This is a genomic window from Variovorax sp. LjRoot175, assembly GCF_964253805.1.
Lineage (GTDB): Bacteria > Pseudomonadota > Gammaproteobacteria > Burkholderiales > Burkholderiaceae_C > Variovorax.
The window spans coordinates 5,292,566-5,403,975 of record NZ_CAXURY020000001.1 but is presented as its reverse complement, the minus strand read 5'-3'; the positions used below and the strand labels follow the sequence as shown (position 1 = coordinate 5,403,975).

Sequence of the window (111,410 nt, the reverse complement as noted above, 5' to 3'; positions counted from 1 at the left end):
GCGTCGGGCAACCCGGTGCTGGAAAATGCGAGCACCCCCACGCAGACGCTGGCCATGGGCCCGGTTGCTTCGCAGGAGGCGATCAAGATGCTCGGCACCAACGGCGGCGGCTTCTTCAACGCCAATTCGGCGCACCCGTACGAAAACCCCACGGCGCTCGCGAACTTCGTGCAGATGATCGCGATCTTCCTGATCCCGGCGGCGCTGTGCTTCGCCTTCGGCCGCCTGGTCGGCGACCAGCGGCAGGGCTTCGCCATCCTCGCCGCGATGACCGTGATGTTCGTGCTCGCGGTGGTCGCGGTCATTCCGGCCGAGCAGGCCGGCAATCCGCTCTTGCCGCCGCTCGGCGTCGACCAGGCCTCGACCGCATTGCAGGCCGGCGGCAACATGGAAGGCAAGGAAGTGCGCTTCGGGATCACTGCCTCCGGGCTGTTCGCCGCCATCACCACCGCGGCCTCCTGCGGCGCGGTGAATGCGATGCACGATTCCCTCACGCCGCTAGGCGGCATGGTGCCGCTGGTGCTGATGCAGCTCGGCGAAGTGGTGTTCGGCGGCGTCGGCACCGGCCTCTACGGCATGCTGATCTTCGCGGTCCTGGCGGTCTTCATCGCCGGCCTGATGATCGGCCGCACGCCCGAATACCTGGGCAAGAAGATCGAGGTGCACGAGATGAAGCTGACCTCGATCGCGATCCTGGTCACGCCCATCCTGGTGCTCGCCGGAACGGCCGTCGCCGTGATCGCGGGTGCCGGCAAGGCGGGCATCGCCAACCCGGGCGCCCACGGCTTCTCCGAGATCCTCTACGCGCTGACCTCGGCCGGCAACAACAACGGCAGCGCCTTTGCCGGCCTGTCGGCCAACACGCCTTTCTACAACGCGCTGCTCTCGATCGCGATGTGGTTCGGCCGCTTCGGCGTGATCGTGCCGGTGCTCGCGATCGCGGGTTCGCTGGCCGCCAAGAAGCGCCTGCCGGTCACGGCCGGCACCATGCCCACGCACGGCCCGCTGTTCGTGACGCTCCTGATCGGCACGGTGCTGCTGGTGGGCTTGCTCAACTATGTGCCGGCACTCGCCCTCGGGCCGGTCGTCGAACACCTGATGCTGTGGAAATGAGACCGCAGACCATGAAAAAGAACCCTTCTCCTATTGCTCTGGGCGAGCCCGCCCAGGCGGCCGTGGCTGAAGCCACCGCCGCGGCCGAAGCCAAGGCCTTTGCCCGGCAGAAAAAGCACCTCTCGCTCTTCGACGCCGCGCTGGTCAAGCCCGCGCTGTGGGGCGCCTTCGCCAAGCTGAGCCCGCGAGTGCAGTGGCGCAACCCGGTGATGTTCATCGTCTACATCGGCAGCATCCTCACGACGCTGTTGTGGGTGCATGCGCTGAGCTTCCCGGGCGATACCGGGATGTCGCCGGCCTTCGTGCTCGCGGTCTCGATCTGGCTGTGGTTCACGGTGCTCTTCGCCAACTTCGCGGAAGCGCTGGCCGAGGGCCGCAGCAAGGCGCAGGCGGCGTCGCTGCGCGGCCTGCGCAAGGACACCTGGGCCAAGAAGATGGTCGAGCCCTTCCACGGCGGCAAGTGGCTGCCTTTGCAGGCGCCCGAGCTGCGCCGCGGCGATGTGGTGTTCGTCGAGGCCCATGACGTGATCCCGCTCGACGGCGAGGTGATCGAAGGCGTGGCCTCGGTCGACGAGAGCGCCATCACCGGCGAATCGGCGCCCGTGGTGCGCGAGTCGGGCGGCGACTTCTCGGCCGTCACCGGCGGCACGCGCGTGCTGTCGGACTGGCTGGTGGTGCGCATCACGGTCAACCCGGGCGAATCCTTCCTCGACCGCATGATCGGCATGGTCGAAGCCGCCAAGCGCCAGAAGACGCCGAACGAGATCGCGCTGACCATCCTGCTGGTGGCGCTGACGCTGGTGTTCCTGATGGTCACCGTCACGCTGCTGCCGTACTCGATCTTCAGCGTCGGTGCGATGGGCGCGGGCACCGTGGTGTCGCTCACTGCGCTGGTCGCGCTGCTGGTGTGCCTGATCCCGACCACCATCGGCGGCCTGCTGTCGGCCGTCGGCGTGGCCGGCATGAGCCGCATGATGCAGGCCAACGTGATCGCCACCTCCGGCCGCGCGGTGGAAGCCGCAGGCGACGTCGACGTGCTGCTGCTCGACAAGACCGGCACCATCACGCACGGCAACCGCCAGGCCAGCGCTTTCCTGACTTCGCCCGGCGTCCCGCAGGACAAGCTGGCGCGCATCGCTCTGCTCGCTTCACTGCCCGACGAAACGCCCGAGGGCCGCAGCATCGTCGAGCTGGCCCGCCGCGGCGGCACCGACGACAGGGGCGTGGAAGGCGCGCACTTCGTGCCCTTCACGGCCCAGACCCGCATGAGCGGCGTCAACCTGCCGGCGGCGCCGAACAGCCTGGACACCGATGCGATCCCGCTGCGCAAGGGCGCGGTCGACGCGGTGCGCCGGCATGTGGAAGCGCTCGGCGGCTCGATGGCGCCCGAAGTGCTGCGCGCCGCCGACGAGGTCGCGCGCCGCGGCAGCACGCCGCTGGCCGTGGCCGAGGGTTCGCGCGTGCTCGGGATCGTCGAGCTCAAGGACATCGTCAAGACCGGCATCCGCGAGCGCTTCGCCGAACTGCGCCGCATGGGCATCAAGACCGTGATGATCACCGGCGACAACAAGCTCACGGCCGCCGCGATCGCGGCCGAAGCCGGCGTCGACGACTTCCTGGCCGAGGCCACGCCCGAGGACAAGCTGGCGCTGATCCGCCGCTACCAGGCCGAAGGCCGCCTGGTGGCGATGACCGGCGACGGCACCAACGACGCCCCCGCGCTCGCGCAGGCCGACGTGGCCGTGGCCATGGGCACCGGCACCCAGGCTGCCAAGGAGGCCGGCAACATGGTCGACCTCGACTCGAACCCGACCAAGCTGCTCGAAGTGGTCGAGACCGGCAAGGCGCTCTTGATGACGCGCGGCTCGCTCACCACCTTCTCGATCGCCAACGACGTGGCGAAGTACTTCGCCATCATTCCGGCGATTTTCGTCTCGACCTATCCGCAGCTCGGTGCGCTCAACGTGATGCGGCTCGCGAGCCCCTCGTCGGCCATCCTGTCGGCGGTGATCTTCAATGCGCTCGTCATCGTGTTCCTGATCCCGCTCGCGCTGAAGGGCGTGCGCTATCGGCCGGTGGGGGCCGCGGCGCTCCTGCGCCGCAACCTCGCGATCTACGGCCTGGGCGGGCTCATCGTGCCCTTCATCGGCATCAAGCTCATCGACTGGCTGCTGGTCGCGGTCGGTCTGGTCTGAGGACATCATCATCATGAAAACCATTCTTCGTCCCGCGCTCGTGCTCTTCGTGCTGCTCAGCGTGATCACCGGCCTCGTCTATCCGCTGGCCGTGACCGGCGCCGCGCAAGCGGTGTTCCCGGCGCAGGCGGCCGGCAGCCTGATCGTGCGCGACGGCAAGCCCGTCGGCTCCACGCTGATCGGGCAGAACTTCAGCGACACCAAGCACTTCTGGGGCCGCCCATCGGCCACCGCGCCGATGCCCTACAACGCGGGCGCATCGAGCGGCTCCAACCAAGGCCCGCTCAATCCCGCGCTGACGGAGGCGGTCAAGGGCCGCATCGAGGCACTGCGCGCGGCCGACCCCGGCAACACGCAGCCGGTGCCGGTGGACCTGGTCACGGCCTCGGCCAGCGGGCTCGACCCGCACATCAGCCCGGCAGCGGCCCGCTACCAGGCGGCGCGCGTGGCGCGCCTGCGCGGCATGCCGGCCGACCATGTGGCCCGGATGATCGAGGACCACACCGAAACGCCGCTCCTGGGCCTGCTCGGCGAAGCGCGCGTGAACGTGCTCGCGCTCAACCTGGCGCTCGACGCCGCACGCTGAGCAAGGAGCACCTGCCATGCCCGATGAGCTGCTCCATGCGCTGTGTGCCCTCGCGGCCTTCTTCATCCCGATGGGCTTCGCGTGGTTCATGGTGTCGCGCACCGCGCGGCGGCACGCCCGTCGCGATAGGCGCAAGGAGCGGCCGATGCGATAACCTGCAATGCATCGCATGAACGAAATCGCCCGCCCCGACCCCGACGCACTGCTGGCCCAGCTGCGTGCCGACGAGGAGCGCGCCCAGCGCGGCAAGCTGCGCATCTACTTCGGCGCCAGCGCCGGCGTCGGCAAGACCTGGGCCATGCTCAGCGCCGCGCAGCGCGAGCACGCGGCCGGCCGCGATGTGGTGATCGGCGTGGTCGAAACGCATGGCCGCAGCGAGACCGCGGCGCTCCTGGCCGGTCTCGAAACGCTGCCGCTGCGCGACGTGGCCTACCGCGGCCGCACGCTGGCCGAGTTCGATCTCGACGCCGCGCTCGCGCGCAAGCCGGCCGTGCTGCTGGTCGATGAGCTCGCGCATTCCAACGCGCCGGGTTCGCGCCATGCCAAGCGCTGGCAGGACGTGCAGGAGCTGCAGGCCGCGGGCATCGAGGTCTGGTCGGCGCTCAACGTCCAGCATCTGGAAAGCCTCAACGGCACGGTCGGCGCGATCACCGGCGTGCGCGTGCAAGAGACCGTGCCCGACACGGTGCTCGATGAGGCCGACGAAGTGGTGCTGGTCGACGTCACCGCGGACGAACTCACCGCCCGGCTCGCGGCCGGTAAGGTCTACATCCCGCAGCAGGCCGAGCGCGCGGCGCAGAACTTCTTTCGCAAGGGCAACCTGATCGCGCTGCGCGAGATCGCCTTGCGCCGCACCGCCGAGCACGTGGAAGACGACGTGCGCGGCTGGCGCATCGAGCAGTCCGGCCGCGAGGGCGAGGTCGGGCCGCCGGCCTGGAACACCTCGGGCGCGCTCCTCGCCTGCGTCGGCCCGCACGAGGGCGCGGGCCAGACCGTGCGCACCGCGGCGCGGCTGGCCGGCCAGCTCAACGTGCGCTGGCATGCGGCCTACGTCGAAACCCCGCGCCTGCAGCGGCTGGCTGCGCCGCAGCGCGACCGCATCCTGGGAGTGCTCAAGCTGGCGGAGGAACTGGGCGCGGAGACGGCGGTGCTGACCGGTGTCGACGTGGCCGAAGAGCTCGCCGCGCAGGCCCGGCGGCTCAACTGCGCGACGCTGGTGGTGGGTCGCGCCGAGCCGGCCCAGGGCTGGCAGCGCTGGTGGCCGCAGCGCGTGCTCACGCGCGAGCTCGCGCGCCATGCGCCGGGCATCGACATCGTCGAGGTCGCGCGCGCCGACAGCTCGCGCCGCATCGCGCAGGCGCGCCCGGGCGGGCGGCGCGGCGACCCCGAGGTGGAGGACAGCGACCGCCCGCATGCGCGCTGGCCCGGCTATGCCTGGGCGGCCGCCAGCAGCGTCGCGATCACGCTGCTCGCCGCGCCGCTGGTCGGCGTGCTGGAGCTGGCCAACATGGTGATGCTGTTCCTGTTGGGCGTGGTCGGCGTGGCGATGCGATTCGGGCGCGGGCCTGCGGCCTTCGCCGCGACGCTCAACGTGGCGGCCTTCGACTTCTTCTTCGTCTCGCCGCGCTTCTCCTTCGCAGTCAGCGATGCGCAGTACGTCGTGACCTTCGCCGTCATGCTCGGCGTCGGCCTGCTGGTCGGGCAACTCACCGCGGGCCTGCGCTTCGCGGCCGGCGTCTCGACCAGCCGCGAGCGGCGTGCGCAGTCGCTGTTCGAGCTCACGCGCGAGCTCTCGGCGGCGCTCGAAACGAACCAGGTCGTGGCGCTCGGCGCGGCCGCGGTGCAGGGCCACTTCGGCGGCCATGCGCTGGTGCTGGTGCCCGACGCGTCCGACCGCCTGGTGATGCCCACCCAGCCGCCGCCCGGTTTCGATGCCAGCGTGGCCGACTGGACCTTCAGGCAAGGCCAGCCGGCCGGCCTCGCCACCGCCACGCTGGCCGCGCAGCCCTGGCACTACGTGCCGCTCAAGGCGCCGATGCGCGTGCGCGGCGTGCTCGCGCTTGAGCCCGCGCAGCCGCGCTGGCTGATGATCCCCGAGCAGGCGCAGCAGCTCGACACGCTGGCGCGGCAGATCGCGATCGCGCTGGAGCGGGTGCACTATGTCGACGTGGCGCAGCAGGCGGTGGTCGAGATGGAATCGGAGCGCCTGCGCAATGCGCTGCTCGGCGCGATCTCGCACGACGTGCGCACGCCGCTCACCGCGCTGATCGCGCTGGCCGAATCGCTGCAGGCGCTGCCGGAGGCGCCCGGCGATCAGCGCCGCATCGCGCGCGCCATCGTCGCGCAGGCGCACCAGCTGCATGCGCTGGTCAGCAACCTGCTGGACATGGCGCGGCTCGAAAGCGGCATCGCCGGCGGCACGGTCAACCTCCGGCGTGAGTGGCAGTCGGTGGAGGAGGTGGTGGGCTCGGCGATCCGCGCCGCGCGCCCCGCGCTCGGCGACATGGCGGTGCAGACCGCGCTGCCGGCCGAGCTGCCGCTGGTCGAGTTCGATGCGGTGCTGATCGAGCGCGTGCTGGTCAACCTGCTCGAGAACGCCGTGAAGTACGGCGCGGCGCCGATCGAGGTCGGTGCGCGCGCCACCGAGCGCGCGCTGGCGCTCAGCGTGCGTGACCATGGCCCCGGTCTGCCGGCCGCGCTCCACGGCCGCGAGCAGACGCTGTTCGACAAGTTCACGCGCGGCCAGGCCGAATCGGCCACGCCGGGCGTCGGCCTCGGCCTCGCGATCTGCAAGGCGGTGGTGAGCGCCCATGGCGGCGAGATCGCGGCGGCCAACGCGGCCGGCGGCGGGGCAGAATTCACCGTCACGCTGCCGCGCCGGGAACCGCCCGAGCCGGCAGAGTCGAGCGACCTTGCCGCCTGAACCATGCCCAGCCCCACCGCCATCGTGATCGAGGACGAGCCGCAGATCCGCCGCTTCGTGCGCGGCGCGCTCGAGGCCGAGGGCTGGCAGGTGCACGAGGCCGCGACGCTGCGCGAGGGCCTGGCGGCGGCCGGCACGCGCCAGCCGGACCTGTTGGTGCTCGACCTCGGCCTGCCCGACGGCGACGGCGTTTCGCTGATCCGCGACGTGCGCGGCTGGTCGAGCGTGCCGATCATCGTGCTCTCGGCGCGCACCGACGAGGCCGACAAGGTTGCCGCGCTCGATGCCGGCGCCGACGACTACCTGACCAAACCCTTCGGCACCGGCGAGCTGCTGGCCCGCGTGCGCGCCAACCTGCGCCGGCCGCGCACGGCAAGCGGCGCTGAAGAGCCCGAGCCGGTGTTCCGATTCGGCGAAGTCGAGGTCGACCACACGGCGCGGCTGGTGCGGCGCGCGGGCACCGAGGTGCACCTCACGCCCACCGAATACCGGCTGCTCTCGGTGCTGGTCGCCAACGCCGGCCGCGTGCTCACGCAGCGCCAGCTGCTGCGCGAGGTGTGGGGCCCGTCGCACGGCGAGCAGAGCCACTACCTGCGCATCTACATGGGCCATCTGCGGCAGAAGCTCGAGGCCGACCCGGCGCAGCCGCGCCACCTGCTGACGGAAACCGCGGTGGGTTACCGCTTGATGCCGTGACAATCGCCGGATGACCGACGCGCCTGTACTTTCACGCCTCAACAAACGCATGGCCGAACTCGGCCTGTGCTCGCGCCGCGAAGCCGACGACTGGATCGCGCAGGGCTGGGTCAAGGTCAACGGCCAGGTGGCCGAGATGGGCGTCAAGGTGGGGCCGGCCGACCGCATCGAGGTCGACAGGAAGGCGCAGAACCAGCAGCAGCAACAGGTCACGATCCTCTTGAACAAGCCGATGGGCTATGTGAGCGGCCAGGCCGAGGACGGGCACGAGCCGGCCGTGGTGCTGATCAACCCGCGCACCCACTGGCGCGAGGACCCGAGCCGCCACCGCTTCTCGCCGCCGCAGCTGCGCGGCCTGGCGCCGGCCGGCCGGCTCGACATCGATTCGGTGGGCCTCTTGGTGCTCACGCAGGACGGCCGCGTGGCGCGTCAGCTGATCGGCGAGGACTCGGAGATCGAGAAGGAATACCTGGTGCGCGTTTCCTACGGGCCGGTCGCTCAGAATTCTCAGGCCGCCTTTCCGCGCGAGCAGCTCGCGCGCCTGCGCCATGGCCTCGCCCTCGACGGCCAGCCGCTCAAGCCGGCGCAGGTCGAATGGCAGAACCCCGAGCAGCTGCGCTTCGTGCTCACCGAAGGCAAGAAGCGCCAGATCCGGCGCATGTGCGAGCTGGTCGGGCTCAAGGTCGTGGGCCTGAAGCGCATCCGCATCGGCCGCGTGGTGCTGGGCAACCTGCCGGTGGGGTTGTGGCGCTACCTGGGGCCGCACGAGCGCTTCTGACGGTCTAACGCGCTGCTAATAGTTGCGGCCTAGGCTCGGGGACTCCTTCATGCAGGAGCCCCACATGAATTCCCCATCCACTGCCACCCTCGAACTCCAGGTCAACGGGACGCGCCATCGCGTGGCGGTCGCGCCCGAGGAGCCGCTCCTGTGGGTGCTGCGCGAGGACCTCGGCCATACCGGCGTCAAATTCGGCTGCGGCGTCGCGGCCTGCGGCGCCTGCACGGTGCACCTCGACGGCCAGGCCGTGCGCAGTTGCGCGCTGCCCGTTGCCGCGGCGGCCGGGCGCCAGATCCTCACCATCGAAGGCCTGGCGGCGGCGCAGGGCGGAAGCGGCAAGGCGCTGCTGCATCCGCTGCAGCGCGCCTGGATCGCCCACCAGGTGCCGCAATGCGGCTACTGCCAGTCCGGCATGCTGATGGCCGCTGCCGCGCTGCTGGCGCACACGCCGAAACCGACCGACGAGCAGATCGACGGCGCGATCACCAACATCTGCCGCTGCGGCACCTACCCGCGCGTGCGCAAGGCCATCCACGCCGTCGCAGCTGGAGCTTTCGCATGAAGCGCCGCACGCTGCTGATCGGCTCGGCCGCCGCGACGGCCGGCGGGCTGGCCCTGGGCTATGTCGGGATGGCGGCCATGGGCAGCGGCCGCGGCTTGCCGGCCTCGGCCGCGGCCCCCGGCGAAGCGATCCTGGCCGGCTGGGTCAAGATCGGAGAGGACGACAGCGTGACCGTCTACCTGCCGCACGCCGACATGGGGCAGGGCGTCGGCACCGCGCTCGCGATGATGCTGGCCGAGGAGCTCGACGCCGACTGGCCGCGCGTGCGCACCGAGCCGGCGCCGGGCGACGCGCGTTTCGCCAACCGCTTTCTGGCGCGCGGCTGGGTGCTGCAGAACCGGCAGATCCCGGCGCTGTTCGACGGCGTCATCGACACCACCTTCGGCACCATCGCGGGCTTCATCAAGCTGCAGATCACCGGCGGCTCCACCGCCGTGCGCTTCACCGGCCAGAGCGGCATGCGCATCACCGGCGCGCTGGCGCGCATGATGCTGGTCGACGCGGCGGCGCAGCGCTGGGGCGTGCCCGCCGGCGAACTGAGCACGGCGGCCAGCCGGGTGCTGCACGCCGCCAGCGGCCGCAGCCTGCGCTACGGCGAACTGGCCGCAGAAGCGGCACGGCTGCCGCTGCCGTCGCAGCCGCGCTTCAAGCAGCCCGGTGACTACCGGCTGATCGGCACTTCCGTGCCGCGGCTCGACATCCCGGCCAAGGTGGACGGCAGTGCGCAATACGGCATCGACGTGCGCCTGCCCGAGATGCGCTATGCCGCGGTGCTGGCGACGCCGCGGCACGGCGGCCGGCTGGTGGCGGTCGATCCCGCGCCGGCGCTCGCGATGGCCGGCGTCGAGCGCGTGGTCTCGCTGCCCGATGCGGTGGCGGTGATCGCGACGCGCTACACCACCGCGCGCCGCGCGCTGGCGGCGCTGCGGCCGCGCTTCGAGGGCGGCGACGAAAGCCTCTCCAGCGAACGCCTGTTCGCGGGCCAGCGTGCGGCGCTGGAGAGCGAGGGCAAGAGCCGGGTTGCGATCGGCAACGTGGTGCAGGCCTCCATGGACGGCCGGCAGCGCGTCGATGCGCACTACCAGGTGCCCTTTCTGCATCACGCGGCCATGGAGCCGATGAACGCCACGGCGCAGCAGGCCGAAGGCCGCTTCAGCTACTGGGGCGGCACGCAGAACCTGTTGTGGGCGCGCAGCGAACTGGCGAAGCTCGCCGGCCTGCCGCTCGAGCAGGTGACGATGCACCCGATGCCGCTCGGCGGCTCCTTCGGCCGCCACGGGTTGCCGGAGATGTCCAACCACATTCCGCAGATCGTGCGCCTGGCCGCCGAGGCCAGTCCGCATCCGGTCAAGATGATCTGGAGCCGCGAGGAAGACTTCGCGCAGGGCGCCTACCGGCCGGCGCTCAGCAGCCGCGTGCAGGCGGTGCTGGACGCGGACGGGCGGCCCCTGAGCTGGGAGCAGCGCTACATCGACACCGCGGGCCGCAACGAGGCCTTCGAGATTCCCTACGCCATCGCGAACCAGTCGATCGAAGCGGTGGACCACCCGCACCCGATCCGCACCGGCGCCTGGCGCAGCGTCTCGCACACGCAGCACGGCTTCTATACCGAGACCTTCATCGACGAGCTCGCGCACGCCGCGCGGCAGGACCCGGTCGAGTACCGCCGCGCGCTGCTGCCGGCCGGCTCGCGCCTCGCGCGCGTGCTCGACGAGGCCGCGCGGCGATCCGGCTGGCGCAGCGCGCCGCCGGCCGGGCGGGCCCGCGGCGTCGCGCTGGTGGAAAGCTTCGGCACCGCCGTGGCCCACGTGCTGGAGCTGTCGCTGTCGGACGAGGGCGTGCCGCGCGTGCACCGCATCACCTCGGCGGTCGACTGCGGCCGCGTGATCCATCCGGACACGGCGCGCCAGCAGGTGGAGGGCGCGATCCTCATGGGCCTGAGCGCCGCGCTCGGCGAGCAGATCACCGTGCAGGGCGGCGCGGTGCAGCAGCGCAACTTCGGCGACTATCCGATCCTGCGCATGGCGCAGGTGCCGCCCGAGCTCGACATCCACTTCCTGGCCAGCGAGGGGCCGCTCGGCGGCCTGGGCGAGCCCGGCGTGCCGCCGGTGGCGCCGGCGCTCGGCAATGCGCTGTTCGCGCTGACCGGCCTGCGCATCCGCGCGCTGCCGGTGCTGCCGCAGCTGGCGGCCAGCGCCTCGGCGCGGCGGCTCGCAAAGGCCACGACGTCATAGGGCCTGTCGAAACGGTCGGGAGGGCCGTGCTACCGTCGCGGCCAGAGAGAAAAAGCAATGCGTGTACTGCTGGTGGAAGACGATGAAATGATCGGGCGCAGCCTCAGGCAGGCGCTCGAGGGCGGAGGCTGGTCGGTCGATTGGGTGCGCGACGGCGCGCTGGCCCAGAGCGCCTTTGCCGACGGCGGCTACACCTGCGTGCTGCTCGACCTCGGGCTGCCCAAGCAGGACGGCACCGAGGTGCTGCGCCGCGCGCGCGAGCGCGGCGACACCACGCCGGTCCTGGTGCTCACCGCGCGCGACGGCCTGGAAGACCGCATCCAGGGCCTGGACCTCGGCGCCGACGACTACCTGCTCAAGCCCTTCGAGTTCCGCGAGCTGCTGGCGCGCATGCGCGCCGTGATCCGGCGCCGCGACGGCGCCGCGCATTCGGTGATCGGCGGCGGCGGGCTGCAGCTGGACCTGACCACGCGCGAGGTGCTGCGCAACGGCACGCGCGAAGCGCTGACGGCGCGCGAGTTCGCGCTGCTGCACGCACTCCTGGAGCGGCCCGGCGCGATCCTCTCGCGCGAGCAGCTGGAAAACCGCATCTACGGCTGGGGCGAAGAAGTCACGAGCAACGCGGTCGACGTGCTGATCCACGGCATGCGGCGCAAGCTCGGGCCCGAGGCGATCCGCAACGTGCGCGGGCTCGGATGGCGGGTGGCGGCGGCATGAAGAAAGCCTATCCCCGTCCCTGGTACATGCCCTGCTCGCTGCGCGGCAAGCTGCTGCTGTGGCTGGTGTCGCTGCACCTGATCGCGGCCGGCGCGGCGGCCTGGACCTCGTACATGAGCTACGGCCGCATGGTCCATACCTTCATGGACGACCAGATGCAGCTGCTGGCCAATTCCTATGCGGCCAACGACAGCACGCCGGACCTGCAGCCGCTCGGCGACCAGAGCGTCTTCAAGTGGGGCGCCTTCATCGTGCAGATCTGGAGCCCCGACGGCCGCCTGCTCGCGAGCTCGTGGCCGAAGCTGGCCGTGCCGCTGCAAGCTGAGCCCGGGCTGCGCGACGTGCGCACCGGTACCCGCCACGACGATGTCTGGCGCGTCTACACCGCGGCGCCGAGCACGCGGGCCGGGCAATCCCGCGTGCAGATCGCGCAGAGCGGCAGCTTCCTGCACCACGAGGTGAAGCACCGCGCCCTGTTCGCGGCCTTGCCGATCGTGCTGCTCTTGCCCGTCTCGCTGGCGGTACTGTGGCTCGTGGTGTGGCTCACCTCGTACTCGCTGCATGCGGTGGCGCGCGAGGTGGCGGCGCAGGACGAGCGCAGCCTGTCGGAGCTCTCGCTCGCGCGCGTGCCGGACGAGATCGCGCCGCTGGTGAGCGCCTTCAACAGCCTGCTCGCCCGCTTGCGCGAAGCCTTCGCGACGCAGCGGCGCTTCGTGCAGGACGCCGCGCACGAGCTGCGCACGCCGGTCGCCGCCATCGGGCTGCAGCTCGAGAACCTGCGCGCGCACGTGCCGCCCGGCGATGCGGCCGAGCGCTTCGGGCAGCTCGAGGCCGGCGTCACGCGCGCCCAGCACCTGATCGAGCAGCTGCTGCGCCTGTCGCGGCAGGAGAGCGCGGCGCCGGCCGCGGCGCCCGAGCAGGTCGATGTCGCGGCGCTGCTGCGCGAAAGCCTGGGTCAGCTGATGGTGGTGGCCGACCGGCGCCGCATCGACGTCGGCTTCGACGGCAAGGTGGCGCCCGTGGTCAGCGCGCCGGCGGCCGAACTGCGCAGCGTGTTCGACAACCTGATCGACAACGCGCTGCGCCATGCGCCCGAGGGCGGCGTGGTCGATGTGCGGCTGCACGAGGTGCAGGGCCAGCCGGTGGTCGACGTGGTCGACAACGGGCCGGGCATCCCGGAGGAGTTCATGGCCCGCGTCTTCGACCGCTTCTTCCGCGTGCCCGGCACCTCCGCCGGCGGCAGCGGCCTCGGCCTCGCGATTGCGCGCACCGCGGCGCTGCGCAACGGCCTGCGCATTGCACTCAGCAATCGCAGCGACGACGAGCGGGGCGGCACCGGGCTGGTGGCGCGCGTGTACCTGAGCGGCTGACCCTGCCATGCTGAAGACCCTGAAAGACCTTTTCGATGCGCTGCGGCCGCCGGAGGCCGCCGACTCGGCGCAGAACCAGCAGCACCTGCTGCAGCTGGCCACGGCCGTGCTGCTGGTGGAGGTGATGCGCGCCGATCCCGAACTCGGGGCGGCCGAGCGCCGCGCCGTCATCGCCGCGCTGCGCGACAAGTTCGCGCTGGCCGACGACGAGATCGAGCGCCTGCTCGAACTGGCCGAGCAGACCGCCCGGACCGCCACGGACTATTTCAGCTTCACTTCCAGGATCAACGAAAGCTTCGAGATGGCGCAGAAGCTGCGCATGATCGAGCACATGTGGCGTGTTGCCTATGCCGACGGCACCCTGAGCGCGCACGAGAACCACCTGATGCGCAAGGTCGCCGACCTGCTCTACATCCCGCACGGCGCCTATGTGCACGCCAAGATGAGGGCGCAGCAGGCGACCGACGAAGGCTAGGGCCTGAACAGGCCCCAGGGCACGGGCCGGGGCCTCCTTTCGGCTAGTGCTTCCGGTGAATGCTTTCGTACTCTGTGCGCAGTAGAGTGGGCGCTCACGACTGGGGGTCCTCCGTGATCACACTCGACATGCGCACCGTGCCCGGCCCGGTGACGGGCTTCGGCGCACACGACACGCCGGCACCGGCCTGGGACGCCCCCAACCGGGACAGCGCGCACATCCTGCCCGAGGGCACACGGCTGCTCGACTACGAGATCGTCGGCCCGATCGGCGAGGGCGGCTTCGGCATCGTCTACCTGGCCTGGGACCATGTCCGCGAGCGGCATGTCGCGATCAAGGAATACCTGCCGGCCGTCCTGGCTTCGCGCGCCAGCGCCTCGCCCGGGGTGGTGCTCAAGTCGCAGCGCCATGGCGACAGCTTCCGCATCGGCCTGCGCAGTTTCGTCAACGAGGCGCGGATCCTGGCGCGCTTCGATCATCCGGCGCTGGTCAGGGTGCTGCACTTCTGGGAGGGCAACGGCACGGCCTACATGGCGATGCCGTACTACGCGGGGCCGACGCTGGCGCGCGCGCTGGCCGAGATGGGCCGCGCACCCGACGAGGACGAGCTCATCGGCTGGCTGCGTCCGCTGGTGGACGCACTCGGCACCATGCACGCGCTGAGCTGCTTCCATCGCGACATCGCGCCCGACAACATCCTGCTGACCGACGACGGCCCGGTGCTGCTGGATTTCGGCGCGGCGCGGCGCGTGATCGACGGCATGGGGGCCTCGCCGACGGTGGTGTTCAAGCCCGGCTTCGCGCCGATCGAGCAGTGCGGAGACGGCGCCTCGATGAAGCAGGGCGCATGGACCGACCTGTACGCGCTGGCCAGCGTGGTGTACATGGCGATCAGCGGGCGGCCGCCGGTCCCCTCGATCGAGCGCCTCATGGGCACCCCGCTGCAGCCGCTGTCCGAACTCGCGCGCGGCCGCTACAGCGTGTCTTTCCTGGCCGCCATCGACGCCGCGATGGCGCTGCACCCGCACAACCGTCCGCAGAGCGTGGCCGAGTTCTGGGCGCAGCTGGGCGGTGATGGCATGCGAGCTTCCCGCGCCGCGCCGCGCCCGTCGAAGCGGCGCGGCAGCAAGGGCAAGATCGCCGCGCTGGCGGCGACAGCGCTGGTGGTCGGCTTGGCTGCGGCCGGCTATTCCCGCTTCGGTGATCCGATCCGCACGGCGCCGCAGGCCTCGCTCGCGGCCCTGCCCGCGAGTTCGCTGCAGGCGAGTCCCGTGGCGACCAGTCCCGCGCCGGCCAAACCGGTGCAGGCACGCGTGATGCCGGCCAGTCCCCAGCGGGCGACGCCGGAGGCACCTGCGCGCGCGATCGCTGCTTTGCCCCCGGCCCCGCTCGACACGCTGGAAGAGCCGTCCGGTGCGGCCGAAGCCGCGCTGCGTGCGCTGGGCATCCAGCCGGCGCCGAAGCCGGCGGCGAGCGTATTCACCGAGCCCACACCCCCCGCGCGGCGCGAGATACGACGCGAGGCGCGGCGTGAGGCGAGGCGCGAGGCGCGGGCACCGGCGCTGGCGCCGGAGCTCGAGCAAGCCCCGCGTCCGGCCCCGGCCCAGATCGCCCGGACCGAAGCCGTGCCGCAGGACAACCGGTGCGCCGAGATTCTTCAACGGGCCTCGCTCGAACCCCTGTCGCCCGGCGAGGCCGCCTTACTGAGAAAGGGATGCGAATGACCACCACGACCTTCGCTCGCTGGCTGCCGGCCGTGTTCGGGTCCGGCGCCGTGCTGCTCGTCTGGGGGCTGGCCGGCTGCGCCGCGCCGCCTGCCGCTCCGTCCAAGGGCGAACTGTCCTTCGAGCAGGCCGTCGCGCAGGCCACCGACGGCCTCGTCGCGCAGACGCAGAAGCAGCCGGCCTTCATCGCCAGGATGGGCGCCAAGCGCGGCGTGGTGCTCGATCCGATGATCGATGCCGGCAGCGCGCAGCAGACCGTGGCCACGCAGCTGCTGCAGGAGCGGGTCGGCGAGCGGCTGGGCTCGAAGCACGACGCGATCGAGATCCTGCCCTTCCAGAGCGCCAACCTGGGCAAGGCCCGCTACCTGCTCACGGGCACCATGACGCGGCTGTCGGTGAGCGAGGCGCGCAGCCCGCTGCGCATCGATCTCGCGCTGACCGAACTGGCCACCGGCATCGTGGCCGCCCAGTCCTCGGCCGTGGCGCGCGACGACGGCCTGGACCACACACCCTTGCCCTACGACCGCGACACGCCCGTGCCCACCAAGGACCTGGTCATCGAGAGCTACGTGCGCACCACCGCCACGCCGCCCGGCCAGCGCGCCGATCCGTACTACCTGGAGCGCCTCGCGGTGGCACCGGTGATCAAGGAGGCCACCACGCACTACAACGCCGAGCGCTATGAGGAGGCGCTGACCCGGTACAGCGCCGCCGGCGCAACGTCCAACGGCGAACAGCTGCGCGTGCTCAACGGCATCTATCTGAGTTCGGCGAAGCTGGGCCGCACGGCCGAGGCCGAGCAGGCCTTCGGCAAGATCGTCGCCTACGGCATCGCCAACCGGCAGCTCGGGGTGAAGTTCCTGTTCAATCCGGGCGGCACCGCGTTCTGGTCGGACGCCAAGATCAGCAGCCCCTACGCCATGTGGCTGCGCGAGATCGCCAGGGCAAGCGCCGATGCCAGGGTCTGCATGGACATCGTCGGCCATACCAGCCGCACCGGCTCGGTGGCGTTCAACGACACGCTGTCGATGCAGCGCGCGCGCTACATCCGCCAGCGGCTGGTCGGCGAATCCACCGTGCTGGGCGAGCGCACCACGCCCAGCGGCAAGGGTTTTCGCGAGAACATCATCGGCAGCGGCACCGACGATGCGGTCGATGCGCTGGACCGCCGGGTCGAGTTCAGGATCGTGGGCTGCGGTTGATACGGTCACGCCAGGTCGAAAGGCAACTGGCGCAGCGGCTTGTTGGTCAGTCGCGCAACGGCATTGGCGAACGCGGGGGCCAGCGGCGGCAGGCCGGGCTCGCCCATGCCGGTGGGCGGCTCAGCGCTGGGCACGATGTGGACATCGAACTCCGGCATGTGGGTGATGCGGGCCACGGTGAAATCGCCGAAATTGCTCTGCTGCACAACGCCCTCCTTCAATGTGATGGCGCCGCCGGGCAGGCACATCGACAGGCCCATGGCCGCCGCGCCCTGCACCTGCGCCTCCACGCTGCGCGGGTTCACAGCCAGGTTGCAGTGCACGCCGGCGGTGACCCGGTGCAGCACCGGCTGGCCGTCGCGCACAGAGGCTTCCGCCACGTAGGCCACCACGGACTTGAAGGACTCGTGTACTGCCACTCCCCAGGCCCGGCCGGCCGGCAGCTGCTTCTTGCCGTAGCCGCTCTGGTCCACCGCCAGTTGCAGCGCGGCGCGGTGCCGCGGGTGTTTGTCACCGAACAGCTGCATCCGGTAGGCCACCGGGTCCTGCTTCGTGCTGCGGGCGATCTCGTCGATCAAGGTCTCCATCACGAAGGCGGTGTGGGTGGAACCCACGCTGCGCCACCACAGCACCGGCACGTTGAGCTTGGGGTGATGCACGGTCAGCCGCATCGGCAGCGCGTAGGGATCGCGCATGCCCTCCGTGGCCGTGGCGTCGATGCCGTTCTTCACCTGGAAGGGCTCGAACACCGAGCCCGTGGTGATGGACTGGCCGACGATGACGTGGTCCCAGGCCAGCACTTTGCCGCGCTCGTCGAAGCCGATGCGTGCGCGGTGCAGGTGCATGGGGCGGTAGTAGCCGCCCTTGATGTCGTCCTCGCGGCTCCACAGCAGGCGCACCGGCGCTTTGAGGCCGGCGGCACGCGCGGCCTTGGCGATCTCGCAGGCCTCGACCACGAAGTCGCTCGTGCTCGAGAAACGCCGGCCGAAGCCGCCGCCCGCCATCTGCACATGCACTGCCACCTGCTCGGGCTTGAGGCCCATCACGCGCGCGACCGCGGCAGCGTCCAGACCGGGGCATTGGGAGCCGGTCCACACCTCGGCGCGCCCTTCGGACAGCTTGACGGTGCAGTTCAGCGGCTCCATCGGCGCATGGGCCAGGTAGGGAAACACGAACTCGGCTTCCAGTTGCCGGGGCGCCGTGGCCAGCGGCGCCATGTCGGCGTCGAACTTGCGTGGACCGGGCCGAGCCGCCAGCTCGCGGTACTGGGCCAGTTGCTTTTCGCTGTCCACCTTCTCGACGGCGGCCGTGTCCCACTGCAGCTTCAGCGCGTCGCGCCCCAGCTTGGCTGGCCAGTAGCCGTCGGCCACCACGGCCACGCCTTCGGCACCGCGGTCCAGCGGCACGCGCAGCACGGCCTTCACGCCCTTGACGGCGCGCGCCGCGCTGTCGTCCACCGAGGCCAGGCGGGCGCCGAACACCGGCGGATGGGCCACGACCGCCGTGAGCTGGCCGGGATGCTTGACGTCGATGCCGAAGTCCTGGCGCCCGCTGCTCTTGGCGCGCGCGTCCAGGCGCGTGGTGGGGCGGCTGATGAGGCGGAAGTCCTTGGGGTCCTTCAGCGTCACCTTCTCGGGCACCGGCAGGGCCATGGCAGCTTCGGCCAGCTCGCCGTAACCCAGCTTGCGGCCACCCGGGCCGAGCACCGTGCCGGCCTGCGTTCGCAGCGTGGCCGCGTCGATGTTCCAGTGTGCCGCCGCCGCCGCCAGCAGCATGGCCCGGGCGCGCGCACCGAGCTCGCGGTACTGCGTGAAGCTGTTCTTGATCGAATTCGAGCCGCCGGTGATGTGAATGCCGAAGGCCGGGTCGAGGTAGGCGGCGTCGTTCGAGCCGTTGCGGCTGCGCACCAGGCGCCAGTCCGCATCCAGTTCCTCGGCCAGGATCATCGGCAAGCCGGTCTGCACACCCTGGCCGAACTCCAGCCGGTTGATGGTCACCGTGACCTCGCCGCTGGGGGCGATCTGAACGAAGGCCGAGGGCTGCTGCGTCGGCTTGAGGGCGCTGGCCGCCTGGCCGGCGCCGTTGGCCTGCGCCGTTGCCAGGTGAGGAAAGGCGCCGAGCGCCAGGCCGCCGGCACCGGCCAGCTTCAGGAAGCTGCGGCGAGGCAGCGTGGCGGCTTCGTCGGCCGGGCCTGCGGCCATCAGGCGCTGCATGGCGCGTGGCAGTTCGCGATAGTCGATGTTGGGCAACATGGCGCCTCCTTCAGGCGAGGGTTTTGGCGGCATCGGCCACCGCGGCGCGGATGCGGGCGTAGGTGCCGCAGCGGCAGATGTTGCCGGCCATGGCCGAATCGATCTCCGCAGCGCTGGGCTGCTTGCCCCGAGGCAGCGATTTGAGGAAGGCCGTCGCGCTCATGATCTGGCCGCTCTGGCAGTAGCCGCACTGCGCCACGTCGTGCTTGACCCATGCGGCGTGTACCGCCGCACCGACCCGGTCGCTGCCATCGGTCGCGGCTTCGATGGTGGTGATCTTTTTGCCCTCGGCGGCGGAAATGGGCGTGACGCACGACCGGATGGCCTGGCCGTCCAGATGCACGGTGCAGGCGCCGCACAGCGCGGCGCCGCAACCGAACTTGGTGCCGGTCATGCCCAGCGTGTCGCGCAGGGCCCAGAGGATGGGGGTGCCGGGGTCGGCGTCGACCGTGCGCTCACGGCCGTTGATGTTGAGCGCGCTCATCGGAAGCTCCCGTCGGTCGACGTGGAAAGGTCCTCGAGGGCGTGCACTGCCTTCAGTCGAGCCTCCACGGCCGGCGCAACCACTGCTATCGCGTCGCTCCCCGCCACGAACAACCGCGGCGCAATCGCCATGCCCGAGAGCTTCACCAGGACTTGGCCGAGCTTCTCGGGATCGCCCGGCTGCTGGCCAGCGTAGGGGGACCACATCTCCTGGGCGCCTTGCTCCGCGGCAGCGTAGTCGTCGATGCGGCCGCTCGGCCATTTGACATTGGCCGCGTCCAGCAGGTCCGTGCGGAAGAAGCCCGGCTCTACAGCCGTGACCTTGATCCCGAACTTCTCGACTTCCTCGCCCACCGCAAGTGAAAGGCCCTCGACGGCGAACTTGCTCGCGCCGTATGCGCTGCAGTGCTTCAGCCCGACAACGCCGGCAACGGAACTCATGTTGATGATGTGACCGGAGCGCTGCTTGCGCATGACCGGCAGCGCTGCCCGCATCACGTTGCTCACGCCCCAGAAATTGGTTGCGAACTGGCGCTCGATGTCTTGCGTGCTCAGCTCCTCGAAGTTGCCAAGCAGGCTGTAGCCGGCATTGTTCAGCACCACGTCGATGCGGCCGAACCTTTTCACCGCCTGGTCGACGGCAGTCGTTGCTTGCGCCTCATCGGAGACGTCCAGCTGGAGAATCTCCAGGTCGTCGCTCGCAACGTCGCGCAGGGCATTGCGCAGTTTCTGCATGTTCCTGCCGGTGGCGACGACGCGATCACCGGCCGTCAATGCGGCCTTGACAGTGCCGGCACCGATACCGCTTCCCGCACCGGTGATGAACCAGACTTTGCGCATGATGTGTTCCTTGTGATTACTTGGCGCCGTCGAGCGCCCATTGCGCAAGCGACTGCAGATCGGCATCGGGGATCTGGGCTTGCGCCGGCATGGGCATCGCGCCCCACTTTCCCGAGCTGCCGGCCTTGATGCTTGCAGCCAGCTGTGCGGCAGTTCCTTTTCCCTCGCCGTACCGTGCCCCGATGTCTTTCCAGGATGGGCCAACCGCTTTGGCCGTGGGCTGGTGGCATGCGACGCACGCGTACTTCTGCGCCAGCGCCTGGCTGGCCACTGCGCGGGTCGGCCACGCGACGCTCACACAGATACCCAGAACCACAACGAGAGAGGCCGCCAAGGAGCCGTGGGTGGCCGTGCCGTGGTCAGTGCTGCGTTGCTGTTTCCAGTCTTGCGTCATTTCTGTTTCATCCTCTATGGGGTGGGTCGACTCTAGGAGCTGGCATAAAAAAGAAAAAGTGGTCAATGCTGAATGCCTTGTGAAGCTAAGCTTCAAGGTATGAAACTCAGCCAACTGGATGGATTGATGGCGTTCTGGAAAGTGGCAGAACATCGCGGGTTCACCGCTGCTGCTGCGGACCTGGAGGTATCGCCTTCTGCCCTGAGCCAGGCTATCCGGCAGCTGGAGACACGGTTGGGCGTGCGCCTGCTGAATCGGACCACGCGAAGCGTCAGCCTGACTGAAGCCGGCCATGCCTACCTCGCCCGGATCGGCCCCGCCCTCGGTCAAGTCATCGATGCGGGGGAGGAACTGCACGTCCTTCAGGGGCGGCCTGCCGGCACATTGCGCCTGAACGCCGCGCGGATTTCCACCGCGCTGGTCCTGCAACCCATACTGGCCGGCTTCCTCCAAGAGCACCCCTACGTTCAGCTTGAACTCACCAACGATGAGGGCTTCGTAGACATCGTCGAGAAAGGTTTCGACGCTGGAATCCGTTTTGGCGAGAGCATCCACCGGGACATGGTCGCAGTGCCCATCGGCGGACCGGTCGCCGTCGCGGTGGTTGCGTCACCGGAGTACCTGCGGCGGATTCCCGCGCCTCGTCATCCGGATGACCTTGTGCGTCACAACTGCGTGCGCTTTCGCTTTGCGGCCACAGGTGCAATCTACAAATGGGAATTCGAGGTGGACGGTCGCCCGGTGGACTACGAGATCACGGGCAACCTCACCATCAGCGACACGATGTTTGGCCTGGAAGCTGCGCTCGAAGGCGTCGGATTGGCCTACACCTTCGAGCAGCTGGCGCGGCCTTACATCCGAGCCAAGCGCCTGAAGCGCGTATTGACTTCGTTCTCGCCGACGTTCCCTGGCTTTTACCTGTACTACCCCAGCAGGCACGACCAGCCTTCGAAACTGAAGGCGCTGATCGAGTACGTCAGCCGGCGCACGTCCTGCACGGAACACAATCTTGCTGCGCTCAAGGCGGCATTGAGCATGCAGCGCGCGCACTAACTCGACCAACTTGCCGGCGTCGGCAAAGGCGAGCGCCCGACTCAGCTGCTGCGCCGGCTGAAGCGGTGGCGGGGTGGACTCGCCTAACTCTCGCCTAACTCTTCGCTAACGATCGGCTCAATCTGCCTGCCTAGAGTGAAGCCCAGGTCAGCCGCGATGCATGTCGCATGCGGCGCGAGACCTGCCGGTCATCCCAGTCTTGGAGTTCATCACCATGCAAACAGCCTCCCTGAAGTTTCTCGCCGTCACCACTTTCAGCGCCCTTGCCGCGCTGGGCTCGGTCGCCGCCCAGGCCGAAAGCTATGACGGCGTGCACAGCCACGTGTCGGCCCTGAGCCGCGCCGATGTGGACGCGGAAGCGGTTCGCAGCGCCGTCGCGCCCAATCAGAACGTGGTGCGCGGCTCGCGCGGCGCGGAACCCTTCAAGGCGGTCGCCGACCGTTCCACCGTGGCCCAGGAAGCGATGCGCGCAGCCTACGCGCCGGACCAGAACGTGTCCTCCGGTTCGCGCGTGAACAGCAAGGTGATCTCGACGATGCGCAATCCGATGGACCAGCGCACCGCGGCCGGCGCGAGCAGGCTCTGATTGGCGCCGCCCGTCCACCGAACGCGGCCGCTTGCGGCCGCGCTGCTTTTCATTCTGATTGCCTTCATGACCACCCTCGGATTGAGCGCCTGCGGGACCGCCCGCTATCCCGAATCGCCGCAGTTCCGCGACGGCAGTTTTCGCAACCCCGTGACGCCCCAGACCGTCGGCTGGCGCGAGATGCCCAGGGTCCTCTGGCGCTTCATGTTCGACAAGCCGCCCGAGGCCTCGCCTGCCGCGCCCTTGCCCGTGGCCAGCCTCACGCGCGAGCAGCTGCTGGCCGCGCCTGACCAGACGCTGGTGCGCCTCGGGCACTCGACCGTGCTCATGAAGCTGCAAGGCGCCTTCTGGTTGACCGACCCCGTGTTCTCCGAGCGCGCCTCGCCGGTGCAGTGGGCCGGGCCGAAGCGCTTTCATGCGCCGCCGATTTCGATCGACGGGCTGCCGCCGATCAGGGGCGTGGTGCTGTCGCACGACCACTACGACCATCTGGACCGTGCCGCGATCCTGCAGCTGGCGGCAAGAGTCGATCACTTCCTGGCGCCGCTGGGCGTCGGCGACCTGCTCGTCGAATGGGGCGTGGATCCGGCCAAGGTCCGGCAGCTGGACTGGTGGCAATCCACCACAGTGGACGGCATCCGCTTCGTCGCGACGCCGGCGCAGCATTTCTCGGGGCGCAGCCTGTTCAGCGACAACCCCACGCTGTGGGCCTCGTGGGTCATCCAGTCGGAATCGTTCAGGCTCTTCTTCAGCGGCGACACCGGCTACTTCGACGGCTTCAAGGCGATCGGCGAGAAGTACGGGCCCTTCGACGTCACGCTGATCGAGTGCGGCGCCTACGACCGCCAATGGTCCGGCGTCCACATGCAACCCGAAGAGACTTTGCAGGCCCATCTGGACTTGCGCGGCAAGCGCCTGCTGCCGGTGCACAACGGCACCTTCGATCTGGCGCTGCACGACTGGCACGACCCGCTGGCGCGCATCACCACCCTCGCCGTGGCGCGCGGCGTGGACCTGATGACACCCCAGATCGGGCAGGCGGTCGACATGAAGGCGCCGTCGGCGGTGACCGCCTGGTGGGCGCGGGCCGACTGAGGACACGAGAAGCCAAGCCATGTCGCAAGCGAACTGGGATCGCAGCACGATCGGCCGCGCGGGCCGTTTCGAAGGCAAGCTGATCGTCGTGGCCGGCGCCGCCTCGGGCATCGGCCGCGCCGTGGGGGCTGCTTTCGCGGTCGAAGGCGGCCGCGTGCTCTTCTGCGGCCGTGGCGAAGCGCTGGGCCCCGAGGTCGAGGCCGCCATCCGGGCGGCCGGCGGCGAGGCGCTCTGCGTGCGCGCCGACATGCTGAGGGAAGAAGAGCTCAAGGCCTTCGTCGAGCGAGGTCAGCTTGTCCTAAGCGTGGCTTCCTAGAGTCCTCGATGGACGATCCGTCGCGGCGCATGTCGCGCCGCGGCGCGATCGGCCCATCCTTGTCGAGGAGACAACCATGCATGCTTCCACACGCTGGATGGCGCTCGCCGCGGTCGCCGCGCTCGCATCCTTCGGCGCTGCATTCGCGCAGGCGCAGGAGATCACCGACGGCTCCGACTACCACCCGCTCATGATGAACTCGCCGCCGAGCGCCGAGGTGCAGGCCGGCGCGGTGGCGGCCGCGCATCCGGCCGGCACCGAGGTCGAGGGCCAGTCGACGGCTGCGCCGGCGATGAGCTCCAAGGTGTCCGAGACCGAGGTCTATGCCGGCGCGCTCGCCGCTTCCCATGCAAGCGGCACCGAGCTGCCGGGCCAGTCGACCTCGCCGATGCCGCCCTCGGGCAGCAGCCACTGAGCCCGCTCAGAGGCCGTGAACCAGCAACAGGCCCTGCGGCGGCGTCGGAATCTTCAGCGTTGTCTCGCCGACGCGGCGGAACCGGTATTCGCGGCCGTTGAGCATCACGCTGGGCCTGTTGGTCCAGACGCGGTACTCGTACCCGTCCGTCACCGGCGTCACCTGCAGCACGCGGAACACGGGCGGAATGTTCACCGTGAAGTTCAGGCCCCCGGTCGCGCTGTTCACGCCGAGCGTGGTCTCGGCTGTGCAGGCCAGCGGCAGCAGCAGCAGGGCGGTGAGGGCGCTTTTCATGCAAACCCCCGTTGAGAACGCGCTTCCGTACATATGGCGGCACCCAAGAAAAAACAGGACAGGCAGGCGTCGCATCGACGACCGGTCCTTTGGATATCGGCGGAGTCACGGAAAAATGAAGGGTCGGCGGGATCCGTGGCCTCCGTTGCCGGCCAGTAAATACCCTGCCGCGGCGCAGCGCAACCGACTTAAGTCGTAGGACGCGTGCGCAACGCGCCGCCGCGAGACAAAGGCCGCGCTTCAGCGCTCTTTCTGCACGGGCAAGTCCGCCGAGGCGGTGTCGCGCACGTACACGTCGACGCGGCGCGAAGGCGAGCCCGCGCTGCTCCAGGGCAGCGGCAGGTTGTCCTGGATCAGTTCGATCTCGTGGCTGCCGGCCGCCACCGACGGGAAGCTGTAGAAGCCCTGGGCGTCGGTGCGCGCCACGTAGCGGCGGTCGAGCACCACCGTCACGTTGGCTACGCCGCCCTCGTTCGCTTCGCGCCGGCCGTTGTTGTCCTGGTCGAAGAACACATGGCCTTCGAGCCGGCCCGCGCCGGCACCGGGTGCGCCGCCGATGGGCGCGCTGGCCAGGCCGGCCCGGTTCTCGTAGCGCAGCGCCACCATGAAGGTTCTGCTGTAAGGCGTGACGAGCACCGGCTGCAGCGTCGCCGCCGTCAGTGCCGAGACCACCGCCGGATTGAGCGACTCCTGCCCGCGCGCCGCCGTGTACTGGGCGATGAAGGACCAGCCCAGGCCGAGCGGCCAGGTCAGGCGCGCATTGGCGCTCAGGAAGCGCGAGTCGTTGCCGCCGATGCCGTTGCTGCCGCGCAGGCTCAGGTCGAGCTGGGCGCCGGCGACCAGGGGCGTGGTGCCGAGCACGCCCCAGTGGACCGTGCGCTTGCTGAGGCCGATCTCGCGCGACTCCTCGACCGCCAGCGAGGTCGAGAGGGTCTGCGTCTCGCTCACGCTCCAGGCATGGTCGACGCCGGTGCGCAGCACGCGCAGACCGGTGCCGTGCGCCGCGTCGGTGCGCCATTGCGTGTAGCCCCAGGCGGACTTGTGCTCCCAGGTCAGCTGGGCCGACTGCGCGGCGAAAGTGCCGGTGCGCGCGGCGAGGGTGGCCGAGAGTGCGTCGCGCGAGTCGAAGCGATAGCGGCCGAACAGGTTGCCGAACACCGAGCTGCGCCGCAAGCCGCTCACGCTGTCGCTCACTTCGAGGTTGGTGCCGAGCTGCCATTGGCGCGTCGAGATGTCGCCGCGCCACGAGGCGCCGCGCAGATCGCTCGGCAGCGAATCGCCGCCCCAGCGCAGCGAGGGCTCGAAATAGAACACCGAGGCGGCCTGTTGCATCAGCTCCGTGCGCCAGGCGGCATCGACCCAAGCGCCGGTGGCCGAATCGCGCGGGGCGAACGAGGACGCGTCCGAAGGCCGGCCGGAACTTTGCGCCAGGTTGGCCTGGACGCGCAGGCCGCCCACCTTGTCGGCGACGCCGCCGAAGCCGGTTCCCAGCGAATCGGCCCAGGGCGCCAGGCCCTGCCAGGACACGGCGGTCCAGAGCGAGCGCGTGTTCTGGGCGAAGCCGGGCACGCCGTTGGCGTTGAAGTCGCGCGTCTCGATCAGCTGGGCGGCTGCATCGGTGCGGCCCAGCGCGAGCGGGCCGTCGCCGCCGGTCAGCTGCGTCTGGGCGCCGGCGCTCGCGGCCGTGCCCTGGTTGGCCGAGAAACCCTGGAAGGAGAGCCCGTCGAAAAAGCCGAGCCGGCCGGCCGAGGCATTGAAGGTGGTCCTGCCCGGCTGCTCCAGGCTGGCGGCAACGCCCTCGATCGGCAGGCTGGGCAGGTAGACGCGGCCGACGCCGCGCGCCAGTGGCGTCGCCGCCATGTTGATGTTGCCGACGCTGTTGTTGCCGAACCAGCCGCCGTCGAAAGGCATGCCGCGCTGGTCGATGCGCCAGGTGCTGCCGGTGCGGTAGCTGTAGGGCACCACGCTATACGGCATGCCGGTGGTGCCCACCAGGCCGAGGCCGTTCACCGGCGCGGCGTCGCGGTTGAGGTTCGCATTGGCCGAAAAGGTGCCGTAGTCGGGCGTGTCGAGGTAGCCGGAGAACAACAGCGACTGGCTGCGCTGGCGCACGATGCCGCTCTGCTGGGTCGACTGGCCTTCGATGCTCCAGCCGCGCGGCCAGCCCGTGTCGCGGACCTGGGGCTCATCGGCCGGCTCGGCCTGCGGGCTGTCGTCCAGCACGCGGTCGGCATAGCCGGCCGCCTCGGGCTGCACCACCGTGGCAGCGGGCGCAGCCTGTGCCCATGCCGGCGCGCCGGCCAGCGCGTGGCCCGCGCCGCACAGTCCGAGGGCGCTGCATCGGAGCCAGCGTCTCATGGGGCGAAGCGTTGATGGATCGGCATCGAGCCGTTCTTGCCCCACTCCAGCTTGCCGGTGATCGTGATCGGGAAGCGCACGGCGACGGCCGTTTCGGTGTCGCCGGGCTTGTTGGCCACGAGCGCGATGTCGCGTGTCTCGCCGGCCATGATGGGGGTGGTGCTGGCCTGCAGCTCCAAGGCCGTGCCGCTTGCATCGGTGCCGGAGAGGAAGCCGGCCAGCCGGCCGTGCGCGGTGCCGGTGTTGCGGATCTTGAGCATCGGCGTGGCTTGGCCGTCGACCGTCTGGACCGAGCTGCCTGCGAGCTCCAGCACCGGCGCCACGTCACCCACGGCGACATAGACGATGACGCCGATGCGCGCCCCCAGTGCAACCGGAACGCCCGGTGCCGCCGCGGGCTGCTGGCCTTCGATCATCACCGCGAAGCGGCATTCCGTCGGCGGCGTGCCGGCCGGCGGCGTCACTTCGAAGCGGAAGCGGTAGGGGCGTCCGGGCGTGATGCTGAGTTCGCGGCGCTCGATCGCGACCCAGGGCCGGCAGCTGCCCGACAGCAGCTCGTCGCTGAAGTCGACCGAGGCGTCGGGCCTGAAGGTCCAGTCGGTGGTCTTGAGCTTGTAGGCGCCGGCGCGCGTGTCGCGGTGCGTGAGCTCGATCACCTCGCGCACCCGTTCGCCGGGCTTCGCCGACAGTTCGAAACGCGGCGGCGATACGGCGAGCGAAAACTGTGCCTGCACCGGCGCGCCGGTCGTCAGGGCGGCAATGCCGGTCGCAAGCAGAAAGGCCGCGCAGTGCACGCGGCGGAAAAGTGCGGCACGGCGCGTCACGGCGATACCTCGATCTCAAAGAAGAATTGCAGGGATTGCGCGCGCTCCACCCTCCGCCCATCGGCGGTGAGATCGAGCACGATGCTTTCCTGCAGAAAAGCGTCGCGTACCACGCCTTCGAACACCAGCGTGCGGCTGCCGCCGCGGACCGTGCCCGGAAGCAGCCGGCCCTGCGTGCGCCACGTGGCGATCAGCTGCTCGCCCTCGGTTGGTGCCAGCGACATGTAGATGCGCGCCGGCCGGTTGAGCCAGGGCGACAGGTTGAGCCGCAGCGCCACGGCCACGCGGCCTTCGATCGTGTGGTCGCCCGCGCGGCCGGGTGCCAGCTGGCGCCAGCGCATCGGTGTGACCGGCTGGCTCGCGTAGGTGCCCGTGTCGTCGACCCGAAAGGTCGCGGCGCCGGCCGTCGGCGGCGTGGCCAGGGCCAGCAGGCCGGCCAGCATGGCAAGCGAAGCGCGGGCCTTCATGGCGCGGTGAGCGTGTAGGTCGCTCTGCCGGTGAAGGTGCCGGCGGGGACCAGCTGGGTGTTGAGATAGCGGAAGGCCAGGCAGCTTTCGAACCAGGTGTTGCGGGTGACCGACAGCAAGGTCTGGGTGCCGCCCGCAAAGGTGGCGCTGGGGATCGTTGTTCCCGTGTCGCCGTTGCCCGAAGAGGTCCACGCGATGCTATTGAAGGGGATCGTGTTGCCGCCATCGGTCAGGCTCGCCGGCGTGGTGACGGACAGGGTCGCCGCGCCGGCGTTGCTCGAACCCGGCATGCGATAGAAGCCGCCCACGTACACCTGCCCCGTGGTGGCCGGTGAATTGCAGAACGCGAAGCCGTCCCATGGACTGATCGTGACGGTGCTGTCGGTCGTCATGGCCTGGGCCGTGCCCGAGCCCAGTTGGCCCGCCGGAACGGTGACCGACACGGAGTTGACGGTCGTGTTGTTGCCGGGCGTGCCGCCGGTTCTGAAATTGCCGCCCGACATGGTGCCGGCGCCCACCTGAAGAAAAAGCGCGCGGGTGCCGGGTGTGATGCCGATCGTGAAGCCGTGTGCCGCAGGCAGCCAGACGCCGCCCAGCACGGCAAGCGCCAGCGCGGCGCGCCGGGCGCGGGAAGGTGGTGACAACCAAGGTTCCATGCGGCTTTTTCCTAGACGGCGAAGGCAGGACGGGCCTGCCTTCGTTCATCGCGTCTCGAAAGCCGCGCGTCCCGGACAGTCGTGCTGGCGATCAGGGCGCGGTCGCGGTGTAGGTCACGCGGCCGTTGTTGCCCAGGGTGTCGCCGTAGGTGCCGGCCGGCAGCGTGGCCGTGTTGGCATAGGCGAAGGTCCAGCTGCCTTCGCGGCGCACGAGGCCGGCCGAGGCGGCCAGCGTGGTGGCCGTCGCCGACGCGCCGCCGCCGGCTGCGTCGTTGAACGGCGGGTGGGCGATGGCCGCGTTGGTGTAGCCGGTGGTGGTCGTTGCCAGTGCACCTGCGGTCACGACGATGTCGGCCCACGGCACGGTCGGGTTGCCGGCGACGCCGCTGCTCAGTTGGCCGGTGGTCGCGTTGGTCAGGCTGACGGTGCCGCTGTTGCCGAGCACACGCACCGTGACGCCGCCGCCGGCCAGGTCGCCGCCGGTGCCGGCCACGGCAGTGCCGTTGCCGATGGCGCCCGCCGGAACGTCGAAGGTGACGCTGTCCACGGTCGCGTTGTTGGCGAGATTGGTGCCGGTACCGACTTGCAGGAAGAGCACCTTCGGAACGACGACCTTGAAGTCGAGCTTCGCGGCGGCGCTCTGGGCGCCCGAGCCGGTGACGAAGTTCGATTCGGCTTGCGCGGCCAGGGGAGCGATGGCGGCAAGCGCGGTGACCAGAATAAGTTTTTTCATGAGCGGTGGAGTAAGTGGTTGGTTTCGGTGCCGGGTGAAATGTAGGCGATGGCCTACAAGTTCGGGCGCTATTTAGTTCTCATAAATAACGAGAAGAGAACTTTCGTTAAATAGTTACGATGTAGTACTTTGGGATCTGTCGTGCCTTTGCGACGCACCGTGCAGCATTCCATCTGCGGAGCCGGGCATTTCTTTCGGATGGCTCGCCGCGGCGGGGTCTTGTAAAGTTGTCGATTCGCCTGAGGCGACGTCTTTTTTCTTCGTTCTTCTCGTGCCATGACCCTTTCCAAGACCAAACTCCCGTTCCAGGCCGAAGTCGCGCAACTGCTGCACCTGGTCACGCATTCGCTCTACTCCAACAAGGAAATCTTCCTGAGGGAGCTGATCTCGAACGCGTCGGATGCCTGCGACAAGCTGCGTTTCGAAGCCATCGACCAGTCGGCCCTGTATGAAGACCAGCCCACGCTGGAGGTGCGCGTTTCCTTCGACAAGGAAGCCAAGACGATCACGATCGCCGACAACGGCATCGGCCTCTCGCAGCAGGAGGCCATCGACCACCTGGGCACCATCGCCAAGAGCGGCACCCGGGAGTTCATGAGCAAGCTCTCGGGCGACCAGAAGGCTGATGCCCAGCTCATCGGGCAGTTCGGCGTGGGCTTCTACTCGGGCTTCATCGTGGCCGACAAGATCACGGTCGAGTCGCGCCGCGCGGGCCTGCCCGCCGAGGAAGGCGTGCGCTGGGTCAGCGCAGGCGCTGGCGATTTCGAAGTCGACACCATCGCGCGAGCGCAGCGCGGCACCAGCGTGACGCTGCATCTGCGCGAGGATGCCGAGGAATACCTGAACCTGTGGAAGCTCAAGTCCATCATCTCCAAGTACTCCGATCACATCTCGCTGCCCATCCTGATGGAGAAGGAGGAGTGGAAAGAGGGTGAGGAGAACAAGGGCGGCCAGATGGTCAAGACCGGCGAATGGGAGCCGGTCAACCAGGCCAATGCGCTGTGGAGCCGGCCGAAGAAGGACATCAGCGAAGAGCAGTACGTCGAGTTCTACAAGAACATCAGCCACGACTTCGAGCCGCCGCTCGCCTGGAGCCACAGCCGCGTCGAGGGCACGACCGAGTACACGCAGCTGCTCTACATCCCGTCCAAGGCGCCGATGGACCTGTGGAACCGCGAGAAGAGCGCGGGCGTCAAGCTCTACGTCAAGCGCGTCTTCATCATGGACGACGCCGAGGCGCTGCTGCCGAGCTACCTGCGCTTCGTCAAGGGCGTGATCGATTCGGCCGACCTGCCGCTCAACGTGAGCCGCGAACTGCTGCAGGAAAGCCGCGACGTGAAGGCGATCCGCGAAGGCAGCACCAAGCGCGTGCTCGGCATGCTGGAGGACCTGGCGAAAAAGCAGAAGGCGGCCGGCCAGAGCCACGAGGGCAAGCTCGATGTCGGCTCCGGCGAGAGCGTGCCGGCGCCCGAGCCGGGCGAGGGTGTGACCGATGCGGTCGACAAGAAGGACGCGGACACCACGCTGGCCGCCGAAGCCGCGGCCGAGTACAGCGACGAATCGGGCAAGTACGCCAAGTTCTACGCCGAGTTCGGCGCCGTGCTCAAGGAAGGCCTGGGCGAAGACTTCGGCAACCGCGAGCGCATCGCCAAGCTGCTGCGCTTCGCATCGAGCACCAGCGACACCGTGAGCGTCAGCTTCGCGGACTACAAGTCGCGCATGAAGGAAGGCCAGGAAGCGATCTACTACATCACGGCCGACACCCCGGCCGCGGCCAAGAACAGCCCGCAGCTCGAGATCTTCAAGAAGAAGGGCATCGAGGTGCTGTTGATGACCGACCGCGTCGACGAATGGGCGCTCAACTACCTGACCGAGTTCGATGGCACGCCGCTGCAGAGCGTGGCCAAGGGCGCGGTCGACCTCGGCAAGCTGCAGGACGAAGCCGAGAAGAAGGCCGCGGAAGAGGCGGCCGAATCCTTCAAGCCGATGCTGGAGCGGCTCAAGCTGACCCTCAAGGACAAGGCCGAAGACGTGCGCGTGACCACGCGCCTGGTCGATTCGCCGGCCTGCCTGGTGGTGCAGGACGGCGGCATGAGCACCCAGCTCGCGCGCATGCTCAAGCAGGCCGGCCAGCCGGCGCCGGAGCTCAAGCCGGTGCTGGAAGTGAATGCCGAGCACCCGCTGGTCAAGAAGCTCGATGGCTCCGAGCACTTCGAGGACCTGGCCAACATCCTGTTCGACCAGGCGCTCCTGGCCGAGGGCGGCTTGCCGGCCGACCCGGCCGCGTACGTGCGGCGCGTCAACGCTTTGCTGGTGTGACATGAGCCCCGCCCGGCCGCCCGAAGGGGCTCGCACGCAGTGCGGAGCACGCAGGTGATCCAATGACTTTGGCCGAGTCCTCGCAAGCGCCCGACCTGTCGGGCTTCGACTTGCGCAGCCTCGGCCCGGCCTTCTACGAGAACCCCTATCCCTGGTACGCCGCGCTGCGCGAATCGACGCCGGTGCGGCGCATGCCCGACGGTTCGCTGCTGCTGACGCGGCATGCCGACTGCGTGGCGGTCTACAAGGACACGCACACCTTCAGCTCCGACAAGCGCGCCGAGTACGCGCCCAAGTACGGCGCCGGCAGTCCGCTCTACGCGCATCACACGACCAGCCTGGTGTTCAACGACCCGCCGCTGCACACGCGCGTGCGCCGGCTGATCGCCGGTGCGTTGACGCCCAAGGCCATCGAGTCGCTGGAGGATGGGCTCGTGCACCTGGTGAACGGCCTGCTCGACCGCATGGAAGAGCGGCAGCGCGCCGGCGGCGAGGTCGACCTGATCGAGGACTTCGCGGCCGCGATTCCGGTGGAGATCATCGGCAACCTGCTGGGCGTGCCGCGCGACGAGCGCGAGCCGCTGCGCAACTGGTCGCTCGCGATCCTCGGCGCGCTGGAGCCGCGGCTGACCGAGGCGCAGATGGAAGCCGGCAACAGTGCCGTGACCGAGATGGTGGCCTATCTGCGCACGCTGGTGGCCGAGCGGCGGCGCCATCCCGGCGATCCGGCGCACGACGTGCTCACGCGGTTGATCCAGGGCGAGGAGGCTCCTTCGACAGGCTCAGGACAGGACAAGTTGAGCGAGAACGAGCTCTACCAGAACTGCATCTTCATCCTCAACGCCGGCCACGAGACCACGACCAACCTGATCGGCAACGGCCTGGTCGCGCTGCTCGAATGGCCCGAGGAGAAGCATCGTCTGCTGGATGACCCCTCGCTCATCCGAAGCGCGATCGAAGAATTCCTGCGCTTCGAGAGCTCCAACCAGCTGGGCAATCGCATCACGACCGTCGCCGCCAAGGTCGGCGGCATCGAGGTGCCGGCCGGCACGCAGATCACGCTCGCCATCGGCGCGGCGAACCGCGATCCGGCGGTGTTCGATGCGCCCGATCGGCTCGACATCACGCGCTCGCCGAACCGGCATCTGGCCTTCGGCTCGGGCACGCACCAGTGCGTGGGCATGAACCTCGCGCGGCTCGAGGGCCGGGTCGCGATCGCGGCCTTCTTGGCGCGCTTTCCCGACTACGGGCTCTGCGGGCCGGTGGTGCGTGGCGGCCGTGCGCGCTTTCGCGGCTACCTGCATGTGCCGCTGAGCCTGGGGCTGCCGATCGAGTCCTGATCGCGTCGGCGCGCTTTCAGGCGTACAGCGGCTCCTCCGCCATCGCCTCGCACTGGTCCTGCAGCATCTGGATCTGCTCCTTCCAGTAATCGCTCGAGCCGAACCAGGGGAAGTTGATCGGGAAGATCGGGTCGCGCCAGCGCCGTGCGAGCCAGGCGCTGTAGTGGATCTGGCGCAGCGTGCGCAGCGGCTCGATCAGCGCCAGCTCGCGGCGGTCGAACTCGCGGAACTGCTCGTAGCCCTCGAGCAGGCCGCTCAGCTGCGCGGTGCGCTGCGGGCGCTCGCCCGACAGCAGCATCCACAAGTCCTGCACCGCGAAGCCGGTGCGCGCGTCGTCGAGGTCGACGAAGTGCGGGCCGCCGTCGGGTCGGTCGGTCGGGGTCCAGAGGATGTTGCCGGGGTGCACGTCGCCATGCAGGCGGAGCCTCTTCAGGTCGGTATCGGCGGCCGTTCCCAGCGCGGTGCCCTCGATCATCTCGAAGGCGGTGTTGCAGGCCTTCTCCCAGTCGCGCTGCACGTCGAGCGGGATCATCTCGTGGCCCAGCAGCCAGTCGCGCGAGGCGATGCCGAAGCTCTGCAGGTCCAGCGCCGGCCGCACTTCGAAGGGCCGCGCGGCGCCGACCGTGTGGATGCGCGCCAGGAAGCGGCCCACCCATTCGAGCACCTCGAAGTCGTCGAGCTCGGGCCCGCGCCCGCCGCGGTAGGGGCTGACGCTGAAGGCGAAGCCGCCGTGGTGGTGCAGCGTGGCGCCCTGCAACTCGAGCGGCGCGACGGCCGGCACCTCGGCGGCCGTGAGCTCGGTGGAGAAGGCGTGCTCTTCGGCGATCTGTTCATCGCTCCAGCGGCCGGGCCGGTAGAACTTGACCACCACCGCGCTGCGGTCCTCCAGGTACACCTGGTAGACGCGGTTCTCGTAGGAGTTCAGCGCCATGAGCCGGCCGTCGCCGTGCAGGTCGAGCCCGGCGAGCGCGTCCAGCACCACGTCGGGCGTGAGGCTTTCGTAGGGATGGGCGCTGGCTTTCTCGGCGGATGAGGTCATCCGCCCATTGTCGCTAGCTCGAAGCCCTGGAAAGCGACAAGATGTGCCCGGTGCGCGGATCGCCGCGGCCCGACAGCACCTGCGCGTAAGCGGCCTGCACCGCTTCGGGCCCCTCGTGGTGCTGGGCGACGAGCCACGGCGTGGCGGGCCGGGTCACCTGCGCGATGAAATTGCGCCAGGCCTCGACCATCCGCCGTCCGAATTCGTCGCCGCCCCATTCCCCGGTGCGCTTCTTGATCTGGGCCGGCGCGAAGAACAGCGTCGCGCGCACGCCGGGCAGGTCCTTGCCGCTGCCGCTCGCGGCCAGCTGCTCGACGTGCGTGCCGCCGATCGAGCAGCTGTACTTCAACTGGGTAAAGCGCGTGTGGATGGCGCGCCGCAGTTCGCCGTTGCCCGCGAAGTCCACGTAGACGCAGGGCGCGTCGGCCGCGACCTGGTCGAGCTCCTCGTAGGCCAGCACGCGGTGGTAGCAGCCCAGGCTTTCGCAGAAAGCCTTGTTGGCAGAGGAGGTGAGGCCGATCACCTCGATGCCGGGGCGCTGATGCATCTGGAAGGCGGTGCCGTAGGCCGTCTTGCTCGACGCGCTCGAAAGCAGGGCGACGCCCGGCCTGGCGCCGAAGAAATCGTTGTCCTCGAAGAAGTCGTCGATCAGCCAGGAGGTGATGAACAGCGGCCGCAACAGGGCCTGCAGGTCTTCCGTGTCGGCGCTGTAGAGCGGGTCGCTCGCCGATCGGAAGTACTGGTTGTAGACGGCCGGCAGCGCCGCGCGGTGCGGCGCGCCGTCGGTGAAGCGGGCGGCAGACAGTCGCTCGGGGGTCAGCACCACGCTCGATGCCATCGGCACATAGCCGTAGAGCCGCTCGCCCACCGCGACACCCGGGTGCAGCGACTGCACCACCGAGCCGAAACCCCAGACCGGGATCGAGCCCCAGCCCTCTTCACCGGTCGGGAAGAACTGCCAGTAGTTCATCGACTCGCCGAAGGCGGCGTAGGTGATGTTGTTGGAGGTGAGGGCGAAGCTGTCGATGCGCACCCGGACCTGGCCGTCGGCCAGGGGCGCGTCGTCGTCGGCGCGCACGCGAGTGGCAGAGAGATCGTCCTTGCGGATCAGGAGGGTGGTGGTGTTCATGGAAACCACCTTAGCGCAGGCGCATGACGCCTGTCATGTCTAAAGCTGCGGCCGGCGTCACCTGCGTGACGCCGGCCGCAGTTCCGACGGGAGCGATCAGACGATCGAGAGTTCGACGTCGATGTTGCCGCGCGTGGCGTTCGAGTACGGGCACACCTGGTGGGCGGTGTCCACCAGGAGCTTCTTCTGCGCGTCGTCGAGGCCCGGCAGCGTGATCGCCAGCTTGACCGCGATGCCATAGGCCTTGCCCTCGTTGATCGGGCCGAGTGAAACGCTGGCATCCACCGCCACGTCTTCCGGCACCTTGACGTTGATCTTGGGCGCCACGGCCTTCATTGCGCCGATGAAGCAGGCCGAGTAGCCGACCGCGAACAACTGCTCGGGGTTGGTGCCGGGCTTGCCGGAGCCGGGCGGATTCAGTTTGACGTCGAGCGCGTCATCGCTGGACTTGCCGGCGCCGCCGTCGCGGCCGCCGGTGGTGTGGGACTGGGCGGTGTACAGGACTTTGTCGAGCTTCGTGGCCATGGTGATTCCTTCAGGTTGGTTGGGGGGAGAAAAAATGCTTCGGTGGGCCGAAGCGGGGGGAAAACCTATGCGGCGGCCTTGACGCGATCCCTCAGTTGCTGGATCTGCTGCGTGAGCGCCACCAGCTCCTCGACCGAGCACTGGGAGGCGGCCATCAGGCAGGCCGGAACGCTCGCCGCACGCGCCTTGAGCTTGCGGCCGGCGGCCGTGAGGCTCACGTGCACGCGCCGCTCGTCGGCCACGTCGCGGATGCGCGCCACCAGGCCGTTGGCTTCGAGGCGCTTCAGGAGGGGCGTCAGCGTGCCCGAATCGAGCGAGAGCCGCTCGCCCAGCTCCGACACCATGAGACCGTCACGCTCCCACAACACCAGCATCACAAGATACTGGGGATAGGTGAGCTTGAGCTTGTCGAGCAGCGGCTTGTACAGCTTGGTCATCGCCAGCGAGGCGGAATAGACCGCAAAGCAGAGCTGGTTGTCGAGCCGCAGCATGTCGTCGGCGGAGGGCGTGGAAGGCATGGGCTGAATTGTAGCTGTCAATTGAATTGTGTGCAATTCAAATGGTAAGCGCATGTTGCCGGAAAAGGCGGCGTCCTACGCCGCCGTGCTCAGCGCCCGCTGAAACGCGCCGGCCGCCGCTCGACGAAGGAGCGCACGCCCTCGGCCGCGTCCTCGCTGTTGGCGAGCCGTTGCTGGACCGGAATGAAATCCGCCACCGCCGCGAGCGGCCCCTGTTCGATCGCCTTCATCACGTTGAGCCGGGTCGCGACCACCGCGAGCGGTGCCTGGGCCGCGATGCGTTGGGCGATGTGCAGCGCATCGTCGAGCTCCTGCCCGGCCGGCACCACCTTCTGCACGAAATGCAGGCGATAGGCCTCGGCGCTGTCGAACTCGTCGGCCGTGAGCAGATGCAGCATCGCATTGCCCAGGCCGGCGCGCTCGGCCATGCGCAGGGTCGCGCCGCCGGTGGCCATGATGCCGCGCTGCACCTCCATCTGCGAGAAGCGGCAGTTGTCGGCCGCCACCACGATGTCGGCGCCCAGCATCAGCTCGATGCCGACGGTGAAGCAGATGCCCTTGACCGCGACCACCATCGGCTTGCTGCGGCGCCGGTAGCCGGGCGTGCCGAAGTCGTGCGGCTCCACCAGCCCTTCGGGAATCGCCTTCTCGCCGCGCTTCATGTACTCGGCCACGGCCGGCAGGTCGAGCCCGGCCGTGAAGTGATCGCCGAAGGCATGCAGCACGCCCACGCGCAGGGCGGGGTCGTCGTCGAGCCGCGTGTAGGCCTCGGCCAGCTCGCGGAACATGCGCGGCGTCCAGCCGTTGCGCTTGGCGGGGCGGTTGATGCCGATCAAGAGCACGTGATCGAGCACCTGGGTGTCGATGCAGCCTTCGGGTGGGGGCGTGGTGGGGATGGCGGTCATGGCGGCCTCAGTAGGTGTAGACGCCGCGACCCGTCTTGCGGCCGAGTTGGCCTGCCGCGACCATCTCCTTCAAGAGCGGGCAGGGCCGGTACTTCGAATCACCGAACTGCTCGAGGTACACCTCCATCACCGCCAGGCAGACGTCGAGCCCGATCATGTCGGCCAGCGCCAGCGGACCGATGGGCTGGTTGCAGCCCAGCTTCATGCCGGCGTCGATGTCTTCCGCGCTCGCAATGCCTTCGGCCAGCACGAAGAAGGCCTCGTTGATCATCGGCACCAGTATGCGGTTGACCACGAAGCCCGGCGCGTTCTTCACGGTGATCGGCGACTTGCCCAGCCGCTCGGCCAGCGCCTTCACCGCATCGTGCGTGGCGTCGCTGGTGAGGTAGCCGCGGATGATCTCCACCAGCGCCATCATCGGCACCGGGTTGAAGAAGTGCATGCCGATGAAGCGGTCGGGCCGCGAGGTCGCCGCCGCCAGCTGGGTGATCGAGATCGACGAGGTGTTGGACGCGATGATGACCTCGGGCGCGAGCATGGCGTCGACCTGCTTCAGGATCTTGAGCTTGAGTTCGTGGTTCTCGGTCGCGGCCTCGATCACGAGCTCTGCGCTCTTCAGGTCCTCGTAGTTCGTCGAGCCCTTGATCAGCGCCAGCGCCGCGTCCTTCTGGGCGGCCGTGAGCTTGTCCTTCTTGATCAGGCGGTCCAGGCTGCCGGCCACGGTGGCGAGACCCTTGTCGACCGCGGCTTGCGCAATGTCGACCATCACCACTTTCACGCCTGCGACCGCGCAGGCCTGCGCGATGCCGTTGCCCATCGTGCCCGCGCCGATGATGCCGACCGTCTGAATCGTCATTTCGAATGCTCCTTGAAAATCCGCCATTGTGGGTCAGCCCGTGATTTAAAGTGGTCACCATGACGACCCTCGGAACCCCTCTTTCCCCCTCTGCAACCCGCGTGATGCTGCTCGGCTCCGGCGAACTCGGCAAGGAGGTGCTGATCGCGCTCCAGCGCCTGGGCGTGGAGACCATCGCCGTCGACCGCTACGAGAACGCGCCCGGCCAGCAGGTGGCGCACCACGCGCGCACCATCACGATGAGCGACCCCGATCAGCTGAAGGCGCTGATCGAGGCCGAGAAGCCGCAGCTCGTGGTACCCGAGATCGAGGCCATCGCCACGCCCATGCTGCAGCAGCTGGAAGACGCGGGCACGGTGCGCGTGATCCCGACCGCGCGCGCGGCGCGCCTCACGATGGACCGCGAGGGCATCCGCCGCCTCGCCGCCGAAACGCTGGGCGTTCCGACCAGCCCCTACAAGTTCTGCGATTCGCTGGCCGAGCTGCAGGCGGCGATCGACGCCGGCATCGGTTATCCGTGCATCGTCAAGCCGGTGATGAGCAGCTCGGGCAAGGGCCAGAGCAAGATCGACGGCCCGGCCGACGTGCAGAAGGCCTGGGACTACGCGATGGCCGGCGGCCGCGTGAGCCACGGCCGCGTGATCGTCGAGGGTTTCATCGATTTCGACTACGAGATCACGCTCCTGACCGTGCGCGCGCTCGACGCGGCAGGCCGGGTGCAGACGCAGTTCTGCGAACCCATCGGCCACGTGCAGGTGAGCGGCGACTACGTCGAGAGCTGGCAACCGCATCCGATGGTGCCGGCCGCGCTGCAAAAAGCGCAGCAGATCGCGCAGGCGGTGACGGCCGATCTCGGCGGGCAGGGGCTCTTCGGCGTCGAGCTGTTCGTGAAGGGCGAGGAGGTCTGGTTCAGCGAAGTCAGCCCGCGGCCGCACGACACCGGCATGGTGACCATGGCGACCCAGTGGCAGAACGAGTTCGAACTGCATGCGCGCGCCATCCTGGGCCTGCCGGTGGACACCGCGCTCAAGAGCCCGGGCGCCAGCGCGGTGATCTATGGCGGCGTGGACGCGACCGGCATTGCCTTCGAAGGCGTAGCCCACGCGCTGCAGGTGCCGGGCAGCGAGGTGCGCCTGTTCGGCAAGCCCGAAAGTTTCGTCAAGCGGCGCATGGGCGTGGCGCTGGCGCATGCGGCGGATGTGGAGACGGCGCGCCGCAACGCGAAGGAAGCCGCTTCGCGCGTCAAGCCGCGCAAGGCCTGAGGTCCGGCCCTTCCAGGAGTCCGCCATGCTGCATCCCCAAGCCCAAGCCTTCATCGACCTGCTGGTGCAGCGCGGCGTGCCGCCGACCCACACGCTGACGCCGGCCGATGCGCGCAAGTTCTACCGCGAACGGCGCGCGGTCACGCAGCCGGAGCCCGGCGAAGTGGCGGAGGTGCGCGAGCTCAGCGCGCCCGGTGCGCACGGCGCGATCCCATTGCGGCTCTACCGTCCACTGGGCAGCACGGCCGGCGCCTCGGTGCCGGTGCTGGTCTACTACCACGGCGGCGGCTGGACCATCGGCGACCTCGACACCCACGACACGCTGTGCCGCGAGCTTGCCAACCTCTCGGGCTGCGCGGTGATCGCAGTCGACTACCGCATGGGCCCGGAGCATCGCTTCCCGGCCGCGGTGGACGACGTGCTCGCCGCCACCTACTGGGTGCGCAAGGAAGCGGATTCGCTCGGCGTGGACGCGAATCGCCTCGCGGTCGGCGGCGACAGCGCCGGGGGCAACCTCGCGGCGGTGGTGGCGATCGCGGCGCGCGATGCGGGCGATCTGCCCATCGCCTTCCAGTTGCTGATCTACCCGGCAACCGACATGCGCTGCGTGCACCCTTCGCACACCAGCAACGGTCAGGGCTATGTGCTGACCAGCGACACGATCAAGTATTTCCACGACCACTACATCACCGACCCGCAGCACGACCTCGACTGGCGCGCCTCGCCGCTCTTGCACCCCGACCTGTCGCGCCTGCCGCCGGCGCTGGTGCTCACCGCCGGCTACGACCCGCTGCGCGACGAGGGGCTGGACTACGCGCGGGCGCTGACTGCGGCCGGCAACCGCGCGGTCTACGTCTGCTTCGAGCGCCAGATCCATGGCTTCATCACCATGGGCCGGCTGCTCGACGAGGCGAACGCGGCGGTGGCGCTGTGCGCCGGCGAACTGCGGCGGGCGCTGGCAGCATGACCAGGAACCGTTCGGACTGAGCTTGTCGAAGTCAAGGCGCATGTAGGGAAAGTCCCCGCACCTCGACATCGCCGCGCCGCTGCGGCGCCGCTACGATCCTGCGAGCGCGACGCGAGCGCAGGAGACATTCATCTTGGGCACCAGGACGGACACCGACCGCAGCGGCAACGGCAGCAGGGGCGAGCGCCTCATGTGGCTGACCCGCGAGCGCGTTTTCTACGCCGGCCTGCTGGGCGCGGCGGCCGAGCGCAGCCTGGGAGGCCATGGCGTCTACGTGTCGCCGACGGGACAGCCGATGCGCATCCGCATCGGCGGCGGCGCCTGGCAAAGCGGCGAGCTGCTGGTGGTGCCGCCGCAGGTGCCGCACCAGGTCGTGAGCGAAGAGCCGCTGATCCTCAACCTGCTGATCGAATCGGAGTCGGTCGATCCAGCGCAGCTGCCAGACTTTCTGCAGCACTGCGGCGCGGTCGAGGCGCCGGACTTCGTCCAGCGCGTTCGCGCGGCCCACGCGCAACTGCTTGCCGCCGCCGGCCGCGACAGCTTCGACGCCCTTGACTTCGACACGCTGTTCTTCGGCCAGCCGCTCGTCGTGCGGCCGATCGACGCGCGCATCCGCCAGGTGGTCGAGCGCATCGTCGCCGACCCGGCGCTGCCGGCCTCGGCCGAGGAATGCGCGGCCTCGGTGCAGCTCTCGTTCTCGCGCTTCCTGCATCTGTTCAAGCAGGAGATCGGCGTGCCTTTCCGTGCCTTCCGCGCCTGGAAGCGGGCCCGCAGCCTGCTGCGCCATGTGCGGGAGTCCGCCACGCTGACCGACATCGCGCTCGACACCGGCTATCCCGATTCGACCCATTTCAGCCACTCGATCCGCCAGGTCTACGGCCTGCGTCCCAGCGACATCCTCGCCGGCTCGCGACGACTCGCCGTGTATCAATGAAAGAGGCCTGATTGCAAGTCCTCCAGCTCCTGCTCTCAGGCATTGCGCAAGGCTGCATCTACGGCCTGATCGCGCTGGGGTTCGTGCTGATCTACAAGGCCACCGAAACCGTGAGCTTCGCCCAGGGCGAGCTGATGATGCTGGGCGCCTTCTGTGCCTTCGCCGGCATGTCCTTGTTCGGCCTTCCCTTCTGGTTGGCGGCGCTGCTGGCCGTGGCGGCGATGGCCGCCTTCGGCGTGCTGCTCGAGTTGGTGGTGATCCGGCCGATCCTCGGACAGCCGCAGTTCTCGATCGTGATGCTGACCATCGGCATCGGCTACGTGGCGCGCGGGCTGATCACCATGATTCCCGCCATCGGTACCGAGACGCACACGCTGCCGGTGCCCTACAAGGACCAGATCTGGAAGCTGGGCGAGCTGGTGGTCAACGTGGAGCAGATGGCCATCATCCTTTCCACCGCGGTGCTGTGCGGCCTGCTGTTCGCGATGTTCCGCTACAGCAAGCTCGGCATCGCGATGCAGGCCTCGTCGCAGAACCAGCTGGCGGCCTACTACATGGGCATTCCGGTCAAGCGGCTCAACGGGCTGGTGTGGGGGCTCGCGGCCGCGGTGGCCGCCATCGCCGGCATGCTGCTCGCGCCGATCACCTTCGTGCACGCCAACATGGGCTTCATCGGCCTCAAGGCTTTTCCGGCGGCGGTGGTGGGCGGCTTCGGCAGCCTGCCGGGGGCGATCGTCGGCGGGCTGGTGATCGGCATCGTCGAATCCTTCGCCGGCTTCTATCTGCCCGACGGGTTCAAGGACACGGCGCCCTACATCGTGGTGCTCGTGATGTTGATGGTGAAGCCCAATGGCCTGTTCGGCGAGAAGCTGCGCAAGAAAGTCTGAATGCGCTTCATCTTCAAGACCTCCTACGCGCAGGACATCGGCCTGGCCAAGCACGGCGGCCACGTGTTCTGGTACAGCCTGCTCGGTGCGGCGCTGATCGCGGCGCCGTGGCTGCTGCCCGAGTACTGGCTCGCGCAGCTGACCTTCGTGTTGATCTACGGCATCGTGGGCCTCGGCCTGATGCTCCTGGCCGGCTTCACCGGGCAGTTCTCGATCGGGCATGCGGCCTTCCTGGGCACTGGCGCCTACACGCAGGCCGTGCTCGCGAACATGGGGGTGCCCTTTCCGATCGCGATGGTGGCGGCCGCTGCGCTCTCGGCCGCGGTCGGCGTGGTGGTCGCGCTGCCGGCCCTGCGCGTCAAGGGCATCTACCTCGGCATCGCGACCCTGGCCTTCGGCTTCATCGTCGAGGAGGTGTTCGCGCGCTGGGAGAGCGTCACCGGCGGCAACTCGGGACTGCACGTGAAGTCGCCCAAGCTCTTCGGGCTGGACATCAGTTCGAGCGAAGGCTTCTACATCGTGTGCCTGGTGATCGCGGTGGTCTGCACGCTGGCCATCCTGAACCTGCTGCGCTCGCCGACCGGCCGCGCCTTCGTCGCCATCCGCGATTCGGAGATCTCGGCGCAGAGCATGGGCATCCATCTGGCGCGCTACAAGACCATGTCCTTCGCGATCTCGGCCGCATTGGCAGGGCTCGGCGGGGCGCTCTATGCGCACAAGCTCAGCTTCATCTCGCCGGACCAGTTCAACATCCTGCAATCGATCGACCTGCTGCTGATGGTGGTGATCGGCGGGCTCGGTTCGGTGCACGGCGCTTTTCTCGGCGCGATCTTCCTGATCGCGATGCCGCAGCTGATCGCGCTCGGCAAGGACTGGCTGCCGCCGGTGATCGGCCAGGCGCCCGGACTGCAGGGGCTGGTGTACGGCGTGGTGTTGATCGGCTTCGTGCTGTTCGAGCCGCTGGGCCTGTACGGGCGCTGGCTCAAGATCCGCACCTACCTGCAGCTCTTTCCGTTCTACCGCCGCGGACTGTTCAGGCGGCAGAAGTCCTTCACCAAGTCGGATCGCCTGAGATGAGCGGCGATGTACTCCTTGCAGCCCGGGACCTGAGCGTGCGCTTCGGCGGCGTGCTGGCCGTGAACAAGGTGAGCTTCGACGTGCGGCGCGGCGAGGTGTTCACGCTGATCGGGCCCAACGGCGCCGGGAAGACCACGGTCTTCAACCTGATCAGCCGCATCTACACGCCGACCACGGGCGAGATCGTCTGGCACGGCGAGGGCGCGGCGCTCTCGCTCACGCAGCAGGCGCCGCATGCCATTGCCGCGCTCGGCATCGCGCGCACCTTCCAGAACATCGAGCTGTTCGAGCACGCGACCGTGCTGCACAACCTCCTGATCGGCCGCCACACGCATCGCCAGACCGGCTTCTGGAGCGAGGTCTTCTTCACGCCCGCCACGCGCCGCGCCGAGATCGAGGCGCGCGAAAAGGCCGAGCGGGTGATCGACCTGCTGGACCTGCAGCATCACCGCGATTCGATGGTGGCGGGGCTGCCTTACGGCGTGCGCAAGGTGGTGGAACTCGCCCGCGCGCTGTGCACCGAGCCCAAGCTGCTGCTGCTCGACGAACCGTCTTCCGGGCTCAATGTCGAGGAGACGGCGGACATGGCCTTCTGGATCCAGGACATCCAGCAGGAGCTCGGCATCTCGGTGCTGATGGTGGAGCACGACATGTCGCTGGTGTCGAAGGTGTCGGACCGCGTGCTGGCGATGAACATGGGCGAGGCGCTGGCCTCGGGGACGCCGCGCGAGGTGCAGTCGGATGTGAAGGTTATCGAGGCTTATCTGGGGACTGTGGGGGATGTGAGCGGATTGAGGAGGACGGCATGAGCGACATCGTCCTTGCGCTCCTCAACGTCGAAAGCGCCTACGGCCCCATCAAGGCCATTCGCGGCGTCAGCCTCAAGGTGCGCCAGGGCGAGATCGCCACCGTGCTGGGCTCCAACGGCGCCGGCAAGACCACAATCCTCAAAACGATCTCCGGAATCATCGATCCGAGAAAAGGCAGCATCGAATTCCAAGGTCAGAACATCACCGCCAAGGATCCTGCCCATATCGTCCAGCAAGGCCTCTCGCACGTCCCCGAAGGCCGCGAAGTGTTCCCGCTGCTGTCGGTGAAAGACAACCTGCTGATGGGCGCCTACACCCGCACCGACCGCGACGGCGTCGCGCGCGACATCGAAACCGTCTATGGCTATTTCCCGATCCTGCGCGAGCGCGCCACGCAGGACGCCGGCCTGCTCTCCGGCGGCCAGCAGCAGATGCTCGCGATCTCGCGCGCCATCATGGCGGCGCCCAAGCTCATCCTGCTCGACGAGCCCAGCCTCGGCCTTTCGCCCAAGCTCACGCGCGAGATCTTCGAGATCGTGGTGCGCATCAACCGCGAGCGCGGCACCACCATCCTGCTGGTGGAGCAGAACGCCAACATGGCGCTCAACGCCTCCGACTACGGCTACGTGCTGGAGAACGGCCGCATCGTGATGGAAGACACCTGCGAGCGCCTGCGCGAAAAGGAGGACATCAAGGAGTTCTACCTCGGCCTGAAGGACGAGGGCGTGCGCGGCGAGCGGCGCTGGAAAAAGAAGAAGACCTGGAGGTAAGGCCATGGCCAAGCAGCATCAGCAGCAGCAAGGACTCTGGGACCTCTCTCACATCCAGCCGCGGCAGGAGATCGTGGTGCAGGGCGACACCGTTCCCGCGGTCTTCTGGAACGCCGAGCGCGCGCGTGGCGACCAGGTCTGGATGCGGCAGAAGGAGTTCGGCATCTGGCGCAGCTGGAGCTGGCGGCAGACCGCCGAGGCGGTGCGCGAGATCGCCGGCGGGCTGATGGCGATCGGCTTCGCGCCCGGCGAGTGCGCATCGATCCTGGCCAACACCGTCGTCGAATGGGTGCTGTGCGACCTGGCGGTGCTCAGCTGCGCCGGCGTGGCCAACGGCATCTATCCGACCGACGCGGCCTCGCAGGTGAAGTACCTGTGCGAGGACTCGCGCACCACCGTGCTCTTCGTCGAGGACGACGAGCAGCTGGACAAGGCGCTCGAAGTGCGCGCCGGGCTGCCGCTCCTGCGCCGCGTGATCGTGTTCGACATGGAAGGCTTGCGCGAGCTTCATGATCCGGGCGTGATGAGCCTCGATGCGCTGCGCGCCCTGGGCCGCGACTATCTCCAGAGCCACCCGCAGGAACTCGAACAGCGCATCGCCGCCTGCCGCCCCGAAGACCTGGCGATCCTGGTCTACACCTCGGGCACCACCGGCAAGCCCAAGGGCGCGATGCACAGCCATCGCGGGCTGGTCCACACCATGCGCGGCTACAACATGCTGGTTACGCAGGACGAGCACGACGAGCGCATGTGCTTCCTGCCGCTGTGCCACATCGCCGAGCGCATGGGTGGCGAGTACTTCGCGATGTACACCGGCGCCATCCTCAACTTCGTCGAGAACCCGGAGACCGTGCCGGAGAACGTGCGCGAGATCGCGCCCACCGTGTTCACCGCCGTGCCGCGCGTGTGGGAGAAGTTCTATTCGGGCGTGATGATCGCGCTGAAGGAAGCGAGCAGCCTGCAGCAGGCGGCCTACCGCTGGAGCATCGGCGTGGGCGGCGCCATCGCCGAGCGCGTGCTCGCGGGGCAGCCGGTGGGCGGCCTGCTGCGTTTCAAGTTCCGCCTCGCGCGCTGGCTCGCGCTCGACAACGCGCGCAAGCTGATCGGCATCCACCGCGCGCGCTTCCTGGTCACCGGCGCGGCGCCGATCTCGCCCGAGCTGGTCAAGTGGTACCTGGCGCTCGGTGTGCCGATGCTCGAGGTCTGGGGCATGACCGAGTCCTGTGGCGCTTCCACCGGCGTGCCGGCCGCGCGCATCAAGCCGGGTTCCATCGGCCCGGCCGCCGGCTACAACGAGGTACGGCTCGATCCGGCCACCGGCGAGATCCTGGTGCGCGGCACCAACGTCTTCATGGGCTACCTCAACCTGCCCGAGAAGACGGCAGAGACCATCGACGCCGACGGCTGGCTGCACACCGGCGACGTCGGCACCGTCGACGAGGACGGGTATTTCCGCATTACCGACCGCATGAAGGACATCATCATCACGGCAGGCGGCAAGAACATCACGCCGAGCGAGCTGGAGAACGAGCTCAAGTTCAGCCCCTACATCACCGATGCCGTGGTGATCGGCGATGCCAGGCCCTATCTGACGGTGATCGTCATGATCGACCAGGAGAACGTCGAGAAATTCGCGCAGGACCACGACGTGCCTTTCAGCAACTACGAGAGCCTCACGCGCGCACAGGAAGTGCAGGACCTGATCCAGGGCGAGATCGACCGCGTCAACGCCAAGTTCGCGCGGGTGGAGCAGATCAAGAAGTTCTTCCTGCTCGAAACGCAGCTCAGCGCCGAGGACGAAGAGCTCACGCCGACGATGAAGCTCAAGCGGAAGCTGGTGCAGACCAAGTACTCCCCCCGCATCGAGGCCATGTACCGATAGCCGACTCGTTCAGTTCGTCAACCAAGGAGATTCCTGTATGAAGATCAAGACACTGTTTCCCCTGGCCGCAGTCGCCGGTCTCGCGCTGGGCTCCGGCCTGGCCGGCGCGCAATCGCAGGGCGTCACCAAGGACGAGATCCGCATCGGCACCATCCAGGATCTCTCGGGCCCGATCGCGGGCTTCGGCAAACAGTCGCGCAACGGCATGCAGCTGCGCGTGGACGAGCTCAACGAGCAGGGCAACGTGCATGGCCGCAAGCTCAAGCTCTTCGTCGAGGACTCGGGCTACGACCCCAAGAAGGCGGTGCTGGCGGCGCAGAAGCTGGTCAACCAGGACAAGATCTTCATCATGGCCGGCCACATCGGCACCGCGCAGAACATGGCGGCGATGCCGGTGCAGTTCGACAAGAACGTGATCAACTTCATGCCGATCACGGCGGCGCGCGAAATGTACGAGCCCTTCCACCGGCTCAAGTACTCCTTCGCCGCCACCTACTACGACCAGATCCGCAACGCGCTGCCCAAGATGATCAAGGAGAAGGGCGCCAAGAAGGTCTGCACCATCTACCAGGACGACGAGTTCGGGCTCGAAGTGCAGCGCGGCGCCGAAGCCGGCCTCAAGACCGCCGGCATGGAGCTGACCGAGAAGACTTCGTTCAAGCGCGGCGCGACCGACTTCTCCTCGCAGGTCGCGAAGATGAAGGCGGCCAACTGCGATCTCGTGGTGATGGGCACCATCATCCGCGAAACCATCGGCACCATCGGCGAGGCGCGCAAGACCGGCTTCAACCCGACCTTCCTGGGCTCCAGCGCGGCCTACACCGACCTGATCCACAAGCTCGGCGGCAAGGCGATGGACGGCCTCTACGCGACCATGACCGCGCAAAATCCCTACACCGACGAGCAGTCGCAACCGATCCGCTTCTGGGCCAACAAGTACAAGACCAAGTTCAACGAGGACCCGACCGTGTTCTCGGTCTACGGCTACACCATCATCGACCAGTTCATCAGGGCCGCGCAGAAAGCCGGCCCCAACCTCACGACCGACAGCTTCATCAAGGCGATGGACAGCATGACCTTCGAGCCCGACATGTTCGGCGGCCCCAAGAGCAGCTACACCGCCACCAAGCGCCTGGGCAACGACCAGTCGCGCCTGTCGCAGATCGTGGACGGCAAGTGGAAGGTGGTGTCGGACTACGTGGCGCCCTGAGGCGTCGCCGGCTCAGCGGCAGATCGTGGTGGTACCCACCGGCCGGCAGGTCTTTCCATCGGGGGTCTGGTAGCGGTCCAGCTGGCCGGAGCGGTTGTAATGGTTGCCCTGCGTGTCCTGGCAGCCCGCCGCATCGCAGTTGCGGATGCGCGGGCGCATGTCGCGACGCGGCATGGGCTGGCGATAGGTGCCAGGGTAGGGATATCCATCGTCGATCGCCACGGGATCGCTGCCGCGCTCGCTCCAGCGCGAATCGCCGGGCCGCTCGTTGCTGCTGGCGCCGCGAGAGTCGATGATGGCCGGGCCTGCCGGCGCCTGAGACGGGTTCGGGGTCGCTGCCATCGGGCCGCGCTCCTCACGCTGACGTTCGGCCCCGTCTCGCAGCGCAGGCGGGGGTTCCGACACGCGTCCCACCGGCCTGGCGCCCGGCGGGCATGTGCCGTCGGTATAGCTCACGTTGCCGGCCGCGTCTGCGCAGCGGATCACCTCCGCGCTGGAGAGGGGAGCGAGCGTGCTCAGGATGGCAAGAAAGAGGAGCTGGCGCATGAGGCACTCATTGTGCGCCTGCTCCCCGTCCCGCACCTGCCAATGCCAGCGCCAGCCTGGCCCCCACCTCGGCGTTGTGTTTGACGAGCGCGATGTTGGTCGCCAGGCTGCGTCCACCCGTCAGCGCCTTGATGCGAGCCAGCAGGAAGGGTGTCACCGCCTTGCCGGTGATGCCTTGCGCCTTGGCCTCGGCGAGCGCCTGCCGGGTCAGCGCATCGATCTCCTCGCGCGGCATCGCTGCCGCTTCCGGCACCGGCGTGCTCAACACCACGCCGCCCGCGAGGCCCAGGTCCCACTTGGTGCGGATGAAGCGTGCCTGCGCCGCCGCGTCGTCCAGCCTGAAGTCCGCGCGAAAGCCGCTGTCGCGCGTGTAGAACGCGGCGAAGTTGTCCTGCTCGCAGCTGAGCACCGGCACGCCGTGCGTTTCGAGGTATTCCAGCGTGAGCCCGATGTCCAGGATCGACTTCGCACCGGCGCACACCACGGCCACCGAGGTCCTCGCCAGTTCCTGCAGGTCGGCCGAGATGTCGAAGCTCTCCGGCGCGCCGCGGTGCACGCCGCCGATGCCGCCGGTGACGAAGACCTCGATGCCGGCCAGCGCCGCGCAGATCATCGTGCCGGCCACCGTCGTGGCGCCGAGTTCGCCGCCGGCCAGCACGGCCGGCAGGTCGCGGCGGCTGACCTTGTGCGCATCGCCCGAGCGGGCCAGCAGTTCGAGCTCGTCGTCCGCGAGGCCGATGCGGATCCGCCCCCCGATCAGCGCGATGGTCGCGGGCTCGGCGCCCAGGCCGCGGATCAAGGCCTCCACTTCGCGTGCCGTGCGAACGTTCTCCGGATAGGGCATGCCGTGGGCGATGATGGTCGACTCCAGCGCCACCAGCGGGCGGCCGGCGGCCTGCGCAGCGGCCACGGGTGCGCTGCGGGTCAACCAGGAGTGGGCAAGTTCGGTCACCATGTCGATGCTTCCGGCAGTGTGGTTCACGCGGCGGTTCAGCGCAAATGGCGCTGCAGCCGCTGACTATCCTCGGCGAGCTGCTGGCGCATGACGGACAGGAATTCCCTGGCCGTGGCCGACAGCACCTTGCCCGCAGGCAGGGCCAGCAGGCAGGCGAACGAGACGTCGATCGACAGCTTGCGCACGACCAGCCCACGCTCGGCGTAGTCGAGTGCGGTGATCGGATTGACCAGGCCGACGCCCAGGCCGCGCAGCGCCATCTCGCAGACGCTGGCCGCATAAGGCGTCTGCGCGGCCACGCGCAGCGCGATGCCCTGCTGCGCCATGGCGGTCTCGAGCCGGCGATGCGCCGGGTCCTCGGGGTTCAAGGCCAGGAAGGGAAGCTCCGCGAGCTGCTGGGGCTTGACGGTCTTGAAGCGAGCCAGCGCGTGGCCCTCTCGCATCACGATCACACCGGGCATGCGCGCAAAGGTCGAATGCTCGATGCCCTCCAGCGACAGCTCGTCGGCCATGAGCCCGAAATCCGAAATGCCCATGGCCACGCGGTCGCGCACGTCCTTCGAGCTCAGCACCTGCAGCGACACCTGCGGCCACGCGCCGTCCCCGCGTTGCGCCTTCAGCCGCGCCAGCGCGCGCGGCATGAAGCCGAGCCCGAAGGCCGGATAGCAGCTGAGTTCCAGCTGGTTGACGCCGAAGTCGCGCAGGCTGCGCAGCCGGTGCTCGATGGCGTCCATGCCGATGAACACGCGCTCGACCTCGGTCCAGAGCGCGCGGGCCTCCGGTGTCGGCACCAGCCGCCCGCCGGTGCGCTGGAACAGCACCATGCCCGCCTGCGCCTCGAGCCGCTTGAGCGACTGGCTGACGGCGGGCTGCGTCACATGCAGCTGAGCCGCCGCCTTGCGCGTGGTGCTGCTGCGCATCAGGGCCCGGAAGGTCTCGATCTCGGTGAATCGCATTGATAAGTTTGGTTATCGGATGAATAGATCGATCGACTTTATTTTATTTATCTGCGCCTAGCATTCGGGCATCGATTTCAGCGACAAGAGAGAAGCCAAAGAGATGACCCACCCGGTTTGCGCCCTGGCCCAGCCGATCCGGCCGATCAGGAATCCGCTGCTGCGCGGCCTGCGATGCCTGCGCTGCGACGCCGAGTATCCGGTCCGCCTTGCGCACGAGGGCTGCCCGGCCTGCCGCGCGGAGGGCGTGCATGTCGGCCTGCGCGCGAGCTATCGGGCCGACGCGACGTCAGCGCCTCTCATGCCGTATGCACGGGGCTTCAGCCTGGGCGAGGGCGGCACGCCGCTGTACGCGATGCCCGATCTCGCACGTCGCTTCGGCGTCGCGCGCCTCAGCTTCAAGGACGAGTCCTGCAATCCGACCGGCTCGCACAAGGACCGGATGACCGCGATTGGCGTCACGCAGGCGCTGGACTTCGGCGCTCACACGCTGGTGCTCGCCTCCTCAGGCAACGCCGCGGTGTCGGCCGCGCATTACGCGCAGACGGCGGGCCTGGCCTGCGAGGTCGCGACCTACGACGGCATGCCAGCCGCCTACGCGCGCGCACTCGACGCCGCGGGCGCCAGGCGTTTCGCCTTCGCCGACAACGCCGGCCGCTGGGCCTTCGTGCGCGAGCGTGCGCCGCTCGCGGGCTATTTCGCGCTCACCAACTACAGCCTGCCGGCGCTCGGCAGCGCGCCGCTGGCCATCGAAGGCTACAAGCCCATCGCCGACGAATGCCTGGAGCAGGGCGGCCTGCCCGACCATGTGCTGGTGCCGACGGCGCGCGGCGATCTGGCGTGGGGCCTCTTTGCCGGCTTTCGCGATCTGCTGGCCGCCGGCCGCATTGCGAAGCTGCCGCGCATCTGGGCGGTCGAGCCTTTCGCGCGGCTCGCGCGCGTGCTCGAAGGCGGCGCGCTGGATGCCGACTACCCCGGCCGCACCGCGCAGTTCTCCACGGCCGGCGCTACCGTCACGTATCTTCAATGGCAGGCGGTCGCCGCCACCGGCGGCGGCGCCGTGGTCGTGGGCGACGATCAGGCGCGCGCGGCCCGGCGCCTGCTCGCGCAGGCGGGCGTCAGCGCGGAGCTCTGCGCCGCGGGCGGCCTGGCTGCGCTTTCGCAATTGCGCGAACGCAGCGCGATCGCGGCGGACGAACACGTGCTGCTGATGCTCACCGCGGACGCCTCGCGCGATCCGAGCTGGCCCGATCCTGTTTGAGTTTCAAGGAGCTTCCCATGTCGCCGATGCATCGCCGCACCTTCCTGAGCGCAGCCGCGCTGATGGCCGCCGGGCCGAAGGCCTGGGCCGCCTTTCCCGACAAGCCGATCAAGCTGATCGTGCCCTGGGCTCCCGGCGGCAGCACCGATGCCATTGCGCGCGCCATTGCGCAAGGCATGAGCAGCGCGATGGGCATCTCGGTCGTCGTGGACAACCGGCCCGGCGCCGCGGGCCAGATCGGCACCGAAGCCGCCGCCCGGGCCGCGCCGGACGGCTACACGATCGCCATCGTGGAACTCCCGCATGCCATCGCGCCGGCGGTGATGACCCGCCTGCCCTACGACCTGCTGCGCGACTTCACGCCGATGACGATGATCGGCACCTCGCCGTTGGTTTTCTTCGGCGGCACCGGTGCCGACAGCAAGGATTTCAGGAGCTTCATGAAGGCGGGCGCGGCCGCTGCTGCGTCGCCACCCGCCATCGCGCACAGCGGCGCCGGCACCGTCAGCCACCTGGCCGCGGAGCTGCTGGCGACCCGCAGCCGGATCAGGTTCAACATGGTGCCGTACCGAGGTTCGGCGCCTGCGCTCAACGACGTGGCGGCGGGCATGGTGGCGGGCCACTTCGCCACGCTGGCAAGCGGCTCCAGCCTGCTCGCGGCCGGCAAGATCCGCGCGCTGGCCGTGGCCAGCCCGCAGCGTGTGGACCTGCCGGCGCTGCGGGGCGTGCCCACGCTGTCGGAGGCCGGCATCAAGGGCGTCGAGATCGACCAGTGGTGGGCCATGGTGGCGCCGGCCACCACGCCGCTCGAGGTGACCGAACACCTGCGCAGGGAGGCCGCGGCAGCCCTGGCTCAGCCGGCCGTCAAGGAGCGGCTGTCGGCCCTGGCCGTGGAACTGAAAGCGTCCAGCAGCGGCGAGTTGCGCGCCTTCATGCGCGCGGAAGCCGAACGCTGGCAGAAGGTGGCGAAGGAAATCGGCTTGCAGCCGCAATAGCGGCGGCGCGATCCTTTAGGAGGGCGGGCGACCACGGTCGCGTTCTTTCGCGGCCTCCATGGCCGCGGACATCGACGACACCACGGCAGCCCACTCCTCGCCCGTCAGCAACAGCGCCGTTTGGGAATGGAGCAGCGTGTCTTCTCGGTCCAGATGGGCATGCATCAGCTGGCGGTGCTCTTGCAACAGGGCTTCGACGGTCCCGGCGTCGCCCATTTCCCCCGATTCGGCAGGCTTCAACATGGCCTTTGCCCGTGAGAGCAGGCCGTCACAGTGCTTGCTTTCCAGTTCGAGCTCATCGAGCAGTTGGTCGGCCTCTGCCGACCTGCCGCGCAGTATCTCGAGCAGGACGACGCCCTTCGGGCGATGCGTCGTTTCGTCGAATGCCTGAAGGCGTTCGATGAGTTCGACGAGCGACGCCGCCTGCGGCCCCGGTCGTGTCCAATCCCCTGTTTTCAGCGTGCCGTCGACAAGCGCCAACAGCTCACGAATGCGAGTGTGCTCGGCACGCAAGATGATCCACGCGCATTCGGCCGCCAGCATGCTCTTGTCCCCTTTGTGCCAGCTTACTCCTGTGCGATTGCCTTGAAGGTCTGGCCGCGTGGGCAATGGGGTTTCAAGCAATTGAAGCACCGGCCATAGGGCCTCACACCCGCTGGCCGCTTCGCCGTTAGACTCCACGCCGTGTGCGCCACTCGCGCATCACCCCCTGATCGCAGGAGGCAATTGCCATATGGCAAGGTCCCGGTCCCGGCCACTGTCGATGCGCGCGTTGCGCGCCGACACCCACCGGCGCGAGCCCTTCGAGCGCCTGGTCTACAGCGGGCTGCGCCTGAATGAATTGCGCCGCGAGAGTGAGCTGCACGAATTCCTGATCGACGAGGCGATCGAACTCAGCGGCGCGCAGCGCGTGCTGCTGGTGCTCGACAGCGACGACGGCCCGCGCATCGTCGCCTCGATGCTGCCGCAGGGCGAAGACGCCGCCGGCCTGCTCAGCGCCATTGGACCCTGGCTCGCCGAAACCCGCCGCACCCGCGCCGTGAGCCTGCGGCACGGGCCCGATGGTGCCGAACCCGCCGCCCAGCGCTCGTGCCTCATCGCTCCGCTGATCGCGGGGCGCGAGCTGATCGGCTGCCTTTACGCCGACATCGAAGGCGCGGCCGGTCGCTTCCATGGCGCGGACCGCGACCTGCTGGCCATGCTTGCGAGCCAGGCCTCCGTGGCTCTGGCCAATATCCGCTTCCGTGAGGGCCTGGAGCGCAAGGTGGCTGAGCGCACGACCGAGCTCGCGCAACGCGCCGGGGAGCTCACACTCATCAACAGCATCCAGCAAGGCGTGGCCGCCAGGCTGGAGTTTCAGGCCATCATCAACCTGGTGGGCGACAAGCTGCGGGAAGTGTTTGCCACCGGCGACCTGAACATCGTGTGGTGGGATGAGAAGACCAACCTGATCCAGGCGCTGTATCGCTACGAACACAACGTGCCGTTGCCGCTCCCGCCGGCGCGGCCGTTGAAGCCCGGCGAGGCGGCAGAACGAATCCTCCGCGAACGCCGGACCGGCGTGGCGAACACGCGCGAGGAACAGACCCGGATCGGCATGAGCCCGGCACCGGGAACCGATTGGGCGCACTCGATCGTCGCGGTCCCCATCATCGGCAGCGATCGCGCTCTGGGCGCCATCGTGCTGCAGAACCACGAGCGCGAATACGCCTTCGGGAGCAACGAGGTCCGGCTGCTCGAAACGGTGGCGGCGAGCATGGGCCTGGCGCTGGAGAACGCCCGCCTGTTCGACGAGACGCAGCGCCGCGCCCGCGAATTGAAGGAGGCGCTGGCGCACCAGACCGCGACCGCCGAGGTGCTGCAGGTCATCGGCAGCTCGGTGGCCGACACCGGGCCCGTGTTCGACAAGATCCTCGAGTGCTGCGACCGTTTGTTCGACGCCGGTTCCTTCGCCTTGTTGATGGTCGACGCTCAGGGCCAGCTCGCGCTGACGCGTTGGCGGATGACGGCGGCCGGCCGCGCCGCGATCGGCGAGGCACGCGCAGCCCAGCTCGAGCCATTGATGCAGTCGAACTACCCGATGCCGCTGGCCGATACGTCTGCCGAACCCGCGTTCCGCACCGGAGACCTGGTGGAGTTTGCCGACGTGCTGAACGACGTCGGGGCGCCACTGGTGTTGCGCCGCAACGCCGAGCATCTGGGAAGAAGCTTCGCGAACCTGGCCGCTCCGCTGATGTGGGAGGGCCGCGGCATCGGCATCCTCAGCATGCAGCGCGGCGAGGTGGGTCCGTTCAGGCCCAGTGAGCGCGCTCTGCTCAAGACCTTCGCCGACCAGGCGGTGATCGCAATCCGGAACGCGCGGCTGTTCAACGAGACCCAGGAGGCGCTGCACAAGGTCGAGGAACGCACCGCCGAGCTGGCCGAGTCCCTCGAGTACCAGACCGCGATCAGCGACGTGCTGCGCGTCATCAGCGAATCACCGACCGATGTGACGCCCGTGTTCGAGGCGATCCTGGACTGCGCGACGCGGCTGCTCGGCAGCCCGACTTCCGCGATCTTCAGCTACGACGGCCGCCTGGTTCATCTGGCTGCGACTCGCAACTGGCCCGCCCAGGCCGTGGAGGCGGCACGCACGCTGTACCCGGCGCCGCCCGATCCGCACCTGATGAGCGGTCGCGTCATCATGGAGCGAAGGGCCCTGAGCAGCGAAGACGCGTGGTCGGACCCGAATTACGACCGCACGATGGCGAAGACCGGGAACTGGCGCCGGATGATGGCCGCCCCGATGCTCAAGGACGGTGTGCCGATTGGCGCGATCGCGACTGCCTGGCCGCAACCCGGCACGACGCCGCAACGGCAGATCGACTTGCTCAAGTTGTTTGCCGACCAGGCCGTCATCGCGATCGAGAACGTGCGGCTGATCAATGAAACCCGCGAGGCGCTGGAGCGCCAGACCGCAACGTCCGAGGTGCTGAAGGTCATCAGCGGCTCGCCGACCGACGTGCAGCCGGTGCTCGACACGGTGGCCGAGCGCGCCGGCCTGTTGTGCCGGGCCGACGGCAGCCGGGTGTGGCTGGCCGCCGGCGAGCACCTGCGCGCGATGACGAGCTACGGGCCGGCGTACGGCGACTACTCGCTGGGCGCGGAACTGCCGCTGCGCACCAGCTCGATCGGCGGCCGTGCGTTCCTGGAGCGCCGCTGCGTGCATGTCGAAGACGTCGTTCCCCTGCTCGACACCGAATATCCAGACGTGCGCGAACTTCAGGCGCGCAACGGCTTTCGCACGGTGCTGGCCGTGCCGATGATTCGCGATGGCGAATCGATCGGCGTGATCGCGCTGCTGCGCAACCAGGTACGGCCTTTTGCGCCAGCGGAGATCGGCCTGGTGCAGACTTTCGCCGACCAGGCGGTGATCGCCATCGAGAACGTGCGTCTGTTCAACGAAACCAGGCAGGCGCTGGAGCGGCAGACGGCAAGCGCCGAAGTCCTGCAGGTCATCAGCGGCTCGGTGGCCGACACCGCGCCGGTGTTCGACAAGATCCTGGAGAGCTGCGCCCGCCTGTTCCGCAGCTCCGAGCTCGGCATCGTGATCATCGACGAGGAGCAGCAGCTGTTGCGTTCCGCGGCCTACCGCGGCGAGTCGGCGCCGGCGGTGGCGCGCATCTTTCCGCTCCCGCTGCGCGAGGAGCCGGTCCACCAGGCGATCCGCGAAAACCGCGTGCTGCGCTACGCCGACGTGATGAACGGGGCCGACACACCCAAGAGCGTGCGCAACGCCGCGGTGATGCTCGGGACCGGCAACTACTCGCAGGTCTTCGCGCCGATGCAGTGGGAAGGGCGGGGCATCGGCATGCTGTACGTGACCCGCAACCCGCCCGTGCCCTTCAGCGAGCAGGAGGCCGGGCTGCTGAAGACCTTCGCCGACCAGGCCGTGATCGCGATCCAGAACGCGCGACTGTTCAATGAGACCAAGGAGGCACTGGAGCAGCAGACCTCCACGGCGGCGATCCTGCGCGTGATGAGCAGTTCGCCCACCGATGCGCAGCCCGTGTTCGAAGCGATCGCGGAGCGCGCCAGGGCGTTGTGCGGCGCGACCATCGGCACGGCCACGCGTTTCGACGGCCAACTGCTGCACATGGTGGGCTACCACGGCACGACACCGGAAGCGGAGGCGTCCATGCGCGCCGCATTTCCGATGAAGCTCGGGCGCGGCTCCAGCAACGCCCGCGCCATCATGGAACGCGCGCCAGTGCAGATTCCCGATGTGCACGCGGACGCTGATTACGAACTGAATGAACAGGCCAGACAAGCGGGCTTTCGCAGTGTGCTGTCGGTGCCCCTGCTGCGCGAGGGCCGCGCCATCGGCACGGTCGGCGTTGCGCGTGAGCAGGCCGGTACCTTCCCCGCCAAGTCCGTCGCCCTGCTGCAGACCTTCGCCAGCCAGGCCGTGATCGCGATCGAGAACGCGCGCCTGTTCCGTGAGACCCAGGAAGCGCTGGAACGGCAGACGGCGACAGCGGAAATCCTGAAGGTCATTGCAAGTTCGCCCGCCGACGTGCAACCTGTCTTCAGCGCCATCGTTCAAAGCGCGCGGCAGTTGGTTGGCGGGTTCTCCGCGACATTGCTGCGGCGCATCGACGATTCGATCCATCTCGCCGCATACACACCCACCAGCGAGGAGGGCGACCAGGCGCTGAAGAACTACTTTCCCGCCCCGGTGACGTCGGACTATATCTACCAGCCCCTGGTGACGGGCAAGCCGCTTGTCATGGAAGACATCGAGGCGAATGCGGAAGTCTCGGATGCATTGCGAGCGCTGGCGCGCCGAAGGGGATGGCGTGGCCAGGCCGGCGTCCCGCTGGTGCACGAGGGCGCGCCCATCGGCATGATCAGCGTGACCCGCAGCGCGGCCGGGCCGTTCTCCAGCCACCAGGTGGAGCTTCTCAAGACCTTCGCCGACCAGGCCGTGATTGCCATACAGAACGCCCGAATGTTCAATCAGACGCAGGAGGCGCGTGCCGCGGCCGAGGCCGCCAACGACGCGAAAAGTTCGTTCCTGGCGACCATGAGCCACGAGATCCGCACGCCCATGAACGCGGTGATCGGCATGAGCGGCCTCTTGCTCGATACGAGGCTCGACACCGAGCAGCAGGACTACGTCGCGACCATCCGCGATTCGGGCGATGCGCTCTTGACCATCATCAACGACATCCTCGACTACTCGAAGATCGAGGCCGGGCGCATGGACATCGAATCGCACCCGTTCGACCTGCGCGACTGCGTGGAGGCGGCGCTCGACCTCGTCAGCACGCGCGCGACCGAGAAGCAGCTCGACATTGCCTATGTGTTCGAGGGCGACGTGCCCGCGGCCGTGAGCGGCGACCTCGCGCGGCTGCGGCAGATCCTGCTGAACCTGTTGAGCAACGCGGTGAAGTTCACAGAGGCCGGCGAGGTGGTGTTGACGGTGAGTTCGCAGGCCGCCTCCGCCGGCAAGGTGGCGCTGACCTTCGCCGTGCGCGACACCGGCATCGGCCTGTCGCTGCAAGGCATGAGCCGGCTGTTCCAGTCGTTCACGCAGGCCGACTCGAGCACCACGCGCAAGTACGGCGGCACCGGCCTGGGCCTGGCGATCAGCAGGCGGCTGGCCGAACTGATGGGCGGACGCATGTGGGTGGAAAGCGAGGGTGTGGGCAAAGGCTCGACCTTCCTCTTCACCATCGAGGCGCCGACCGCGAACCTGCCGCCGAGCCGGCGCCGCGACCATGTCGGCGTGCAGGCCGGACTGCAGGGAAAGCGCGTGCTGATCGTCGACGACAACGCGACGAACCGGCGCGTGCTCTCGCTGCAGACTGGCAAGTGGGGCATGAGTTCGCGCGACACGGAATCGCCGCTCGAAGCCTTGCGCTGGCTCGAACAGGGCGAGCGCTTCGATCTCGCGATCCTCGACATGCACATGCCCGAGATGGACGGCATCGACCTCGCGCGACGCATCCGGGCGAGCCACGCCGTGCTGCCACTCGTGCTGTTCAGCTCGCTGGGGCGGCACGAGACGCATGCCGCCGAATCGTTCTTCAATGCGTACCTGGCCAAGCCGATCCGCCAGTCGCACCTGTTCGACACGTTGATGGGCCTGCTCGCGCACGACACGCCTGCGAAACCTGCAGCCGCCGATGCGGCCAAGCCGCAGATCGACCCGACGATGGCAGCACGCCACCCGCTGCGCATCCTGCTCGCCGAAGACAACGCGGTGAACCAGAAGCTCGCCATGCGCCTGCTGCAGCAGATGGGCTACCGGGCCGACCTCGCCTCCAACGGCATCGAGGCGGTGGAATCGGTGCAGCGCCAGGCCTACGATGTGGTGCTCATGGATGTGCAGATGCCCGAACTCGACGGACTGGACGCGACGCGGCAGATCTGCAAGCTGCTGGAGGCGCCGCAACGGCCGCGCATCGTGGCGATGACGGCCAACGCCATGCAGGGCGACCGTGAGATGTGCATGGCCGCAGGCATGGACGACTACCTGACCAAGCCGATCCGCGTCGATCGGCTGGTCGAAGCGCTGAACAGCGTGCTCGTACGTAAGGACCGATGAAAGGAGCGATGACATGAGCGCTGCGACCATCGACCTCGCGACTTTTGCGGAACTGCAGGACACCGCGGGAGCCGACTTTGTCAAGGAACTGGTGCAGACCTTTCTCGAAGAGGCACCGGCGATGCTGAAGGAGCTTCGCGACGCGATGGACTCGGGCAATGCTGATGACTTCCGCCGCGCTGCGCATTCGCTCAAGTCGAACAGTCTCACCTTCGGCGCGCATACGCTGGGCGCGATGGCGCGCGAACAGGAACTCGGGGGCCTGGCGGCCGCGCAGCAATCGAATGCACTCGACGCGCTGGCGCTGGAGTACGCCCGGGTCGCCGCGGCTCTGACGGAGCTGATCCATGGTTGACTTGCGCCACGCGCCGGCCCACCTCCTCGTGGCGGACGACAACAAGGTCAATCGCCTGCTGCTGACCCGCAGCCTCGAACTGCAGGGCCACCGCGTCGACAGCGCCGAGAACGGACGTGTCGCCCTGGAGCTGCTGCGGCGCGACACCTACGACCTGCTGCTGCTCGACATGGAAATGCCCGAGATGGACGGCTTCCAGGTGCTGGAGCAACTGACCGCCGATCCGAAGCTGCACGACCTGCCCGTGATCGTGACCTCGTCGCTCGAGGGCGTGGCCACCATCGTGCGCTGCATCGAGCTCGGCGCTGAGGACTACCTGCACAAGCCGGTCAATGCGGTACTGCTGAAGGCGCGCATCGGCGCCAGCCTCGAGAAGAAGCGCCTGCGCGACCAGCAGAAGGAGCTGGTGCGCCGCTTCGCCACCTCCGAGGTCGCGCAGGACCTGCAGCAATCCGGCTTCGCGCTCGGCGGGCGACGCGTGCAAGGCGCGGTGATGTTCTCCGACATTCGCAGCTTCACCGCGCTGGTCGAGTCGCAGCCGCCCGAAGAGACGATCGAACTGCTGAACACGTACTACACGCTGATGTTCGACGCGATCAACGGCCATGGCGGCGTGGTGAACCAGATGATCGGCGACGGGCTGATGGCCATCTTCGGCGCCCCGCTGCCGCTGCCCGACCACAGCGCGGCCGCGGTGCGCGCGGCGCTCGACATGGTCGAGATGATCGAGCTGCTGAACACAGAGCGCATCGCTGCGGACAAGCCTGCGATCCGAATCGGCGTGGGAATCGCCACCGGCGAAATGGTGGCGGGCTACACCGGCACGCAGCAGCGCGCGACCTACACCTGCATCGGCGACACGGTGAACCTTGCCGCACGACTCGAGGCGCACACCAAGCTTGCGAAGCGGACGATCCTGATCGATCCGGCAACCTGCATGGCACTCGGTGGACGCATTCCGGTCGAGCCCCTCGGGGCGGCGTCGTTCCGGGGCAAGGCGGCGCCGGTCGAGGTGTACGCCGTCACTGGCAGCAACGCATCAGAGTGAAGGGTCGCCGTGCGGCTGCAAAGAGGCAGCGTCCATAAATCGAGTTTTCGAACGTGCCAACGTAAGCGACCGCGACTTGTAGCTTTCCGAAATGGCAGGCATCAATTCGTAACTGACGAACGAAACTATCGTAACCAGCTACAACGGGTGCAACTGGCCCTAGGAGGGGCCAACATGTCAGCGCATTCCGACACCGTCGCCAAAAGGGTATCGAGCCGCAAGGCTTTCTGTTGAAGCCATAGAGGGCGGTACAGCGAAACGGTACCCGTCTCGCAGGGCAATGAGTTTGCGCATCCGAGGAAATTGTGTTCGGAACCTGTTGCGTGTTTCAACGGGGATAAGTTCCGCCTTCGCCTATTTCGTTTGTCTAATGTCAAACTTTATTATTAAGTTCAGCATGCCATGTGTTCTCAGGGCGCCGCGATGTTGATCTCATCGCCAGCACCGAGACGCACCCAAGAACAGATGATTTTCAATCTTACTTGGAGGCTTAATATGAAGAAGACACTACTGATAGCGGCAATGCTGACGTTTGGAGCCGGACAGGCGCTCGCCGCGGCACACTTCTTCAGTGCCGACGCATCCGTGAATTCGAATGGGGCCCTAGTGGTCAGTTTTGATGAAGCCGGAGTGGGTAATGCAACAGTGCTCGAAAGCCTCACAGCTCAGGGCGCGGCGGTGTACGCGTGCATCAACCACGGGGGAAAGAATCCGAGCGCCAGCAACAAGACCAACGTCACGGGAGCCGTTCGGGCTGATGGCACATTTCCGGCCACCAAGAACGGCCGAGTCAGGGGCAGCCTGGAAGCTGGGCCTCCGGACGAGGGGACCTTTTCTTGCCCATCCGGTCAAGACCTTGTGTTGGCATGCGTCAGATACACAGACGTGCTGCTCACTGACTTGACCAACGGCGTCTCGATTGTGCCAACCGGCACCTTCGCCAGAAGCTTCGTGAGTATCCCAGGCTCTTGCCCCAACTAAGCAAGAGGCCGCGTCGGAAGGGACCCTGGGCAAGCTCGGGGCCCTTTCCCCATTGCGGATTCGCCCTGCCCGGATGTGATCAGGCCAGCGTCCTGATCTTGGACACTCATCAAGCGCACCAGGCAATCGGCAGCAAGTAGTAACGGCCATCTCGGCCAACACCAAGGACATCGTCGTGGTGCATGGACAACGTGGAGCGCGCCGAGCGCTTGCAGGTTTTTGCCTGGCAGCCCTGACGGCAACCGCGGGTGCACCGCTGTTCGCGGCCGAACCTCAAAAGCCGTCCTCCGTCGACGTCGTCCCGATCGAACAATCAGTCGGCGTCGGTTTCCAGGCCGACGAGTCTGACTGGGTAAGCCATGGCGGCGCGCTCTACAGCCCGTTCAGCACCGCTTTTGACATGGCCGCGTCAACACCTCACGCCTACGCCACGTCGACACGACAAAACGCGGACGACGGACCGCCCCACCCCGTGACGGCGGCAGTCACCGCGCTCGTTGCTGTGGGGTTCCTCGTCGTTCTTGTTCGCGTCCTCATTGCGAGTTAGGGGCGCCTGCGCCTTGACTCTAACTAAACGGGGACGACTCGGGTAGTCCACATAGCATCTGTTGGCCGACTGTCGCCGGTCGCGGCCGGCGAGCTTCGGGCCCTATATAGACATTGCTCTTGCACCAACGCGCCTAGACAACTCCGCGGACAGCCCAAAACGACGTTGTCAGGGCGCGTGGTCCGTCAGGCAAGCCGCAGAGATACGCTGCTCGGACATGATGCTTCAGTTCGTCGCGTTTCGACATTGCAAGCTGCGTCACGTAGCTGCCCGTCTTTCCTTGCCCGGTGAGGAACGTAGACCAGTAGTCATCAAACGACTGGTACTCGAATAGGGCGGCAAGTTGCTCTTCCACGACGGCGGTGAAGCTCGCAGCTTCGAACAAGTCCGCGAGTCCTCCGGGCCAACCGAGCGCCTTCGAGACCATTTCGTCGCGCATTACAGCGCCGTCTGCATCGAGGACGGCAGCAGCGTCCCAAACCAGGCTGAATGGCGTCCAGCCGCAGCGGAAATTGTTGACGACCACAGTGACCATGCCGCCCTTGCGCGTGACCCGCTTCATCTCGCGCAGGCCCTGGGCGGAGTCCGGAAGCACGTCCAGCGCGAGCATGGATAGCGCGCGGTCGAAAACCCCTTCCTGGTACGAAAGGTTAAGGGCATCGCCGACTTCGAAGACCACGTCCTGCCTTGCGGTCACACGCTGTGCAAATTCAACGTAAGAGGGAGACAGATCGACGCCGGTTGCGCGCGCCCCGACGAGCGATATGGCACGCGTCAGATGGCCTGTGCCGCAACCCACGTCAAGGACGGCCTCGTTTGCCGAAACACCTGCGAATCGAACAACGGACGGTGCAAGGCGTTGGCTTCCTCGACCGACATATGCTTCATAGCCCTCAGGGTCGGTCGCTACGAACACTGCCATTTGAAACTCCTCAGAACCTGCATTGCAGACATCCGGTGCGGCGCGTCAGCCGTGTCTCAGGCAGTCATCTCCTCGAGTGTCTTTCCCGCATCCAGCGCCTCTTTCAACCAGCGCGGCCGCGGGCCCATTCCCGACCATGTGTGTCCAGCCTCATCTCGATACACAACCTTGGACTTCCGCTTCTTGGACTTATTGAGCTTTTTTGCGCTCGACGCGCCCGACGACGAAGCCGCGGTGGCGAACTCTTCGAGCGCCCTGCCGGCATTGAGAGCGTCACGCAGCCAGTATGGGCGTTTCCCAATGCCTGACCAGGAATTGCCTTGACCGTCGCTGTACTTCGTTGACCGAGTGGGGGCAGTCTTTCCTGCCTTCGCCTTCACACTGCCGGCAGTCGCTCCGAAGCCCAACTGCTCTGGAGTGAGCCCGTAGTGGGCGATGGCCACCTTGATGCGCGCAACTACTCCATCGACCTCCTGCTTGCGCAACTTCTCAGCTTGGCGCTGGAGAGTCTCGATTTGCTTTTGGATCTGCTTGTAGCTTTGAGTCATTGACCTTGGTTCCGAGATTTGGAAAGACTCGACTTTAGTCTCATTGACAAGCCTTGCCAAAATGCGACTGCCGCTACGGCTTCTCGGAGGCGTCGAAGTCGAGTTCGACCTTCGCTCCATTGGGGTCGTGGCAGAACAGCTGCCAGGTGCCCGCACCCGCCTGCTGCCGCAGCTCGTACTTCGTGCCGCTCTGGTCGAAGCGGGCTTTCACGGCACGCAGGTCGCGTGCGGTGAAAGCCATGTGGTCGATGACGCCGGTGCGCTGCGCCGGCACCGGCCGCCCAAAGTAAAGGTGCAGCAACGCCTGCGGCCCTTCGCCGTAGAGCCACGCGCCGGGAAAGCCGAGGTCCGGTCGATGGCCGATGGTGAGCCCGAGCAGGCCCGTGTAGAAATCCAGGGTCTTCTTCTCGTCCTCGGCCGTGACGGTGAAGTGATTCATCCCGACGATCATTTCGCTCTCTCCTTGTTCATGGCAGCAACACCAGCGCGCCGATGGTGGCGCGCGATTCGAGCCGCGCGTGCGCCTCTGCCGCGGCGTTCAGTGAATAGCGTTCGATCGGCGGCGCCTTGATCGTGCCGTCGGCGAGCGCGTCCCAGACCCGTTGTGCGCGCTTTGCGAGCTGCTCGTTCGTCGCCACGTAGTCGAACACCACGGGCCGCGAAAAGCTCAGCGACTTGGCGAGCAGCGCGTCGGCTGGCAATGGCGCCAGCGGGCCGCTGGCCTGGCCGAGGCTGATCCAGTGGCCGCGGCGCGCGAGGGCGGCGAGGTTCTCGTCGCGGGCCGCTTCGCCCAGGCCGTCGATCACCACGTCGGCGCCGCCGCAGGCGCGCTGCACGGCATCGGCGAAATGGTAGTCGCGGGTCACGATCACGTGCTCGCAGCCGTGCTCGCGCGCGACGCGGGCCTTCTCCTCGCTCGATACGGTGCCCAGCACGACCGCGCCGAGACGGCGCGCCCAGGAACAGACCAGCAGGCCCACGCCGCCGGCTGCCGCATGGACCAGCAGCCGCGTGCCGCGCTGCACGCGCCCGAGGGCGCGCAACAGGTAGTCGGCGGTGATGCCCTTGAGCAGCAGCGCGGCGGCGAGTTCGTCCTCGATCGCCGCGGGCAGCCGCACCACCCAAGCGGCCGGCACGCAGCGCACCTCGCAATACGCGCCGGGCACCGGGCCGAGGTAGGCCACGCGGTCGCCGGGCAGGAGGCCGCTGACCTGCGGCCCGACATCGAGCACGCTGCCGGCGGCCTCCATGCCGGGCACGCCGGGAAGGGGAAGCAGGGACGGCACCCAGCCGCGCCGCAGGTACACGTCGATGAAGTTGACGCCGATGGCGCGCTGCCGGATGCGCACCTCGCCCTCGCGCGGCGCCGGGGCTTCGGCCTCTTGCGGGCGCAGCGCCTCGGGCCCGCCGTAGCGCTCGACGACGACACGGCGCGTGGGCACGGCCAGAGCCATGGGCATCGCCGCGGCGCGGCCCGCCGGTTGCAGATCGCTGCCTTGCCGCAAATGCCGGCGCAGGTTCTCGAAGCCGGCCTCGTAGACGCCTTGCGCCACCATGTCGCGCAGTTCGCGTTCCATGCCGGGCGGCGTGGCGAAGGTCGATTCCCAATGCCAGAAGGTGCGGTTGCCGTCGGTCACCGGCTTGAGCGTGACGGTGGCCACGTAGCGCTGCAGCGGCACCGTGGCCTCGACGATGCAGTAGGTGCTCTTGTGCTCGGTGTCCGACAGCGTCAGCAACTGCTCGCGGATGCGGTTGCCGTCTCGGAGCGTGAAGCTGCGCACGCAGCCGATCTGGTCGCTGCGCTCGCCGCCTTCGATGCGGCTGGTCTCGACCACTTCATGCCACGCTTCATGGCTGTTGAAGTCGCGCAGCACCGCCCACACGCGCTCGATCGGCGCGTCGATGATGGTCGAGCGCACGACTCTTTGCAGCATCAGGCCTCCCGCCGGGCCGCCCCAAGGGAGGCCTGCGCCCCCTCGGGGGGCAGCGAATACACGAAGTGATGAGCGTGGGGGTCCATCAGCCTTTGCTGAAGTGGCGCTTCAGTGCATCGAAGCCGCCCTGGAACACGCCGCTGCCGGTCGACTCGGTCAGCTCGCGCTCGCGGCCCTCATCGCAGTCGAACTCCGCGCTCCACTCGGCGAAGCAGCGTGCGCCATCGGTCACCGGCGTCAGCTTGAGCGTGGCCGTGTAGTGCGTCACGCCCATCGGGCTCTCGAGGATCTCGTAGGTGCAGCTGTATTCATAGTCCGACAAGGCCAGCAGCTTCTCGCGGACCATGCCGCCATCGCGCAGGTGGAAGTGGCGGATGCAGCCGACACGATCGCCAGGCTGGTTGTTCTCGATCCGGCTGTCCGCGATCAGCGGGTGCCACTGCGGCAGGCCGTTGAAATCGCGGATGCGCGACCACACGCTGTCTGCACTCGCGTCGATGACGCTCGAAACGTACACCTGCACCATGCGTTATTCCTTGGCCTTGCCAGTGCCCGAAGGAAGCGCGACGTGGGCGCCGCTGACATCACCCACCAGGCGTTGAATGTCGCCGCCTTCGATGCCGATCTCGCGAAGCAATTGATCCACCAGCGGCGCCTGCGCGCGAAAACGCAACGCGGAGTTGACCAACCCGTCGGCAAAGCCGCCGCCGTCGCCGTTCTGGGCGCCCGCGCCCGACGAGCCGCCCAGACCGTCGACATGCAGGATCTTGATGCCCTCGATGCGCTCCATCGGCCGCACCGACTCGCGGATGATCGCCTCGGCCTTCTCGACCAGCTTCATGCGCAGCGCCGACATGCGCGCCTCGGGCGACAGCATGTTGTGCGCCTCGTTCATCATGCGCGCCGCCTCGGCTTCGATCTCGGCACGCACGCGCATCGCCATCGACTTGATCTTCTCGGCATCGGCGTCGGCCTCTGCTTGAGCGCGCACCGCCGCGCCGCGGTCGGCGCTGGCGTCCTTCTCGGCCTGCGCCGCAGAAGTGAGGCGCAGCGCGTCGCGTTCGGCGATCTGCGCCGCGCCGATCAGCTCGATGGCCTTCTTGCGCTCGGCCATCTCGACCTCGCGCGCCGTGAACACCTTCTCCTCGGCCGAGACCGCCAGCGCACGGGCGGTTTCGGCCTCGGCCTGGGCCTCGCTCTGCGCCTTGCTCTCGCGCGCGACCGCAATCGCGCGCTGCTGCTCGGCGAGCTCGAGCGACATGCGGCGTTCGATCTCGGCGCTCTGGATCGCGCGCTCCTTGCCGATGCGCTCCTCCTCGATGGTCTGTTCGGAGCGGATGCGTGCCGCGTCGATGCTCTGCTTGGCGGCGATCTGCGCGCCTTCGGCCGCCTGTTCGCGCTGGGCCCGCTCCGTGGCCACCTCGGCACGCTGACGGGCGCGCGCGATCTCGACCTCGCGCTGCTGCGTCAGGCGCGCGTACTCGCCTTCGCGATCGATCTCGAGCGAGAGCTTCTCCGCCTCGAGATTCTTGTTGCGGATCGCGATCAGCGTGTCCTGCTCGACGTCGTTGCGCTGCTTCTTGCGGTGCTCGATCTGTTCGGTCAGGCGCGTCAGGCCCTCGGCATCGAAGGCATTGCTCGGGTTGAAGAACTCCATGCCGGTCTGGTCCAGCTGCGTCAGCGAGGCGGCTTCGAGTTCGAGGCCGTTCTTGGTCAGATCCTCGGCCACGGCTTCGCGCACGCGCCTGACGTAGGCGCCGCGCTTCTCGTGCAGTTCCTCCATCGTCATCTCGGCGGCGGCGGTGCGCAGCGCGTCGACGAACTTGCCCTCGACCAGCTCCTTCAACTGGTCCGGCTCCATCGTCCGCAGGCCCAGCGTCTGCGCCGCCGCCGCCACCGCATCGGCGTTGGCGGCCACGCGCACATAGAACTCGGCGATCACGTCGACGCGCATGCGGTCCTTGGTGATCAGCGCCTTGTCGCGGCCGCGGCTCACTTCGAGGCGCAGCGTGTTCATGTTGACCGGAATCACGTCGTGCACGATCGGCAGCACGAAGGCGCCGCCGTCGAGCACCACCTTCTGGCCGCCGAGGCCGGTGCGCACGAAGGCCCGCTCCTTGGAGCTGCGCAGGTACAGCCAGTGGAGCAGCCAGACCGCGATGGCGACGACAATCGCGACAACGATCAGCCCCAAGATGAAACTGCCGAATTGAGCGCCTGACATGGATCTGCTCTCCTGTTATCGGGTGATCTGAACGAAGCGGCGGGTGGTCTCGGTGAGCGCTGCCTCGACCGGCAACCGCTCCATCGAACTCGCGCCGTAGAAGCCGTGGCATGCGGGGCAATGCGCCAGCACGTGCTGCGCATCCTCGGGCGTGGCGATCGGGCCGCCGTGGCACAGCACGATCGCTTCCCGGTTCACCGCGTGGGCTGCCGCCGCCCACGAGTTGATGCGATCCACGCAATCGGCCAGCGTGAGCGCCGTCTCTGCGCCGATCGCGCCGCCGGTGGTGAGGCCCAGGTGGCACACGATGATGTCCGCGCCGGCCGCGGCCATCGCGCGCGCATCGGCCTCGCTGAACACATAGGGCGTGGTCAGCAGGTCGAGCGCGCGGGCGCGTTCGATCATCTGGACCTCGAGCGCGTAACCCATGCCGGTCTCTTCGAGGTTCGCTCGGAAGGTGCCGTCGATCAGCCCGACGGTCGGGAAGTTCTGAACGCCCGAGAAGCCGAGGCCGATCAGCCGCTGAAGGAACTCCTCCGGGATCATGAATGGGTCGGTGCCATTGACGCCCGCCAGCACCGGCGTGTTCCTCACCACCGGCAGCACCTCGTGCGCCATCTCGCAGACGATCTGGTTCGCGTTGCCGTAGGCCAGCAGGCCCGCGAGCGAGCCGCGGCCGGCCATGCGGTAGCGGCCCGAGTTGTAGATCACGATCAGGTCGATGCCGCCGGCTTCCTCGCACTTCGCCGACAGGCCGGTGCCGGCGCCGCCGCCGATGATCGGCCGGCCGGCGGCGATCTTGGCGCGGAAGCGTTCGAGCAGCGTGGATCTGGCGATGCGGGGCATGGTCGGGTCGTGGGCGATCAGGCGCGCCGTGCGCCGGCCGTGGGTCTGGACACCTCGTGCCACGCGCTGACCAGCGCGTCGGCAAAGGCCTCGTCGTTGATATGCAGCGGCAAGCGCTGCAGCTTGCGGTCGATGCCGCTTCGGAAGGATTGCTCGATCGCGGCGAACAGCGCCCGGTCGGCCTCCGGGTCGTGGAAGGGCTGACCCGGCCGGTCGATCGCGGAGACGCCGCCTTCGGGAATCAGGAAGCGCACCGGTCCGCGCATCGCGTTGAGCTTGGCGGCAATGAACTCGCCGATCGCGCGGCACTCGTCGGCCGTGGTCCGCATCAGCGTCACGGTCGGGTTGTGGCGGTAGAGCTTGCGCGCCTTGAAGCGCTCGGGCACCGTGTCCCAGGCGCCGAAGTTCACCATGTCCAGCGCGCCGCAGGAGCCGACATAGGGCAGCGCATGGCGCGCGAACACGTCCATGCGCGCCGCTCCGGCCGAGAGCACGCCGCCTGCGATCTCGTCCGCGATCTCGGTCGTCGAGACGTCGATCACGCCGGCGAGCATGCCCGAGTCGGCGAGCTTTTCCATCGACTGGCCGCCGACGCCGGTGGCATGGAACACCAGGCAGTCGTAGCTGTCCTCGAGGCGCTTGGTGACCGCCTGCACGCAGGGCGTCGTCACGCCGAACATCGTGAGGCCGATTGCCGGCTTGCTGGAGGTCGAGCGGACCGGCGGGTGGGCGATCATTCCGGCCAGCGCGTTCGCGGCGTTGGCAAGCACGCATTCGCTGATGCGATGGATGCCCTGCACGTCGGTGACCGAGTACATCATGCAGATGTCGCTCGGACCCACGTAGGGCCGTGTGTCGCCGCTGGCCATGGTCGAGACCATCATCTTCGGCACGCCGATCGGCAGTGCGCGCATGCCCTGGGTGGCCATCGAGGTGTTGCCGGAACCGCCGGCGGAGATGATGCCGCCGAGGTCGCGCCGCGTCTGCACGAAGGCTTCGAAGGCGAGCGCCATCGCGGCGGTCGCGCTGCCGCGGTCGCCGCTGAAAACGGCCGACTCGCCTTGCGGGTGGTGGCGCGCCACCTCGCGCGGATGCACGCTGGCCGACGAGGTCCGGCCGGAGGTCGACAGGTCGACCGTGACCACGCGCAGGCCCGAGCGCTCCAGGCACTGGCGCAGGAAGAACAGCTCGCGGCCCTTGGTGTCGAAGGTGCCGGCCACGTAGGCCGCGCGAGCGCTGCTGGCGGCGACGGGCAAGTCGAAGACCCGGGGCGATGCGGCCGGAGGCGGGGCCGGCGCGATGGCCGATGCCGGCGCTGCGGGCGGTAGTGGCGCGACCCGCGCGATGTCGACCACGGGCGCGGCCGTGCCGCCGGCGTTCCAGCGCGTGAAGCCGCGCACCCTGCTGGGCGCCAGATCGTCGAGCGAAGGCGCGCCCTCGCCATGCGCGCGGCGCACGGTGAACACTTGTGTGGGCGCGGGCTGCTCGATGCCGCCGTCCTCGGCGTCGAGCCCGGCTTCCTCGTCATGGCCGTTCGAGCGCACGCCGAGCAGGCGCTCCTGCAGCTCGCGATCGCCAGCGAGCTGCGCGATCGGCATCTGCTGCGCGATGCGGCCGTTGACCATCACGCCGATCCGGTCGGCCACCGAGATCGCCACGCCGAGGTTCTGCTCGATCAGGAGCACCGCGATCCTGCCTTCGGTCGCGAGATCGCGCAGCGCCTGCGCCACCTGCTCGACGATCACCGGCGCCAGGCCCTCGGTGGGCTCGTCCATCACCAGCAGCTTCGGGTCCAGCAGCAGCGCGCGCCCGATCGCGAGCATCTGCTGCTCGCCGCCGGAGAGCTGCGCGCCGCCGTGGCCGCGGCGTTCGGCGAGGCGCGGGAACATGGCGTAGATGCGGTCGACTTCGCGCCGCCGGACGGCGACCAGGCGCAGCGTCTCGTCGACCGAGAGCGAGGGCCACACGCGGCGTCCCTGCGGCACGTAGGCGATGCCGCGCTTCGTGATCTCGTTCGGCGCCAGGCCGAGGATCTCCTCGCCCGCGAGCCGGATGCTGCCGCGCGCCGGCACCAGCCCGGTGAGCGCGTTGCACAGCGTGGTCTTGCCCATGCCGTTGCGGCCGACGATGCCGAACACGCCGCGTTCCAGCGTCAGGCTCACGCCCTGCAGCGCATGGGCGCGGCCGTAGAAGACGTCGAGCGCCTCGATCGCGAGCGCCGGCGCGCTGCCGCTGCTCGCGTTGTCGTGCTTGGCGCGCAACCAGGTCATCAGTGCCGGCTCCCCATGTAGATCGCCTGCACCTGCGCGTCGTTCTCGATCTCGCCGGGACTGCCGGTGCGAAGCTCGCGCCCGTTGTGCATCACGGTGACTCTGTCGACCACGCGCAAGGCGATGTCGAGGTCGTGCTCGATCAGGACGAAGCTCATGTGCGCAGGCAGCGAGCGCAGCAGCGCGACGAGCTCGCGGCGCTCGGCCGGCGACAGGCCCGCGGCCGGTTCGTCGAACAGGATCAGGCGCGGCGCGCCGGCCAACGCCATGCCGATCTCCAGCTGGCGCTGCTGGCCATGGGCCAGATTGGCGACGCGCTCGTTCGCGATGTGGGCCAGGCGCGAGCGTTCGAGCAGGTCCTGGGTCGCGACCATGGACGCGTCGGTCGCGCGCGGCCGCCAGCAGCTGAAGCGGCCGCTGGCAACCCCGCGCACCGCGAGGAACAGGTTGTCGCGCACCGTCAGCTCGCGAAACAGCAACGAGGACTGGTAGGTGCGCCGCAAGCCCTTGCGGATGCGTTCGTGCGGCGGCAGCTCGGTGATGTCTTCGCCGAAGAAATGGATCCGCCCCGCGGTGGGTGGGAAGTCGCCCGTGATGGCGTTGAACAGCGTCGTCTTGCCGGCCCCGTTGGAGCCGAGGATTGCGTACTTCTGACCGGCAGCGACGGTGAGCGACACATCGTCGACCGCGCGCAGCGCGCCGAAGGCCCGCGTCACCCCACTCAGCCTCAGCGCATCGCCGGACAGCAGTTGTGCAGCGCCGGCGCTGCGCGGCGCTGCCGATCGGAGGGGAGTGACCGTGGCCATCTCTAGCCTTGTGCCGTGCCGCGCCCTCGCGACGCACCCAAGAAGCCGGCCCGCGAAGCGTGGCCCGTTCGGGAAACACCGCGGAACCGGCTTCGCCGGGCCGCTGGTGTTGGCCCCTCGAGGGGGGAGGCGGCTACACGAAGTGAGCAAGCAACGGGGGTGGGCTTCATTTCCGACAATCCGGTACGTCGCGCGTGCCGAGACCCATCTTCTTGAATTCCGCCTCCGGCAGGCCCAGCGTCTGCGTGATGTTGGGTACCGTCTTGACGACCTTGTTGTAGAACGAGCCGTCCGCGGCCTTTGCCACTTCCGTGATGTAGGTGGGGCCGACGCCGTTGCGGTTGGCGTCGATCTTCACTTCGCCGGCCGGGCCCTTGAAGCTGGTCTTCTGCAGCGCCTCGCGATAGGCCTTCTGGCCGCCCGACAGATCGCCCTTGACTGCATCGAGCGCGTCGAGCGCCGCCTTGGTGTTGATGTAGTACAGGTACGCGAACAGCGAGGGGCTGGGGAAGCCGTCCTTGAAGTTGGCCTTGTAGTCGGCCACGAACTTCTTCCATTCGGGCGTGTCGATCGAATCGGCCATCGGTCCCGCGGACGCGGTGCCCAACAGCGACTCGCGGCGCTTGCCCTTGAAGTTGAGCACCGTCTGGTCGACCGTGATCGAGCCGCCGATCATCGGCTTGTCGCCGCCGGCCTGCTCGTACTGGGTCAGGAAGTTCACTGCGTCCGAACCGCCGAGCACCACCACCAGCGCGTCGACGTCCTTCGGAATCTTCGCGATCACCGAGGCGTAGTCCTTGGTGCCCAGCGGCACCCAGGCCTTGTCGACCACCTTGCCGCCCTTGGCGCAGTAGCTGGCCATGAAGCCCTGCACCTGCGAGTAGGGGAAGCCGTAGTCCTCGGCGATGAGGTAGGTCTTCTTGTAGCCCTTGGCGAGCGCGTGCTCGCCCAGGCCCACCATCCACTGCGCGCCTTCGGTGTTGAAGCGGTAGAAGTTCGGCGCCGGGTCCGTCAGCGTCGCAGCCTGCGCGCCGGACGAGCCGTTGATGAAGGTGATGTTCGGCTGCGTCTTCGCGTAGTTCTTGACCGCGATGCCCTCATCGCCCGACAGCGGCCCGATCATGATCGGCACCTTGTCCTGCTCGACAGCCTTGCGGGTGGCGTTGACGGCCTTGTCGGGCGTCGCGTCGGACGAGACCTTGACGAACTCGATCTTCTTGCCGCCGGCCATGCCGTTCTTCTGCTTGAGCGCCAGGTCGGCGCCGCGCATGCTGTCCTGCCCCGGCGCCGCGAACGGGCCTTCGAGCGTGGCCAGGAGGCCGATCTTCAGCGTCTCCTGCGCCTGCGCCAAGCCGGCCATCGTGATCAACGCCGCGGCGCCGACGATGCTGCGCCCGAACACTCTTCTGCTTCTGCTCATGTCTCGCTCCTGGTTGTCATTTGGTGAATGCGGCCGCGGCCGCGGGTGATGAACGGGCCGGGAAGGCGAGTGCGGAGGTGTTGCCACAAGCCCAGCAGCCCGTCGGGGGAGAACAGCACGATCGCGAGGAAGACTCCGCCGATCACGAGATTGAAGCGTTCGCGGTCGACCAGGTCGACCGCGAAGTTCTGCAGGAGCACGAACACGATCGCGCCGATGAAGGCGCCGATCGGGTGCTTCATGCCGCCGAGCACGGCGATGATGAGGATGTTGATCATCGCGCCGGTGCCGACCGTTCCGGGCGAGATGCGGCCGTTGTACCAGACCATCAGCACGCCGCCCATCGCGGCGAGGAAGCCGGCCACCGCATAGGCGGCCACGCGGTGCGCGGTGAGGTTGTAGCCCAGTGCCTGCATGCGGCGCGGGTTGTCGCGGATGCCCTGCAGCGCGACGCCGAAGGGCGCGCGGATCAGGTACTTGACGAAGAAGTAGCCGGCAAGCGAACAGGCGAGCACCAGGAAATAGAACGGCATCGGCTGCTGCAGGTCGAGCTCGAACACCGTCGGCGGCGCGATGCGGCTGAAGCCCTGGAAGCCGTTGAAGACGGTGTAGTTCTGCTGCGCCAGGTAGAAGAAGGCCACGCCGACCGCGAGCGTGATCATGATCGTGTAGATGCCCTCGGTGCGCACCGAGAGCCAGCCCACCGCGGCGGCGAACAGCGTGGCCAGCGAGATCGCGACCGCGAGCGCCAGCCACCAGGGCCAGCCGAGGCTGATCGTGACATTGCTGCTGGTGCCGAAGATGGCCAGCATGTAGGCCGCGAAGCCCGCCACCGTCATCTGCGCCAGCGACACCATGCCGCCGTAGCCGCCGAGGAAGGTGAGCGACAGCGCGATCAGGCCGAGCGCGAGCGATTGGGCGCCGATCTGGAAGGTGAAGAAGGGCGAGGCGAAGAAGGGGTAGGCGAACACGAACACGGCGACGGCGACATGGCGCACCCGCACCGCGTGAAGCATGGAGCGCAGCCGGCGCAGCGTGCCCGCCTCTACGGACGCAGCGACGGCGCCAGGCCTTCTCGCGGTCGAAGGGATCGCGGCAGGCCCGCGCGCGCCGCGCGCTGCACCCGCCGCAGCTGCGGACGAATTCATGGCCCGTCGCCACTGCGCCGCGCTCATGTGCTCCTCCCCATCAACCCGCGCGGCTTGAAGGCCAGCGCAATCACCATGATCACGAAGGTGAACACCACGCTGTAAGTCGGCGCATAGGCGAGCCCGAACTGCTCCGCGAGGCCGATCAGCAGCGCCCCGATCGCGGCGCCCACCACGCTGCCCATGCCGCCGACGATCACCACCACCAGCGAGGCCAGCAGGTAGCGCGTATCTTCACCCGGCGAGATCGACAGCGCCGTGCCGCCAACGACGCCCGCGAGCCCGGCCAGCCCGGCGCCGATCGCGAAGGTCAGCGCGAACACCAGCTGCACGTTGACGCCCGAGGCCGCGAGCATGCCGCGGTCGTCCACCCCGGCGCGGATCATCATGCCGATGCGGGTGCGCGCCAGCAGCAGCCACAGGCCGACGCCGATCACGATCGAGGCGAGCAGCACCATCAGGCGATAGGTCGGAAACTTCGCGATCAGTGGCAGGGTGGTCGAGCCGTAGATCCAGGACGGCGGGTCGAAGGTGTAGATCTGGGCGCCCCAGATCCAGAGCATCAGGTCGGCGAGCACGATCGAGAGTCCGATGGTCACCAGCGTCTGCCGCAGGTCCTGGCCTTGCATGTGGCGGAAGACGAGCAGCTGCATCAGAAGCCCGAGCACCGCCGCGGACAGGAAGCCGGCGAAGACCGCCAGCACCCACGAGCCGGTGTGCTCTCCGACGAACCAGCCGACGTAGGCGCCGAAGAGGTAGAGCGAGCCGTGCGCGAGGTTGACATTGCGCATCAGGCCGAAGACCAGCGTGAAGCCGCTGGCGACCAGGAAGTACAGCGAGGCCAGCGTCAGGCCGTTGAGCAGGGTCTTGAAGAAGAGCGGCGCGTTGTCGGCGATGGCCCAGATCGCGAACGCCGCGATCGGGACGCCGAAGAGCAGCCACAGGGCCCACTGTTTACGTGTCATGCGGCCCGCTCCCATGCCCGCTGCGACGCGATCTCCGGCGCCTTGGCGAACTCGCCGTCCTTCATCACCGCGAGGATGCGCTTCGGATCGCGCAGGATGGCGAGGTTGGCGAGCGGGTCGCCGTCGACCAGCAGCAGGTCGGCCAGGTAGCCGTCCTGGATGGCGCCGAGCTCGTGGCCGCGCATCATGATCTGGCCGCCGTAGACCGTGGCGGAGCGGATCGCCTCGGCCGGCGTGAAGCCGAGGTACTTGACGAAGAACTCAAGGTCGCGCGCGTTCTGGCAATGCGGCGTGAAGGCGAAGCCGTAGTCGCCGCCGGGCAGGATGCGCACGCCGCGCCGGTGCATGGCCTTGAGCGATTCGAGCGCCGCATCCCACTCGATCTGGTAACCCATGGCGACCGCCTTCTCGTGCGTGATGCCGTAGGGCGCGGCCTCGTGCAGCATCGCGTAGATGATCGCGATGCCCGGCGCGACGAAGATGCGGCCCTTCGCCGCCTCGAGCATGTCCAGCGTCTCCTCGTCGGTGAAGCTGGCGTGGTAGATCACGTCGATGCCGTGGCGCAGCGCCTGCTTGACCGAGGCTGCCGAGCGCGCGTGCGCGGTGCCGCGCTTGCCGCGCACCCGCACTTCCTCCATAGCGGCGTGCACCTCGGCATCGCTCATCCAGGTGGTCTCGGCCGGCGAGTCGGGCGTGAAGTTGTCGCCCGAGAGATTGAGCTTGATCGAGTCGACGCCGTACTTGAGGAACATGCGCACGACCTTGCGCATCTCGTCGGCCGAGTTCACGTTCACGCCGAAGCTGAATTCGGGGAAGGGCAGGTGCGGCAGCGTCTCGTCGCCCAGGCCGCCGGGCACGGTGATCTCCTGACTCGCGGCCAGGTAGCGCGGGCCGGGAATCTGGCCGGCGTTGATGGCGTTGCGGATCACCACGTCGAGCCGCGGCTTGGCGCAGGCCGCGCCGACGCAGGAGGTGAAGCCTGCCTCCAGATAGCGCTTTGCGACCTTGGCGCACCACAGCACGTGTTCCTCCAGCGGCATGCGCTGGATCGCTGCGAGCGTGGCCGCGTCGTTCCACGAGAAGTGCGTGTGGGCCTCGCACAGGCCGGGCATCAGCGTGGCGCCGGCGCCGTCGACCACCATGGCGCCGCCCGGCGCGATCGGCGCCGTGCTGCGGCCGACCTGGCGGATGCGGTTGCCGCGCACCAGCACGCTGCCGGTGTAGGGGTTCTGGCCCGTGCCGTCGAGGATGCGAACGTTGGTGAAGACGACATCGGCCATCGTGGTTCTCCTAGGCAGCCCAGCGCGTCGGCTGGGTGCGCCGCACCGGCGGCGCGCGGTGGAACTCGCCGTCCTTCATCACGGCCAGGATCCGGGTCTTGTCCTGCAGCACGCTGATGTCGGCCAGCGGGTCGCCGTCGATCAGCAGGAGGTCGGCCAGGTAGCCCTCGCGGATGTAGCCGAGCACCTTGCCCATGCGCATCATCGGGCCGCCCCACGCGGTGGCCGACAAGAGCGCCTCCATCGTGCTCATGCCGACGTACTTGACGAAGTACTCGAGGTCCTTGGCGTTGGTGCCGTGCGGCGTCCACGCGAAACCGTAGTCGCCGCCGGGCAGGATGCGGATGCCGCGCTTGCGCATCGCACGCATGCTCTCGACCGCGGCCTCGAGCTCGCGGTGGTAACCCATCTTGCGCGTGACCTCGGGCGTCAGGCCCCATTCGCTCGCGTGATGGCAGGTGTTGATGAGCCAGGCCAGCCCCGGCGCGATGAAGTGCTCGAACTTGTGCTCCTCGAGCATGTCGAGCGCTTCTTCGTCGGTGAAGCTGGCGTGGTAGATCACCTCGATGCCCTGCTTCACGCACTGCTTGATCGACCAGGTGGAGCGCGCATGCGCCGCGACGCGCTTGCCCCAGGCCTTGGCCTCCTGCACGCAGACCGAGATCTCCTCTTCGGTGAACTGGCTCATCTCGCTTGGCATGCCGGTGATCGACTCGCCCGAGAGATTGATCTTCAGCGAGTCGACGCCGTACTTGGCGAACATGCGCACGCAGCGCCGCATCTCCTCGACACCGCTGACCACCGCGCCGAAGGCGAACTCGGGCTGCGGCAGGTGCGGCTGCGTGGTGTCGCCGAGGCCGCCGGGCACGGTGATCTCCTGGCTGGCGGCCAGGTAGCGCGGGCCGACGATGGTGCCGTCGGCGATCGCGTTGCGGATCACGACGTCGAGCCGCGGCTTGGCCGCCGCGGCGCCGACGCAGCTGGTCCAGCCCATGTCGAGGTAGCGCTTCGCGACTTCGGCGCACCACAGGATGTGCTCTTCGGGCGGCATGCGCTGGATCGCGTCGAGGCTGGGCTGGTCGTTCCACGAGAAATGCGTGTGGGCCTCCACCATGCCCGGCATCAGGAAGGCACCGGCGCCGTCGATCAACTGCGCGCCCATCACCGGCGCGGAACGGGCGCCGTAGCCGGTGGGCACGACGCGCGCGATGCGATTGCCCTGCACCAGCACGTCGCCGGTGAAGGGCGCTTCGCCGCCGCCGTCGAAGATGCGCACATTGGTGAACATCACATCGGCCATCAGTACCCCCTTCGGCGCTGCGCGCCGTTCCCCCCGAGGGGGAGCGAGCCCACTTTCGGGCGGCCGGGCAGTGGGCTCATTTCAGCTCCTCGCGTTGGCTGCCAGGAAATCGCGCAGCTCGCGCTGGCATTCCTCCGGACGCTCGACCGGCGTCCAGTGGCCGCAGCGCGGCAGCACCACCACGCGCTTGCTGGCCGCGTTGTGCAGCTTGTCGGCCATGGCGCGCACCGCCTGCGGCGGCGCCACGCCGTCCTCGTCGCCGGTGACCAGCAGCACGGGCGCTTCGATGCGCTCCACCGCCGCGGCTTGCGCGCCGGCGAGTGCTTCGCAGCTGCGCGCGTAGGCTTCGCCGTCCTGCCGCATCAGGCTCTCGCGCACGAACGCGACCGCCACCGGCAGCCGCTGGCGCGTGTCGGCGGAGATCGCAGCCTGCAGCAGCGACTGGGTGATCTCGTGCATGCCGGCCGGGCCCTCACGTGCTTTCGCCGCGCGGGCCTGCATGGCGGTACGGGCGGCGTCCGGTGGCGCGATCAGCGGCCCGAACAGCGCGACGCTGGCCGCCAGCTTCGGATGGTCGGCGGCGATGTGCTGGCAGACGATGGTGCCCATCGAATGCCCGATCCAGTGGGCCCGCGTGACCTTCAGCCGCTCGCAAACGGCGAGCAGCGCTTCGACATAGCGCTCGATCGAGAGCGCGCCCTCGGCCCGCTGCGAGCGTCCGCTGCCCGGCAGGTCGACGCGGATCACGCGATGCCGCGCCAGCGCCGGCATCAGCGGCGTGAAGCTGTTCGAGCTGCCACCAAGGCCGTGCACGCAGACGACGGCAGGGCCTTCGCCTTCCTCTTCCACCGCGATGCGGTCGATCAACTGGAAGGTCATCTATTCGAACCTGTTCTCGATCACGCCCACGCCGTCGATCTCGATGCGCATGAGATCGCCGGACTTCAGCCACTGCGGCGGCGTCTGACCCATGCCCACGCCGGCCGGCGTGCCGGTCGCGATCACGTCGCCCGCATGCAGCGTGATGCCGCGCGAGCAGGTCTCGATCAGCGTGGGGATGTCGAAGATCATGTCCTTCGTCAGACCGTCCTGGCGCAGCGCGCCGTTGACCCAGCCGCGCACGCGCGTCGCGCGGCCGTCGACCTCGTCGGTGGTCACGATCCACGGTCCCATCGGGCAGAAGCCGTCGAAGCTCTTGCCCAGCTCCCATTGCTGGTGGCGCATCTGCACGTCGCGCGCGGTCACGTCGTTGACGATCGTGTAGCCGAACACATGGTCCATCGCGCGCGAGCGCGGGATGTCGCGCCCGCCGCGGCCAATGACCACGGCCAGCTCCGATTCGTAGTCGATCTGCACCGAGGTGGCGGGCGAGGGCAGGCGCACCACGTCGTGCGGTCCGACCACGCACTCGCCCAGCTTGCCGAAGACGATCGGCCACGGGTCTTTCTCGGGCATGGTTTCGCGGAACACCGTGCTCGCGAGCTCGGTGGCGTGCGCGCGGTAGTTGCGCCCGATGCAGAACAGGCTGCGCAGCGGGCGCGGCAGCGGCGCGCGCAGCGTGAGCACCTCGACCGGCAGCCGCGCGCCGGAAGGCTGCGGCAGCGGCTCGTGGCGCGCGAGCGCCTGTATCAGCGGCAGGGCACCCAGCGATGCGTCGCGCACGGCAAGCGGCGTGGCCTCACGCCCGTCCGGCGAGATCGTGCCCACGTGATCGCGTCCGCCCCAACTCCAGCTGGCCAAGCGCATCGCATTTGTCTCCATCATGTCTCGCGGTTCTTGCCGGTGGCACCGGCCGCCTCGAGATCAGGGAACTGCCCATTTTGAGACTTGCGTCTCAAATCGGGATCGGTGCATCATACGTGCCGACCTCAGACCTCCACAAGCGAAGCCCAGCCCTTCGGCACTCCGTACAAACCCCATGGCGCGACTGAAGCACAAGCTGAGCGAACCCCCGTTGCCGCCCGAGCGCGGCGTCAAGGCGGCCACCTTCAAGCTCCTGCTCGACACCGCCATGGACATCATTCGCCAGAACGGCCACATCCCTTCGGTCGCCGAGGCGGCGGCGCGCTCGAAGGTGTCGCGCGCCACGGCCTACCGCTACTTTCCGAGTCGCAGTGCATTGATCACCGCGGTGATCGACAGCTCGCTCGGGCCGGTGCGCAAGCTCGCCTCCGACAACCCGAGCGGCCGCGAGCGGGTGCACGAACTCTTCGCGCAGACCTTTCCGCGCTTCAAGGAATTCGAGGCCCAGCTGCGTGCGGCCGCGCAGCTGTCGCTGGAGCAGTGGGCGCTCGAGCGCGCCGGGCTGCTGGAGGAGGAGCCCTATCGCCGCGGCCACCGCGTGCGCATCCTCCAGCATGCGATCGAGCCGCTCGTGCCACAGTTGCGGCCGGCTGTGCGGGACCGGCTGCACCATGCGCTCTCGGTGGTCTACGGCATCGAGCCCTATGTGATCCTGAAGGACATCTGGGGCCTGCGCGATCGCGAAGTCGAGCGCACGGCACTGTGGATGGCCGATGCGCTGATCGATGCGGCGCTGCGCGAATCCGACCAGAAGCCCGCGCCGCGCGCAGTCCGCGTGAACGGCGCGAAGGCCGTCGCGGCCACCGCGAAGCGGCGCTGAGCGCGGGGACCGTCGTGCGCCGCCCATCGCCTGCCTGGTTCGATGCGCAATACAACAACCGCGCGCGCATTCCCGAGCATCCTTCGATCCTGAAGCATTGGGCCGATGCCTCGGCCAGGGCCTACGAGCTGCCCGGCTGGGTGTGCGATCTCACATACGGCGACGACGCCAGCGAGCGCCTCGACGTGCATCCGGCCGTGCGTCCCGGTGCGCCGGTGCTGGTGTACATCCACGGCGGCTACTGGCGTGCTCTGGACAAGCGCGACCAGAGCTTCGTGGCCCCGCCCTTCGTCGATGCCGGGGCGATGGTGGTGCTGGCGAACTATGCGCTGTGCCCGGCAGTCAGCATCGAGCAGATCGTGCTGCAGCTCGTGCAGGCACTGGTCTGGGTCTATCGCCATGCGGCGGAACACGGCGGCGATCCCGGGCGCATCGTGGTGGCCGGCCACTCCGCGGGCGGACACCTGGCAACGATGCTGCTGGCCTGCGACTGGCGCGCCGTGGCGCCCGACCTGCCTGCGGACCTGGTGAAGTCGGCGCTGGCCATCTCGGGGCTGTACGAGCTCGAACCGCTGCGGCACGCGCCCTTCCTGGCTCCAGACCTATGCCTGAGCGCAGCATCGGCGCAGCGCCTGAGCCCGGCCGCGATGCCACCGCCGTCGCGCGGATCGCTGGTGACGGTGGTCGGCGGCGACGAGAGCGAGGAGTTTCTGCGGCTGGCGGCGCTGATCTCGCAGGCTTGGAGTCCGCGCGTCGTCATCGCTGCAGAACGCGTTCCGCAGCGCAACCACATGGACGTGCTCAACGAGCTGGCGGACCCGCACTCGCCAACGCATCGGCGGGCCTTGCAACTGCTTGGACTGCTCAGTCCTCGACGAAAGCCTCTTGCCGCTTCGCCTTGATCGAGGGCAGCAGCACGATGCCCAGCAGCGCCAGCGCCGCCACCAGCAACCCGGCCGACAACGGCCGCGTGACGAACACGCTCCAGGTTCCGCGTGACAGCAGCAGCGCGCGGCGCAGGTTCTCTTCCATCATCGGCCCGAGGATGAAGCCCAAGAGCAGCGGGGCCGGCTCGGTGCGCAGCTTGAGGAAGAGGTAGCCGACGAAGCCGAAGATCGCGACCATCCAGACGTCGAAGGTGTTGTTGTTGGTCGAGTACACGCCGATCGCGCAGAACAGCACGATGGCCGGGAACAGGAACTTGTAGGGCACGGTCAAGAGCTTGATCCACATCCCGATCAACGGCAGGTTCAGGATGATGAGCATCGCATTGCCGATCCACATCGAGGCGATCAGGCCCCAGAACAGCTCGGGATTGCTGGTCATCACCTGCGGGCCGGGCTGGATGTTGTGGATGGTCATCGCACCGACCATCAGCGCCATCACCGCGTTGGGTGGGATGCCCAGCGTGAGCAGCGGGATGAAGGAAGTCTGCGCGCCCGCGTTGTTGGCCGATTCGGGCGAAGCCACGCCGCGGATGTTGCCCTTGCCGAAGGCGATTTCGCCGGGGCGCATCTTGATCTTCTTCTCGAGCGCATAGGCCGCGAAGGCCGCCAGCAGCGCACCGCCGCCCGGCAGGATGCCGAGGCAGGAACCCAGCGTGGTGCCGCGCAGCACCGCGGGCGCCATGTTCTTGAAGTCCTCCTTGGTCGGCCACAGGCCCTTGACCTTGGAGGTGAACACTTCGCGCTCGTCGTCCGGCTGCGAGAGGTTGCCGATGATCTCGCCGTAGCCGAACACGCCCATGGCGATCACCACGAAGCCGATGCCGTCGGTCAGTTCGGGGATGTCGAAGCTGAAGCGCGCCACGCCCGAGTTGACGTCGGTGCCGACGATGCCGAGCAGGAGGCCCAGCACGATCATCGCGACCGCCTTGAGCAGCGAGCCCGAGGCCAGCACCACCGCGCCGATCAGGCCCAGGATCATCAGCGAGAAGTATTCGGCCGGGCCGAACTTGAAGGCCAGTTCGGTCAAGGGCGGCGCGAAGGCCGCAAGGATCAGCGTGCCGACGCAGCCCGCGAAGAAGGAGCCCAGGCCCGCGGCCGCCAGCGCCGGACCGGCGCGGCCCTGCCGCGCCATCTGGTAGCCGTCGATGCAGGTCACGACCGACGAGGACTCGCCCGGCAGGTTGACCAGGATCGCGGTGGTGGAGCCGCCGTACTGCGCCCCGTAGTAGATACCGGCCAGCATGATCAGCGCCGACACCGGCGGCAGCGCGTAGGTCGCCGGCAGCAGCATCGCGATGGTGGCGACCGGGCCGATGCCGGGGAGCACGCCGATCAGCGTGCCCAGGATGCAACCCACCAGGCAGTACAGCAGGTTGGTGAAGGTGAAGGCGACGCCGAAGCCGGTCGCCAGGTTGTGAATCAGATCCATGGTGCGCTCGTCCTCAGCCCGAAATGAAAGTGGGCCAGACCTGAATCTGCAGCTTGAGCGCCCAGATGAAGGCCACATAGCTGCCGGCCGCCAGGATGGTCGAGAGAATCAGCACGTCGCGCAGCTTGAAATGCGCGCCGGCCAGGCTGGAGATGATGGTCAGCGCGTAGATCGCGAGGATCATTCCCATCGCGGGCAGCCCGATGCTGGGCAAGCCGCCGAGCAGCACGCCGAAGGCGAGGTTGGCGCCGAGCACGAAGGCGAGCGGCTTCCAGGCCCATTTGCCGATCTTGTCGCCGTCGTTGGTCTCGACCACCAGCGCCTGGAACATGATCGCGGCGCCCAGGATCGCCAGCAGGATCCCCAGCATGAGGGGGAAGTAGCCGGGCCCCATGCGGGCGCCGTCGCCGATGTTGTAGGTGGTGGCGCCGATGGCGAAGGCTCCCCCCACCGCGGTGAACATGACTCCCGAATAGAAGTCAGCCTGACTCTTGATGCGCATTGTCTCGACCCTCGTTGATGTGCACCCGAGGGTCGTCGCCCGTGCCTGACCGCTTGCTGACCAGTACTGTACGGACTTCCACGTATCGGCCCTTCTCTCCCTGTCGCGGCCGCAACGAAAAAAGGCTCCCGAAGGAGCCTTTTCATCGACGCTGTGAAGCGTGAGGTATGTGCTTAGTAGCCGCCGCGGCCACCGCCGCCGTAGCCGCCACCGCCGCTGCGATTGCCGCCACCGCCGCCGCCATAACCACCGCCGCCGCCACCACCGTAGCCGCCACCGCCGCCGCTGCGGCCACCGCCGCCGCCGAAGCCGCCGGGCGAACGGGGCTCCATCGGACGGGCTTCATTGACGGTCAGGCTGCGGCCTTCGAGCGATTGGCCGTTCAGGCCTTCGATGGCTGCGAGCGCTTCCGCATCGCTGCTCATTTCGACGAAGCCGAAGCCCTTGGAGCGACCGCTGTCGCGTTCCATCATGACCTTGGCACTGGCGACCGAACCGTACTGGCCGAAAGCCTGTTCGAGTGTGTCGTCGCGCACGGAGTAAGCGAGGTTGCCTACGTAAAGTTTCTTGCCCATGGAGGGACTCCTAATTCAAACCAACAAAACAAAGCGATGGAGTCCCTGTATCACAACAAACTAAAGCAGCGCTGTGGCGCGAAACTGACCGATCACCGAATCACGTCTGCGGCACGAAAACGGCCGAGACGCTCCGGTATTGTCGTTCACTATTGAGGATTTGGGGGAAATGCTTTTTGTAAGGGTTAACGCGGCCTGCGCAGCGGGGCCAGCAGGGCCCTCAACCCGTTGTGGTCGATCTCGTGCATCAGCGCCAGCAGGCGGCCGATCTCGCCCTTGGGAAAGCCCTCGCGCGCGAACCACTGGAGGTAGTTGCCGGGCAGGTCGGCGATCACGCAGCCCTTGTGCTTGCCGAAGGGCATTTCGAGCGTGACCAGGCGTTCGAGGTCATCGGGGGCCATGCTGGCTATGCTCCTTCACTCGCTTCAACTTCCTCATTCATGCCATTCAGCTCTCTGGGCCTCGATCCTGCCATGGCGCGCGCCGCGGCCGACAAGGGTTATGCCGCGCCCACCGCAATCCAGGCCGCGGCCATTCCGCCGATCCTGCAGGGCCGCGACATCCTGGGCGCGGCCCAGACCGGTTCCGGCAAGACCGCCGCCTTCTCGCTGCCGCTGCTGCAGCGGCTCGCGAGCGAGCGCCCGGCTGCGCCGCGCCGGCTGCGGGCGCTCATCCTGGTGCCGACGCGCGAACTTGCGGCGCAGGTCGGCGAATCGATGCGCGGCCTGGCGCGGCATCTGTCGGCGCCGATCAGGATCGCCGTGGCATTCGGCGGTGTCTCCATCAACCCGCAAATGATGGCGCTGCGCGGCGGCGCCGATGTCATGGTCGCCACGCCGGGCCGGCTGCTGGACCTGGTCGACCATCGCGCGCTGAAGCTCGCCTCGGTGTCGATGCTGGTGCTCGATGAGGCCGACCGGCTGTTGGACCTCGGCTTTGCCGACGAGCTCGCGCGCATCCTCGCGCTCTTGCCGGCAGAGCGCCAGAACCTGCTGTTCTCGGCCACCTTCCCGCAGGCGGTGCGTTCGCTGGCCGAGGGGCTGTTGCGCGAGCCGGTACGCGTCGAGGTGCAGGCCGAACCGGCCGAAGCGCCCGCCATCCTGCAGCGCGCGATCGAGGTCGATGCCGGACGGCGCACGCAGCTGCTGCGCCACCTGGTCCAGCACGAGGGCTGGGCGCGGGTGCTGGTCTTCGTCGCCACCAAGCACGCGGCCGAGATCGTGGCCGACAAGCTGCGCAAGGCCGGCATCGATGCCGAACCCTTCCACGGCGTGCTGAGCCAGGGCAAGCGCACGCAGGTGCTGACCGACTTCAAGGCTTCGAGGGTGCAGGTGGTGGTCGCCACCGACCTCGCCGCGCGCGGCATCGACGTGGCGCAGCTGCCGGCGGTGGTGAACTACGACCTGCCGCGCTCGGCCGTCGATTACCTGCACCGCATCGGCCGCACGGGACGCGCGGGCGAGAGCGGCGTGGCGCTGAGCTTCGTGAGCGCGGACAGCGAGGCGCATTTCCGGCTCATCGAGAAGCGCCAGGGCTTGAACGTGCCGCGGGAGCGGGTGGCGGGCTTCGAGCCGGTGGAAACCCACGCGCCTGCAAGAGCGCCGGACAGCAACGGCGGCGTCAAGGGAAAGAGGCCGAGCAAGAAAGACAAGCTGAGGGCGGCCAAAGCATCCGCATCATGACTGCGGTGGCCGCTTTGCGATCCCCATGGTCTTGGCCAGGATGCCCAGCATCACCTCGTCGGCGCCGCCGCCGATCGAGGCCAGCCGGCCGTCGCGGTACAGGCGCGACACGCGGTTCTCCCAGGTGAAGCCCATGCCGCCCCAGAACTGCAGGCAGGTGTCGGCCACCTCGCGCGTGAGGCGCCCGCACTTGAGTTTGGCCATCGAGGCCAGCGCGGTCACGTCTTCGCCCTGCACATGGAGGTCGCAGGCGCGGTAGGTCAGCGCGCGCAAGGCCTCCACTTCGGTCTGGAGCTCGGCCAGCTTGAACTGCACCCACTGCTGGTCTGAAAGCGTGCCGCCGAAGAGCTTGCGCTGCTGCGCCCACTCGATGGTGTCGGCGATGCAGGCTTCCATCGGTTCGAGCGAGCTGGCGGCGCACCACAGGCGCTCCTCCTGGAATTGCTGCATCTGGTAGACGAAGCCCTGGCCTTCCTCGCCGATGCGGTTGCGCTGCGGCACGCGCACGTTGTCGAAGTAGATGAGGCCGGTGTCGCTCGAATGCATGCCGATCTTCCTGATCTTCTTCGCCTTTTCGATGCCGGGGCTGTCCATCGGCACGATGACCAATGACTTGTTGCGGTGCGCCGGCCCGTCGCTGGTGTTGACCAGCATGCACATCCAGTCGGCCTGCAGGCTGTTGGTGATCCACATCTTCTGCCCCGTGATCAGGTAGTCGCCAGCGTCCTTGCGCGCATGGCTTTTGAGCCCGGCCACGTCGCTGCCGGCGCCGGGTTCGCTGACGCCGATGCAGCCCACCGTCTCGCCGGCGATCGCGGGTGCGAGGAACTCGCGCCTCAGCGCGTCGCTGCCGAAGCGTGCGAGCGCCGGCGTGCACATGTCAGTCTGCACGCCGATGGCCATCGGCACGCCGCCGCAGCTCACATGGCCGAGCGCCTCGGCCAGCGCCATCGCGTAGGAGTAGTCGAGCCCGGCGCCGCCGTATTCCTCCGGCTTGTTGAGGCCGAGCAAGCCCAGCGCGCCGAGCTTCCTGAACACCTCGTGCGCGGGAAAACTCTCCGCCGCTTCCCACGCGTCGACATGCGGGTTGATCTCCTCGTCGATGAAGCGCCGCAGCGTCTTCTGGATCTCGAGGTGTTCGTGGGTGTACTGCATGCCCCACTCTAGGCGCGCAGCACGGCGCGCCGCTTGCGCAAACTGGCTATGCGTGCGCCGTGGCCCGTGGCGAGTTGTCGATCGCGCGGCCCGTCACCACCCAGAGGATGAAGATCAGCACGATGCCCGCGATGCCGAACACGCCCAGCCCGATGTTGCTGCCGCCGACGGCGAAGGCGCTGGGGGCCGTGGGTGCGATGCAAACCATGCTGGCCGCCATCATGCCGACGTAGTGCATCGAGCAGACGGCCACGCCCATCACGGCAGCGGCGACCACCTGGTGCGTCAGCTCGGTCAGGTTGAAGGCCAGCCACAGCGCCGAGGCGGCGGCGATGACGGCGATGGCGAACGAGCCCGCCACGATGCTCCAGTCGAGGCTCATCGTCGCGCGCAAGCTCATCGCGAACATGCCCATGTAGTGCATCACGCAGACCCCCACCGCCGCCAGCAGGCTGCCGGCGACCCAGCCCTTGGCGTTGAAGCGTTTGCCGCCCGCCAGGTACAGGGCGACGCCGGAGATGACGATCGCAGCCACCAGGGAAATGACGGTGAGCGGCACGTTGTAGGCAATGGGAATGGGCAGGCGGTAGGCCACCATGCCGATGAAGTGCATCGACCAGATGCCGATGCCGCCCAGGGCCACGGCGCCGGAGGCCAGCATGGCGAAGTCCACCGTGCCGTCGGCACGGACCATCTTTCTCGCGCACAGGAGAGCCAGCAAGGAGCCGAAGAACGAAATCACGTAGGAGAGCACCACCGTCCCGAGGGCGTATTTCGGGGTCAGCAATTGGCCGATGAGGGGATCCATGACTTTCCTTTCAAGCAAAACCAAGAAAGGTCGGTCTACGTGAGAAGACCGACGCGGCGCCCGAGGGCTGCGCCAGTCTGTAACAGCTGTTTCTGTAAGTAAATTAAGCGCTTGTTACTCAGATCGATGCCGACGTGTGACTTATTTCCGCTTTTTGATGCGCTCGAGCTTTGACACCGTCGACTTGCAAACAGCCCAGGCCGGCCAGCGTGGCGCCGACCGCGAGGTCGAGCGGCGTATGCGGCTCGGTCCCCAGCACCGACAGCAGCCGCGCGTTGCGCAGGCGCACCGGCTGCTGCCACAGGTAGCGCATCTCACGCAGCTCGCGAAACATCGGCACGAAGGGCGAACTCAGTGTGAGCAGCCACCAGGGAAAGCGCTTGACCGGCAGCGCCGGCTGTCCGCTGGCGCGCCGGATGGCGGCCTGCATCTGCGCGCCGTCCGCGTCCCAGTGGCCGTTCATGTGGAAGGTATCGAACACCGCCAGCGCGCTTTCGCGTTCGACCAGGCGAACGATGGTCTCGGCCACGTCGGGCAGGTAAGCCCATTGGTGGCCGACCCCGCGTCGTCCGGGGTCGCTGATCGCCGCGAGCGCCTGGCCGGGCTTCACCAGCCCCTGGGAGAACCAGTTGTTGCGGGCCCTGGGCCCGAAGAAGTCGCCGGCGCGAACGATGAGTGTGCGCACACCACGCTGCGCCGCCTCGCGCAGCCGTTGTTCCATCTGCACGCGGATCGCGCCCTTGCGCGTCAGCGCACGCTGTGGTGCGCTCTCGGCGATGTCGGGGAATGCATCCGGCCCGTAGTTGTAGACCGTGCCCGGCAGCACGATGCGGGCGCCTGAAGCCTCGGCCGCCCGGATCGTGCTCTCCAGCATCGGCAGCACCAGCGTCTCCCAGTGGCGGTAGCCGGGCGGATTGACCGCGTGGACGATCAGCGCCGCGCCGCGCGCCGCCGCCACCACGCTCGAGGCGTCGAGCGCATCGCCTGCCACCCATTCCGGCTGTGCCAGGCCGGCCGGCCATTGCGCCGCAGCCTGGGCCGGGTCGCGGGCCAGCGCCCGCACCTGCCAGCCGCGCCGCCGCAAGGCCGCCGCCGTTTCGCCGCCGATACCGCCCGTCGCACCGAGCACCAATGCCGTACTTTGTTCCATTGCGTGTTCCTTTTCGTTGGATGAACGCAATTCTTGAGACGGCTCGCACTAAACACAATTGTCATAGCGGTGCTATCAGCTAGTATGAAATGTATGAGCTCCAATCATCTCGACTGGGAAAACCAGCGCGCCTTCCTCGCCGTACTGCGCGAAGGAAGCCTCTCCGCGGCGGCAAGAGCGCTCAACGTCGTTCAACCGACAGTGCGGCGGCGGCTCGATGCGTTGGAGCGCTCCCTCGGGGTCGCGCTGTTCACGCGCTCGCCCAGCGGTCTTTCGCCGACCGAAGCCGCACGCGAACTCGGCGCCCATGCCGAAACCATGGCGGCCGCCGCGGATGCCTTCGCGCGAGCGGCCTCGGCCGACACCGATGCTGCCTTCGGCACGGTGCGCATCACCGCGAGCGATGTGATGGGCGCCGAGGTGCTGCCCGCGGTGCTGGCCGAGCTGCAGGAGGCGCAGCCGGGGCTGGTGTTCGAACTCAGCCTGACCAACCGCACCGAAGATCTGCTGCGGCACGAGGCGGACATCGCGGTGCGCATGGTGCGGCCCACGCAGGCGGCGGTCGTCGCCACGCACGTGGGCGCGGTGCAGCTCGGCCTCTTTGCCAAGGCCGCCTATCTGGAGAAGCACGGCACGCCGCGCGCCCTCGAAGAGCTCGGCCGCTTCGCGCTGATCGGGCCCGACCGCGACACCGGTGTCCTGCGCGCGTTGCAAGCCCGGGGCCTGGATCTGCGCCGCGCGATGTTCAGCTGCCGCGCCGACAACCAGCTGGCACAACTGGGCGCCATCCGGGCCGGACTCGGCATCGGCATCTGCCAGAAGGCGCTGGCGAGGCGCGACCCGGCGCTGGTGCCGGTGCTTCCCGAGCTGTTCACCCACGATCTCGAAACCTGGGTCACGATGCACGAGGACCTGCGGCGCGTGCGGCGCGTGCGCACGACCTTCGGCCACCTGGTGAAAGCGCTGTCCGCCTACTGCAGCGGCGGTGAAGGCCGCCCGCTCTAGCGCTGCGCCCGGATCCGGTAGAGCGCGTTGTTGCGGTCGGCCGTCATGTAGATGGTGCCGTCGCTGCCCACCGCCACTCCGGTCGGTACGTACGGCGGCGGCATGCCGGGCCCGCCGACCAGGCCGATCGGCAGGTTCTGGGCCACGGTGCGGCGCGTGCCGTTCGCGGGATCGATTTCCACCAGCCGCCGCGCCGCGCTCTCGGCCACGATGAAGCTGCCCCAGGGCGTTTGTGCCAGGCCTTCGGGCAGCGCCAACCCGTCGGCGATGGCACGCAGCGGCGCGCTGGCGTCGAGCGGAATGCGCGTCAGCTTGCCCGCGGCTTCGGTGACGTAGAGCGCGCCGTCGCGCCCGAGGATCATCTGCACCGGCCCGCCGAGCCCGCTGGCCAGCACCTGCCGGGTCTCGAACTTGGGGCCGCTCGCGCGCGTCACGCTGCCGGTCGCGATCTCGGCATAGACCAGGCTGCCGTCGGGCATCGGGATCGCATCCACCGGCGCCTTGAGGCCATGCAGCATCGCAGTGGTCTTGAAGGTTTTGCGATCGACCAGCTGCACCGAGCCGGTGAACCACGACGACAGCGCGAAGTGGGTGGCCGACAGGCCCACGCCGAACGGGTATTCGAGCTCCGGATCGCGCTGCATGCGGAAGATGTCGCGCACCGCGCCCGTCTTCGCGTCGACCTGGCGGAAGCCGAAGATGTCGGCCACCCACAAGTCGTTGCCGTCGATCTTCAGGCCGGCCGGCACCGCGAGCTTGCCGCTGGTCAGCATGCGCACCTCGCCGGTCGCCGGGCTGAAGGCCTCGACCGAGTTGTCGGCCATGTTCGAGACGTAGATCGTCCCGTCGGGCGCAATGGCGAGGTTGTCGAGCGAGGGCTTGAGCTGCTTGGCGACCGTCTTGCGGCCGGTCGCGAGATCGACGCGCACCAGTTCGCCGCTCCTCGCATCGACCACCCACAGACTGCCCTTGCCGTCGAGGTTGGCGGCGGCCGGGATCTTGAAGCCCTCGGCGATCACCGTGAGCTTGCCGTCGGCCGGATCGATCTTCACGACCTGGCCCTTGAACCACAGCGGGCCGTAGAGCATGCCGTCCGGTCCGACCTCGAAGCCGTTGAAGCCGCCCATGTCCTTCTTGATCAGGCGCGGCGGCTTCTGGCCCGCGATGTCGATCTCCCACAGGGCGTCGCCGAGGAACACCTGCGAGGCGTAGAGCTTGCCGTTGCGGCGGTCGAAGTCGAGCGAGTTGATGCCGGGCAGGTCCTTGGCGAGCACGCGCATCGGAGCGCCGTCGTTCTCGCGGTAGCGGACCATGCCCATCAGGTAGTTGGTCCACGCGAGTTCCCCCTTGGGCCCGACCGCGATGTCGTCGGCCTGGCCTTCGAGGCCTTCGATCAGTACGCGCGTGGTGCCGCTGTTGCGGTCGACTTCCCACATCGTATTGCTGACCACCGAGCCCGCGAGCAAGCGGCCCTGGCGGTCGACGGCCAGGCCGTGGACGCCGCTGAAGGAGGAGGGGGCGACCAGTGCTTCGGGCGGAGCCCAGCCCGTGGGGCGGGTGGGCGGGGCGGTGGTGGTGCAGGCGCCGAGGATGAGTAGCGAGGCGAGCAGCGCTGCGTCGAGGATTCGGGGCATGTGTTGTCTCCTTTTCTTGGTCGCCGGGGGAGTCTAGGAGAAGACGAGGGGGGCTTTGCAGTCACCCTCGGGACAAGGATCAGGCCCTGAACCTCTTGCGCGTCAGGGCCAGTGCCACCCAGAACGACACCACGGTGTAGACCACAAGCACCACCGCATGCCGCCACCAATCCGCAGGCCATTGATCCATGAACAGCGGTCGCACCAGCTCCACCGCGCTGGCGAGCGGCAGCCAGCCAGCCACTGCGCGCACCGCCCCCGGCAACTGCTCCAGCGGAAAGAAAACGCCCGAGAGAAACATCATCGGCGTCATGAAGAGCGTGAAGTAATAGGTGAAGAAGTCGTAGCCCTTCGCCAGCGCATTGAAGATCAGCGCGATGCACGAGAAGGTGACCCCCACGCCGGCCAGCACGAACCAGGCGACGAGGAGCTTGGGGCTGTGGCTGATGCCGAGCCCCAGCATCACGAACAGGATCGCGGTGGTCGTGAAGATGGCCTTGAAGCCGGCCCACAGCATCTCGGCCAGTACCACGTCGTCGAGCCCCACCGGCGCGTTCATGATGCCGTCCCAGGTCTTCTGCACGTGCATGCGCGAGAAGGCCGAGTACAGCGCCTCGAAGGAGGCCGCGTTCATCGAGCTCATGCAGATCGAGCCGCTGGCGAGGAACAGGATGTAGGGCACGCTGCTGCCGCCCACCTCGACCTGGCCGACCAGCGCGCCCATGCCGTAGCCGAAGGCCACCAGCCAGATCAGCGGCTCGGCGATGTTGCCGATCAGGCTCGGGATCGCGAGCTTGCGCCATACCAGCAGGTTGCGCAGGAACACGGGCCACCAGCGCATCGAGAGCTCGGGCGGTCGCCAGACCGACGGCGCTCGAGGGGCGGAGGAAGCGCCCGGCAGAGAAGAAGCTGGACTCGACATGATGATGTGCTCCGACTAGCCGTCTTCGCGGATCTTGCGGCCGGTCAATTTGAGGAACAGGTCCTCCAGATTGGCAGGTCGATGGAAGGTACGCAAGCCGCTGTGGCTCGCCAAGGCTGCCAGCAGGCCGCGCGCATCCTGCGTATAGAAGAACACCGTTTCGCCGCTGACCTCGACGCGGGCCGCGAACTCTTTCAGCGGCGATTGCGCGAGCCCGAGCGCACCGTTGCCGTACACCTCGACCACGTCGGGCTCCAGGTGCTCGGCGATCAGGTCGCGCGGCCGCCCTTCGGCGATCTTGCGGCCATGGTCGAGCACCAGCAAGCGCGAGCACAGGCGCTCGGCCTCGTCCATGAAGTGCGTGGTGAGCAGGATCGACTTGCCCTGCTGCAGCAGCAGCTGCAGCCGCTCCCACATCAGGTGCCGCGCCTGCGGATCGAGGCCGGTGGTGGGCTCGTCGAGCATCAGCAGCTTCGGATCGTTGACCAGCGCGCGCGCGAGAGACAGGCGCCGCCGCATGCCGCCGGACAGCTCGCCCGGCCTCGCATCGGCCTTGTGCGAGAGCGCCGCGAATTCGAGCAGCTGCGGAATGCGCGGTGCGATCTGCGCGCGGCGGATGCCGAAGTAGCGCGCGTAGACCATCAGGTTCTCGGCGCAGCTGAAGTCGGGGTCGAGCGTGTCGAACTGGCTCACCACGCCGAGCTGCGCCTTGATGGCGCGCGCATCGCGCGGCATCGAGAGCCCGCCGAGCGCATCGATCGTGCCGCCGTCGGGCGTGGTGAGCCCCAGGCACATGCGGATGGTGGTGGTCTTGCCGGCGCCGTTGGGGCCGATGACGCCGAGGCACTCGCCGGGCGCGATCTCGAAGGACAGGTCGTCGACCACGGTGGTCGCGCCGTAGCGCTTGTGCAGGTGGCTGGCGTGGAAAAGAGGGGAAGCAGGGCTGGGCACCGCGGCATTGTGGCGCAAGCGGGCGGCGCCTTCGCGCATCAAAGATGCAACCCCTCGAACTCCTTCTTCATCCAGTCGATGAAGGCGCGTGTGCGTGCCGGCAGCAGCCGTGCGTGCGGATAGATCACGCTCACCGGCCTCGGCTCCAGCTCGAACTCCTCGAGCACGATCGCAAGCCGCCTCTGCGCCACGAAGGGCTGCACCTGGTAGGAGAAAAACATGCCGAAACCCATGCCCGCGGCGCAGGCCTCGACCGCGGGCGCGATGTGGTTGAACTCCAGGTTGCCCTTGGCCGCGACCGCGAAGCTCCGGCCGTTCTCCCGGAAGTGAACCGGGGCGCTCGGATGGATGCGCACGCAGTTGGCCTTCAGCAGCTCGCGCGGATGCCGCGGGATGTCGTGCTGCCGCAGGTAAGCCGGGCTCGCAACCACCACGCGGCGGATGCTGCCGAGCTGCTGCGCGACCAGCGACGAATCTTCGAGCGGGCTGATGCGGATGCCGACATCGATACCTTCCTCCAGCAGGTTCACATTGCGGTCGTGCAAGAGCACGCTGCAGCGCATCTTGTCGTAGCGCTGGAGAAAGCGAACGATCGCCGGCGCCACGTACATGTGGCCGAACAACACCGGAGCAGTGACCGTGAGCTGCCCGGCGGGCTCAGCCGCATCGACCGTGAGCGCGCGGTCGGCGGCATCGGCCGCGGCCAGCACCTCGCGTGCGCTGTCGAGGTAGCGGCGGCCTTCCTCGGTCAGCGAGATGCGCCGCGTCGTGCGGTGGAACAGGCGCACGCCGAGGTGCGCTTCGAGCGCAGCCAGCGAGCGCACGACGGCGGGCAGCGAGCTGTCCAGCGCATCGGCGGCCTTGGTCAGACTGCCCTGGTCGGCGATCTGCACGAAAGTCTGCATGGCTTTGAGTCGGTCCATGAGGCGATTAGACCGGAAATCGCAGCAGTGAAATACAGGAAAGCCTATTACTCCGAAGGACGTATCAAAGAAGAATCGGCTTCATCCACCCACCCGACAGGAGAAAGCCATGCCCACCCGTCCCGCCCGCCCCATCACGGTCTACAGCTCGTCGATCTCCGGCCACTCGCACCGCGTGCGTCTGTTTCTCGGGCTGCTCGGGCTGCCTTTCGAAGTCGTCGAGATCGATCTCGCCGCGCGCGCGCAGCGCAGCCCCGAGTTCCTGCGCCGCAACGCCTTCGGCCAGGTGCCGGTGATCGAGGACGGCGAGGTCACGCTGGCCGATTCGAACGCGATCCTGCTCTACCTCAACGAACGCTACGCACCCGATCCATCGCGCTGGCTGCCGCGCGACGCGCTCGGCGCGGCGCGGGTGCAGCGCTGGCTCTCGGTCGCGGCCGGGCCGCTGGCGCAAGGCCCTTCGATGGCGCGCGTGATCGTGTTGTTCGGCCTGGCCACCGACCCGTCCGACGTGATCGCGCGCTCCCACAACCTGCTGAAAGTGATGGAGGCCGAACTCTGCGACCGCCCCTTCCTCGCAGGCGACTCTTCGACGCTCGCCGACATCGCCAACTACAGCTACGTCGCGCATGTGCCCGAAGGCAATGTGTCGCTGGAGCCCTATCCGAAGGTGCGCGAATGGCTGGCACGCATCGAGGCGCTGCCGGGCTTCGTGCCGATGGTGGCATCGCGCATTGGGCTGAGAGCATGAACGCCGATGTCGCCACTTGGCACGAGGGCGAGCGTGCGCTGCAGTCGCGCGCCGGCATCGGCCAACGCATGGCCGAGATCGGCCCGCGCGTGGTCCGCGATCACATGCCCGACCAGCACCGCAGCTTCTTCGCCCAGTTGCCCTTCCTGATCGCGGGCAGCCTGGATGCCGAAGGCCGTCCCTGGGCCAGCGTGCTGGCGGCGCCGCCGGGCTTTGCGCATTCGCCCGACCCGATGCACTTGCGTATCGATGCGCGGCCGCTGCGGGACGACCCGCTGGGCGCCGCGCTCGCGCCCGGCGCGCCGATCGGCTTGCTCGGCATCGAGCCGCACACGCGCAGGCGCAATCGCATGAACGGCGTGGTCGAGGCGCTCGACGCGCAGGGCTTCTCGGTCGCGGTGGGCCAGAGCTTCGGCAACTGCCCCAAGTACATCCAGGCGCGCGAGCCCTTGTTCGTCGGCGGTGCGCAGGACGCGCATGTCGGGCCCCGCAGCGACCGGCTCGATATGAAGGCGCAGCGCATGGTGCGTGCGGCCGACACCTTCTTCATCGCCACTGCGCATCCTTCGGCCGGCGATGCAGGCTCGCCGGCCCACGGCATCGACGTCTCGCACCGCGGCGGCCGCCCCGGCTTCGTGCAGCTGAGCGGCGAGGACACGCTCACGGTGCCGGACTTCGTCGGGAACACCTTCTTCAACACCCTGGGCAACATCGCGATCAACCCGGTCGCCGGCCTGTTGTTCATCGATTTCGAGACCGGCGATCTGCTGCAGCTCTTCGTCAAGGCCGAGATCGTCTGGGACGGGCCGGAGGTCGCTGTATTCGCCGGCGCAGAGCGCCTGCTGCGCATGCAGGTGGTGGCCGCGCAGCATGCGCCGGCCGCGCTGCCGCTGCGCTTCGGGCCCGCGGCCCTGTCGCCGCATCTGGAGGCGACGGGACGCTGGCCGGCGCCCGCGTGAAGCAGCTCAGTGGAAGACAGGGATGCGGGCGTTGACCGAGGGCCGGTAATCCCAGCCGCGTTCACGCAGCGATGCGGTGTCGGCGCCGCCTGCCAGCAGCGCCTGCACGCCCGCCACTGCCACGGTGCAGGCCAGGGCCTGGCCGGGGCAGTTGTGGAGGCCATGGCCGAAACCCAGGGTCTGGCGATCGGGGCGCGCCAATTCGAAGGTCGCCGGCGAGGGGTTCAGCGCCGGGTCGCGGTTCGCGGCGCCCAGCACCAAAAGCACTGCATCGCCCGGCGCGAGCGCAGTCCCGGCCACGAGGGTCGTTTCGGCGACGAAGCGGCGCGTGTTCTGCACCGAGGGATCGTGTCGCGCGACTTCCTGCACGAGGGCGTTCAACAGCTCGGGCTGCGATTCGATCGTTCGGCCGAGCCCCGGCTCGCGTGCGAGCGCCACCAGGCTGTTGCCCAGCAGGCCGGCCGTGGCCTCGCAGGTCTGCGACAGCAGGCCGGCCAGGTTGGCCAGCAGGGCACGCGAGTTGTCGTCCGGCGCCTGGGCGCGCACCGCAGCCAACAAGCTGCCGTCGCGCGCGTGCTGCGCGGCGACGAGCCGCTCGAAGCGCGCCATCAGCGCTTGCGCGGCCTCGCTCGCGGCCTGCAGCTGCGCCGCGGTGGACAGCGGCGACAGGCAGGCGACGAAGTCCCGCATCCAGTCCGAGATGCGCGGCAACTCCTCGTCGGCGAAGCCCAACAGGTGCGCAACGCCCGCAACCGGCAACGCGAAGCAGGCGTCGGACAGCGACGCGGCGGGCATTCGCGTCGCGACTTCCAGAACGCCCGAGTGCGCCGACTGCAGATCGAGCCCGGCCAGCGCGCGCTGCAGCACCGGCTTGTGTGCGGCATGGGGCGCGCCGTCGTTCATGCGCACCAGACGGCCGAACACTTCGCCGGCCGGCGTGCCCACGATGGCGCGCGGCACCGGCTCGGCGGCAGGCCGCACGCGCAACGCAGGGTTGGCGAGCAGTTCGCGCACGGTCTCGGCACGGCTCGCGACCCAGAGGCGAAGGCCTTCGTCGTAGATCAGCGCGGGTCCTTGGCGCAGTACGGCGTACCAGGGGTAGGGGTCGGGATGCGTGACGGCCGCGATGGCGTCGGCTGGCGGGGCGATGTTGTGGTTCATGTCCGAAGTGTGATGCTTCCCGCACGCCCACACTTCGCTTAGCATCGAAGTATGGATGCACCCACGGCCGACACTCACCTGGCGCGCCTGGCCGGCGCCATCGCCGAGCCGGCGCGTGCGCGCATGCTGTGCTGCCTGCTCGACGGCCGCGCCCGCACCGCGACCGAGCTGGCGGCCGTGGGCGAGGTCGCGGCCTCCACCGCGAGCGCGCACCTGGCGCGGCTCAAGGAGCAGCGGCTGGTGGAGTCGGTGGCGCAGGGCAAGCACCGCTATTTCCGGCTCGCGGGCAGCGAGGTCGCCGCCGTGCTCGAAGGCCTGCTGGTGGTCGCCGGCGCGCCGCGCAGCGAATTCCAGCCGACCGCACCCAGCCGCCTGCGTGTGGCGCGCACCTGCTATGACCACATGGCCGGCACGGCCGGCGTCGCGCTGCACGACCGGCTGCATGCGCAGGGCTGGCTGCAGGCCACGGCGGAGGGCGGCGCCTACGAGCTCACGGCCGAAGGCGCGGTGGCGCTAGAAAGCTTGGGGCTGGACATCGAGAGCGCGCGCAGCTCGCGCCGGCGTTTTGCCTGCGCCTGCCTCGACTGGAGCGAGCGGCGACCGCACCTGGGCGGCGCTTTGGGCGCGGCCTGGCTGCAACTGTCGCTGCGGCGCGGCTGGGTGCGCCAGGAACTGGACGGCCGGGCCCTTGCGCTTACGCCCAAGGCAAAGCGCGAAATGCCGGAACTCTTCGGCCTGGCCTGAGGGACTTCTTCAGGCTTTGAGCTTGAGGATGTAGGTCAGGACGCCGGCCGTTGCCACGTCCAATTCGAGGAAGGACTTGAAGTCCTTCCCTTCCATCCAGTAGCTGTCCCAGTTGCTGCGCTTGATGGTTTTTTGCCAGGCGTCCGTGGCCACCGCGCGCCGCACGGCTTCGAGCAGCGCGGCCTGGCGCTGCGGCGGCACCGCGCGACCGGTGAAGACGCCGCGCCAGTTGGCGAGATCCGCGTCCACGCCCTGCTGCCGTACCGAGGGGATGCCCTGGAACGGGCTCTTCGACGACACGCCGATCGCGCGCAGCTTGCCGCTGGCGATGTGCTCGCTGAACTCGCTGTAGCCCGAAATGCCGGCGGCGGCCTGGCCGGACTCCACCGCCGACACCACCTGGGCGCCGCCGGGGAAGGGCTGGTAGACGAGTGCCGCGGTGTTGCCGGCCGCGCGTGCCAGCAGGCCGGCGAACATGTGGTCGACCCCGCCGGCGGAGCCACCGGCGATGGCGGCGCTGGTGGGCTCGGCGCGCATCTTCGCGATCAGGTCCTTCGCGGTCTTGATCGGCGAGTCGCTCTTGACCACCACCATCTCGTAGTCGCTGGTCAGCCGCGCCACGGGTGCGATGCGGCTCATGTCGACGGGCGGCTTCTGCAGCGCCACGGCACCGACCATCACCATGCCGCTCATCAGCAGGGTGTCGGGGTCGGCGTCGTACTTCTCGACGTAGCGCGCGAGGCCGATGGTGCCGCCCTTGCCGCCGACGTTCTCGTACTCGATCTGGCCGACCGCGCCGGCGGCTATCAGCGCGGCGCCGAGGGCGCGGCCGGTCTGGTCCCATCCGCCGCCCTCGTTGGCCGGGATGACGATGCGCAGGCGCGGGATTGCTGCGGCGGTCGCTGCTGCTGCGGCGGCGGGCGCGGGCCGCGCCGCCTGGGCCCATGCGGATGCCGGCAGGGCGCCGGCTGCGGTGGCAGCAAGCCACGAGGTGAAAATGCGCCGCGTCGGGTCAACCATGGTGGAGTGGGGACACAAACTGTGTCATTTTGTTTCTGACAGGCGGAATCCTAGCCCACGATCCGCAGAGTTCGGTGACGACTGTCGCGAGGAAACGCCAGTCTCGCGCCAACAAAATCTCGAAAAGCGGCGCTTCGCCTACTGGAAGGCCACTTCGGCGAAGCTGCGCAGCTTGCGGCTGTGCAGCCGGCTCGAGCCTTCGCTGCGCAGCACGTCGATCGCGGCCATGCCGATGCGCAGGTGCTGTTCCACACGCTCGCGGTAGAACTGGTTGGCCATGCCGGGCAGCTTGATCTCGCCGTGCAGCGGCTTGTCGCTCACGCACAGCAGGGTTCCGTAGGGCACGCGGAAGCGGAAACCGTTGGCCGCGATGGTGGCGCTTTCCATGTCGAGCGCCACCGCCCGGCTCTGGCTGAAGCGCCGCTGCGGCTGGTTGCCGGGCAAAAGCTCCCAGTTGCGGTTGTCGGTGCTGGCCACCGTGCCGGTGCGCATGATCTTCTTGAGCTGCGTGCCCTGCATGCCGGTGACGTCGGCCACCGCCTTCTCGAGCGCGAGCTGGATTTCGGACAGCGCCGGGATCGGCACCCACAGCGGGAGCTCCTCGTCGAGCACGTGGTCTTCGCGCACGTAGGCGTGGGCCAGCACGTAGTCGCCGAGCTGCTGCCCCTGGCGCAGGCCGGCGCAGTGGCCGAGCATCATCCATGCGTGCGGGCGCAGCACCGCCACGTGGTCGGTGATGGTCTTCGCATTAGCCGGGCCGACGCCGATGTTGACCATCGTGATGCCGCTGTAGTCCTCGCGCACCAGATGGTAGGCCGGCATCTGCGGCAGGCGCCCCGGCGGCGTGCCTTGCGTACCGTCGAGCAGCACACCGAAGGTGCCGCTCGAACCCGCCGCGAGCCCGCGCCGGCGCGTGATCACGTTGCCGGGCTCGATGAAGGCGATGTATTCGCTCTGCTCGTCGGTCATCGCTTCGTGGCCGAGGCGCACGAACTCGTCGATGTAGAACTGGTAGTTGGTGAAGAGCACGAAGTTCTGGAACCACTCGGGCGCGGTGCCGGTGTAGTGGCGCAGCCGGTGCAGCGAGTAGTCCACGCGCGCCGCGGTGAAGAGCGAGAGCGGCTGCGCCTCCCCGGGCTTGGGCTCGAAGGTGCCGTTGGCGATGCCGTCGTCCATGGCGCCGAGATCGGGCAGGTCGAAGACATCGCGCATCAGGGCGCGGCGCTCGGCGCTCATCGTGCCTTCGATGTGGTCGTTCTCGGCGAAGGAGAAGTGGACCGGGATCGGCTGCGTGCTGGTGCCGACTTCGAGCTCGACCTCGTGGTTCTCGAGCAAGAGCCGGAACTGCTCGCGGTAGTAGCGGTGGAACAGTTCGGGCCGCGTCAGCGTGGTTTCATAGCGGCCCGGCCCGGCGACGAAGCCGTAGCTCAGCCAGGCGTTGGCCGCCGGCGTGCGGCGCGAGACCGTGTGCGTATGAACGCGAACGAAGGGGTAGCAGGCGCGCACGCGGCCGGCCAGGCTGTCGCCGGCCACGAAGCGCTGCATCGCGTCGCGCAGGTGCTGCAGGCCGCCGTTGTAGATGAGCCGCACCTGTTCGAGGGCTGCGTCGGGGTCGGTGAAGCGGGCGGGTGCGACGAAGGCGGGCATGTAGGGCATCCGCTCATTGTGCAGCGTGCCGGCGGCGACTTGCGCGGGGCTATCCTGGCATGGGTTCCCGCATCGTGACGAACTCCTCTGCAACGGTCGGGTGGATGCCGATGGTGCTGTCGAACATCGCCTTGGTGGCGCCGGCGCGCATCGCGACCGCGAAGCCCTGCACCACCTCGCCCGCGTCGGGCCCCACCATGTGCAGGCCGACCACGCGGTCGCTGGCGTGCTCGACGATCAGCTTCATGAAGGTGCGCTCGCCGCTCCCCGAGAGCGTGTGGCGCAGGGCCTTGAACTCGCTGCTGAATACGCTGACCTTGCCGAACTTGGCGCGCGCCGCGGCCTCGGTGTAGCCGCAGGTGCCGATGTTCGGATGAGTGAAGACGGCCGTCGGCGTGAATTCGTAGTCGAGCTGCCGCGGTCCCTTGCCGAAGAGCGTGTCCACCACCACCATGGCTTCGGCCAGCGCCACCGGCGTCAGCTGCTGGCGCGTCGACACGTCGCCCACCGCAAGGACCGAGGGCACCGAGCTGCGGTAGTGCGCATCGACCACCACGCCGCCGCGCTCGTCGAGCGCAACGCCCGCGGCTTCGAGGCCCAGGCCCTGCGTGTTGGGCACGCGGCCGGTCGCGTAGAGGATGGTGTCGGCCTCGACGCGCTGGCCGCGCGAGAGCAGCGCGCACAGGCCGCTGGCCGTGTGCGTGATCATGTCGATCTCGCAGTTGAAGCGGATGTCGATGCCGGTGCGCGTCATCTCCTTGGCCAGGAACTGGCGCAGGTCCTCGTCGAAGCCGCTGAGCAGGTGCGCGCCGCGGTACAGCTGCGTGACCTGGGCGCCCAGGCCGTTGAAGATGGAGGCGAACTCACAGGCGATGTAGCCGCCGCCCACCACCAGCAGCCGCTTCGGAAAAGGGTCGAGGTCGAACATCGCGTCGGAGATCACCAAGTGCTCCCGACCCGCCACCTCCGGCACGAAGGGCATGCCGCCGGTGGCGACCAGCACGTGGCGCGCCGTGTGCTTCTTCTCGCCGATCTGCACCGTGTGGGCGTCGGCCAGTTGCGCCCAGCCGTGGATCAGCGTGACGCCGGCGCCTTCGAGCAGGCTGCGGTAGACGCCGTTGAGCCGCGTGATCTCGCGTGCGCGATTGACCTTGAGCCGGTTCCAGTCGAGGCGCGGTTCACCGCCCTGCCAGCCGAAGCCGGCCGCTTCCTCGAAGGATTCGGCGTAGCCGGCCGCATAGCTGTAGAGCTTCTTGGGAATGCAGCCGACGTTGACGCAGGTGCCGCCCAGCTCGGCGCATTCGGCCAGCGCCACGCGAGCGCCGCGCTGGGCCGACATGCGCGCCGCGCGCACGCCGCCGCTGCCGCCGCCGATCACGAAAAGGTCGAAGTCGAATGTGCGCATGGGTGCTCCTTGCGGCCGACTGTAGCCGGCCGAAGGAGCGGCTGCTGCGCGCGGGTTTCGTGATCGGCGGCGGCCCACTCAGGGGCGATCGCCCTGCTGCGCGGAGTCCCGCGACGTCCAGCGCTGCTGCACACGCGGATCGCCGGCGCGCTGCTGCAACTGCTGCTGTTGCTGCTGCAAGGCACGCTGCTGGGCTTCCTGCGCTTGGCGCATCGCGTTGTGTTGCTGGGCCTGCTGCTGCGCCTGCATCTGCTGCTGCGCGCGCAAGGCCTGCTGCTGTTGCAACTGCTGCATCTGCTGGGCCTGTTGCTGCGCCTGCATCTGCTGCTGTGCCCGCAGGGCCTGCTGCTGTTGCAGCTGCTGCATCTGTTGGGCCTGTTGCTGCGCCTGCATCTGCTGCTGTGCCCGCAAGGCCTGCTGCTGTTGCATCTGTTGGACCTGTTGGGCCTGTGCCTGTGCCTGGGCAGCGGCACGCTGCTGCATCTCCTGCTGCTGGCGTATGGCCTGCAACTGCATCTGCTGCTGTGCCTGTGCCTGTGCCTGTGCCTGTGCCTGTGCCTGTGCCTGTGCCTGTGCCTGCGCGGCGCGCTCCTGTTGCTGCTGGCGCAGCCCGTCGCGTTGCTGCATCTGCTGAAGTTGCTGCGCCTGCTGGAGTTGCTGCGCCTGTTGCGCCTGTTGCAACTGCTGGGCCTGTTGGAAGCGCTGTGCCTGCTGCGACTGAAGTTGCTGCTGCGCCTGCGCCTGTGCTGCGCGCTGCTGGAGCTGTTGCTGCGCTTGCTGTGCCTGCTGCTGTTGCCGTGCCTGCTCGAACTGGAATTGCTGCTGCTGTCGTGCCTGAAAAGCAGGCGGCGGCAGCGAAGCGGCGGGGCGCCCGAAGCCGCCGAAGTGGCGATCGCCGCGCGGCGGGATTGGCACCGCCGGTGCGACCTGCATTTGCGCGATGCGGTCCTCGGGCACGCGCAGGAAATCGCGCCGGGCGATGGGGCCGCGGCCGAAGATGTCCACTGGCACCAGCGAGAGGGCGCCGGGTGTGTTGCGGTGCAGGTACTCGGCACGCGCGAGCTGCCGCTGGTAGGCGATCGCGCGATTGGCCTCGTCGATGTAGCGCTGGCTGGCGCGGTAGCCCGGCCGCCAGGGTTCGCCCGGCGCGAGCGGGAACCAGCCCACGCCGTTGCGGCCGCCGCCGATGTTGGCACCGCCCACGAAGCCGACCAGCGCCGGCGCATAGATCGGCCGCGCATTCGGCCGGCCCGGGACCCAGCACCAGCGCGAGCCGATGCGTGCCCAGCGGCCGTAGTGGGAAGGCGCAAAGCCCCACGGTTGGGCATCGACCCAGGTCCAGCCCCAGGGTGCGACGTTGACCCACTGGCCGTCGCGGTAGGGCGCCCAGTCGGCGTCCACATTGCGCGGGTACCAGACGTTGCCGTATTCGGGAACGTTCTGCCAGTCGCCGTAGTTGTCGAGCTGCTGGTAGCCGACCACTTCGCGCGAGACGTAGCGCGCCGAGATCGACTGCTCTTCGATGCGGTCGCGCTCGGCCACCCAGCGCTCGAAGGCGTCGTTGCCGGCGCGCACCGGGCCTCCGCTCACTGCCGCCAGATTGCGCCCCGATACCGTGAGCTGCTGGCGCGCGCCGAGCGGCATCGATTCGCCGCCCTCGCCATAGAGCGTGGCGCTGCCGGCGGCAATGGCCACGCGCGTGGTGCCGGCGGCCGGATCGGCCTCGATGCGGTAATCGCCCGGGGCGTCGATCACCACAGCAAGGTTGCCGGTGTCGATCTCGAAGCGCTGGCCCGCCAGCTCGTCGCGCACGCGCAGCTGCAGGCGGCCCTGCTGCGCCGTGATGCGCGCGGTGTCGTCGTCGAGTTCGGACACCGCGATGCTGGTTTGGTCGTCCAGGCGCAGCGTGGCGGAGCCCACGTGCAGCTCGGCGCGGGCATTGCGATCGGTCCAGAGGCGGTCGCCGGTGGTGATCGGCCGGTTCGGGACCACGTCGTACCAGCTGTCGTCGCCAGCCGGCGAGAAGCTGATGGTGCCTTGATGGAAATTGAGGCGGGCCACGCGGCCCGGCGGATCCTGCTGGGCAAAGGCTGCAAGCCCGGTGAAGAGCAGCGCCAGACCCAGCAGCCAGCCGGCCGCGCGGCGGCCGGACGTCGAGGTGGTGCGGTGTTTCATGGGTCGTTCCCTTCGTGACGTCCCTATTAACGCGCGAGCGGGCCCGGCGCTGGCATCCGCTTTGCAAAGCTTTGGAAATATCGCGCCCGGTGCGCAACCTGATGTAAGCGTCTAGGGGGTCTGCGGATGCGAGAGAAAGAAGCGCAGCATCTCGGCGCTCGCGTCCGGCCCGGTGGGATCGGTGAACGAACCCGCGGCGCTGCCCCCGGCCCAGGCGTGGCCGGCGCCGTGCAGCAGCCAGTGCTCGACCGCGACGCGGCCATGGGCATCGGCGTAGGTGCGGCGGGCATAGGCGCGGCCTTGCTTTGACCGGCCCTGCGTCTCGTGCGCTTGCGGCTTGCCGGGGCCGGACTCGGCAGCGAGCGCGGCCGTCGCCACCTCTTCCCCGTTGCGCGGATGCACCGTCTCGTCGGCATCGCCATGGAACACGATGGTCGGCCGCACCGGGCCCGCCGTCGCGGCCACCGCCGCGCCGTTCTTCATCGCGGCCAGCGCCGACATCAGATCTTTCGCCGCGCCGATCGGCAGGCCCGAGTGCACGCCGACCGCAGCGAAGAGTTCGGAGTGGGTGCGCCCCAGGATGTCGGCCATCGCGCCGCCGGCCGAAAGGCCCGCCACGTAGACGCGCGCCGGATCGACCGCCTGCTCCGCCATCACCGCTCGCGTGAGCGCGGCCAGGAGCGCCGGCTCGCCGCGCTCGCGCTGCTGGTGCTGCGGCAGAAACCAGTTCCAGCACCTCGCGGCGTTGTGCTGCTTCGTCTGCGTCGGGTAGAGCACCAGGAAACCGCGCTCGGCGGCGAGCCGGTTCATCTGCGTGCCGGCGGCGAAGTCATCCGGGTCCTGCGTGCAGCCGTGCAGCATCAGCAGCAGCGGACGCCTCTGGCCGGCGCCCTTGGCTGGCACGAAGAGCTTGTAGGCGATATGGCGGTGCTGGTGCGCGAAGCTGCCCTCCAGCCACTGCCCCGGGAGGGCTTCGGCGGCAGGCGGCAACAGGCCGATGCGTCGCAGGGCGTGCGGGACGGCGCGCGTCCAGCGCGCCAGGCGTTCGAGCAGAGGGTTCATGGCAGGCGGGTCGGCTGAGAGCGGCCCATTGTCGGCCGCACGTGCCGTGCACCTACTTGTACAACAGCTGCGGCAGCCAGAGGCCGATCTGCGGCCAGATGTAGAGCAGCAGGATGGCGAGCACCTGGATGCCCATGAAGGGCAGCATGCCGAGGAAGATCTGGTTCAGCGTCACGTGCGGCGGACTCACGCCCTTCAGGTAGAAGGCCGCCATCGCGACCGGCGGCGAGAGGAAGGCCGTCTGCAGGTTCAGCGCCACCAGCAGACCGAAGAACAGCGGATCGACGCCGAAGTTGTCCAGGAGCGGAATGAAGATCGGCATGAAGATCACGATGATCTCGGTCCATTCGAGGGGCCAGCCCAGCACGAAGATGATGACCTGGCTCAGCACCAGGAACTGGACCTTCGTGAGGTTCATGCCGAGGACCCATTCCTCCACCAGCGCCTGCCCGCCGAGCAGCGCGAAGGCGGCCGAGAAGATGGCCGAGCCGACGAACAGCCAGCACACCATGGCGGAGGTCTTGGCCGTCAGGAAGACCGACTCCTTCAGCACGCTCATCGTGAGCCGGCGATAGGCGGCCGCGAGCAGGAAGCCGCCCAGCGCCCCCATGGCCGCCGCTTCCGTCGGCGTCGCGAGACCGAGCACGATGGAGCCGAGCACGGACAGGATCAGCAGCATCAACGGAAAGAAGGATGCCAGCAGCATCTTGAAAATCTCGAGCCGCGCGAAGCTCAGGAACAGGTAGAACAGCGCGACGATCGCGCCGAGCACGGCGAAGCAGATCCACCACCAGGTCGGCGCTGCGCGGGTGGTGGCGGTGTCGGCGGCCGGCGTGTTGCCCGCTTCGGCAGCGGCTGCGGCCGGCGGCGCGGCGGCAGCGCCGGGCGGCTCCTGCACGCTGCCGGAAGAAGAGGGCGGCTCGGCCAATCCGCCCTCGCTCGGCGGCTCCTGCAGGCCGCCTTCGTTGTCGGCCGGGGGTTCCTGCAGGCCGCCCGCCTGTTCGTCCGGCGCGCTGCGCGCGGCACCGATTTCCTGGATGTCGTAGCGCGCCTCGGCGGCCACCGTGGTCACGGCGCGGTAGCTGGTCAGCGCCAGGATCGCGAAGATCAGGCCCGGCAGCAGCACGATGCTCAGCTGCCGCAGCAGGTGGCCGACCGGAACATCGGCGTTGCGCCGGCCCTTGAGCGCGGCGACCAGCCGCCCGAGCGCATGGGCGCCGGGGTCGGTCGTGAGCCGCTGGGTGAGTGGCGGCAGCGGCACGGCCCGGTCGGCCGCCGACAGCGGCGGCGCCCAGGCCGGCTTGAGCTTGGCGACGATGATCACGTAGACGACGTAGAGCGAGGCCAGCATCACGCCGGGGAAGAAGGCGCCCGCGTAGAGCTGCACCACCGACACGCCGGCGGTCGCGCCGTAGACGATCAAGAGCACCGACGGCGGGATCAGGATGCCGAGGCAGCCGCCCGCCGTGATCGAACCCGCGGCGAGCGGAATACTGTAGCCGGCGCGCAGCATCGCGGGCAGCGCCAGCAGGCCCATCAGCGTGACCACCGCGCCGACGATGCCGGTGGCGGTCGCGAAGATCGTGCAGGTGACCAGCGTGGCCACGGCCAGCGCGCCCGGCAGGCGCGCCATCGCGAGGTGCAGGCTCTTGAACAGCGTCTCGATCAGGTTGGCCCGCTCGACCAGGTAGCCCATGAAGACGAACAGCGGCACGGCGATCAGCACGTCGTTGGACATCGTCTTGTAGGCCGCCTGCACCATCAGGTCGAGCGTGTGGGTGGTGTTCCGGTCGTAGGCGAACCAGGTGAAGATCATCCCCATGCCCATCAGGGTGAAGGCGGTGGGAAAGCCCAGCATGATCGCGACGACCACCAGCGACAGCATCAGCAGGCCGAGGTGGCCGTTGGTGATGGTCTCCACGCGCAGCAGCATGATCGCCGCGGCGCCGACGATCAGGAACATGAACGAGAGGCCGAACCAGAGCTCCTTGCGGATCTTCATTTCGTCGCCTCCTTCGAGGCGATCACGGCGTCCAGCGCCTCGATGTCCTTGTCGTCGACGTGCACCATCTCCTTGAGCTTCTCGACGTCGACTTCCTCCACGTCTTCTTCGCGCGAGGGCCAGACGCCGTCCCGGATGCACTGCACGCAGCGCACGATCTCGACGAAGCCCTGCAGCAGCAGCGTGATGCCGGCCAGCGGGATGATGTACTTGAAGGGATAGAGCGGCAGCGGATCGGCCGAGAAGGTCTGTTCGCGAATGGCGAGCGATTCGCCCGCATAGATCCAGCCGGCCCAGGTCAGCGCGACGATGCCGGGCAGGAAGAAGAGGATGTAGAGCGCCAGGTCGAAGATGGCCTGCGTGCGCGGCCGGAAGAAGCCGTAGAGCACGTCGCCGCGCACATGGCCGTTCTTGCTCAGCGTGTAGGCGCCGGCGGTCATGAACAGCGTGCCGTACAGCATGATCTGTGCATCCAGCACCCAGGCGTGCGGCCGGTTGAGCGCGTAGCGGGAGAACACCTCCCAGCTGATGAGCACGGTCAGCAGCACTGCGCACCAGGCGAAGGCCTTGCCGATCAAAGTCGAGAAGCGGTCGACCGCCAACATAAAAGATTGCATAACGGATCCTGGCCTCGCGGGGCCGCAAAAAGAAGGAGGGGCACCTCAGGTGCCCCTCGCCGTGAGAGCAGTGGTCAGGACTTCTTCGCCTGGCGTCCGAAGTAGTGGTTGTAGGCCATCTTGAAGTCGACGGTGTAATCGTTGTACCACTGGCCGACCCGTTCCGCGAAGGCCTTTTGGGAGTCCAGCACCTTCTTGAACATCGGGTTCTCGGTCGCTTTCTTGGCCACAGTCTTGTCCCACGACACGAGCTGCGCGCGCAGGATCGGATCGGGCGTCTTGTAGAACTTGACCCCTGCCTTCTTCAGCTCGATGTAGTCCTGCGAGTTGCGCTCCATCGCCTTCCAGCTCATGTCGGCGCTGGCCGCCTGGACGCCGTACTCGATGATCGCCTTCAGCTCGGCCGGCAGCGCGTTGAGCTTGCCTCGGTTGAACAGGATCTCGAACTGCTCGCCCGACTGGTGGAAGCTCTGCAGCATGCAGTTCTTCGCGACGTCCGGGAAGCCGAGCACCCGGTCGCTGGACGCGTTATTGAATTCGGCCGCATCGATCAGCCCGCGGTCCAGCGCGGGCACGATCTCGCCGCCCGGCAGCGGGTTGACCGCGGTTCCCATGTCGGTGAACACGTCCACCGCCAGGCCGACGGTACGGAACTTCAGGCCCTTCATGTCCTCGACCTTCGCGACCGGCTTCTTGAACCAGCCCAGCGGCTGCGTCGGCATCGGACCGTAAAGGTAGGACGCGACGTCGAGATTGAGGCCTTTGTAGATCTCTTCGAGCAGCGCCTTGCCGCCGCCGTAGTTGTGCCAGGCCAGCACGGTGTTGGCGTCCATGCCGAAGCCGGGGCCTGAACCCCACAGCGCGAGTGCGGAGTTCTTTCCGTACCAGTAGGCGACCACGCCGTGGCCGCCGTCGAGCGTGCCCTTGGCCACCGCGTCCAGCAGCTGGAAGGCCGGCACCACGGATCCGGCGGGCAGCACCTCGATCTTGAGGCGCCCGCCGGCCATGTCATTGACCTTCTTGGCGAAATCCTGTGCGTACTCGTGGAAGATGTCCTTCGAAGGCCATGTGCTCTGGAAGCGGAAGGACGCGGTCTGCGCCATGCTGACCATGGGCGCGGACATGGCGCCGGCCGCCACGGCTGCGCCTTTGAGCAGGCTGCGGCGGCGGTTCGGTTTGTTCTCGGTCATTGCGTATTTCTCCGTTGATGTGTCTGGAAAACCCCAGACTGCCATCTTTGACAGCTGAACAATCGCGACAAAGAGGGTTTTCACGAACTGGTGAAAAATCATGCGATGCGGAACGGACTTCTGACGCAAAGACCGCCCGCTTCTAAGCAGTAACCCTAGGAAACAGAAGGATGACAGTGACATGAACCAGCCGGCCCCGAACACAAGCAACGCAGGCAACGCACCAGCCGGTGAACGAGCGGGCGTGCGGCCGGCCGAGGGCTATGCCGGCGACGTGACGCCCGAACAGGCCTACGCGTGGGTCGCCAGCGGCGAAGCCGTGCTGGTCGACGTGCGCAGCGATGCCGAGCGCGAATGGGTGGGTTTTGTGCCCGGCGGGGTGGGTCTGGCCTGGAAGCAGTGGCCGGGGATGGCGCTCAACGCGGGATTCGACGAGGGTCTCAAGGCCGCCGTGCCGGCGGGCAAGAAGGTTGTGATGCTGTGCCGCAGCGGCGTGCGTTCCATCTCGACCGCGCGGCGCGCCACCGAACTGGGTCTCGAGGCCTACAACATCCTCGAAGGTTTCGAGGGCGACGCCGACGCCGAGGGCCATCGCGGGCGCAAGGGCGGCTGGCGCCTGCGCGGCTTGCCCTGGAAGCAGAACTGACCGTTTACTTGAGGGGAGGGATGCGGAGTTTTTGGCCGGGGTAGATCTTGTCCGGGTGGCTCAGCATCGGCTTGTTGGCTTCGAAGATCGCGTTGTACTTGTTGGCATCGCCGTAGTACTTCTTCGAGATGGCCGACAGCGTGTCGCCCTTGACCACGTCGTGGTACTGCGCCGGATCGGCCGCGGGTGCCACCAGCTTGTTGTCGACCTGGCTCACGTTGGCCACATTGCCCGCCGCGAGCGATGCTTTTTCGCTGGCCTCCTGCGAGGGGGCGTTGCCCGCGAGCGTGACCACGCCCGAGGTGGCGACGTAAGTCACTTCCAAACCGGTCAGGCCCAGGTTCTGGGTCTCGATGTAGGTCTTGATCGCGGCGGCTGCCTTCTGGTTGGCATCCGGTTCCGCCGCCTGGGCCGAAGAGCCTCCGAACAGTTTTTCCCCCGCCTCTTTGATGAAACTCAGCAAACCCATGGTGTTCTCCTTGCGCCTTGGTTGATCGGAAGGGCACTGTACCGTCGGAAAGTGACCGCGGCGCGTAGGCTGCGACCGCATGTGCAAGCGCCCGTAAGAACAACTAGCAATAATGCCGCGCATGGCATTCCTCGCGATCGACATCGGCAACACTCGCCTCAAGTGGTCCCTCTACGATGCGGCGCGGCCGGGCGCGTCGCTGCTGGCGCACGGTGCCGAGTTTCTCGATCACATCGAGCGGCTGGCCGACGGCCCTTGGGCGGACCTGCCCGCGCCGGCGTCGATGCTCGGTTGCGTGGTGGCCGGCGACACGGTACGGCGGCGGGCCGAGGAGCAGGTGGTGGAGCGCTTCGATTGCTCCCCGCGCTGGGTGGTTTCGAGCGCCGCCGAAGCCGGCATCGTGAACGGCTATGACCATCCGACGCGCCTGGGCGCCGATCGCTGGGTCGCGATGATCGGCGCGCGCCACCGCATGCTGTCGCAGGGGCCGACGCGTCCGATGGTGGTGGTGATGATCGGCACCGCGGTGACGGTCGAGGGCGTGGATGCGAACGGCAAGTTCCTCGGCGGCCTGATCCTGCCGGGCCACGGCATCATGCTGCGCGCACTCGAATCGGGCACCGCGGGCCTGCACGTGCCCACCGGTGAGGTGCGCGAATTCCCCACCAACACCAGCGATGCGCTGACCAGCGGCGGCACCTATGCGATCGCGGGTGCGGTGGAGCGCATGGTGCAGCACGTGCGCTCGCACTGCGGCGTGGAGCCGGCCTGCTACATGACGGGCGGGGCGGCCTGGAAGATGGCGCCGAGCATGAATGGGGAGTTCGAGCTCGTGGATGGGTTGATCATGGATGGGTTGCTCGTGATTGCGCAGGAGCGCCTGTTGGCGTCCTAGGAAGCCAGCCCGTCCACCGCCTGGAACATCGCCTGCCGCGCCTGGCTGATGACCTGCCCTCGCCAGGCATCCGTGTCCGTGTAGAAGGTCTCCAGCATCTGCGACCGGATGGCCGCGGCCAGTTCGGCCGGCGCCTCCGGATGCTTGTGGAGCCAGTGATCGGCCCGCAGGGCCTGCGTCACTTCGAGCATGGACAAGGTTCCGTACTCGAGCGCGATCGAGGTGTGCTCGGCCTGCGGGCATTCGTCGTCGAGCGCGTAGCACATCAAGCCGGTCAGAAAGGCGGAGGTGGACGAGCCGTCGTACATCGAGGTCACCGGCGCCGCTGTGGTGCCCCACCAGGCATTGGCGCGCGCATAGGCCGCCTTGTCGTCCCTGCCGGCGAAGATGCGCTCGCCGATGCCGCTGGGTCCGAGGCCGGTGTGGAAATCGATCCAGCCGATGCGCCGCGCGCCGGCAGCGTGTGTGCGCAACACCTCGCGCAGGGTCCTGTTGCTCCAGGTCGGCGCGTCGCCGCCGTAGAACAGGCCGTCGGCAAACTGGTACTGCCCGCGCGTCACGGCGGCCTGATAGAAGCCCAGGCCCTCGCGTTCGATGAGACTGCCGATCTCGGCCTGGTTGGCCGGCGTCGGTGGCCACTCATCGGGCAGGAGCAACGGATGCAAGCGGGCGTACGCCTCGTTGACGGGCCG

Annotated in this window: 104 protein-coding genes and 1 pseudogene (2 of these 105 running past the window's edge); 46 read left to right on the top strand and 59 right to left on the bottom strand. The window is 68.3% G+C overall.

The window, feature by feature from the left end; all coding sequences use genetic code 11:
* The 14 genes from kdpA to ACSQ89_RS26680 all read left to right on the top strand — a co-directional run.
* On the top strand, positions 1-1,113 hold the 3' portion of the coding sequence (gene kdpA / locus ACSQ89_RS26745; RefSeq protein WP_436294006.1) for a potassium-transporting ATPase subunit KdpA. Its footprint begins 690 nt before the window's first position; only the last 1,113 of its 1,803 coding nucleotides appear in the window; the start codon falls outside the window, past its left edge; it ends in the stop codon at positions 1,111-1,113.
* A gap of 11 nt (positions 1,114-1,124) precedes the next feature.
* Positions 1,125-3,308: a potassium-transporting ATPase subunit KdpB gene (gene kdpB / locus ACSQ89_RS26740; protein ID WP_093108368.1), complete on the top strand. Its 2,184-nt coding sequence runs from the start codon at positions 1,125-1,127 to the stop codon at positions 3,306-3,308.
* Positions 3,309-3,321: 13 nt separating this feature from the next.
* Positions 3,322-3,894, top strand: a complete 573-nt coding sequence (kdpC, locus tag ACSQ89_RS26735) for a potassium-transporting ATPase subunit KdpC (RefSeq protein ID WP_436294007.1) — start codon at positions 3,322-3,324, stop codon at positions 3,892-3,894.
* Positions 3,895-3,910: 16 nt separating this feature from the next.
* Entirely contained in the window at positions 3,911-4,048 is a 138-nt protein-coding gene (locus ACSQ89_RS26730) for a hypothetical protein (RefSeq protein ID WP_170855629.1), read from the top strand.
* A gap of 15 nt (positions 4,049-4,063) precedes the next feature.
* Positions 4,064-6,817, top strand: coding sequence for a DUF4118 domain-containing protein (locus ACSQ89_RS26725; protein WP_436294008.1), 2,754 nt, complete (start codon positions 4,064-4,066; stop codon positions 6,815-6,817).
* A 3-nt stretch (positions 6,818-6,820) separates the two neighbouring features.
* A complete protein-coding gene (gene kdpE / locus ACSQ89_RS26720) occupies positions 6,821-7,513 on the top strand; it encodes a two-component system response regulator KdpE (RefSeq protein ID WP_436294009.1) in 693 nt (230 codons plus the stop codon).
* Between the two features lie 10 nt (positions 7,514-7,523).
* Complete coding sequence (locus ACSQ89_RS26715; RefSeq protein ID WP_436294010.1) at positions 7,524-8,291, top strand: pseudouridine synthase; 768 nt, start codon at positions 7,524-7,526, stop codon at positions 8,289-8,291.
* A 64-nt stretch (positions 8,292-8,355) separates the two neighbouring features.
* The gene (locus ACSQ89_RS26710; RefSeq protein WP_436294011.1) at positions 8,356-8,853 is read left to right on the top strand and encodes a (2Fe-2S)-binding protein; all 498 of its coding nucleotides are present in this window, start codon (positions 8,356-8,358) and stop codon (positions 8,851-8,853) included.
* Positions 8,850-11,087, top strand: a complete 2,238-nt coding sequence (locus ACSQ89_RS26705; RefSeq protein WP_436294012.1) for a molybdopterin cofactor-binding domain-containing protein — start codon at positions 8,850-8,852, stop codon at positions 11,085-11,087. Before ACSQ89_RS26710 ends, ACSQ89_RS26705 begins: the two co-directional genes overlap by 4 nt.
* 57 nt (positions 11,088-11,144) lie before the next feature.
* Entirely contained in the window at positions 11,145-11,804 is a 660-nt protein-coding gene (locus ACSQ89_RS26700; protein ID WP_093108374.1) for a response regulator, read from the top strand.
* On the top strand, positions 11,801-13,174 hold the full coding sequence (locus ACSQ89_RS26695) for a sensor histidine kinase (protein WP_436296572.1): 1,374 nt from the start codon (positions 11,801-11,803) through the stop codon (positions 13,172-13,174). The genes ACSQ89_RS26700 and ACSQ89_RS26695 overlap by 4 nt, the downstream gene beginning before the upstream one ends.
* A gap of 7 nt (positions 13,175-13,181) precedes the next feature.
* Positions 13,182-13,649 carry a TerB family tellurite resistance protein gene (locus ACSQ89_RS26690; RefSeq protein WP_436294014.1) on the top strand — a complete coding sequence of 156 codons (468 nt, stop codon included), beginning with the start codon at positions 13,182-13,184 and terminating at the stop codon, positions 13,647-13,649.
* A gap of 113 nt (positions 13,650-13,762) precedes the next feature.
* Positions 13,763-15,373, top strand: coding sequence for a serine/threonine protein kinase (locus ACSQ89_RS26685; protein WP_436294015.1), 1,611 nt, complete (start codon positions 13,763-13,765; stop codon positions 15,371-15,373).
* Complete coding sequence (locus ACSQ89_RS26680) at positions 15,370-16,575, top strand: OmpA family protein (RefSeq protein ID WP_436294016.1); 1,206 nt, start codon at positions 15,370-15,372, stop codon at positions 16,573-16,575. Before ACSQ89_RS26685 ends, ACSQ89_RS26680 begins: the two co-directional genes overlap by 4 nt.
* Before the next feature lie 5 nt (positions 16,576-16,580).
* Here ACSQ89_RS26680 and ACSQ89_RS26675 read toward each other — a convergent pair whose 3' ends face one another.
* From ACSQ89_RS26675 to ACSQ89_RS26660, 4 genes are read right to left on the bottom strand one after another with little or no spacing between them, the layout of a single operon-like run.
* Positions 16,581-18,827, bottom strand: coding sequence for a molybdopterin cofactor-binding domain-containing protein (locus ACSQ89_RS26675; RefSeq protein WP_436294017.1), 2,247 nt, complete (start codon positions 18,825-18,827; stop codon positions 16,581-16,583).
* Positions 18,828-18,837: 10 nt separating this feature from the next.
* Complete coding sequence (locus ACSQ89_RS26670) at positions 18,838-19,311, bottom strand: (2Fe-2S)-binding protein (protein ID WP_093108379.1); 474 nt, start codon at positions 19,309-19,311, stop codon at positions 18,838-18,840.
* The gene (locus tag ACSQ89_RS26665) at positions 19,308-20,198 is read right to left on the bottom strand and encodes an SDR family oxidoreductase (protein WP_436296571.1); all 891 of its coding nucleotides are present in this window, start codon (positions 20,196-20,198) and stop codon (positions 19,308-19,310) included. The genes ACSQ89_RS26670 and ACSQ89_RS26665 overlap by 4 nt, the downstream gene beginning before the upstream one ends.
* Positions 20,167-20,544 carry a c-type cytochrome gene (locus tag ACSQ89_RS26660; protein ID WP_093108381.1) on the bottom strand — a complete coding sequence of 126 codons (378 nt, stop codon included), beginning with the start codon at positions 20,542-20,544 and terminating at the stop codon, positions 20,167-20,169. The genes ACSQ89_RS26665 and ACSQ89_RS26660 overlap by 32 nt, the downstream gene beginning before the upstream one ends.
* Before the next feature lie 99 nt (positions 20,545-20,643).
* On the opposite strand from ACSQ89_RS26660, the gene ACSQ89_RS26655 reads away from it, so the two are divergent.
* The 5 genes from ACSQ89_RS26655 (at position 20,644) to ACSQ89_RS26635 (ending at position 24,009) form a co-directional block, all read left to right on the top strand.
* Positions 20,644-21,597, top strand: coding sequence for a LysR substrate-binding domain-containing protein (locus ACSQ89_RS26655; RefSeq protein WP_436296570.1), 954 nt, complete (start codon positions 20,644-20,646; stop codon positions 21,595-21,597).
* 214 nt (positions 21,598-21,811) lie between these two features.
* Positions 21,812-22,183, top strand: coding sequence for a DUF4148 domain-containing protein (locus tag ACSQ89_RS26650; RefSeq protein WP_436294020.1), 372 nt, complete (start codon positions 21,812-21,814; stop codon positions 22,181-22,183).
* Between the two features lie 66 nt (positions 22,184-22,249).
* Complete coding sequence (locus ACSQ89_RS26645; RefSeq protein WP_436294021.1) at positions 22,250-23,278, top strand: MBL fold metallo-hydrolase; 1,029 nt, start codon at positions 22,250-22,252, stop codon at positions 23,276-23,278.
* Positions 23,279-23,297: 19 nt separating this feature from the next.
* A complete protein-coding gene (locus ACSQ89_RS26640; RefSeq protein WP_436294022.1) occupies positions 23,298-23,594 on the top strand; it encodes an SDR family NAD(P)-dependent oxidoreductase in 297 nt (98 codons plus the stop codon).
* Positions 23,595-23,670: 76 nt separating this feature from the next.
* On the top strand, positions 23,671-24,009 hold the full coding sequence (locus tag ACSQ89_RS26635; protein ID WP_436294023.1) for a hypothetical protein: 339 nt from the start codon (positions 23,671-23,673) through the stop codon (positions 24,007-24,009).
* A gap of 6 nt (positions 24,010-24,015) precedes the next feature.
* Here the strand turns inward: ACSQ89_RS26635 and ACSQ89_RS26630 are convergent, their stop codons facing one another.
* The 6 genes from ACSQ89_RS26630 to ACSQ89_RS26605 form a co-directional block, all read right to left on the bottom strand.
* Complete coding sequence (locus tag ACSQ89_RS26630; protein ID WP_436294024.1) at positions 24,016-24,303, bottom strand: hypothetical protein; 288 nt, start codon at positions 24,301-24,303, stop codon at positions 24,016-24,018.
* A 240-nt stretch (positions 24,304-24,543) separates the two neighbouring features.
* Positions 24,544-26,661, bottom strand: coding sequence for an SdrD B-like domain-containing protein (locus tag ACSQ89_RS26625; protein ID WP_436294025.1), 2,118 nt, complete (start codon positions 26,659-26,661; stop codon positions 24,544-24,546).
* On the bottom strand, positions 26,658-27,485 hold the full coding sequence (locus ACSQ89_RS26620) for a hypothetical protein (RefSeq protein ID WP_436294026.1): 828 nt from the start codon (positions 27,483-27,485) through the stop codon (positions 26,658-26,660). The genes ACSQ89_RS26625 and ACSQ89_RS26620 overlap by 4 nt, the downstream gene beginning before the upstream one ends.
* A complete protein-coding gene (locus tag ACSQ89_RS26615; RefSeq protein WP_436294027.1) occupies positions 27,482-27,952 on the bottom strand; it encodes a hypothetical protein in 471 nt (156 codons plus the stop codon). The genes ACSQ89_RS26620 and ACSQ89_RS26615 overlap by 4 nt, the downstream gene beginning before the upstream one ends.
* Entirely contained in the window at positions 27,949-28,596 is a 648-nt protein-coding gene (locus tag ACSQ89_RS26610) for a hypothetical protein (protein ID WP_436294028.1), read from the bottom strand. The genes ACSQ89_RS26615 and ACSQ89_RS26610 overlap by 4 nt, the downstream gene beginning before the upstream one ends.
* A gap of 103 nt (positions 28,597-28,699) precedes the next feature.
* Positions 28,700-29,341, bottom strand: a complete 642-nt coding sequence (locus ACSQ89_RS26605; RefSeq protein ID WP_436294029.1) for a hypothetical protein — start codon at positions 29,339-29,341, stop codon at positions 28,700-28,702.
* 276 nt (positions 29,342-29,617) lie between these two features.
* Between ACSQ89_RS26605 and htpG the strand changes: the two genes are divergently transcribed.
* Together htpG and ACSQ89_RS26595 are read left to right on the top strand one after the other, a co-directional pair.
* Positions 29,618-31,660, top strand: a complete 2,043-nt coding sequence (gene htpG / locus ACSQ89_RS26600; protein WP_093108391.1) for a molecular chaperone HtpG — start codon at positions 29,618-29,620, stop codon at positions 31,658-31,660.
* Between the two features lie 62 nt (positions 31,661-31,722).
* The gene (locus ACSQ89_RS26595) at positions 31,723-33,000 is read left to right on the top strand and encodes a cytochrome P450 (RefSeq protein ID WP_436294030.1); all 1,278 of its coding nucleotides are present in this window, start codon (positions 31,723-31,725) and stop codon (positions 32,998-33,000) included.
* A gap of 16 nt (positions 33,001-33,016) precedes the next feature.
* Here the strand turns inward: ACSQ89_RS26595 and ACSQ89_RS26590 are convergent, their stop codons facing one another.
* The 6 genes from ACSQ89_RS26590 to ACSQ89_RS26565 all read right to left on the bottom strand — a co-directional run bounded on the left by ACSQ89_RS26590 (position 33,017) and on the right by ACSQ89_RS26565 (position 37,972).
* Positions 33,017-34,039, bottom strand: a complete 1,023-nt coding sequence (locus ACSQ89_RS26590; protein WP_436294031.1) for a serine/threonine protein kinase — start codon at positions 34,037-34,039, stop codon at positions 33,017-33,019.
* A gap of 13 nt (positions 34,040-34,052) precedes the next feature.
* Positions 34,053-35,168 (bottom strand): DUF2855 family protein, encoded by a 1,116-nt coding sequence (locus ACSQ89_RS26585; protein ID WP_436294032.1) that lies wholly within the window; start codon positions 35,166-35,168, stop codon positions 34,053-34,055.
* A 96-nt stretch (positions 35,169-35,264) separates the two neighbouring features.
* Positions 35,265-35,693, bottom strand: coding sequence for an organic hydroperoxide resistance protein (locus ACSQ89_RS26580; protein WP_436294033.1), 429 nt, complete (start codon positions 35,691-35,693; stop codon positions 35,265-35,267).
* Between the two features lie 65 nt (positions 35,694-35,758).
* Positions 35,759-36,211 carry a MarR family winged helix-turn-helix transcriptional regulator gene (locus tag ACSQ89_RS26575; protein WP_093108396.1) on the bottom strand — a complete coding sequence of 151 codons (453 nt, stop codon included), beginning with the start codon at positions 36,209-36,211 and terminating at the stop codon, positions 35,759-35,761.
* An 89-nt stretch (positions 36,212-36,300) separates the two neighbouring features.
* Entirely contained in the window at positions 36,301-37,116 is an 816-nt protein-coding gene (locus ACSQ89_RS26570; RefSeq protein WP_436294034.1) for a crotonase/enoyl-CoA hydratase family protein, read from the bottom strand.
* Between the two features lie 7 nt (positions 37,117-37,123).
* The gene (locus tag ACSQ89_RS26565) at positions 37,124-37,972 is read right to left on the bottom strand and encodes a 3-hydroxybutyryl-CoA dehydrogenase (RefSeq protein ID WP_436294035.1); all 849 of its coding nucleotides are present in this window, start codon (positions 37,970-37,972) and stop codon (positions 37,124-37,126) included.
* A gap of 59 nt (positions 37,973-38,031) precedes the next feature.
* Here ACSQ89_RS26565 and purT point away from each other — a divergent pair, with 59 nt between their 5' ends.
* The 9 genes from purT (at position 38,032) to ACSQ89_RS26520 (ending at position 47,770) form a co-directional block, all read left to right on the top strand.
* Complete coding sequence (gene purT / locus ACSQ89_RS26560) at positions 38,032-39,234, top strand: formate-dependent phosphoribosylglycinamide formyltransferase (protein WP_436294036.1); 1,203 nt, start codon at positions 38,032-38,034, stop codon at positions 39,232-39,234.
* 25 nt (positions 39,235-39,259) lie between these two features.
* Positions 39,260-40,201 (top strand): alpha/beta hydrolase, encoded by a 942-nt coding sequence (locus ACSQ89_RS26555; RefSeq protein WP_436296569.1) that lies wholly within the window; start codon positions 39,260-39,262, stop codon positions 40,199-40,201.
* A gap of 190 nt (positions 40,202-40,391) precedes the next feature.
* Positions 40,392-41,135, top strand: coding sequence for a helix-turn-helix domain-containing protein (locus ACSQ89_RS26550; RefSeq protein WP_436294116.1), 744 nt, complete (start codon positions 40,392-40,394; stop codon positions 41,133-41,135).
* A gap of 11 nt (positions 41,136-41,146) precedes the next feature.
* On the top strand, positions 41,147-42,022 hold the full coding sequence (locus ACSQ89_RS26545) for a branched-chain amino acid ABC transporter permease (RefSeq protein ID WP_436294038.1): 876 nt from the start codon (positions 41,147-41,149) through the stop codon (positions 42,020-42,022).
* Entirely contained in the window at positions 42,023-43,099 is a 1,077-nt protein-coding gene (locus ACSQ89_RS26540; protein WP_436294039.1) for a branched-chain amino acid ABC transporter permease, read from the top strand.
* A complete protein-coding gene (locus tag ACSQ89_RS26535; protein ID WP_436294040.1) occupies positions 43,096-43,908 on the top strand; it encodes an ABC transporter ATP-binding protein in 813 nt (270 codons plus the stop codon). The genes ACSQ89_RS26540 and ACSQ89_RS26535 overlap by 4 nt, the downstream gene beginning before the upstream one ends.
* Positions 43,905-44,678 (top strand): ABC transporter ATP-binding protein, encoded by a 774-nt coding sequence (locus tag ACSQ89_RS26530; protein WP_436294041.1) that lies wholly within the window; start codon positions 43,905-43,907, stop codon positions 44,676-44,678. Before ACSQ89_RS26535 ends, ACSQ89_RS26530 begins: the two co-directional genes overlap by 4 nt.
* A gap of 4 nt (positions 44,679-44,682) precedes the next feature.
* Positions 44,683-46,560, top strand: coding sequence for an AMP-dependent synthetase/ligase (locus ACSQ89_RS26525; RefSeq protein WP_436294042.1), 1,878 nt, complete (start codon positions 44,683-44,685; stop codon positions 46,558-46,560).
* A 37-nt stretch (positions 46,561-46,597) separates the two neighbouring features.
* A complete protein-coding gene (locus tag ACSQ89_RS26520) occupies positions 46,598-47,770 on the top strand; it encodes an ABC transporter substrate-binding protein (RefSeq protein WP_436294043.1) in 1,173 nt (390 codons plus the stop codon).
* Between the two features lie 12 nt (positions 47,771-47,782).
* Here ACSQ89_RS26520 and ACSQ89_RS26515 read toward each other — a convergent pair whose 3' ends face one another.
* From ACSQ89_RS26515 to ACSQ89_RS26505, 3 genes are read right to left on the bottom strand one after another with little or no spacing between them, the layout of a single operon-like run.
* Positions 47,783-48,316 carry a DUF4124 domain-containing protein gene (locus ACSQ89_RS26515; protein WP_436294044.1) on the bottom strand — a complete coding sequence of 178 codons (534 nt, stop codon included), beginning with the start codon at positions 48,314-48,316 and terminating at the stop codon, positions 47,783-47,785.
* Between the two features lie 7 nt (positions 48,317-48,323).
* Positions 48,324-49,271 carry a pseudouridine-5'-phosphate glycosidase gene (locus tag ACSQ89_RS26510; RefSeq protein ID WP_436294117.1) on the bottom strand — a complete coding sequence of 316 codons (948 nt, stop codon included), beginning with the start codon at positions 49,269-49,271 and terminating at the stop codon, positions 48,324-48,326.
* 35 nt (positions 49,272-49,306) lie between these two features.
* Complete coding sequence (locus tag ACSQ89_RS26505) at positions 49,307-50,227, bottom strand: LysR substrate-binding domain-containing protein (RefSeq protein WP_436294045.1); 921 nt, start codon at positions 50,225-50,227, stop codon at positions 49,307-49,309.
* Positions 50,228-50,330: 103 nt separating this feature from the next.
* Between ACSQ89_RS26505 and ACSQ89_RS26500 the strand changes: the two genes are divergently transcribed.
* Positions 50,331-51,488: a threonine synthase gene (locus ACSQ89_RS26500; RefSeq protein ID WP_436294046.1), complete on the top strand. Its 1,158-nt coding sequence runs from the start codon at positions 50,331-50,333 to the stop codon at positions 51,486-51,488.
* 17 nt (positions 51,489-51,505) lie between these two features.
* Positions 51,506-52,483, top strand: coding sequence for a Bug family tripartite tricarboxylate transporter substrate binding protein (locus tag ACSQ89_RS26495; protein ID WP_436294047.1), 978 nt, complete (start codon positions 51,506-51,508; stop codon positions 52,481-52,483).
* Between the two features lie 15 nt (positions 52,484-52,498).
* On the opposite strand, the gene ACSQ89_RS26490 is transcribed toward ACSQ89_RS26495, so the two are convergent.
* A complete protein-coding gene (locus ACSQ89_RS26490) occupies positions 52,499-53,026 on the bottom strand; it encodes a hemerythrin domain-containing protein (RefSeq protein WP_093108410.1) in 528 nt (175 codons plus the stop codon).
* A 220-nt stretch (positions 53,027-53,246) separates the two neighbouring features.
* Between ACSQ89_RS26490 and ACSQ89_RS26485 the strand changes: the two genes are divergently transcribed.
* From ACSQ89_RS26485 to ACSQ89_RS26465, 5 genes are all read left to right on the top strand, one after another.
* Positions 53,247-59,075, top strand: a complete 5,829-nt coding sequence (locus ACSQ89_RS26485) for a GAF domain-containing protein (protein ID WP_436294048.1) — start codon at positions 53,247-53,249, stop codon at positions 59,073-59,075.
* A gap of 13 nt (positions 59,076-59,088) precedes the next feature.
* Complete coding sequence (locus ACSQ89_RS26480) at positions 59,089-59,430, top strand: Hpt domain-containing protein (RefSeq protein ID WP_436294049.1); 342 nt, start codon at positions 59,089-59,091, stop codon at positions 59,428-59,430.
* Complete coding sequence (locus ACSQ89_RS26475; RefSeq protein ID WP_436294050.1) at positions 59,423-60,478, top strand: adenylate/guanylate cyclase domain-containing protein; 1,056 nt, start codon at positions 59,423-59,425, stop codon at positions 60,476-60,478. The genes ACSQ89_RS26480 and ACSQ89_RS26475 overlap by 8 nt, the downstream gene beginning before the upstream one ends.
* A gap of 495 nt (positions 60,479-60,973) precedes the next feature.
* The gene (locus ACSQ89_RS26470; protein WP_436294051.1) at positions 60,974-61,459 is read left to right on the top strand and encodes a hypothetical protein; all 486 of its coding nucleotides are present in this window, start codon (positions 60,974-60,976) and stop codon (positions 61,457-61,459) included.
* A gap of 175 nt (positions 61,460-61,634) precedes the next feature.
* Positions 61,635-62,006 carry a hypothetical protein gene (locus tag ACSQ89_RS26465; RefSeq protein WP_436294052.1) on the top strand — a complete coding sequence of 124 codons (372 nt, stop codon included), beginning with the start codon at positions 61,635-61,637 and terminating at the stop codon, positions 62,004-62,006.
* Between the two features lie 133 nt (positions 62,007-62,139).
* Here the strand turns inward: ACSQ89_RS26465 and ACSQ89_RS26460 are convergent, their stop codons facing one another.
* The 17 genes and pseudogenes from ACSQ89_RS26460 to ACSQ89_RS26380 form a co-directional block, all read right to left on the bottom strand.
* A complete protein-coding gene (locus tag ACSQ89_RS26460) occupies positions 62,140-62,928 on the bottom strand; it encodes a class I SAM-dependent methyltransferase (RefSeq protein WP_436294053.1) in 789 nt (262 codons plus the stop codon).
* A 56-nt stretch (positions 62,929-62,984) separates the two neighbouring features.
* Positions 62,985-63,476, bottom strand: a complete 492-nt coding sequence (locus ACSQ89_RS26455; RefSeq protein WP_436294054.1) for an H-NS family nucleoid-associated regulatory protein — start codon at positions 63,474-63,476, stop codon at positions 62,985-62,987.
* A 73-nt stretch (positions 63,477-63,549) separates the two neighbouring features.
* Complete coding sequence (locus ACSQ89_RS26450; RefSeq protein ID WP_436294055.1) at positions 63,550-63,927, bottom strand: VOC family protein; 378 nt, start codon at positions 63,925-63,927, stop codon at positions 63,550-63,552.
* A gap of 16 nt (positions 63,928-63,943) precedes the next feature.
* Positions 63,944-65,410, bottom strand: coding sequence for an SRPBCC family protein (locus ACSQ89_RS26445; protein ID WP_436294056.1), 1,467 nt, complete (start codon positions 65,408-65,410; stop codon positions 63,944-63,946).
* A gap of 85 nt (positions 65,411-65,495) precedes the next feature.
* Complete coding sequence (locus ACSQ89_RS26440; RefSeq protein WP_436294057.1) at positions 65,496-65,936, bottom strand: SRPBCC family protein; 441 nt, start codon at positions 65,934-65,936, stop codon at positions 65,496-65,498.
* 3 nt (positions 65,937-65,939) lie between these two features.
* On the bottom strand, positions 65,940-67,634 hold the full coding sequence (locus tag ACSQ89_RS26435; protein ID WP_436294058.1) for a flotillin family protein: 1,695 nt from the start codon (positions 67,632-67,634) through the stop codon (positions 65,940-65,942).
* 15 nt (positions 67,635-67,649) lie between these two features.
* The gene (locus tag ACSQ89_RS26430) at positions 67,650-68,480 is read right to left on the bottom strand and encodes a phosphoenolpyruvate hydrolase family protein (protein ID WP_436294118.1); all 831 of its coding nucleotides are present in this window, start codon (positions 68,478-68,480) and stop codon (positions 67,650-67,652) included.
* A gap of 17 nt (positions 68,481-68,497) precedes the next feature.
* The gene (locus ACSQ89_RS26425; RefSeq protein WP_436294119.1) at positions 68,498-69,736 is read right to left on the bottom strand and encodes a Tm-1-like ATP-binding domain-containing protein; all 1,239 of its coding nucleotides are present in this window, start codon (positions 69,734-69,736) and stop codon (positions 68,498-68,500) included.
* A 516-nt stretch (positions 69,737-70,252) separates the two neighbouring features.
* A pseudogene (locus ACSQ89_RS26420) lies at positions 70,253-70,750 on the bottom strand (ABC transporter ATP-binding protein); the annotation flags it as partial.
* Positions 70,750-71,556, bottom strand: coding sequence for an ABC transporter ATP-binding protein (locus ACSQ89_RS26415; protein WP_436294059.1), 807 nt, complete (start codon positions 71,554-71,556; stop codon positions 70,750-70,752). The pseudogene ACSQ89_RS26420 and the gene ACSQ89_RS26415, both read right to left, overlap by 1 nt.
* 166 nt (positions 71,557-71,722) lie before the next feature.
* A complete protein-coding gene (locus ACSQ89_RS26410; protein ID WP_436294060.1) occupies positions 71,723-72,976 on the bottom strand; it encodes an ABC transporter substrate-binding protein in 1,254 nt (417 codons plus the stop codon).
* A complete protein-coding gene (locus tag ACSQ89_RS26405; protein ID WP_436294061.1) occupies positions 72,973-74,124 on the bottom strand; it encodes a branched-chain amino acid ABC transporter permease in 1,152 nt (383 codons plus the stop codon). Before ACSQ89_RS26405 ends, ACSQ89_RS26410 begins: the two co-directional genes overlap by 4 nt.
* Positions 74,125-74,147: 23 nt before the next feature.
* Entirely contained in the window at positions 74,148-75,089 is a 942-nt protein-coding gene (locus ACSQ89_RS26400) for a branched-chain amino acid ABC transporter permease (RefSeq protein ID WP_436294062.1), read from the bottom strand.
* Positions 75,086-76,369, bottom strand: a complete 1,284-nt coding sequence (locus ACSQ89_RS26395) for an amidohydrolase family protein (RefSeq protein ID WP_436294063.1) — start codon at positions 76,367-76,369, stop codon at positions 75,086-75,088. The genes ACSQ89_RS26400 and ACSQ89_RS26395 overlap by 4 nt, the downstream gene beginning before the upstream one ends.
* Before the next feature lie 10 nt (positions 76,370-76,379).
* The gene (locus ACSQ89_RS26390) at positions 76,380-77,669 is read right to left on the bottom strand and encodes an amidohydrolase family protein (RefSeq protein WP_436294064.1); all 1,290 of its coding nucleotides are present in this window, start codon (positions 77,667-77,669) and stop codon (positions 76,380-76,382) included.
* Positions 77,670-77,750: 81 nt separating this feature from the next.
* Positions 77,751-78,548 carry an alpha/beta fold hydrolase gene (locus ACSQ89_RS26385; protein ID WP_436294065.1) on the bottom strand — a complete coding sequence of 266 codons (798 nt, stop codon included), beginning with the start codon at positions 78,546-78,548 and terminating at the stop codon, positions 77,751-77,753.
* Positions 78,549-79,415, bottom strand: a complete 867-nt coding sequence (locus ACSQ89_RS26380; RefSeq protein ID WP_436294120.1) for a fumarylacetoacetate hydrolase family protein — start codon at positions 79,413-79,415, stop codon at positions 78,549-78,551.
* Positions 79,416-79,587: 172 nt separating this feature from the next.
* On the opposite strand from ACSQ89_RS26380, the gene ACSQ89_RS26375 reads away from it, so the two are divergent.
* Together ACSQ89_RS26375 and ACSQ89_RS26370 are read left to right on the top strand one after the other, a co-directional pair.
* Positions 79,588-80,292 carry a TetR/AcrR family transcriptional regulator gene (locus ACSQ89_RS26375; protein WP_436294066.1) on the top strand — a complete coding sequence of 235 codons (705 nt, stop codon included), beginning with the start codon at positions 79,588-79,590 and terminating at the stop codon, positions 80,290-80,292.
* A gap of 14 nt (positions 80,293-80,306) precedes the next feature.
* Positions 80,307-81,194 (top strand): alpha/beta hydrolase, encoded by an 888-nt coding sequence (locus tag ACSQ89_RS26370; protein ID WP_436294067.1) that lies wholly within the window; start codon positions 80,307-80,309, stop codon positions 81,192-81,194.
* Here the strand turns inward: ACSQ89_RS26370 and ACSQ89_RS26365 are convergent.
* The 4 genes from ACSQ89_RS26365 to ACSQ89_RS26350 form a co-directional block, all read right to left on the bottom strand.
* Positions 81,157-82,668, bottom strand: coding sequence for a tripartite tricarboxylate transporter permease (locus ACSQ89_RS26365; RefSeq protein ID WP_436294068.1), 1,512 nt, complete (start codon positions 82,666-82,668; stop codon positions 81,157-81,159). The genes ACSQ89_RS26370 and ACSQ89_RS26365 overlap by 38 nt on opposite strands.
* 13 nt (positions 82,669-82,681) lie before the next feature.
* The gene (locus ACSQ89_RS26360) at positions 82,682-83,170 is read right to left on the bottom strand and encodes a tripartite tricarboxylate transporter TctB family protein (RefSeq protein WP_436294069.1); all 489 of its coding nucleotides are present in this window, start codon (positions 83,168-83,170) and stop codon (positions 82,682-82,684) included.
* 173 nt (positions 83,171-83,343) lie between these two features.
* Complete coding sequence (locus tag ACSQ89_RS26355) at positions 83,344-83,745, bottom strand: RNA recognition motif domain-containing protein (protein ID WP_436294070.1); 402 nt, start codon at positions 83,743-83,745, stop codon at positions 83,344-83,346.
* A gap of 185 nt (positions 83,746-83,930) precedes the next feature.
* On the bottom strand, positions 83,931-84,146 hold the full coding sequence (locus tag ACSQ89_RS26350; protein WP_436294071.1) for a DUF3820 family protein: 216 nt from the start codon (positions 84,144-84,146) through the stop codon (positions 83,931-83,933).
* Positions 84,147-84,185: 39 nt separating this feature from the next.
* Between ACSQ89_RS26350 and ACSQ89_RS26345 the strand changes: the two genes are divergently transcribed.
* Positions 84,186-85,427: a DEAD/DEAH box helicase gene (locus tag ACSQ89_RS26345; RefSeq protein WP_436294072.1), complete on the top strand. Its 1,242-nt coding sequence runs from the start codon at positions 84,186-84,188 to the stop codon at positions 85,425-85,427.
* Here ACSQ89_RS26345 and ACSQ89_RS26340 read toward each other — a convergent pair.
* The 3 genes from ACSQ89_RS26340 to ACSQ89_RS26330 all read right to left on the bottom strand — a co-directional run bounded on the left by ACSQ89_RS26340 (position 85,422) and on the right by ACSQ89_RS26330 (position 88,540).
* Positions 85,422-86,582 (bottom strand): acyl-CoA dehydrogenase family protein, encoded by a 1,161-nt coding sequence (locus ACSQ89_RS26340; RefSeq protein ID WP_436294073.1) that lies wholly within the window; start codon positions 86,580-86,582, stop codon positions 85,422-85,424. The genes ACSQ89_RS26345 and ACSQ89_RS26340 overlap by 6 nt on opposite strands.
* A 46-nt stretch (positions 86,583-86,628) precedes the next feature.
* Positions 86,629-87,390 (bottom strand): MHYT domain-containing protein, encoded by a 762-nt coding sequence (locus tag ACSQ89_RS26335; RefSeq protein ID WP_436294074.1) that lies wholly within the window; start codon positions 87,388-87,390, stop codon positions 86,629-86,631.
* A 118-nt stretch (positions 87,391-87,508) separates the two neighbouring features.
* Positions 87,509-88,540, bottom strand: a complete 1,032-nt coding sequence (locus tag ACSQ89_RS26330; protein ID WP_436294075.1) for an NAD(P)H-binding protein — start codon at positions 88,538-88,540, stop codon at positions 87,509-87,511.
* A 93-nt stretch (positions 88,541-88,633) separates the two neighbouring features.
* Here ACSQ89_RS26330 and ACSQ89_RS26325 point away from each other — a divergent pair, with 93 nt between their 5' ends.
* The gene (locus ACSQ89_RS26325; protein ID WP_436294076.1) at positions 88,634-89,545 is read left to right on the top strand and encodes a LysR family transcriptional regulator; all 912 of its coding nucleotides are present in this window, start codon (positions 88,634-88,636) and stop codon (positions 89,543-89,545) included.
* Here ACSQ89_RS26325 and ACSQ89_RS26320 read toward each other — a convergent pair.
* The 4 genes from ACSQ89_RS26320 to ACSQ89_RS26305 form a co-directional block, all read right to left on the bottom strand.
* Positions 89,542-91,179, bottom strand: coding sequence for an outer membrane protein assembly factor BamB family protein (locus ACSQ89_RS26320; protein ID WP_436294077.1), 1,638 nt, complete (start codon positions 91,177-91,179; stop codon positions 89,542-89,544). The genes ACSQ89_RS26325 and ACSQ89_RS26320 overlap by 4 nt on opposite strands.
* Before the next feature lie 79 nt (positions 91,180-91,258).
* Positions 91,259-92,101 (bottom strand): ABC transporter permease, encoded by an 843-nt coding sequence (locus ACSQ89_RS26315; protein WP_436294078.1) that lies wholly within the window; start codon positions 92,099-92,101, stop codon positions 91,259-91,261.
* A 15-nt stretch (positions 92,102-92,116) separates the two neighbouring features.
* The gene (locus ACSQ89_RS26310) at positions 92,117-93,091 is read right to left on the bottom strand and encodes an ATP-binding cassette domain-containing protein (protein ID WP_436294079.1); all 975 of its coding nucleotides are present in this window, start codon (positions 93,089-93,091) and stop codon (positions 92,117-92,119) included.
* Complete coding sequence (locus ACSQ89_RS26305; RefSeq protein ID WP_436294080.1) at positions 93,091-93,975, bottom strand: LysR family transcriptional regulator; 885 nt, start codon at positions 93,973-93,975, stop codon at positions 93,091-93,093. Before ACSQ89_RS26305 ends, ACSQ89_RS26310 begins: the two co-directional genes overlap by 1 nt.
* A gap of 109 nt (positions 93,976-94,084) precedes the next feature.
* Here ACSQ89_RS26305 and ACSQ89_RS26300 point away from each other — a divergent pair, with 109 nt between their 5' ends.
* Positions 94,085-94,726 carry a glutathione S-transferase family protein gene (locus ACSQ89_RS26300; RefSeq protein WP_436294081.1) on the top strand — a complete coding sequence of 214 codons (642 nt, stop codon included), beginning with the start codon at positions 94,085-94,087 and terminating at the stop codon, positions 94,724-94,726.
* Complete coding sequence (locus ACSQ89_RS26295) at positions 94,723-95,685, top strand: flavin-nucleotide-binding protein (RefSeq protein WP_436294082.1); 963 nt, start codon at positions 94,723-94,725, stop codon at positions 95,683-95,685. Before ACSQ89_RS26300 ends, ACSQ89_RS26295 begins: the two co-directional genes overlap by 4 nt.
* Before the next feature lie 6 nt (positions 95,686-95,691).
* Here the strand turns inward: ACSQ89_RS26295 and ACSQ89_RS26290 are convergent, their stop codons facing one another.
* Positions 95,692-96,846, bottom strand: coding sequence for a cytochrome P450 (locus tag ACSQ89_RS26290; RefSeq protein ID WP_436294083.1), 1,155 nt, complete (start codon positions 96,844-96,846; stop codon positions 95,692-95,694).
* Positions 96,847-96,897: 51 nt separating this feature from the next.
* Here ACSQ89_RS26290 and ACSQ89_RS26285 point away from each other — a divergent pair, with 51 nt between their 5' ends.
* Complete coding sequence (locus tag ACSQ89_RS26285; protein ID WP_436294084.1) at positions 96,898-97,590, top strand: ArsR/SmtB family transcription factor; 693 nt, start codon at positions 96,898-96,900, stop codon at positions 97,588-97,590.
* 9 nt (positions 97,591-97,599) lie between these two features.
* Here ACSQ89_RS26285 and ACSQ89_RS26280 read toward each other — a convergent pair whose 3' ends face one another.
* From ACSQ89_RS26280 to ACSQ89_RS26245, 8 genes are all read right to left on the bottom strand, one after another.
* Complete coding sequence (locus ACSQ89_RS26280; protein ID WP_436294085.1) at positions 97,600-98,610, bottom strand: Bug family tripartite tricarboxylate transporter substrate binding protein; 1,011 nt, start codon at positions 98,608-98,610, stop codon at positions 97,600-97,602.
* Positions 98,611-98,748: 138 nt separating this feature from the next.
* Positions 98,749-100,266, bottom strand: coding sequence for an AMP nucleosidase (locus ACSQ89_RS26275; RefSeq protein WP_436294086.1), 1,518 nt, complete (start codon positions 100,264-100,266; stop codon positions 98,749-98,751).
* Positions 100,267-100,306: 40 nt separating this feature from the next.
* Entirely contained in the window at positions 100,307-101,662 is a 1,356-nt protein-coding gene (gene gorA / locus ACSQ89_RS26270) for a glutathione-disulfide reductase (protein ID WP_436294087.1), read from the bottom strand.
* 78 nt (positions 101,663-101,740) lie between these two features.
* Positions 101,741-103,837, bottom strand: a complete 2,097-nt coding sequence (locus ACSQ89_RS26265) for a DUF6600 domain-containing protein (RefSeq protein ID WP_436296568.1) — start codon at positions 103,835-103,837, stop codon at positions 101,741-101,743.
* 111 nt (positions 103,838-103,948) lie between these two features.
* Entirely contained in the window at positions 103,949-104,899 is a 951-nt protein-coding gene (locus ACSQ89_RS26260; RefSeq protein WP_436294089.1) for an extracellular catalytic domain type 1 short-chain-length polyhydroxyalkanoate depolymerase, read from the bottom strand.
* Between the two features lie 52 nt (positions 104,900-104,951).
* Positions 104,952-106,901, bottom strand: a complete 1,950-nt coding sequence (locus tag ACSQ89_RS26255; RefSeq protein ID WP_436294090.1) for a TRAP transporter large permease — start codon at positions 106,899-106,901, stop codon at positions 104,952-104,954.
* On the bottom strand, positions 106,898-107,518 hold the full coding sequence (locus ACSQ89_RS26250; RefSeq protein ID WP_436294091.1) for a TRAP transporter small permease subunit: 621 nt from the start codon (positions 107,516-107,518) through the stop codon (positions 106,898-106,900). The genes ACSQ89_RS26255 and ACSQ89_RS26250 overlap by 4 nt, the downstream gene beginning before the upstream one ends.
* A 74-nt stretch (positions 107,519-107,592) precedes the next feature.
* Entirely contained in the window at positions 107,593-108,708 is a 1,116-nt protein-coding gene (locus ACSQ89_RS26245) for a TRAP transporter substrate-binding protein (protein WP_436294092.1), read from the bottom strand.
* Between the two features lie 181 nt (positions 108,709-108,889).
* Here ACSQ89_RS26245 and ACSQ89_RS26240 point away from each other — a divergent pair, with 181 nt between their 5' ends.
* Positions 108,890-109,354 (top strand): rhodanese-like domain-containing protein, encoded by a 465-nt coding sequence (locus ACSQ89_RS26240; RefSeq protein WP_436294093.1) that lies wholly within the window; start codon positions 108,890-108,892, stop codon positions 109,352-109,354.
* Positions 109,355-109,358: 4 nt separating this feature from the next.
* On the opposite strand, the gene lysM is transcribed toward ACSQ89_RS26240, so the two are convergent.
* The gene (gene lysM / locus ACSQ89_RS26235) at positions 109,359-109,823 is read right to left on the bottom strand and encodes a peptidoglycan-binding protein LysM (protein WP_436294094.1); all 465 of its coding nucleotides are present in this window, start codon (positions 109,821-109,823) and stop codon (positions 109,359-109,361) included.
* Positions 109,824-109,944: 121 nt separating this feature from the next.
* Between lysM and ACSQ89_RS26230 the strand changes: the two genes are divergently transcribed.
* Positions 109,945-110,718 carry a type III pantothenate kinase gene (locus ACSQ89_RS26230; protein ID WP_436294095.1) on the top strand — a complete coding sequence of 258 codons (774 nt, stop codon included), beginning with the start codon at positions 109,945-109,947 and terminating at the stop codon, positions 110,716-110,718.
* Here ACSQ89_RS26230 and ACSQ89_RS26225 read toward each other — a convergent pair.
* A protein-coding gene (locus ACSQ89_RS26225; RefSeq protein WP_436294096.1) for a M14 family metallopeptidase crosses the window boundary here: on the bottom strand, positions 110,715-111,410 show its 3' portion. 399 nt of this gene lie beyond the right edge of the window; only the last 696 of its 1,095 coding nucleotides appear in the window; its start codon lies beyond the right edge, outside the window — the gene reads right to left on this strand; it ends in the stop codon at positions 110,715-110,717. The genes ACSQ89_RS26230 and ACSQ89_RS26225 overlap by 4 nt on opposite strands.

What these genes read in the sequence shown, in the direction of transcription:
- kdpB (WP_093108368.1), top strand. Translation starts at nt 1,125, where the DNA reads ATGAAAAAGAACCCTTCTCCTATTGCTCTGGGCGAGCCCGCCCAGGCG.
- kdpC (WP_436294007.1), top strand. Translation starts at nt 3,322, where the DNA reads ATGAAAACCATTCTTCGTCCCGCGCTCGTGCTCTTCGTGCTGCTCAGC.
- ACSQ89_RS26730 (WP_170855629.1), top strand. Translation starts at nt 3,911, where the DNA reads ATGCCCGATGAGCTGCTCCATGCGCTGTGTGCCCTCGCGGCCTTCTTC.
- ACSQ89_RS26725 (WP_436294008.1), top strand. Translation starts at nt 4,064, where the DNA reads ATGAACGAAATCGCCCGCCCCGACCCCGACGCACTGCTGGCCCAGCTG.
- kdpE (WP_436294009.1), top strand. Translation starts at nt 6,821, where the DNA reads ATGCCCAGCCCCACCGCCATCGTGATCGAGGACGAGCCGCAGATCCGC.
- ACSQ89_RS26715 (WP_436294010.1), top strand. Translation starts at nt 7,524, where the DNA reads ATGACCGACGCGCCTGTACTTTCACGCCTCAACAAACGCATGGCCGAA.
- ACSQ89_RS26710 (WP_436294011.1), top strand. Translation starts at nt 8,356, where the DNA reads ATGAATTCCCCATCCACTGCCACCCTCGAACTCCAGGTCAACGGGACG.
- ACSQ89_RS26705 (WP_436294012.1), top strand. Translation starts at nt 8,850, where the DNA reads ATGAAGCGCCGCACGCTGCTGATCGGCTCGGCCGCCGCGACGGCCGGC.
- ACSQ89_RS26700 (WP_093108374.1), top strand. Translation starts at nt 11,145, where the DNA reads ATGCGTGTACTGCTGGTGGAAGACGATGAAATGATCGGGCGCAGCCTC.
- ACSQ89_RS26695 (WP_436296572.1), top strand. Translation starts at nt 11,801, where the DNA reads ATGAAGAAAGCCTATCCCCGTCCCTGGTACATGCCCTGCTCGCTGCGC.
- ACSQ89_RS26690 (WP_436294014.1), top strand. Translation starts at nt 13,182, where the DNA reads ATGCTGAAGACCCTGAAAGACCTTTTCGATGCGCTGCGGCCGCCGGAG.
- ACSQ89_RS26680 (WP_436294016.1), top strand. Translation starts at nt 15,370, where the DNA reads ATGACCACCACGACCTTCGCTCGCTGGCTGCCGGCCGTGTTCGGGTCC.
- ACSQ89_RS26675 (WP_436294017.1), bottom strand. Translation starts at nt 18,827, where the DNA reads ATGTTGCCCAACATCGACTATCGCGAACTGCCACGCGCCATGCAGCGC.
- ACSQ89_RS26670 (WP_093108379.1), bottom strand. Translation starts at nt 19,311, where the DNA reads ATGAGCGCGCTCAACATCAACGGCCGTGAGCGCACGGTCGACGCCGAC.
- ACSQ89_RS26660 (WP_093108381.1), bottom strand. Translation starts at nt 20,544, where the DNA reads ATGACGCAAGACTGGAAACAGCAACGCAGCACTGACCACGGCACGGCC.
- ACSQ89_RS26655 (WP_436296570.1), top strand. Translation starts at nt 20,644, where the DNA reads ATGAAACTCAGCCAACTGGATGGATTGATGGCGTTCTGGAAAGTGGCA.
- ACSQ89_RS26650 (WP_436294020.1), top strand. Translation starts at nt 21,812, where the DNA reads ATGCAAACAGCCTCCCTGAAGTTTCTCGCCGTCACCACTTTCAGCGCC.
- ACSQ89_RS26645 (WP_436294021.1), top strand. Translation starts at nt 22,250, where the DNA reads ATGACCACCCTCGGATTGAGCGCCTGCGGGACCGCCCGCTATCCCGAA.
- ACSQ89_RS26640 (WP_436294022.1), top strand. Translation starts at nt 23,298, where the DNA reads ATGTCGCAAGCGAACTGGGATCGCAGCACGATCGGCCGCGCGGGCCGT.
- ACSQ89_RS26635 (WP_436294023.1), top strand. Translation starts at nt 23,671, where the DNA reads ATGCATGCTTCCACACGCTGGATGGCGCTCGCCGCGGTCGCCGCGCTC.
- ACSQ89_RS26630 (WP_436294024.1), bottom strand. Translation starts at nt 24,303, where the DNA reads ATGAAAAGCGCCCTCACCGCCCTGCTGCTGCTGCCGCTGGCCTGCACA.
- ACSQ89_RS26625 (WP_436294025.1), bottom strand. Translation starts at nt 26,661, where the DNA reads ATGAGACGCTGGCTCCGATGCAGCGCCCTCGGACTGTGCGGCGCGGGC.
- ACSQ89_RS26615 (WP_436294027.1), bottom strand. Translation starts at nt 27,952, where the DNA reads ATGAAGGCCCGCGCTTCGCTTGCCATGCTGGCCGGCCTGCTGGCCCTG.
- ACSQ89_RS26605 (WP_436294029.1), bottom strand. Translation starts at nt 29,341, where the DNA reads ATGAAAAAACTTATTCTGGTCACCGCGCTTGCCGCCATCGCTCCCCTG.
- htpG (WP_093108391.1), top strand. Translation starts at nt 29,618, where the DNA reads ATGACCCTTTCCAAGACCAAACTCCCGTTCCAGGCCGAAGTCGCGCAA.
- ACSQ89_RS26595 (WP_436294030.1), top strand. Translation starts at nt 31,723, where the DNA reads ATGACTTTGGCCGAGTCCTCGCAAGCGCCCGACCTGTCGGGCTTCGAC.
- ACSQ89_RS26590 (WP_436294031.1), bottom strand. Translation starts at nt 34,039, where the DNA reads ATGACCTCATCCGCCGAGAAAGCCAGCGCCCATCCCTACGAAAGCCTC.
- ACSQ89_RS26585 (WP_436294032.1), bottom strand. Translation starts at nt 35,168, where the DNA reads ATGAACACCACCACCCTCCTGATCCGCAAGGACGATCTCTCTGCCACT.
- ACSQ89_RS26580 (WP_436294033.1), bottom strand. Translation starts at nt 35,693, where the DNA reads ATGGCCACGAAGCTCGACAAAGTCCTGTACACCGCCCAGTCCCACACC.
- ACSQ89_RS26575 (WP_093108396.1), bottom strand. Translation starts at nt 36,211, where the DNA reads ATGCCTTCCACGCCCTCCGCCGACGACATGCTGCGGCTCGACAACCAG.
- ACSQ89_RS26570 (WP_436294034.1), bottom strand. Translation starts at nt 37,116, where the DNA reads ATGACCGCCATCCCCACCACGCCCCCACCCGAAGGCTGCATCGACACC.
- ACSQ89_RS26565 (WP_436294035.1), bottom strand. Translation starts at nt 37,972, where the DNA reads ATGACGATTCAGACGGTCGGCATCATCGGCGCGGGCACGATGGGCAAC.
- purT (WP_436294036.1), top strand. Translation starts at nt 38,032, where the DNA reads ATGACGACCCTCGGAACCCCTCTTTCCCCCTCTGCAACCCGCGTGATG.
- ACSQ89_RS26555 (WP_436296569.1), top strand. Translation starts at nt 39,260, where the DNA reads ATGCTGCATCCCCAAGCCCAAGCCTTCATCGACCTGCTGGTGCAGCGC.
- ACSQ89_RS26550 (WP_436294116.1), top strand. Translation starts at nt 40,392, where the DNA reads ATGTGGCTGACCCGCGAGCGCGTTTTCTACGCCGGCCTGCTGGGCGCG.
- ACSQ89_RS26540 (WP_436294039.1), top strand. Translation starts at nt 42,023, where the DNA reads ATGCGCTTCATCTTCAAGACCTCCTACGCGCAGGACATCGGCCTGGCC.
- ACSQ89_RS26535 (WP_436294040.1), top strand. Translation starts at nt 43,096, where the DNA reads ATGAGCGGCGATGTACTCCTTGCAGCCCGGGACCTGAGCGTGCGCTTC.
- ACSQ89_RS26530 (WP_436294041.1), top strand. Translation starts at nt 43,905, where the DNA reads ATGAGCGACATCGTCCTTGCGCTCCTCAACGTCGAAAGCGCCTACGGC.
- ACSQ89_RS26525 (WP_436294042.1), top strand. Translation starts at nt 44,683, where the DNA reads ATGGCCAAGCAGCATCAGCAGCAGCAAGGACTCTGGGACCTCTCTCAC.
- ACSQ89_RS26520 (WP_436294043.1), top strand. Translation starts at nt 46,598, where the DNA reads ATGAAGATCAAGACACTGTTTCCCCTGGCCGCAGTCGCCGGTCTCGCG.
- ACSQ89_RS26515 (WP_436294044.1), bottom strand. Translation starts at nt 48,316, where the DNA reads ATGCGCCAGCTCCTCTTTCTTGCCATCCTGAGCACGCTCGCTCCCCTC.
- ACSQ89_RS26510 (WP_436294117.1), bottom strand. Translation starts at nt 49,271, where the DNA reads ATGGTGACCGAACTTGCCCACTCCTGGTTGACCCGCAGCGCACCCGTG.
- ACSQ89_RS26505 (WP_436294045.1), bottom strand. Translation starts at nt 50,227, where the DNA reads ATGCGATTCACCGAGATCGAGACCTTCCGGGCCCTGATGCGCAGCAGC.
- ACSQ89_RS26500 (WP_436294046.1), top strand. Translation starts at nt 50,331, where the DNA reads ATGACCCACCCGGTTTGCGCCCTGGCCCAGCCGATCCGGCCGATCAGG.
- ACSQ89_RS26495 (WP_436294047.1), top strand. Translation starts at nt 51,506, where the DNA reads ATGTCGCCGATGCATCGCCGCACCTTCCTGAGCGCAGCCGCGCTGATG.
- ACSQ89_RS26490 (WP_093108410.1), bottom strand. Translation starts at nt 53,026, where the DNA reads ATGCTGGCGGCCGAATGCGCGTGGATCATCTTGCGTGCCGAGCACACT.
- ACSQ89_RS26485 (WP_436294048.1), top strand. Translation starts at nt 53,247, where the DNA reads ATGCGCGCGTTGCGCGCCGACACCCACCGGCGCGAGCCCTTCGAGCGC.
- ACSQ89_RS26480 (WP_436294049.1), top strand. Translation starts at nt 59,089, where the DNA reads ATGAGCGCTGCGACCATCGACCTCGCGACTTTTGCGGAACTGCAGGAC.
- ACSQ89_RS26475 (WP_436294050.1), top strand. Translation starts at nt 59,423, where the DNA reads ATGGTTGACTTGCGCCACGCGCCGGCCCACCTCCTCGTGGCGGACGAC.
- ACSQ89_RS26470 (WP_436294051.1), top strand. Translation starts at nt 60,974, where the DNA reads ATGAAGAAGACACTACTGATAGCGGCAATGCTGACGTTTGGAGCCGGA.
- ACSQ89_RS26460 (WP_436294053.1), bottom strand. Translation starts at nt 62,928, where the DNA reads ATGGCAGTGTTCGTAGCGACCGACCCTGAGGGCTATGAAGCATATGTC.
- ACSQ89_RS26455 (WP_436294054.1), bottom strand. Translation starts at nt 63,476, where the DNA reads ATGACTCAAAGCTACAAGCAGATCCAAAAGCAAATCGAGACTCTCCAG.
- ACSQ89_RS26450 (WP_436294055.1), bottom strand. Translation starts at nt 63,927, where the DNA reads ATGATCGTCGGGATGAATCACTTCACCGTCACGGCCGAGGACGAGAAG.
- ACSQ89_RS26445 (WP_436294056.1), bottom strand. Translation starts at nt 65,410, where the DNA reads ATGCTGCAAAGAGTCGTGCGCTCGACCATCATCGACGCGCCGATCGAG.
- ACSQ89_RS26440 (WP_436294057.1), bottom strand. Translation starts at nt 65,936, where the DNA reads ATGGTGCAGGTGTACGTTTCGAGCGTCATCGACGCGAGTGCAGACAGC.
- ACSQ89_RS26435 (WP_436294058.1), bottom strand. Translation starts at nt 67,634, where the DNA reads ATGTCAGGCGCTCAATTCGGCAGTTTCATCTTGGGGCTGATCGTTGTC.
- ACSQ89_RS26430 (WP_436294118.1), bottom strand. Translation starts at nt 68,480, where the DNA reads ATGCCCCGCATCGCCAGATCCACGCTGCTCGAACGCTTCCGCGCCAAG.
- ACSQ89_RS26415 (WP_436294059.1), bottom strand. Translation starts at nt 71,556, where the DNA reads ATGGCCACGGTCACTCCCCTCCGATCGGCAGCGCCGCGCAGCGCCGGC.
- ACSQ89_RS26410 (WP_436294060.1), bottom strand. Translation starts at nt 72,976, where the DNA reads ATGAGCAGAAGCAGAAGAGTGTTCGGGCGCAGCATCGTCGGCGCCGCG.
- ACSQ89_RS26405 (WP_436294061.1), bottom strand. Translation starts at nt 74,124, where the DNA reads ATGAATTCGTCCGCAGCTGCGGCGGGTGCAGCGCGCGGCGCGCGCGGG.
- ACSQ89_RS26400 (WP_436294062.1), bottom strand. Translation starts at nt 75,089, where the DNA reads ATGACACGTAAACAGTGGGCCCTGTGGCTGCTCTTCGGCGTCCCGATC.
- ACSQ89_RS26395 (WP_436294063.1), bottom strand. Translation starts at nt 76,369, where the DNA reads ATGGCCGATGTCGTCTTCACCAACGTTCGCATCCTCGACGGCACGGGC.
- ACSQ89_RS26390 (WP_436294064.1), bottom strand. Translation starts at nt 77,669, where the DNA reads ATGGCCGATGTGATGTTCACCAATGTGCGCATCTTCGACGGCGGCGGC.
- ACSQ89_RS26385 (WP_436294065.1), bottom strand. Translation starts at nt 78,548, where the DNA reads ATGACCTTCCAGTTGATCGACCGCATCGCGGTGGAAGAGGAAGGCGAA.
- ACSQ89_RS26380 (WP_436294120.1), bottom strand. Translation starts at nt 79,415, where the DNA reads ATGCGCTTGGCCAGCTGGAGTTGGGGCGGACGCGATCACGTGGGCACG.
- ACSQ89_RS26375 (WP_436294066.1), top strand. Translation starts at nt 79,588, where the DNA reads ATGGCGCGACTGAAGCACAAGCTGAGCGAACCCCCGTTGCCGCCCGAG.
- ACSQ89_RS26365 (WP_436294068.1), bottom strand. Translation starts at nt 82,668, where the DNA reads ATGGATCTGATTCACAACCTGGCGACCGGCTTCGGCGTCGCCTTCACC.
- ACSQ89_RS26360 (WP_436294069.1), bottom strand. Translation starts at nt 83,170, where the DNA reads ATGCGCATCAAGAGTCAGGCTGACTTCTATTCGGGAGTCATGTTCACC.
- ACSQ89_RS26355 (WP_436294070.1), bottom strand. Translation starts at nt 83,745, where the DNA reads ATGGGCAAGAAACTTTACGTAGGCAACCTCGCTTACTCCGTGCGCGAC.
- ACSQ89_RS26350 (WP_436294071.1), bottom strand. Translation starts at nt 84,146, where the DNA reads ATGGCCCCCGATGACCTCGAACGCCTGGTCACGCTCGAAATGCCCTTC.
- ACSQ89_RS26345 (WP_436294072.1), top strand. Translation starts at nt 84,186, where the DNA reads ATGCCATTCAGCTCTCTGGGCCTCGATCCTGCCATGGCGCGCGCCGCG.
- ACSQ89_RS26340 (WP_436294073.1), bottom strand. Translation starts at nt 86,582, where the DNA reads ATGCAGTACACCCACGAACACCTCGAGATCCAGAAGACGCTGCGGCGC.
- ACSQ89_RS26335 (WP_436294074.1), bottom strand. Translation starts at nt 87,390, where the DNA reads ATGGATCCCCTCATCGGCCAATTGCTGACCCCGAAATACGCCCTCGGG.
- ACSQ89_RS26330 (WP_436294075.1), bottom strand. Translation starts at nt 88,540, where the DNA reads ATGGAACAAAGTACGGCATTGGTGCTCGGTGCGACGGGCGGTATCGGC.
- ACSQ89_RS26325 (WP_436294076.1), top strand. Translation starts at nt 88,634, where the DNA reads ATGAGCTCCAATCATCTCGACTGGGAAAACCAGCGCGCCTTCCTCGCC.
- ACSQ89_RS26320 (WP_436294077.1), bottom strand. Translation starts at nt 91,179, where the DNA reads ATGCCCCGAATCCTCGACGCAGCGCTGCTCGCCTCGCTACTCATCCTC.
- ACSQ89_RS26315 (WP_436294078.1), bottom strand. Translation starts at nt 92,101, where the DNA reads ATGTCGAGTCCAGCTTCTTCTCTGCCGGGCGCTTCCTCCGCCCCTCGA.
- ACSQ89_RS26310 (WP_436294079.1), bottom strand. Translation starts at nt 93,091, where the DNA reads ATGCGCGAAGGCGCCGCCCGCTTGCGCCACAATGCCGCGGTGCCCAGC.
- ACSQ89_RS26305 (WP_436294080.1), bottom strand. Translation starts at nt 93,975, where the DNA reads ATGGACCGACTCAAAGCCATGCAGACTTTCGTGCAGATCGCCGACCAG.
- ACSQ89_RS26300 (WP_436294081.1), top strand. Translation starts at nt 94,085, where the DNA reads ATGCCCACCCGTCCCGCCCGCCCCATCACGGTCTACAGCTCGTCGATC.
- ACSQ89_RS26295 (WP_436294082.1), top strand. Translation starts at nt 94,723, where the DNA reads ATGAACGCCGATGTCGCCACTTGGCACGAGGGCGAGCGTGCGCTGCAG.
- ACSQ89_RS26290 (WP_436294083.1), bottom strand. Translation starts at nt 96,846, where the DNA reads ATGAACCACAACATCGCCCCGCCAGCCGACGCCATCGCGGCCGTCACG.
- ACSQ89_RS26285 (WP_436294084.1), top strand. Translation starts at nt 96,898, where the DNA reads ATGGATGCACCCACGGCCGACACTCACCTGGCGCGCCTGGCCGGCGCC.
- ACSQ89_RS26280 (WP_436294085.1), bottom strand. Translation starts at nt 98,610, where the DNA reads ATGGTTGACCCGACGCGGCGCATTTTCACCTCGTGGCTTGCTGCCACC.
- ACSQ89_RS26275 (WP_436294086.1), bottom strand. Translation starts at nt 100,266, where the DNA reads ATGCCCTACATGCCCGCCTTCGTCGCACCCGCCCGCTTCACCGACCCC.
- gorA (WP_436294087.1), bottom strand. Translation starts at nt 101,662, where the DNA reads ATGCGCACATTCGACTTCGACCTTTTCGTGATCGGCGGCGGCAGCGGC.
- ACSQ89_RS26265 (WP_436296568.1), bottom strand. Translation starts at nt 103,837, where the DNA reads ATGAAACACCGCACCACCTCGACGTCCGGCCGCCGCGCGGCCGGCTGG.
- ACSQ89_RS26260 (WP_436294089.1), bottom strand. Translation starts at nt 104,899, where the DNA reads ATGAACCCTCTGCTCGAACGCCTGGCGCGCTGGACGCGCGCCGTCCCG.
- ACSQ89_RS26255 (WP_436294090.1), bottom strand. Translation starts at nt 106,901, where the DNA reads ATGAAGATCCGCAAGGAGCTCTGGTTCGGCCTCTCGTTCATGTTCCTG.
- ACSQ89_RS26250 (WP_436294091.1), bottom strand. Translation starts at nt 107,518, where the DNA reads ATGCAATCTTTTATGTTGGCGGTCGACCGCTTCTCGACTTTGATCGGC.
- ACSQ89_RS26245 (WP_436294092.1), bottom strand. Translation starts at nt 108,708, where the DNA reads ATGACCGAGAACAAACCGAACCGCCGCCGCAGCCTGCTCAAAGGCGCA.
- ACSQ89_RS26240 (WP_436294093.1), top strand. Translation starts at nt 108,890, where the DNA reads ATGAACCAGCCGGCCCCGAACACAAGCAACGCAGGCAACGCACCAGCC.
- lysM (WP_436294094.1), bottom strand. Translation starts at nt 109,823, where the DNA reads ATGGGTTTGCTGAGTTTCATCAAAGAGGCGGGGGAAAAACTGTTCGGA.
- ACSQ89_RS26230 (WP_436294095.1), top strand. Translation starts at nt 109,945, where the DNA reads ATGGCATTCCTCGCGATCGACATCGGCAACACTCGCCTCAAGTGGTCC.